This is a genomic window from Ralstonia flaminis, assembly GCF_958415495.1.
Classification (GTDB): Bacteria; Pseudomonadota; Gammaproteobacteria; order Burkholderiales; family Burkholderiaceae; genus Ralstonia; species Ralstonia flaminis.
Window position 1 is genome coordinate 280,177 of record NZ_CATZLL010000003.1, and the last position, 114,877, is coordinate 395,053.

The 114,877-nt window shown below is 64.0% G+C and carries 102 protein-coding genes, 1 tRNA gene, 1 other RNA gene and 2 pseudogenes (2 of these 106 running past the window's edge); 55 read left to right on the top strand and 51 right to left on the bottom strand.

Annotated elements, in window-relative coordinates; all coding sequences use genetic code 11:
• The 4 genes in view from R2N11_RS06105 to cobU are tightly spaced (at most 9 nt apart) and all read right to left on the bottom strand, a layout consistent with a single transcriptional unit that may run on beyond the window.
• On the bottom strand, positions 1-945 hold the 5' portion of the coding sequence (locus R2N11_RS06105) for a cobalamin-binding protein (RefSeq protein WP_316680502.1). 3 nt of this gene lie to the left of the window's left edge; 945 of the gene's 948 nt are visible here — the first part of the coding sequence; its start codon is at positions 943-945; its stop codon lies beyond the left edge, outside the window.
• A gap of 9 nt (positions 946-954) precedes the next feature.
• Positions 955-1,995 carry a threonine-phosphate decarboxylase CobD gene (gene cobD, locus R2N11_RS06110; RefSeq protein ID WP_316680503.1) on the bottom strand — a complete coding sequence of 347 codons (1,041 nt, stop codon included), beginning with the start codon at positions 1,993-1,995 and terminating at the stop codon, positions 955-957.
• Positions 1,992-2,972 (bottom strand): adenosylcobinamide-phosphate synthase CbiB, encoded by a 981-nt coding sequence (gene cbiB, locus R2N11_RS06115; protein ID WP_199032992.1) that lies wholly within the window; start codon positions 2,970-2,972, stop codon positions 1,992-1,994. The genes cobD and cbiB overlap by 4 nt, the downstream gene beginning before the upstream one ends.
• Before the next feature lie 2 nt (positions 2,973-2,974).
• A complete protein-coding gene (gene cobU / locus R2N11_RS06120) occupies positions 2,975-3,550 on the bottom strand; it encodes a bifunctional adenosylcobinamide kinase/adenosylcobinamide-phosphate guanylyltransferase (protein ID WP_199032986.1) in 576 nt (191 codons plus the stop codon).
• A 70-nt stretch (positions 3,551-3,620) separates the two neighbouring features.
• Between cobU and R2N11_RS06125 the strand changes: the two genes are divergently transcribed.
• Positions 3,621-5,120 (top strand): cobyric acid synthase, encoded by a 1,500-nt coding sequence (locus tag R2N11_RS06125; protein WP_316680504.1) that lies wholly within the window; start codon positions 3,621-3,623, stop codon positions 5,118-5,120.
• 100 nt (positions 5,121-5,220) lie between these two features.
• Entirely contained in the window at positions 5,221-5,886 is a 666-nt protein-coding gene (locus R2N11_RS06130; protein ID WP_199033220.1) for a ParA family protein, read from the top strand.
• Positions 5,887-5,932: 46 nt separating this feature from the next.
• Here the strand turns inward: R2N11_RS06130 and panC are convergent, their stop codons facing one another.
• The 3 genes from panC to R2N11_RS06145 are packed head-to-tail and all read right to left on the bottom strand — an operon-like array spanning position 5,933 to position 7,946.
• Positions 5,933-6,784 carry a pantoate--beta-alanine ligase gene (gene panC / locus R2N11_RS06135; RefSeq protein WP_199033219.1) on the bottom strand — a complete coding sequence of 284 codons (852 nt, stop codon included), beginning with the start codon at positions 6,782-6,784 and terminating at the stop codon, positions 5,933-5,935.
• A 51-nt stretch (positions 6,785-6,835) separates the two neighbouring features.
• On the bottom strand, positions 6,836-7,717 hold the full coding sequence (locus R2N11_RS06140; RefSeq protein WP_199033218.1) for a segregation and condensation protein A: 882 nt from the start codon (positions 7,715-7,717) through the stop codon (positions 6,836-6,838).
• 40 nt (positions 7,718-7,757) lie between these two features.
• A complete protein-coding gene (locus R2N11_RS06145; protein ID WP_021195639.1) occupies positions 7,758-7,946 on the bottom strand; it encodes a DUF3460 family protein in 189 nt (62 codons plus the stop codon).
• Positions 7,947-8,172: 226 nt separating this feature from the next.
• Between R2N11_RS06145 and R2N11_RS06150 the strand changes: the two genes are divergently transcribed.
• From R2N11_RS06150 to R2N11_RS06160, 3 genes are all read left to right on the top strand, one after another.
• Entirely contained in the window at positions 8,173-9,951 is a 1,779-nt protein-coding gene (locus tag R2N11_RS06150; protein WP_316680505.1) for an autotransporter assembly complex protein TamA, read from the top strand.
• Between the two features lie 8 nt (positions 9,952-9,959).
• Complete coding sequence (locus R2N11_RS06155) at positions 9,960-13,868, top strand: translocation/assembly module TamB domain-containing protein (protein ID WP_316680506.1); 3,909 nt, start codon at positions 9,960-9,962, stop codon at positions 13,866-13,868.
• Between the two features lie 96 nt (positions 13,869-13,964).
• Positions 13,965-14,507: a hypothetical protein gene (locus tag R2N11_RS06160; RefSeq protein ID WP_316680588.1), complete on the top strand. Its 543-nt coding sequence runs from the start codon at positions 13,965-13,967 to the stop codon at positions 14,505-14,507.
• 104 nt (positions 14,508-14,611) lie between these two features.
• Here R2N11_RS06160 and kynA read toward each other — a convergent pair whose 3' ends face one another.
• Genes kynA through kynB form a run of 3 tightly spaced genes read right to left on the bottom strand, consistent with a single transcriptional unit; the run spans position 14,612 to position 17,428 of the window.
• Positions 14,612-15,505 carry a tryptophan 2,3-dioxygenase gene (kynA, locus tag R2N11_RS06165; protein ID WP_199033144.1) on the bottom strand — a complete coding sequence of 298 codons (894 nt, stop codon included), beginning with the start codon at positions 15,503-15,505 and terminating at the stop codon, positions 14,612-14,614.
• Position 15,506: 1 nt separating this feature from the next.
• On the bottom strand, positions 15,507-16,760 hold the full coding sequence (gene kynU, locus R2N11_RS06170) for a kynureninase (protein WP_316680507.1): 1,254 nt from the start codon (positions 16,758-16,760) through the stop codon (positions 15,507-15,509).
• Between the two features lie 38 nt (positions 16,761-16,798).
• Complete coding sequence (gene kynB / locus R2N11_RS06175) at positions 16,799-17,428, bottom strand: arylformamidase (protein WP_199031035.1); 630 nt, start codon at positions 17,426-17,428, stop codon at positions 16,799-16,801.
• A gap of 148 nt (positions 17,429-17,576) precedes the next feature.
• Here kynB and R2N11_RS06180 point away from each other — a divergent pair, with 148 nt between their 5' ends.
• Together R2N11_RS06180 and R2N11_RS06185 are read left to right on the top strand one after the other, a co-directional pair.
• The gene (locus R2N11_RS06180) at positions 17,577-18,101 is read left to right on the top strand and encodes an Lrp/AsnC family transcriptional regulator (RefSeq protein ID WP_199031034.1); all 525 of its coding nucleotides are present in this window, start codon (positions 17,577-17,579) and stop codon (positions 18,099-18,101) included.
• 73 nt (positions 18,102-18,174) lie between these two features.
• Complete coding sequence (locus R2N11_RS06185) at positions 18,175-18,381, top strand: DUF3079 domain-containing protein (protein ID WP_316680508.1); 207 nt, start codon at positions 18,175-18,177, stop codon at positions 18,379-18,381.
• Between the two features lie 9 nt (positions 18,382-18,390).
• Here the strand turns inward: R2N11_RS06185 and R2N11_RS06190 are convergent, their stop codons facing one another.
• The gene (locus R2N11_RS06190; RefSeq protein ID WP_316680589.1) at positions 18,391-18,957 is read right to left on the bottom strand and encodes a flavin reductase family protein; all 567 of its coding nucleotides are present in this window, start codon (positions 18,955-18,957) and stop codon (positions 18,391-18,393) included.
• 285 nt (positions 18,958-19,242) lie between these two features.
• Here R2N11_RS06190 and bla point away from each other — a divergent pair, with 285 nt between their 5' ends.
• Both bla and msrA read left to right on the top strand, forming a co-directional pair.
• Positions 19,243-20,106: a class A beta-lactamase gene (gene bla, locus R2N11_RS06195; protein ID WP_199031033.1), complete on the top strand. Its 864-nt coding sequence runs from the start codon at positions 19,243-19,245 to the stop codon at positions 20,104-20,106.
• A gap of 68 nt (positions 20,107-20,174) precedes the next feature.
• Positions 20,175-20,741, top strand: a complete 567-nt coding sequence (gene msrA / locus R2N11_RS06200; protein WP_199031032.1) for a peptide-methionine (S)-S-oxide reductase MsrA — start codon at positions 20,175-20,177, stop codon at positions 20,739-20,741.
• 15 nt (positions 20,742-20,756) lie between these two features.
• On the opposite strand, the gene R2N11_RS06205 is transcribed toward msrA, so the two are convergent.
• From R2N11_RS06205 to pdxH, 3 genes are all read right to left on the bottom strand, one after another.
• Positions 20,757-21,842: a DUF72 domain-containing protein gene (locus R2N11_RS06205; RefSeq protein WP_199031031.1), complete on the bottom strand. Its 1,086-nt coding sequence runs from the start codon at positions 21,840-21,842 to the stop codon at positions 20,757-20,759.
• 4 nt (positions 21,843-21,846) lie between these two features.
• Complete coding sequence (locus R2N11_RS06210) at positions 21,847-23,067, bottom strand: SAM-dependent methyltransferase (RefSeq protein ID WP_199031030.1); 1,221 nt, start codon at positions 23,065-23,067, stop codon at positions 21,847-21,849.
• A gap of 220 nt (positions 23,068-23,287) precedes the next feature.
• Entirely contained in the window at positions 23,288-23,926 is a 639-nt protein-coding gene (pdxH, locus tag R2N11_RS06215) for a pyridoxamine 5'-phosphate oxidase (RefSeq protein ID WP_199031029.1), read from the bottom strand.
• 205 nt (positions 23,927-24,131) lie between these two features.
• Between pdxH and R2N11_RS06220 the strand changes: the two genes are divergently transcribed.
• Genes R2N11_RS06220 through R2N11_RS06230 form a run of 3 tightly spaced genes read left to right on the top strand, consistent with a single transcriptional unit; the run spans position 24,132 to position 27,527 of the window.
• Positions 24,132-24,635: a sugar dehydrogenase complex small subunit gene (locus tag R2N11_RS06220; protein ID WP_316680509.1), complete on the top strand. Its 504-nt coding sequence runs from the start codon at positions 24,132-24,134 to the stop codon at positions 24,633-24,635.
• Positions 24,635-26,257: a GMC family oxidoreductase gene (locus tag R2N11_RS06225; protein ID WP_316680510.1), complete on the top strand. Its 1,623-nt coding sequence runs from the start codon at positions 24,635-24,637 to the stop codon at positions 26,255-26,257. Before R2N11_RS06220 ends, R2N11_RS06225 begins: the two co-directional genes overlap by 1 nt.
• Before the next feature lies 1 nt (position 26,258).
• Positions 26,259-27,527, top strand: coding sequence for a c-type cytochrome (locus R2N11_RS06230; protein WP_316680511.1), 1,269 nt, complete (start codon positions 26,259-26,261; stop codon positions 27,525-27,527).
• Here R2N11_RS06230 and R2N11_RS06235 read toward each other — a convergent pair whose 3' ends face one another.
• Positions 27,528-29,795, bottom strand: a complete 2,268-nt coding sequence (locus R2N11_RS06235; RefSeq protein ID WP_316680512.1) for an AsmA family protein — start codon at positions 29,793-29,795, stop codon at positions 27,528-27,530.
• Between the two features lie 83 nt (positions 29,796-29,878).
• On the opposite strand from R2N11_RS06235, the gene tcdA reads away from it, so the two are divergent.
• The gene (tcdA, locus tag R2N11_RS06240; RefSeq protein WP_199031024.1) at positions 29,879-30,781 is read left to right on the top strand and encodes a tRNA cyclic N6-threonylcarbamoyladenosine(37) synthase TcdA; all 903 of its coding nucleotides are present in this window, start codon (positions 29,879-29,881) and stop codon (positions 30,779-30,781) included.
• A gap of 7 nt (positions 30,782-30,788) precedes the next feature.
• Here the strand turns inward: tcdA and R2N11_RS06245 are convergent, their stop codons facing one another.
• The 4 genes from R2N11_RS06245 to trxA all read right to left on the bottom strand — a co-directional run bounded on the left by R2N11_RS06245 (position 30,789) and on the right by trxA (position 33,225).
• On the bottom strand, positions 30,789-31,112 hold the full coding sequence (locus tag R2N11_RS06245; protein WP_021195195.1) for a thioredoxin family protein: 324 nt from the start codon (positions 31,110-31,112) through the stop codon (positions 30,789-30,791).
• A gap of 101 nt (positions 31,113-31,213) precedes the next feature.
• Positions 31,214-31,630, bottom strand: a complete 417-nt coding sequence (locus tag R2N11_RS06250) for a bacteriohemerythrin (RefSeq protein WP_199031023.1) — start codon at positions 31,628-31,630, stop codon at positions 31,214-31,216.
• Positions 31,631-31,711: 81 nt separating this feature from the next.
• The gene (locus R2N11_RS06255; RefSeq protein WP_199031022.1) at positions 31,712-32,377 is read right to left on the bottom strand and encodes a DsbA family protein; all 666 of its coding nucleotides are present in this window, start codon (positions 32,375-32,377) and stop codon (positions 31,712-31,714) included.
• A gap of 2 nt (positions 32,378-32,379) precedes the next feature.
• Positions 32,380-33,225 (bottom strand): thioredoxin, encoded by an 846-nt coding sequence (gene trxA / locus R2N11_RS06260; protein ID WP_316680513.1) that lies wholly within the window; start codon positions 33,223-33,225, stop codon positions 32,380-32,382.
• Positions 33,226-33,423: 198 nt separating this feature from the next.
• Here trxA and R2N11_RS06265 point away from each other — a divergent pair, with 198 nt between their 5' ends.
• The gene (locus R2N11_RS06265) at positions 33,424-35,130 is read left to right on the top strand and encodes a long-chain fatty acid--CoA ligase (RefSeq protein ID WP_316680514.1); all 1,707 of its coding nucleotides are present in this window, start codon (positions 33,424-33,426) and stop codon (positions 35,128-35,130) included.
• Between the two features lie 28 nt (positions 35,131-35,158).
• Here the strand turns inward: R2N11_RS06265 and R2N11_RS06270 are convergent, their stop codons facing one another.
• The 5 genes from R2N11_RS06270 to R2N11_RS06290 all read right to left on the bottom strand — a co-directional run bounded on the left by R2N11_RS06270 (position 35,159) and on the right by R2N11_RS06290 (position 37,906).
• Positions 35,159-35,947 carry an ankyrin repeat domain-containing protein gene (locus R2N11_RS06270; RefSeq protein WP_199031019.1) on the bottom strand — a complete coding sequence of 263 codons (789 nt, stop codon included), beginning with the start codon at positions 35,945-35,947 and terminating at the stop codon, positions 35,159-35,161.
• 11 nt (positions 35,948-35,958) lie between these two features.
• Entirely contained in the window at positions 35,959-36,687 is a 729-nt protein-coding gene (locus tag R2N11_RS06275) for a gamma-glutamylcyclotransferase (RefSeq protein WP_316680515.1), read from the bottom strand.
• Between the two features lie 136 nt (positions 36,688-36,823).
• A tRNA-Cys gene (locus tag R2N11_RS06280) sits at positions 36,824-36,899 on the bottom strand.
• 64 nt (positions 36,900-36,963) lie between these two features.
• On the bottom strand, positions 36,964-37,317 hold the full coding sequence (locus tag R2N11_RS06285; protein WP_199031017.1) for an FKBP-type peptidyl-prolyl cis-trans isomerase: 354 nt from the start codon (positions 37,315-37,317) through the stop codon (positions 36,964-36,966).
• A 37-nt stretch (positions 37,318-37,354) separates the two neighbouring features.
• Complete coding sequence (locus tag R2N11_RS06290; RefSeq protein WP_199031016.1) at positions 37,355-37,906, bottom strand: YaeQ family protein; 552 nt, start codon at positions 37,904-37,906, stop codon at positions 37,355-37,357.
• Between the two features lie 212 nt (positions 37,907-38,118).
• On the opposite strand from R2N11_RS06290, the pseudogene R2N11_RS06295 reads away from it, so the two are divergent.
• Positions 38,119-40,963 (top strand): annotated as a pseudogene (locus R2N11_RS06295) (DUF2339 domain-containing protein).
• Positions 40,960-42,282, top strand: coding sequence for a DUF3999 domain-containing protein (locus R2N11_RS06300; RefSeq protein ID WP_316680516.1), 1,323 nt, complete (start codon positions 40,960-40,962; stop codon positions 42,280-42,282). Before R2N11_RS06295 ends, R2N11_RS06300 begins: the two are co-directional and overlap by 4 nt.
• 53 nt (positions 42,283-42,335) lie before the next feature.
• Here the strand turns inward: R2N11_RS06300 and R2N11_RS06305 are convergent, their stop codons facing one another.
• The 10 genes from R2N11_RS06305 to R2N11_RS06350 all read right to left on the bottom strand — a co-directional run bounded on the left by R2N11_RS06305 (position 42,336) and on the right by R2N11_RS06350 (position 51,813).
• Positions 42,336-42,719 (bottom strand): MAPEG family protein, encoded by a 384-nt coding sequence (locus R2N11_RS06305; RefSeq protein WP_199031013.1) that lies wholly within the window; start codon positions 42,717-42,719, stop codon positions 42,336-42,338.
• A 185-nt stretch (positions 42,720-42,904) separates the two neighbouring features.
• Positions 42,905-43,126: an RNA-binding S4 domain-containing protein gene (locus R2N11_RS06310; protein WP_021195183.1), complete on the bottom strand. Its 222-nt coding sequence runs from the start codon at positions 43,124-43,126 to the stop codon at positions 42,905-42,907.
• A 20-nt stretch (positions 43,127-43,146) separates the two neighbouring features.
• On the bottom strand, positions 43,147-43,710 hold the full coding sequence (locus tag R2N11_RS06315) for a YceI family protein (protein ID WP_316680517.1): 564 nt from the start codon (positions 43,708-43,710) through the stop codon (positions 43,147-43,149).
• 43 nt (positions 43,711-43,753) lie between these two features.
• Positions 43,754-45,496, bottom strand: a complete 1,743-nt coding sequence (locus R2N11_RS06320) for a glutamine--tRNA ligase/YqeY domain fusion protein (protein WP_316680518.1) — start codon at positions 45,494-45,496, stop codon at positions 43,754-43,756.
• 64 nt (positions 45,497-45,560) lie between these two features.
• The gene (locus R2N11_RS06325; RefSeq protein ID WP_316680519.1) at positions 45,561-46,625 is read right to left on the bottom strand and encodes a lipase secretion chaperone; all 1,065 of its coding nucleotides are present in this window, start codon (positions 46,623-46,625) and stop codon (positions 45,561-45,563) included.
• A 27-nt stretch (positions 46,626-46,652) separates the two neighbouring features.
• Complete coding sequence (locus R2N11_RS06330; protein WP_316680520.1) at positions 46,653-47,663, bottom strand: lipase family alpha/beta hydrolase; 1,011 nt, start codon at positions 47,661-47,663, stop codon at positions 46,653-46,655.
• A 185-nt stretch (positions 47,664-47,848) separates the two neighbouring features.
• Entirely contained in the window at positions 47,849-49,351 is a 1,503-nt protein-coding gene (locus tag R2N11_RS06335) for a tripartite tricarboxylate transporter permease (protein WP_316680521.1), read from the bottom strand.
• 12 nt (positions 49,352-49,363) lie between these two features.
• Entirely contained in the window at positions 49,364-49,846 is a 483-nt protein-coding gene (locus R2N11_RS06340) for a tripartite tricarboxylate transporter TctB family protein (RefSeq protein WP_233177107.1), read from the bottom strand.
• Positions 49,847-50,087: 241 nt separating this feature from the next.
• The gene (locus R2N11_RS06345; RefSeq protein ID WP_316680522.1) at positions 50,088-50,540 is read right to left on the bottom strand and encodes a DUF2214 family protein; all 453 of its coding nucleotides are present in this window, start codon (positions 50,538-50,540) and stop codon (positions 50,088-50,090) included.
• A 52-nt stretch (positions 50,541-50,592) separates the two neighbouring features.
• Positions 50,593-51,813: a CaiB/BaiF CoA transferase family protein gene (locus R2N11_RS06350; RefSeq protein WP_316680523.1), complete on the bottom strand. Its 1,221-nt coding sequence runs from the start codon at positions 51,811-51,813 to the stop codon at positions 50,593-50,595.
• 184 nt (positions 51,814-51,997) lie between these two features.
• Here R2N11_RS06350 and alaS point away from each other — a divergent pair, with 184 nt between their 5' ends.
• A complete protein-coding gene (gene alaS, locus R2N11_RS06355) occupies positions 51,998-54,652 on the top strand; it encodes an alanine--tRNA ligase (RefSeq protein WP_199032313.1) in 2,655 nt (884 codons plus the stop codon).
• A 77-nt stretch (positions 54,653-54,729) separates the two neighbouring features.
• On the opposite strand, the gene R2N11_RS06360 is transcribed toward alaS, so the two are convergent.
• Positions 54,730-56,580: an ArnT family glycosyltransferase gene (locus R2N11_RS06360; protein WP_316680524.1), complete on the bottom strand. Its 1,851-nt coding sequence runs from the start codon at positions 56,578-56,580 to the stop codon at positions 54,730-54,732.
• 405 nt (positions 56,581-56,985) lie between these two features.
• On the opposite strand from R2N11_RS06360, the gene R2N11_RS06365 reads away from it, so the two are divergent.
• The 4 genes from R2N11_RS06365 (at position 56,986) to R2N11_RS06380 (ending at position 62,236) form a co-directional block, all read left to right on the top strand.
• Positions 56,986-58,092 carry a purine-nucleoside phosphorylase gene (locus R2N11_RS06365; RefSeq protein ID WP_316680525.1) on the top strand — a complete coding sequence of 369 codons (1,107 nt, stop codon included), beginning with the start codon at positions 56,986-56,988 and terminating at the stop codon, positions 58,090-58,092.
• Positions 58,089-59,126, top strand: coding sequence for a purine-nucleoside phosphorylase (locus R2N11_RS06370; RefSeq protein ID WP_316680526.1), 1,038 nt, complete (start codon positions 58,089-58,091; stop codon positions 59,124-59,126). Before R2N11_RS06365 ends, R2N11_RS06370 begins: the two co-directional genes overlap by 4 nt.
• A gap of 246 nt (positions 59,127-59,372) precedes the next feature.
• Positions 59,373-61,505 carry a TonB-dependent siderophore receptor gene (locus R2N11_RS06375; protein ID WP_316680527.1) on the top strand — a complete coding sequence of 711 codons (2,133 nt, stop codon included), beginning with the start codon at positions 59,373-59,375 and terminating at the stop codon, positions 61,503-61,505.
• 23 nt (positions 61,506-61,528) lie between these two features.
• Positions 61,529-62,236, top strand: a complete 708-nt coding sequence (locus R2N11_RS06380) for a hypothetical protein (RefSeq protein ID WP_316680528.1) — start codon at positions 61,529-61,531, stop codon at positions 62,234-62,236.
• 168 nt (positions 62,237-62,404) lie between these two features.
• Here the strand turns inward: R2N11_RS06380 and R2N11_RS06385 are convergent, their stop codons facing one another.
• The 3 genes from R2N11_RS06385 to R2N11_RS06395 form a co-directional block, all read right to left on the bottom strand.
• The gene (locus tag R2N11_RS06385) at positions 62,405-63,154 is read right to left on the bottom strand and encodes a slipin family protein (protein WP_199028605.1); all 750 of its coding nucleotides are present in this window, start codon (positions 63,152-63,154) and stop codon (positions 62,405-62,407) included.
• Positions 63,155-63,174: 20 nt separating this feature from the next.
• Entirely contained in the window at positions 63,175-64,563 is a 1,389-nt protein-coding gene (locus R2N11_RS06390; protein ID WP_316680529.1) for an NfeD family protein, read from the bottom strand.
• A gap of 74 nt (positions 64,564-64,637) precedes the next feature.
• A complete protein-coding gene (locus tag R2N11_RS06395; RefSeq protein ID WP_199028601.1) occupies positions 64,638-65,546 on the bottom strand; it encodes a LysR family transcriptional regulator in 909 nt (302 codons plus the stop codon).
• 102 nt (positions 65,547-65,648) lie between these two features.
• On the opposite strand from R2N11_RS06395, the gene R2N11_RS06400 reads away from it, so the two are divergent.
• The 6 genes from R2N11_RS06400 to R2N11_RS06425 all read left to right on the top strand — a co-directional run bounded on the left by R2N11_RS06400 (position 65,649) and on the right by R2N11_RS06425 (position 69,936).
• Positions 65,649-66,881 (top strand): YbfB/YjiJ family MFS transporter, encoded by a 1,233-nt coding sequence (locus R2N11_RS06400; RefSeq protein ID WP_316680530.1) that lies wholly within the window; start codon positions 65,649-65,651, stop codon positions 66,879-66,881.
• 87 nt (positions 66,882-66,968) lie between these two features.
• A complete protein-coding gene (locus R2N11_RS06405) occupies positions 66,969-67,754 on the top strand; it encodes a class II aldolase/adducin family protein (RefSeq protein WP_199028598.1) in 786 nt (261 codons plus the stop codon).
• Positions 67,755-67,783: 29 nt separating this feature from the next.
• A complete protein-coding gene (locus R2N11_RS06410; protein WP_199028596.1) occupies positions 67,784-67,972 on the top strand; it encodes a 4-oxalocrotonate tautomerase in 189 nt (62 codons plus the stop codon).
• 40 nt (positions 67,973-68,012) lie between these two features.
• On the top strand, positions 68,013-69,050 hold the full coding sequence (locus R2N11_RS06415; RefSeq protein WP_316680531.1) for a threonine aldolase family protein: 1,038 nt from the start codon (positions 68,013-68,015) through the stop codon (positions 69,048-69,050).
• 29 nt (positions 69,051-69,079) lie between these two features.
• Complete coding sequence (locus R2N11_RS06420; RefSeq protein WP_316680532.1) at positions 69,080-69,661, top strand: NUDIX hydrolase; 582 nt, start codon at positions 69,080-69,082, stop codon at positions 69,659-69,661.
• A gap of 47 nt (positions 69,662-69,708) precedes the next feature.
• Positions 69,709-69,936 carry a sulfurtransferase TusA family protein gene (locus R2N11_RS06425; RefSeq protein WP_199028617.1) on the top strand — a complete coding sequence of 76 codons (228 nt, stop codon included), beginning with the start codon at positions 69,709-69,711 and terminating at the stop codon, positions 69,934-69,936.
• Between the two features lie 57 nt (positions 69,937-69,993).
• Here the strand turns inward: R2N11_RS06425 and sorB are convergent, their stop codons facing one another.
• From sorB to R2N11_RS06450, 5 genes are all read right to left on the bottom strand, one after another.
• Positions 69,994-70,338: a SorB family sulfite dehydrogenase c-type cytochrome subunit gene (gene sorB / locus R2N11_RS06430; RefSeq protein WP_430715417.1), complete on the bottom strand. Its 345-nt coding sequence runs from the start codon at positions 70,336-70,338 to the stop codon at positions 69,994-69,996.
• Between the two features lie 10 nt (positions 70,339-70,348).
• Positions 70,349-71,599, bottom strand: a complete 1,251-nt coding sequence (sorA, locus tag R2N11_RS06435) for a SorA family sulfite dehydrogenase catalytic subunit (RefSeq protein WP_316680533.1) — start codon at positions 71,597-71,599, stop codon at positions 70,349-70,351.
• Positions 71,600-71,714: 115 nt separating this feature from the next.
• Complete coding sequence (locus R2N11_RS06440; RefSeq protein ID WP_316680534.1) at positions 71,715-72,347, bottom strand: LysE family translocator; 633 nt, start codon at positions 72,345-72,347, stop codon at positions 71,715-71,717.
• A gap of 117 nt (positions 72,348-72,464) precedes the next feature.
• Complete coding sequence (locus R2N11_RS06445) at positions 72,465-72,890, bottom strand: universal stress protein (protein WP_199028586.1); 426 nt, start codon at positions 72,888-72,890, stop codon at positions 72,465-72,467.
• A gap of 205 nt (positions 72,891-73,095) precedes the next feature.
• The gene (locus R2N11_RS06450; protein WP_316680535.1) at positions 73,096-73,644 is read right to left on the bottom strand and encodes a carboxymuconolactone decarboxylase family protein; all 549 of its coding nucleotides are present in this window, start codon (positions 73,642-73,644) and stop codon (positions 73,096-73,098) included.
• Between the two features lie 132 nt (positions 73,645-73,776).
• Between R2N11_RS06450 and R2N11_RS06455 the strand changes: the two genes are divergently transcribed.
• Positions 73,777-74,646 carry an AraC family transcriptional regulator gene (locus R2N11_RS06455; protein ID WP_199028582.1) on the top strand — a complete coding sequence of 290 codons (870 nt, stop codon included), beginning with the start codon at positions 73,777-73,779 and terminating at the stop codon, positions 74,644-74,646.
• 25 nt (positions 74,647-74,671) lie between these two features.
• On the opposite strand, the pseudogene R2N11_RS06460 reads toward R2N11_RS06455, so the two are convergent.
• A pseudogene (locus R2N11_RS06460) lies at positions 74,672-74,842 on the bottom strand (MFS transporter); the annotation flags it as partial.
• Between the two features lie 377 nt (positions 74,843-75,219).
• Between R2N11_RS06460 and R2N11_RS06465 the strand changes: the two are divergent.
• The 4 genes from R2N11_RS06465 (at position 75,220) to rrtA (ending at position 80,892) form a co-directional block, all read left to right on the top strand.
• Complete coding sequence (locus R2N11_RS06465) at positions 75,220-75,561, top strand: RcnB family protein (RefSeq protein ID WP_316680536.1); 342 nt, start codon at positions 75,220-75,222, stop codon at positions 75,559-75,561.
• Positions 75,562-75,780: 219 nt separating this feature from the next.
• Positions 75,781-77,682: a bifunctional metallophosphatase/5'-nucleotidase gene (locus R2N11_RS06470; protein WP_316680537.1), complete on the top strand. Its 1,902-nt coding sequence runs from the start codon at positions 75,781-75,783 to the stop codon at positions 77,680-77,682.
• A 103-nt stretch (positions 77,683-77,785) separates the two neighbouring features.
• Positions 77,786-80,260, top strand: a complete 2,475-nt coding sequence (locus tag R2N11_RS06475; RefSeq protein WP_316680538.1) for an ExeM/NucH family extracellular endonuclease — start codon at positions 77,786-77,788, stop codon at positions 80,258-80,260.
• Positions 80,200-80,892 (top strand): rhombosortase, encoded by a 693-nt coding sequence (rrtA, locus tag R2N11_RS06480; RefSeq protein ID WP_316680539.1) that lies wholly within the window; start codon positions 80,200-80,202, stop codon positions 80,890-80,892. Before R2N11_RS06475 ends, rrtA begins: the two co-directional genes overlap by 61 nt.
• Positions 80,893-81,142: 250 nt before the next feature.
• Here the strand turns inward: rrtA and R2N11_RS06485 are convergent, their stop codons facing one another.
• From R2N11_RS06485 to ubiG, 5 genes are all read right to left on the bottom strand, one after another.
• The gene (locus R2N11_RS06485) at positions 81,143-82,216 is read right to left on the bottom strand and encodes a porin (protein WP_316680540.1); all 1,074 of its coding nucleotides are present in this window, start codon (positions 82,214-82,216) and stop codon (positions 81,143-81,145) included.
• 329 nt (positions 82,217-82,545) lie between these two features.
• Positions 82,546-82,903: a transfer-messenger RNA gene (gene ssrA, locus R2N11_RS06490) on the bottom strand.
• A gap of 31 nt (positions 82,904-82,934) precedes the next feature.
• A complete protein-coding gene (locus tag R2N11_RS06495) occupies positions 82,935-86,705 on the bottom strand; it encodes a DUF748 domain-containing protein (RefSeq protein WP_316680541.1) in 3,771 nt (1,256 codons plus the stop codon).
• Positions 86,706-86,818: 113 nt separating this feature from the next.
• On the bottom strand, positions 86,819-87,508 hold the full coding sequence (locus R2N11_RS06500) for an HAD-IA family hydrolase (protein WP_316680542.1): 690 nt from the start codon (positions 87,506-87,508) through the stop codon (positions 86,819-86,821).
• Positions 87,505-88,221: a bifunctional 2-polyprenyl-6-hydroxyphenol methylase/3-demethylubiquinol 3-O-methyltransferase UbiG gene (gene ubiG, locus R2N11_RS06505; RefSeq protein WP_316680543.1), complete on the bottom strand. Its 717-nt coding sequence runs from the start codon at positions 88,219-88,221 to the stop codon at positions 87,505-87,507. Before ubiG ends, R2N11_RS06500 begins: the two co-directional genes overlap by 4 nt.
• A gap of 161 nt (positions 88,222-88,382) precedes the next feature.
• Here ubiG and R2N11_RS06510 point away from each other — a divergent pair, with 161 nt between their 5' ends.
• Positions 88,383-88,889, top strand: a complete 507-nt coding sequence (locus tag R2N11_RS06510) for an outer membrane lipoprotein (RefSeq protein ID WP_199028566.1) — start codon at positions 88,383-88,385, stop codon at positions 88,887-88,889.
• 180 nt (positions 88,890-89,069) lie between these two features.
• Here R2N11_RS06510 and ompA read toward each other — a convergent pair whose 3' ends face one another.
• Entirely contained in the window at positions 89,070-89,720 is a 651-nt protein-coding gene (gene ompA / locus R2N11_RS06515; protein ID WP_199028564.1) for an outer membrane protein OmpA, read from the bottom strand.
• Positions 89,721-90,140: 420 nt separating this feature from the next.
• Between ompA and gyrA the strand changes: the two genes are divergently transcribed.
• From gyrA to R2N11_RS06605, 18 genes are all read left to right on the top strand, one after another.
• Positions 90,141-92,807 (top strand): DNA gyrase subunit A, encoded by a 2,667-nt coding sequence (gyrA, locus tag R2N11_RS06520; RefSeq protein WP_316680544.1) that lies wholly within the window; start codon positions 90,141-90,143, stop codon positions 92,805-92,807.
• 127 nt (positions 92,808-92,934) lie between these two features.
• A complete protein-coding gene (locus R2N11_RS06525) occupies positions 92,935-93,498 on the top strand; it encodes a DUF2059 domain-containing protein (RefSeq protein WP_199028560.1) in 564 nt (187 codons plus the stop codon).
• Positions 93,499-93,621: 123 nt separating this feature from the next.
• Entirely contained in the window at positions 93,622-94,758 is a 1,137-nt protein-coding gene (serC, locus tag R2N11_RS06530) for a 3-phosphoserine/phosphohydroxythreonine transaminase (RefSeq protein ID WP_316680545.1), read from the top strand.
• 87 nt (positions 94,759-94,845) lie between these two features.
• Positions 94,846-95,961: a prephenate dehydratase gene (gene pheA / locus R2N11_RS06535; RefSeq protein WP_316680546.1), complete on the top strand. Its 1,116-nt coding sequence runs from the start codon at positions 94,846-94,848 to the stop codon at positions 95,959-95,961.
• Positions 95,962-96,057: 96 nt separating this feature from the next.
• Positions 96,058-97,182 (top strand): histidinol-phosphate transaminase, encoded by a 1,125-nt coding sequence (gene hisC, locus R2N11_RS06540; RefSeq protein ID WP_316680547.1) that lies wholly within the window; start codon positions 96,058-96,060, stop codon positions 97,180-97,182.
• 98 nt (positions 97,183-97,280) lie between these two features.
• Positions 97,281-98,177 (top strand): prephenate dehydrogenase, encoded by an 897-nt coding sequence (locus tag R2N11_RS06545; RefSeq protein WP_316680548.1) that lies wholly within the window; start codon positions 97,281-97,283, stop codon positions 98,175-98,177.
• A gap of 26 nt (positions 98,178-98,203) precedes the next feature.
• Positions 98,204-99,508, top strand: coding sequence for a 3-phosphoshikimate 1-carboxyvinyltransferase (gene aroA, locus R2N11_RS06550; protein ID WP_316680549.1), 1,305 nt, complete (start codon positions 98,204-98,206; stop codon positions 99,506-99,508).
• Positions 99,509-99,535: 27 nt separating this feature from the next.
• Positions 99,536-100,231 carry a (d)CMP kinase gene (gene cmk / locus R2N11_RS06555; RefSeq protein ID WP_316680550.1) on the top strand — a complete coding sequence of 232 codons (696 nt, stop codon included), beginning with the start codon at positions 99,536-99,538 and terminating at the stop codon, positions 100,229-100,231.
• Between the two features lie 135 nt (positions 100,232-100,366).
• The gene (gene rpsA, locus R2N11_RS06560; RefSeq protein WP_199028546.1) at positions 100,367-102,055 is read left to right on the top strand and encodes a 30S ribosomal protein S1; all 1,689 of its coding nucleotides are present in this window, start codon (positions 100,367-100,369) and stop codon (positions 102,053-102,055) included.
• Between the two features lie 46 nt (positions 102,056-102,101).
• A complete protein-coding gene (locus tag R2N11_RS06565) occupies positions 102,102-102,530 on the top strand; it encodes an integration host factor subunit beta (protein WP_199028544.1) in 429 nt (142 codons plus the stop codon).
• Between the two features lie 205 nt (positions 102,531-102,735).
• Positions 102,736-103,059, top strand: coding sequence for a LapA family protein (locus R2N11_RS06570; protein WP_316680551.1), 324 nt, complete (start codon positions 102,736-102,738; stop codon positions 103,057-103,059).
• 3 nt (positions 103,060-103,062) lie between these two features.
• A complete protein-coding gene (lapB, locus tag R2N11_RS06575) occupies positions 103,063-104,337 on the top strand; it encodes a lipopolysaccharide assembly protein LapB (protein WP_316680552.1) in 1,275 nt (424 codons plus the stop codon).
• 62 nt (positions 104,338-104,399) lie between these two features.
• Positions 104,400-105,764 (top strand): UDP-glucose dehydrogenase family protein, encoded by a 1,365-nt coding sequence (locus R2N11_RS06580; RefSeq protein WP_199028538.1) that lies wholly within the window; start codon positions 104,400-104,402, stop codon positions 105,762-105,764.
• A 41-nt stretch (positions 105,765-105,805) separates the two neighbouring features.
• Positions 105,806-106,738 (top strand): D-glycero-beta-D-manno-heptose-7-phosphate kinase, encoded by a 933-nt coding sequence (gene rfaE1 / locus R2N11_RS06585; RefSeq protein WP_199028536.1) that lies wholly within the window; start codon positions 105,806-105,808, stop codon positions 106,736-106,738.
• 18 nt (positions 106,739-106,756) lie between these two features.
• Positions 106,757-107,752 carry an ADP-glyceromanno-heptose 6-epimerase gene (gene rfaD / locus R2N11_RS06590; protein ID WP_199028534.1) on the top strand — a complete coding sequence of 332 codons (996 nt, stop codon included), beginning with the start codon at positions 106,757-106,759 and terminating at the stop codon, positions 107,750-107,752.
• A 135-nt stretch (positions 107,753-107,887) separates the two neighbouring features.
• Positions 107,888-108,205 carry a ComEA family DNA-binding protein gene (locus tag R2N11_RS06595; protein ID WP_199028533.1) on the top strand — a complete coding sequence of 106 codons (318 nt, stop codon included), beginning with the start codon at positions 107,888-107,890 and terminating at the stop codon, positions 108,203-108,205.
• A 123-nt stretch (positions 108,206-108,328) separates the two neighbouring features.
• Positions 108,329-109,231: a cysteine synthase CysM gene (gene cysM / locus R2N11_RS06600; RefSeq protein ID WP_199028531.1), complete on the top strand. Its 903-nt coding sequence runs from the start codon at positions 108,329-108,331 to the stop codon at positions 109,229-109,231.
• Positions 109,232-109,247: 16 nt separating this feature from the next.
• A complete protein-coding gene (locus R2N11_RS06605) occupies positions 109,248-109,991 on the top strand; it encodes a hypothetical protein (RefSeq protein ID WP_316680553.1) in 744 nt (247 codons plus the stop codon).
• Positions 109,992-110,063: 72 nt separating this feature from the next.
• Here the strand turns inward: R2N11_RS06605 and mltB are convergent, their stop codons facing one another.
• A complete protein-coding gene (mltB, locus tag R2N11_RS06610; protein WP_199028527.1) occupies positions 110,064-111,188 on the bottom strand; it encodes a lytic murein transglycosylase B in 1,125 nt (374 codons plus the stop codon).
• Between the two features lie 141 nt (positions 111,189-111,329).
• Here mltB and R2N11_RS06615 point away from each other — a divergent pair, with 141 nt between their 5' ends.
• From R2N11_RS06615 to R2N11_RS06630, 4 genes are all read left to right on the top strand, one after another.
• The gene (locus R2N11_RS06615) at positions 111,330-112,253 is read left to right on the top strand and encodes a histone deacetylase family protein (protein WP_316680554.1); all 924 of its coding nucleotides are present in this window, start codon (positions 111,330-111,332) and stop codon (positions 112,251-112,253) included.
• Positions 112,254-112,431: 178 nt separating this feature from the next.
• The gene (locus R2N11_RS06620; protein ID WP_316680590.1) at positions 112,432-113,481 is read left to right on the top strand and encodes a methionine ABC transporter ATP-binding protein; all 1,050 of its coding nucleotides are present in this window, start codon (positions 112,432-112,434) and stop codon (positions 113,479-113,481) included.
• On the top strand, positions 113,471-114,124 hold the full coding sequence (locus tag R2N11_RS06625) for a methionine ABC transporter permease (protein WP_009238641.1): 654 nt from the start codon (positions 113,471-113,473) through the stop codon (positions 114,122-114,124). The genes R2N11_RS06620 and R2N11_RS06625 overlap by 11 nt, the downstream gene beginning before the upstream one ends.
• 31 nt (positions 114,125-114,155) lie before the next feature.
• Positions 114,156-114,877: the 5' portion of a MetQ/NlpA family ABC transporter substrate-binding protein gene (locus tag R2N11_RS06630; RefSeq protein ID WP_316680555.1), read on the top strand. Its footprint extends 79 nt past the window's final position; the window shows 722 of its 801 coding nt (coding positions 1-722); it begins with the start codon at positions 114,156-114,158; the stop codon falls past the right edge of the window.

Sequence of the window (114,877 nt, forward strand, 5' to 3'; positions counted from 1 at the left end):
GCGTCCGTTGTTGGTCGCCTGTGCGCCCTGGCGCTTCATCCGCGCCTGCTCCAGGTCATCGCACAACTGCGCTGCGGCTTCTACCAGGCGCGGGCCGAAACGGTTGATCAGGTCCCCATTGATGCTGAAGAGGTTGCCGCGCTGCACCGCCAGCAATTGCGGCCAGCGTTTCCAGCCATCGAGCGTGTCGATTGGGCGGCTGCCTTGCGTCGCTCCCATACTTGCCGTCAGCAGGACTTCGGGATTGGCCGCGATGACCGCCTCAGGCAATACAGTCGGCACCAGAAGCGGCTCGCTCGCAAAGATATTGCGGCCACCGCACAGCGCCAGCATGTCGGTGAAGATGTGCTGGCCGTTGAGCGTCATCAACGGCTGTTCCCACACCTGATAGAACACCTGCACCGGCGGCTTGCTTGCATACCGGTTGCGCAGCGTATCGACCTGCTGGCGGAACTGCTGCGCGGCATCGTGAGCGCTGGCACGCGTATCGAGCAGTGTGCCGAGCGCTTCGATGGAGCGCGGAATATCGCCCATGCGGTGCGGTTCGGAGAAGAACAGCGGAATGCCCAGCGCACGCAGGCGGTCGATCTGCTTCTGCGCGTTGCCGTGGCGCCAGACCACTACCAGATCGGGTTTGAGCGCGGCGATGCGCTCCAGGTCGAGCGCACGGTTGTCGCCCACGTGCGGAATGTCGCGCGCGGCCGGCGGATAGTCGCTGTAGGCCACCGTGCCCACGATGCGCGCGCCGCCGCCCGCTGCAAACAGCAGCTCGGTCGCATGCGGTGCCAGGCTGACGATGCGCTGTGCAGGGTGTTGCAGGGTGACTGTGGCGCCGGTGTCATCGGTGACGGAAATGGCGGCGAGCGCCGGTGCAGCAGCAACTGCGAGTGCAGCAAGGCCAAGCACACACAAACGACGGGCAAAGTGGGGGAAGCGAGCGGGCATCGGGGTGAGTCAAACGGAGAGCGACAGCGATGCTAGCGCATCGCCAAGACGTTGCCATCCGGTCTCATCCGGAGGCAGGCCAAAGCGTATGCCGAGCACGTCATGTGCATGCCCTGTGCCGTCACACCGGATCGGCACATCAAAGAGGCGCGTCCAGATGCCGAGCCGCGCCAGTCGTGCGTGAAGCGAAGGCGCATGCGGGGTCGGCGCCCAAGCAAAGAGCGGTGTGTTGACGTTGGGCAGTCCGTGGCAATTGAGCAACGTGTGCAGGCGCGTGCCCTCGCGTTGCAGGCGGGTGCGATTGGTGGTTTGCCAAGCGGTATCCGCCAGCGCAGCACGCACGACGGCACGGGCGGGGCCGTTGACGGTCCAGTGTCCCAACGCATCGCGCAGCGCAGCCAGCAGATCCGGTGCGCCCAGCACAAAGCCGATACGTGCCCCGGCCAGGCCGTAGAACTTGCCGATCGAACGCAGGATCACCAGCCCTGGCGTGCCTGCCAACGGTGCGAGCGTCGGGCCATCTTCCAGCGCTTCGATAAAGGCTTCATCGACGATCAACATGCCGCCGCGCGCGCACAGGCGTGCGTGCCAATGACGCAAGGTGTCGGCCGGTAGAACGCGTGCCGTTGGGTTGTTCGGGTTGACGACAACGAGGTGTCGAACGTCATCGGGCAGATCGCCCAGGAAGGCGGCCTCAGACAGCACGGCAACGTCATGTCCGGCGCGCGCAAAGGCGGGCGCATATTCGCTGTAGCCAACTTGCGCGACGCCGACCCGGCCGCGGGGCAGCAGGGTGGGCAGCGTGCGGATGGCAGCCTGTGAGCCTGCGACGGCCAGCACCGCGTTGGCGTCGTTCACGCCGTAGTGCGCGGCGGCCAGCGCTTCGAGCCCATCGTCTTCCGGCAGGCGCAGCCAAGCATCGGGCGGAATGGGTGGGATCGTATAGCCGTGCGGGTTGATGCCGGTGGAGAGATCGAGCCAGCCGCCCGCCGGTTCACCATACAGTGCACGTGCCGCGGCCAGATTGCCGCCGTGGGTGATGGCATTCATGCCAGGTTCCGCGAGATGACGGCAGCAGCGCCCAGCATGCCGAGCCACAGCCACACCGTGCGCGAGACGAGTGCTAGTGCGCGGTTGATGTCGGCGGCGCTTGCAGGCTTGCCGGTGCCGAGCAGTGGGCGGGCCTCGTCCACGCCTTCGTAGCGTGCCGTGCCACCAAGCTGCACGCGCAGGCTGCCCGCGCCGGCAGCCATCACAGGGCCCGCGTTGGGGCTCGACCATTGTGGTGCCTGCCGGCGCCAGCAGCGCAGCGCATCAGTGGTGTGGCCGAGCAGCGCATAGCTCATCGCCGTCAGTCGGGCGGGAATCCAGTTGAGCACGTCGTCGATGCGCGCCGCCGCCCAGCCAAAGCCGGCAAAGCGCGCATTGCGGTAGCCCCACATGGCATCGAGCGTGTTGGCCAGCCGGTAGAGCACCACCCCCGGCGCACCGGCCACGACCAGCCAAAACAAAGGGGCGAACACGGCGTCGCTGCCATTCTCCAAGGCCGATTCCACAGCAGCGCGGGCGATGGGTTCGTCAACCGCTTCAGAGAGGTCCCGCGAGACGATGCGCGAGGCCAATGCGCGTGCGCGGGGCAGGTCGGCTGCGCGCAACGCGGCGGCAATCGGCGCGATGTGGTCATGCAGGCTGCGCGCGCCGATCGCAAAGTAGAGCGCCACGGCATCGAGTGCTACCACAGCCCACGCTGAAGCCGCATGCGTGGCTGTGGCAAACCACGATGCTGCCAGCACGAACGGCAGTACAGCAATTGCCCAGGCGAGCAGGCCGACGATGCGCGACCAAGCCAGCGCTGCCGGCTTGCGGTTCGTGGCGTGTTCGATAGCGGTGGCAACGCGCCCGAAGCCCACCAGCGGATGCCAGCGCGGCACTTCGCCCAGCAGCCGGTCGAGCAGCACGCCGGCCAGTGCGGCCAGCGCCACGAGTGACCAGCCGAGGTCGGTCACACCGCCTGTCGGCACGCTCAGGGTCACGATCCGGTACCGAGCGCCGGCCCTTTGACCACCATCGGAATGCCCGCCACCAGCAGATGCACGTTGTCCGCCAGCGCGGCCAGACGCTGGTTCAGACGGCCTAGCTCATCCACATAGAAGCGTGTGACAGCGCCCATCGGGACCACGCCCAGGCCGATCTCGTTGCTCACGAGAATCACCTCGCCGGGCAGCAGCGGCAGGGCGGTGAGCAGGGCGTCAATCTCCGTTGTCCAGGCTTCGGGTGGTGTGATGAGGCCGGTATCGGGGTAGTCGTGGTGTTCAGAGAAAAGGAGGTTGTTGAGCCACAGCGTGACACAGTCCACCAGCACGCAACCGCCGTGCTGGGCGTGCGTGTACAGCGCTTCGGCCAGACGCATTGGCTCTTCGACAAGGCCCCAATGCTCTGGCCGGCGAGCGCGGTGCATGGCCACGCGCAATTGCATCTCTTCATCACCTTCCCCCGCCGTGGCGACGTAAGTGACGGGCCCCGCGCATTGCAGCGCGAGTTGTTCGGCGTGGTGGCTCTTGCCCGAGCGGGCACCACCGAGGATGAGTGTGAGACGGCGGGACATCCGCGCATTTTAGCCGTGGGTGCCCGGTTAGTGCTGATGGGCGTAGACAGGTGAATGCGATAATCCGCGCATGCCAAAGCCACCATTTCCCGAGCCTCTGATCGGCACGCTCATGATCCAGGGCACCACGTCTGATGCCGGCAAGAGCACGCTGGTGGCCGGGCTGTGCCGCATTGCGTATCGCGCTGGTGTGCGCGTCGCGCCGTTCAAGCCGCAGAACATGGCGCTCAACAGCGCTGTCACCGCAGATGGCGGCGAGATCGGCCGTGCCCAGGCACTGCAGGCACAGGCCGCAGGCGTTGCGCCCACGGTAGACATGAACCCCGTGCTGCTCAAGCCCAACAGCGACACCGGCGCGCAGATCATCATCCACGGCCAGCCGCGCTGTGACCTCGACGCCCGCGCGTATCACGACTACAAGCCCACTGCGATGGCTGCGGTGCTGGAGTCGCACGCGCGCCTGCGCACGCAATACGACCTCGTGCTGGTGGAAGGCGCCGGCAGCCCCGCCGAGATCAACCTGCGTGACCGCGACATCGCCAACATGGGCTTTGCCGAAGCTGTCGACTGCCCCGTCGTGCTGGTCGCAGACATCGACCGTGGTGGGGTGTTTGCGCACCTGGTCGGCACGCTCGCGTGCCTGTCAGAGAGCGAGCGCGCACGCGTGGCCGGCTTCGTCATCAACCGGTTTCGCGGCGACATCTCGCTGCTTACGCCGGGGCTGGATTGGCTGACGGCGCAGACGGGCAAGCCGGTGTTTGGTGTGCTGCCGTACCTGCACGGCCTGCATCTGGATGCCGAAGATGCCGTGCAGACCGCGCAACATGCTGTCTCTGGCGATGCACTGCGCGTGGTGATTCCGGTGCTGCCGCGCGTCTCCAACCACACAGATTTCGATGCGCTGCGTGCGCACCCTCAGGTGGACGTGCGCCTGATCGGCCCCGGGCAGCCGATTCCCCCGGCCGATCTCATCGTCCTGCCCGGCAGCAAGAGCGTGCAGGCAGACCTCGCCTGGTTGCGCGTCAACGGCTGGGAGGCGGCGATCGCGCGGCATTTGCGCTATGGCGGCAAGGTGATCGGCATCTGCGGCGGCATGCAGATGCTGGGGCGGCGCCTGCATGATCCGCGTGGGCTGGAGGGCGCGCCTGGCAGCGTCGATGGTCTGGGCTATCTCGATTTCGAGACCACGCTGGAGGCCGCCAAGCAATTGCGTCAGGTGCGCGGCTCGCTTGTCGAAGGCGGCGAGGCCGGAGGGGCCACCGTCGCCGGCTACGAAATTCACATGGGCGTGACTGAGGGGCCAGCACTCGCGCGGCCCGCCGTGCAGCTCGACGATGGGCGCGCAGACGGGGCCATCTCGCCTGACGGGCAGATTCTCGCCACGTACCTCCACGGTTTGTTCGATGCGCCGGAAGCCTGCCGCGCGCTGCTTGCCTGGGCCGGCGTGCGCGATGCGCAGGCGCAGGACTACGCAGCATTGCGCGAGGCGTCGCTCGAACGCCTGGCCGACACGTGCGAGGCGCACCTCGACCTCGTTGCGCTGTTCGGCGCGCTGCCACGTGCGGGCTGAGCCATAATCCCCAAGGTTGACGAAAAATCAGGGCAGATCCGCCGGGTGATCGACTCGGCACATGGTTCGATGTGCGCGCGATGTGTACAAGGAGGCAGGCATGCCGGTGGCCGTTGTAGCGAATCCGAAGGGCGGGGTGGGCAAGACCACGCTGGCAACCAATCTGGCGGGCTACTTTGCCAGTCAGGGCCACGCCGTGATGCTGGGCGACACCGATCGCCAGCAGTCATCGCGCGAATGGCTGGCGTTGCGCCCCGAGACGGCCAAGCCTATCCACACGTGGGAGATCAGCGCCGACCACATCGCCAAGCCGCCCAAGGGCACCACGCATGTGGTGCTCGATACGCCGGCCGGGCTGCACGGCTGGCGGCTGACCGATTTGGTCAAGCTGTCGGACCATGTGATCGTGCCGTTGCAGCCTTCGATGTTCGACATCCTCGCCACGCAGGCCTTCCTGCGCAAATTGGCCGACGAGAAGCCGGTTCGACACGGCGAGGTCAAGCTGGGTGTGATCGGCATGCGCGTGGACATGCGTACGCGCGCCGCGGAGCAGCTCCAGCGCTTCGTACATGGGCTGGAAGTGCCCATCCTCGGTTATCTGCGTGACACCCAGAACTATGTGCAACTGGCCGCGCACGGGCTGACGCTGTGGGACGTGGCGCCCTCGCGTGTGGCGAAGGACGTCGAACAGTGGAGCGGCATCCTCGATTGGCTGGGGGGAGCGCTCCCGCAGGCCACCGTTGCCGATACCTCGGCGGCGGCATGAAAAAAGCCCGGCAACTAGCCGGGCTTTTTGTTGGGCGACGCCTTGCTCAGATCTCGAGATTGTCGATCAGGCGCGTCTTGCCAAGCTTTGCGGCAGTCAGAACCACCAGCGGCTCGCCGGCGGCGATGTTGTCGGGCGTTGGTGCCTGCAGGTCAGCGCGGCGGCGCACGGCCACGTAGTCGGGTTGCCAGCCACGGCCACGCAGGTAGTCCATCGCCTTGGCCGTCACTTGTTCATGCGAGGCCTGGCCCTGCAGCACGGTCTCCAGCACGTCCTGGCGCACCTGGTGCAGCGTGCGGTACAGCTCGGGTGCCTCGGCGCGTTCTTCGTTGGTCAGATAGACGTTGCGCGAGGACAGTGCCAGGCCATCCTCTGCACGGATCGTCTCGGCCGGGATGATGTCGACCGGCAGTGCGAACTGGTGGGCCATGCGGCGCACGATCATCAATTGCTGGTAGTCCTTCTTGCCGAACACGGCCACACGCGGCTGCACGCAGCAGAACAGCTTCATCACCACCGTGCACACGCCCTTGAAGAAACCGGGGCGGAATTCGCCTTCCAGCGTGTCGCCCAGGTCGTGCGGCGGGTCGACGCGGTATTCCTGCGGCTCGGGATACATGTCGCGTTCGGTGGGCGCGAACAGCACGTACACGCCTTCCTTCTGCAGCTTCTCGATGTCGTCCTGCAGCGTGCGCGGGTATTTGTCGAAATCTTCGTTCGGGCCGAACTGCAGGCGGTTCACGAAGATGGACGCCACCACCGGATCGCCGTGCTGGCGTGCCAGGCGCATCAGGCTCAGGTGGCCCTCATGCAGGTTGCCCATGGTCGGCACGAAGGCGACGCGGTTCTGGCCGCGCAACTGGTCGCGCAGTTCCTGGATGGACGAGATGACTTTCATGCGTTTGTGGTGTGAGTCAGCGGCTGACTTTGGCCGAATGGGGTGGCCGAATTACGTCGGGGAATAGGCGAGGCGCACGTAGATGGGCGCGTACGGCTCCGCCTGGGTGATCTCCAGCAGCGATTCACGCGAGAGCTCCAGCATGGCGACAAAGTTGACCACCACGATAGGCGCGCCCTTGCCGGACTGGATCGCTTCTTCAAACAGCTCGGTGAACTCCATGAACCGCGCATGCTGCAGCTTACGCAGGATCTGGCTCATGTGCTCTCGCACGGACAGCTCTTCGCGCGAGATCTTGTGATGCTGCGTGAGCTTGGCCCGGCGTAGCACGTCGGCCCACGCGATGCGCAGGTCGTCGGAATTGACGTCGGGGTAGCGCGGCGCGAGGCTTTGCTCAATGTAGACCTGGGCGCGCAGGAAATCGCGGCCAAGCTGCGGCACGGTGTCGAGCTTCTGCGCGGCGAGCTTCATCTGCTCGTACTCGAGCAGGCGGCGCACCAGTTCGGCACGCGGGTCTTCGGGTTCTTCGCCGGAGTCGGTCTTCTTGACCGGCAGCAGCATGCGTGACTTGATCTCGATCAGCATGGCCGCCATCAGCAGATATTCGGCAGCCAGCTCCAGATTGGTCGCGCGGATCTGTTCGATGTACGCCAGGTACTGCCGCGTGACCTGCGCCAGCGGAATGTCCAGCACATTGAAATTCTGGCGCCGGATCAGGTACAGCAGCAAGTCCAGCGGCCCTTCAAACGCTTCGAGAAACACCTCGAGCGCATCGGGCGGAATGTAGAGGTCTTGCGGGAGCTTGAACAGCGGCTCGCCGTATAGCCGCGCGAAGGCCAGGCCGTCGACCTGTACCGGCGTGGAGTCCTGCTCGGGCGCCACGCTGGGCAGCTCGACGGGGAGCGGCAGCTTGTCCTGCGCAGAGGTAGTCATGCGGCGGCGCGCCTGGGGGCTTGGGGGATCGGTCTGCCGATCAGTCCAGCGAATAGACGTACGGCTTTTGCGCCACGCGTGCTGCCTGGGCGCGGGTGCGTTCGTCCAGGTCGATCGGGTCCTTGTCCCACAGCAGCGAGCGGCCTTGGCGCTGTTGCGCTTCCAGGTCGGGCTTCTGGGTCTTGAGTTCTTCCAGGAACTGGGTGATCTCGGACTTGTACAGGGCCATGGCAGTCAGTGATATTGGGTGATCCGGCCCGCACGGGAGGCTCCCGGGCGGAAAACGGCGCATTTTACCGTATCGGCAGGCAGGCACGGCGCCTGCGGAGCCCTTCGGACCGATACGAAAGCCAGTATTCGTTGCATTTGCCTGGGCACCTGCCGGGGTCGGTATGGTCAAATACGCCTTTCCTTTGACTTAGCCGGCCCGTGGGGGCGGCGCTACGCATGCCACGATGACCGGCCCTCGTCGACCGTCACGACCGTCTCACTTTCGTTTTCCGGGTGTTCATGCCGCCGCGCTTGCGGTCGGCTTTGCCATGTCGCTCGCCTGCGCACCTGCCCATGCCGAGTACGACGTCAAGATCGAAGCGCCCAAGGCGATCCGCGACCTGCTGGAGCGTCATCTTGATCTGTCGCGCTATCAGGATCGCAACGACATCACCGACGATCAGCTTCAGTACATGGTCGAGACCATTGGTGACCAAGTCACCAAACTAACGGCCACCGAGGGTTACTTCGTGCCCAAGGCCACCGCCAGCGTGGATGGGCCGCCGGATCACCGTGTCGTGCATGTGAAGGTCGAGCCCGGTCCGCGCACCACCATCGACAGTGTGGTGCTGGATTTCAATGGCGCGATCACGCAGGACCCCAAGCGTATCGAGGAGTTGAAGAAGGCCTGGGGTTTGCAGAAGGAGATGGCATTCCGCCAGTCCGGCTGGGACAAGTCCAAGGACGACAGCCTGGCCGCGCTGCAGAGCAAGCGCTATTACGCGGCCAAGCAGACGGCGTCGCAGGCGCGTGTTGACCCCGACGAGAACAAGGCGGATCTGTCCGTCTCCTATGACAGCGGCCCGGCCTACACGCTGGGCCCGCTGGATGTGCAGGGCCTGACGCGCTACCCGCCCAGCATCATCACCAACGTCAACCCGCTGCGCGTGGGCGAGGACTACTCGGCAGACCGCCTGCAGGCATTGCAGGCGGCCATCCAGGGGCAGCCGTACTTTGCCAACGCCATTGTTGATCTGGGCGACGAGCCGAAGGACCCGGTCAACGCGCCGGTGCGTGTGCGGGTGCGCGAGTATCCGCCCAATCGACTCACCAGCGGCGTTGGCTATGGCACGGACACGGGCGCTTCGGTGGAAGGGCGCTACCAGTATCTGAACCTGTTCAGCAAGGCGTGGGTGCTCGACACTCAGGCGCGCATCGAGCAGCGCCGGCAATATCTGTTTGCCGGCGTGACCCTGCCGCCCGACGAGAAACAGTACGTCAACAGCCTCTACAGCAGCATGGACCGCACCGACACCTCGGGCACCGAGACGCGCAGCTATCGCTCCGGCTTCAAGCAGACGCGCGTACGCGGTATCTACGAGACCTCGTTCACCATCGACTTCTACTATGACGACCTGCGTCCCGAAGGCGCCGAGCGCCAGTTGAGCAAGGCGCTGGTGCCCGGCTTCGCGTGGACGCGCCGCGACGTGGACGATCCGCTGTTCCCGCGTCGGGGCAACATCATCACCACGCAGATCGGCGCGGCGGTCAAGGGTTTCCTGACGGACCAAACGTTTGTGCGCTCGTATAGCCGCATTCGCCAGTTCGTGCCGGTCGGGCAGCGCGACATTTTTGTTGCGCGGGCAGAATTGGGCGCCGTCATTACCAGTGGGGCGGGTGATGGTGTGCCGGCCACGCTGCGCTTTCGCACGGGCGGTACGCAGTCGGTGCGCGGCTACGACTTCCAGAGTATCGGCAACGAGGTCAATGGCAGCACGCTGCCGACGAAGTTCCTCGCGACGGGCGGGCTGGAATACCAGCGCTGGTTCCTGCCGCAGTGGGGCGGCGCCGTGTTCTGGGACACCGGCACCGCCACCGACAACTGGTCGGAGCGCCGCTGGTACAACGGCGTGGGCGTGGGCGTGCGCTGGAAGAGCCCGGTCGGGCCGATCCAGCTCGACTTGGCCTACGGTATCCAGCAAAAGCAATTCCGGCCGAGCGTATCGCTGGGCATCGCGTTTTGAGCGCCGCCATGACCGAAACGCAAACGCCTGAATCCGTTCAACCCGAGACACCGTCGCCCAAGCGTCCAAACAGGCGTATGGGCCGCCGCTTGCTGAAGTGGCTGGGTGGTCTTGTGGCGCTTGTCCTGGTGGTCGTGCTTGGTGTTGCCGCTTGGCTGGTTTGGGCCATCCACTCGCCCACGGGCACGGCGCAGTTGTGGTCGCTCGTCACGCGCTTCGGCCACGACCATGTGTCGGGCAAGCTGGCCGGCGGCTCGGTGCGCGAGGGGCTGTCGCTGCGTGACCTGCATGTGCGTGCGGGCAGTACCGAAGTGCGCATCGACCATGTGGAAGGCCGCTGGACCATCACGCGCGGGCCGTGGCATGCGCGCTTCGCGTATCTCACAGCAGGCAGTGTCGAGGTGATCCTGCACCCGACGCCGCCATCGCCGCCGAGCGGGCCACCTGCTTCATTGGTGCTGCCACTGGCGCTCGATGTGGATCGCTTGGCTGTGGACCGCCTTGCCATCCGCGAGGGCACGTCGACCACTGAACTCAAGTCGATTGCCGGCAGCCTGCACACCGATGGCACGCATCACAACGTGCTGCTCGACGGTATGGAAACGCCTGCCGGCAAGCTGGTGGCCACGCTGCGCATGACGGGCACGCGGCCGTACCCGCTCACCGGGGCGGCCACGCTGGCCACGCAGTTCGAAACGAGTGGGCAGAAGCAGGATGCGTCGGTGTCGGCACAGCTTTCGGGCTCGCTGGAGGCGCTGCACATCGATGCGACCGGCACCGGTGCCAAGCTGACCGCGCAGGCGCAGATCGACGCCACGCCGTTCGGGGCACTGCCCCTGTCACGCGCCGTGGTGTCGGCCGATCATGTGAACCCGCGTGCGTTTGCGCCAGGCGCGCCGGAAGCGTCGCTCACCATCCATGCCGATCTGCGCCCTGACGAGAAAGCCAAGACGCTGACGGTCGCCGGCCCCGTGCAGATCGACAACGCGCAAGCCGGCACGCTCGACAAGCAGAAACTCCCGCTGCAATCGCTGCGTGCGCAGGTGCGGCTGAACGAGGACGATCAGCAACTCACCGGCCTGGATCTGCGCCTGCTGGGCGGTGCGCAGTTGACCGGCGGTGCAGATGTGAAGAAGGGCCACGGCACGTTGCGTGTCGATGTGCGTCAGTTGGACCTGCAGGCAATACATGCATCGCTGGAGAAGACGAAGCTCGCCGGCCCCATCACCGTAGACTTTGCGGGCGGTACGCAACACGTGGCGCTTGATCTTGCTGGCGGTGACATGCGTGCGCAGGCCAAGGCGGTACTCGACGCGGCGCAGGTCGCGGTGGAGAGTGCGCAGGTGTCGCTGGGTCGCTCGCGATTGAACTTGGCGGGCACGCTCAAACACGACGACGCGCAGTCCTTTGCCTTCAAGGGCGACCTTGCAGAGTTTGACCCGTCGCGGCTGGCCAAGGTGGCCAAGGGCCGGATCAACGCCACCTTCGACGCGCGTGGCGCGCTGGGTGAGCCGATTGATGCAGCGATCAAGTTTGCTGTGCGTGACAGCGACTACGCCGGCTTGCCGATGACGGGCGACGGCAACGTCCACCTGCGTGGTGAGCGTCTGCTGCCGAGCGATGCCAAGCTGGATGTCGCAGGCAACAAGGCCAGCCTGCGCGGCAGCTTTGGTGCGGCGGGCGACCGCCTGCATGTGGAAGTCGACGCGCCGCAACTTGCGCGCCTGCAACTTGGCGTGAGCGGGGCGCTGACGTTGTCTGGCGACGTGTCCGGCACGATCAAGCGCCCGCAGGTGGATGCCACTTTCCGCGCGCAGCAACTTGTCTATCAGGGCAACAAGATCGAACTGGCGAACGGCCGTGTGCAGATGCGCGATGGGGTGGATGGTCCGCTCCAGTTCGAGCTGACCGCGCAGCGTGTGACGGCCCCGAGCGTGTCGTTGCGTGAGGTGCGCGCCACGCTGGAAGGCACGCGTCGTGCGCACCGCTTTCGCGCCGATGCCGACGGCAATGTGCGCAACCAGCCCTTCAAGTTCGCATTGGCCGGCGACGGTGCACTCACGCCAGGGAAGGACGGTGATGCATGGGACGCCACCATCTCCACGCTGTCGGCGCAGGGCGCGCCCAACCTGCAACTGATGGCACCGGTGCGCGTGTCGGTGGCACCGAGTCGCTTGATGATCGGCCGCGCAGATCTGACGCTGGATCAGACGCCCATCCACATCGAGCGGGTGGAATCCAATCAGGGCCATCTGCGCAGCGCCGGCCGTATCGACGGATTGCAGATCGCACGCGTGCTGGAACTGGTGCGTACGTGGACGGGCCAAGCACTGCCGGTGCGCACGGATCTCGTCATCGATGGTCAATGGGATCTGGACCTCGGCGGTACGGCCACCGGCACGGCGCGCTTTGCCCGCCGCAGCGGTGATCTGTCGATCAATGCAGGCCGCGGGTTCACGCCATTGGGGTTGACCGAACTGGTGGTGGAGGCGTGTGGAGAGGGTATGCGGCTGGCGCTGCGCGGCGACGCCCAATCGACGCGCGTTGGCAATCTCTACCTCGATGCCGGCATCGGGTTGACGCGCGACGCCGCGCCGGGTGCTCTGGCCTTGATGTCGCCGGCGTCACCGCTGACGGGCGGGCTGACGATCAGCCTGCCGCATCTCAAAGGCATCGGTGATCTGCTCGGCCCTGACGTTGCAACCGATGGCCAGCTTGCGGCCAGCTTGCAGTTTGCCGGTACGGTTGGCGCGCCCAAGATCAGCGGCTTCCTGACCGGGCAGGACATCGAGGTCGCCTTGTACGACCAGGGCATCCGCCTGACCAAGGGCGTGGTGCGCGTGGCGTTGGATCAGAACGTGGTCGACCTGCAGGAGGTGGTGTTCTACGGCGGCGATGGCACTGTGCGTGCGAAGGGCCGCGTGCAGCTCGGCGAGGCCAACCCCAACCTGAGCGGCTCCATCGTTGCCGACAAGCTGCAGCTTTTTGCCGATCCGGATCGCACGCTGGTGCTATCGGGGCAGGCGCGCATTGCCAACGACAACGACCGCGTGGGCATTACCGGCAAGTTCAAGGTCGACCGCGGCCTATTCGATCTGCCCAAGGACGGCGCACCGTCGTTGGGGGATGACGTGGTCATCGTGCGTCGTGCCGATGCTGCCCGCAATCAGGCGGAGCGTGGCGTCAAGCGCGAAGAGAAACCTGCTGGCCGCTTCAGCCCGATCGTTGATGTCGACGTCGATTTTGGCGACAACTTCCGCTTCAAGGGTGCGGGTGCGGACCTGTCGCTCGGCGGTCAGATGAACGTGCACAGTGAGCCGCTGGTGCCCCTGCGCGGTACCGGTACGATCTACGTGCGCCAGGGCAGTACCTACGAAGCGTTCGGCCGCAAGTTGGCTATCGATCAGGGTGTGCTGAACTTCATCGGGCCGATCAACAACCCCTCGTTCAACATCACCGCCATGCGCCGCAACCAGGAGGTCGAGGCCGGCGTGCAGGTGACGGGCACGGTGCGTCAGCCGCGCGTGAAGCTGGTCTCTGAGCCGAACGTGCCGGATGAAGACAAGCTCTCGTGGCTGATGTTTGGTTACAGCGCATCCAACGCTGGTTTGGGCCAGCAGCAGGCGATGTCCGGCGCGGCGCTGGGGCTGCTGGGCAACGTGGCGGGCAAGAACGTGGCGCGGCACTTTGGGCTGGATGAATTTTCGATCGGGGCGTCGACTTCGGGCCTGACCGATCCGCAGGTGGTGAGCCTGGGCAAGGCGATCTCCGAGAGCATCACCGTGGGCTACGAGCAAAGCCTGTCGACCGCGGATTCCATCGTCAAGATGACGTGGCAGTTCTCACGGAGATGGTCGGTCGTGGCACGGGGCGGCACGATCAACGGTGCATCGGTGCTGTTCAACAAGCGTTGGTAATCGGGTGATCCGGCTGCCAGAATGGCGACGGATACACGTTTTGAACGAGGGGGTTCCATGCCGCATCGTCGTCAACTCGCACAAGTGGGAGTCACCATGGGCATTCTGGCGTCATTGCTCGGGCTGTTCGGCTGCGATCAACAGAAGGTCGACCAGGCTGTCGATCGCGCCGGGGAGGCGGCCAAGCGGGTGTGGCAATCGGCCAAGCCGGACAACCTGCTGTTCAAGGACATCGTTGCCGGCCAATCGACCGAGGCCGATGTGAAGGCCACTGCGGGCGAGCCCGAAATGATCTGGGAGAACGAAGGTGGCGCGCGGCAGCTTGAGTACCCGCGCGGGCCGGAAGGGACTTCCACCTGGATGGTGACGATTTCACCGGATGGTCATGTGAGCAAGATCGAGCAAGTGCTCACCGCCGAAAACTTTGGGCGCGTGCGGGTCGGCCAGACCAAGGATGACATCCGCCGGATGCTTGGCAAGCCGGGGAAGGTGGAAGCGTTTCGGCTGAAGCAGGAAGAGGTGTGGGGATACCGGTGGATGGAAAGCCCGACTGAGAAGGCGTTCTTCAATGTCCACTTTGGGCCGGATGGGAAGGTGACAACGACTTCGCGTAGTGACAATCGCTTGAACGGGGCGTAGTGGGTATTGCTGTTTGGGCCTTCGCCCCGGGGATGTTCTTGTGGTGCATCCCCGGTATCGGCCCTCGGCAGCGGGCGAAACCGAGGATGGACCAACAGCGCTAATCACAAATCCGTTCGCAACTTCCAAAGCTCCGGAAACAACACCACATCCAACATCTTGCGCAGATAGCCCACGCCTTCCGTGCCGCCGGTGCCGCGCTTGAACCCGATCACACGTTCCACCGTGGTCACATGCCGGAAGCGCCATTGACGGAACGCGTCTTCCAGGTCGACGAACTTTTCGGCGAGTTCGTAGAGTTCCCAGTGGTGTGTCGGGTCACGGTAGACCTCCAGCCACGCAGCTTCCACTGACGCGTTGTACGTAACCGGGCGCGACCAGTCACGCTCGACGCAATCCGCGTCGAATGCAAAGCCGTGGCGCGCCATGTAGCGTACCGCCTCGTCATACAGCGACGGGGTGTCGAGTGCGGCTTTCACCTGTTCGTAATGCTCTGGGCGATGCGCATGCGGCTTGAGCATCGCCGCGTTCTTGTTGCCGAGAATGAACTCAATCTCGCGGTACTGGTACGACTGGAAGCCCGACGATTGCCCCAGGTGCGGGCGCATGGCCGAGTATTCCGGTGGTGTCATGGTGGCGAGCACGTTCCACGCCTGCACGAGCTGATCCATGATGCGCGACACACGCGCCAGCATCTTGAACGCGGGCGGCAGGTTATCGTTGCGTACGCAGTCGCGCGCGGCGCGCAGCTCGTGCAGCATCAGCTTCATCCACAGCTCGGTGGTCTGGTGCTGCACGATGAAGAGCATCTCGTTGTGATCCGGCGAGCGCGGGTGCTGCGCGTTCAGGATCTGGTCGAGCGCGAGGTAATCGCCGTAGCTCATCGACTTGGAAAAATCGAGCTGCGCGTCGTGCCAGCCTTCGCCCTCGCTGCTCTGCACCCCGTGCATGGGGCAGCCGGATGCCACGGGCTTGATCGGTTCAATCGGGTTCGACATCTCAGGTCACCAGCGTACGTTCGTTGAATTGGGCCGATTGCCACGCGCCGGTTTCCAGCACGTCGCGCAGCACTTCCACCGCATCCCACACATCGGCAAAGCTCGTGTAAAGCGGCGTAAAGCCAAAGCGCATGATCTGTGGCTCGCGGTAATCGCCGATCACGCCGCGCGCGATCAACGCCTGCACCACGGCATAGCCATTCGGGTGCTCATAGCTGACGTGGCTGCCGCGCACGGCGTGGTCACGCGGCGTGACCAGCGTGAGCGGGAAGCCCGCGCAGCGCGTTTCCACCAGCGTGATGAAGAGGTCGGTCAGCGCGAGCGATTTGGTGCGCAGTGCGGCCATTGAAGTCTGCGCGAAGATATCCAGCCCGCATTCGACCATCGCCATCGACGTGATCGGCTGCGTGCCGCACAGGAAGCGACCGATGCCGGCATCCGCGTCGTAGCGCGACTCCATTGCGAACGGCCGCGCGTGGCCCCACCAGCCCGACAGCGGCTGCCAGAAGCGCTCGCGTAGCGCGGGCGACACCCACACGAAGGCGGGCGAACCGGGGCCGCCGTTCAAGTATTTGTACGTGCAGCCAATGGCGTAATCGGCGCCGCCTGCGTGCAGGTCCACCGGCACCGCACCGGCCGAGTGCGCCAAGTCCCAGATCGCCAGTGCGCCATGCTTGTGCGCCAGCGCAGAGACGGCCGCCATGTCGTACATGTGGCCGCTCTTGTAGTTCACGTGTGTGAGCATGGTGACGGCCACGTCGTCACCCAGCGCGCCTTCCAGCTCGTCGGGCGAATTGATCAGGCGCAGCTTGTAGCCGTCGCGCAGCAAGTCGGCCAGGCCTTCGGCGATGTACAGGTCGGTCGGGAAGTTGTGCGTTTCCGAGACGATGATCTTGCGATTCGGCGCGTCTTCACGCTGCACGCGAATCGCGGCGGCCAGCACCTTGAACAGGTTGATCGACGTGGTGTCGGTGACGACGACTTCGTCCTCACGCGCGCCGATCAGCGGAGCGAGCTTGTTGCCCAGGCGGCGCGGCAGTTCGAACCAGCCGGCCGAATTCCAGCTGCGGATCAGGCCGTCACCCCATTCATTGGCGACGACTTCCTGCGCGCGGGCCAGCGCAGCTTTGGGGCGGGCGCCTAGCGAATTACCGTCCAGGTAGATCACGCCGTCGGGCAGCGCAAAGGCGTCGCGCAGCGGGGCGATCGGGTCGGCCGCGTCGCGTTCGAGGCAGGAGTTGCGGGTCAAAGTCATGGTGAGCGTGGGGCGTTGAATGCGTGGGGTTGTTTGGATCAGGGCAGGCGGCGCAGCACGGCACGCACCGGGCTTGCATCCAGTGTGGCGAACTTGAGCGGCAAGGCGATCAGTTCGTAGTCACCGGCGGGCACGTCGTCGAGCACCAGGCCTTCGAGGATGGCGAGGCCGTGTTTGCCGACGGCATGGTGCGCGTCCATGGTCTTGGAGGTTTGCGGGTCGAGTGAAGCGGTGTCGACGCCGACGAGCTTGACGCCGTGCGCGGCCAACAATTCGATGGTCTCGGGTGCGACGGCGGCGAAGTGGTCGTCCCAGGTGGTCTGCGGCATTTGCGCGTACGTGCGCAGCAGCACGCGCGGTGGCGTGCCGGCAAGCGCATCACGCACGTGTTCCGGCTCGACACGAGTCACGCCCACGCAGTGGATGACGCGGCACGGCCCGAGGTACGCGTCCAGCGGTACTTGCCCGATGGCGGCACCGTCTGCGTGATAGTGCAGTGGCGCATCGGCATGCGCGCCGGTGTGCGGCGACAGCGTGATGCGGCCGACGTTGACCGGGCAGTCACCTTCGAGCTTCCACGCAATTTCCTGCGAAAACGGCGTGTCGCCGGGCCACGTGGGCGTGGCGGGCGAAAGGGCGGGGCTGATGTCCCACAAAGTGCGTTCCAAGGCGGCTCCAGGGCAGAAAACTCGGTGAATCCGTGCCGAAATGATAGGGAAATCTACGCGCAATGGGTTTGCATATTCGTGCGTGTAATTTCGATGAATTCGCATAAAATTCAACGTATCAAAGAAATCACGCAAAGAACAACGACAGATGCAACTCGACACCACAGATTTGCGGATTCTCCAGGTCTTGCAGGAAGACGGCCGCATCAGCAACCAGGACCTGGCCGAGCGCGTGGCGCTATCGCCGTCGGCGTGCCTGCGGCGCGTGCGGATGCTGGAGGAGGGCGGCGCCATCACCGGTTACCGGGCGCAACTGGGCCGGGCTGCGTTGGGGCTGGAACTGGAGGCCATCGTGCAGGTGTCGATGCGGCAGGACGTGACCGGCTGGCACGAGACTTTCATGGCCGCCGTGCAGAGCTGGCCCGAGATCGTGGCCGCCTACATCATCACCGGGGATTGCAACTACATCCTGCGCGTGCAGGCGCCCAACCTGCAGCATTACTCGGAGTTCATCATCGAGCGGCTATATAAGACGCCGGGCGTGATGGACATCCGCTCGAACATCGTCCTACGCACCATCAAGGATCGCGATGGCGGTCTGGCTTTGCTGATGGAGGCCCGCGGCGTGCGACCGCTTGAGGCGGGGGCGGGCAAACGTGGCAAGGCCAGCTAATTTCTGACGGGGATCAAGCCTCTACTGCCAGCGTACGTGGATAGTGGCCCAGTGTTGTTGAGCGAAGCAGGCAGTGGCGAAGAAATTTCCGCTGCATCCCGTCCACCCCGAACGCATCTGCTGGGGCTGCGACAAGTATTGCTCCACCGACGCACTGGGCTGCGGTAACCGCTCCGGCCACACGCAGCACCCCGCCGAACTGCTCGGCAACGACTGGTATGCCTTCGGGGATTGGGGCATTGAAGCGGAAGCGCCGCGCAAGGTGAGCGCTCCCGCATGATGCGATTGGCTACTTGCCGAGTTGCGTGAGCGACGAGAACGCGCCGCGATGGAATACCAGTGGTGCACCCGCCGGGTCGGTCACGCCACAGCGCTCGACTTCACCGACAAAGATGACGTGATCGCCCTCGTCATAGCGGCTGCGGTTGTGGCACTCGAACCACGCCAGCGACTGCGCGAGGATCGGCAGACCGGTCGGGCTTAGGGCGTAGTCGATGTTGGCGAAGCGGTCGCCCTTCAACGTGGCGAAGCGCTTGCACAGGTCCAGCTGCTCCGCGGCCAGGATGTTGATCACGTAGTGTGAGCCGGCGTGGAACAAAGGGAATGAATTCGCCTGCATGCCCAGGCTCCACAGCACCAGCGGTGGGTCCAGCGATACCGAATTGAACGAGCTGGCCGTCACGCCGACAAACGCTGGCTTGCTCGGTCCGCCCTCCGAGCGCGTGGTGACAACCGTCACACCAGTGGCGAACTGGGACAGCGCATGCCGGAAATGCGCGGCATCGAAATCAGGCGGGGTGGCGCTGCCATGCGCCGACGGCTTGCGCGCGGACAGCTCCCTATCGCGCACATCCATGGGAATGGCTTCGTGATGGTCCATGCAAACTACCGAAAGTAAGGCTCAATTGTAACGGACGCCCGATAGGCCGCCGGTAGGTAGGGCTTTGCATGACTCAAGGGTCATATGTCAGGAAGCGCGTGTGACGCCGACCAATGGCAGCGCGTACTCCCGAAGAAAGCCGTTTTGATACCAATGCGTTACATTTTTGACGCAGCGCTTCGGCGAGCCCGGTGTCAAACGGCAACGGCCGTTGCTGAGTACGCACGGGCGCTTCTCAATGGATTTCGAATCGTTGCACTGATGATTGCTAAGACAAGTAAGTTCGTCACCCTGATGGCCGGCATGCTGGCCGCGAGTTTCAATGCGCAGGCATTCAACGCGCAATGGTTGCTGCAGGCGGCCAAGTCTGAGGAGGTCAATCTGAATGCCAGAATTGGTATCGCCGTGATCGACAAGGAGTCTGGCTACACCTGGAACTACCGAGGCGACGAGGCCTTCCCGATCAACAGCACGCACAAGGCCTATCTCTGTGCCGCCCTGCTTGAAAAGGTCGACCAAAAGAAGCTTGCGCTCAGTGATATCACCGCCATTTCCAAGAGCGATCGGGTGACGTACTCCCCCGTTACGGAGAAACTGCAGTCGGCCACCAATGCCCAGCTGTGTGAAGCTGCCGTGAGCTACAGCGACAACACGGCGGCCAACAAGGTACTCGAGAACATTGGTGGTACAGCGGGTTTCAATGCGTTCATGCGATCCATCGGCGACCATGCAACCCGCCTGGATCGGAAGGAGCCCGAGCTCAATGAAGGCACCCCAGGCGACCGTCGGGACACCACGACGCCGATCGCCGCTTCCAACAGCTTGAATCAGATTTTCTTTAGCGATGGGCTGTCTCGAAACGCGAAGGCCGAGCTGAAGCATTGGATGGTCAACGACAAGGTTGCCAACGACCTGTTGAGGAAATCGCTGCCTTCCACGTGGGGCATCGCCGACAAGACTGGAGCAGGGGGATACGGCTCTCGCTCCATCGTCGCGGTTGTTTACCCCGCGGGGAAGAAACCGTTGCTAGTCTCCATCTACATCACCAACACGAAAGCCACCCTTGGCGAAAGCAATGCGGCCATCGCGCGAATGGGCGCTGTTCTGTTCAAGAGCATGCAGTAGGTCAAACAGGCCAACCCTTGTGGCAGGTCTTTCTGCCCAAAAATTGGAAGCGTGTAAGGAGAGAAACCATGGAAAACCAACAAGACCGTCAGCTTGAAACCGCCGTTCTGGGCGGAGGCTGCTTCTGGTGTCTGGAAGCTGTGTTCCAGCAGGTGCAGGGCGTGCGCAGCGTGGTGTCCGGATACGAAGGCGGCCATGTCGATCACCCCAGCTATCGCGCCGTCTGCAACGGCAACACTGGCCATGCCGAAGTGGTGAAGGTGGATTTCGACCCGGCGGTGATCCCCTACCGCGAGATCCTCGACATCTTCTTCGCCATCCATGACCCGACCACGGTGGATCGGCAAGGCAACGATGTCGGCCCGCAGTACCGCTCGGCCATCTTTGCGCAATCACCCGAGCAGTTGGCGACAGCGCGCAGGGCGATTGACGAGATCGGCGCCAGCGACATTTTCGAAGCGCCCATCGTGACGGAACTGGTGGACGCCAGCGACGGCAAGGTGACCTTCTGGCGTGCGGAAGACGAGCACCAGAACTACTTCCGCGACCACCCGGCACAAGGCTATTGCGCGTTTGTCATCTCGCCCAAGGTGACGAAGTTCCGCAAGCAGTTCGCGCACCGCTTGCAGGGCTAAGAGGGTGGACCGGGGCTACGCTGCGTCTGCCGGCAGGCGCGCGGCGATGGCCTCGGCCAGCTTGATGCACGACAGCGGAGACGACCCTTCGGCCTTGTTGCTGACCAGGATCGTCACCTTGCGACCCGCCGCCAGCGCGGCCACCGCCATGTCGGCCAGCGTCTCGCGCGAGAATGGGTCTTCATCGACGAGCTTGTCGAACGGCTTGTACGCCGCCTCGGCTTGCGCGTAACGGTAGCGGCTGTTCAGGTTCCAGCGCACCACGAGCGGGCCGCCCGCACCTTCATCCAGCAGTGCAACGGCCGCGGCTTGCCGGTCGGCCGCTGGCATCCGTTCGTGCAGGCCAACGCAGTAGCGCACGCCAGCAGCGCGCAGCATCTTGATGAAGCGTGGTGTGAGGAGCGTGGCGTCGCGCAGTTCCACCGCATAGACGGCATCGGGATTGAGTTGCGGATCGAGCGGCGGCAGCGCGGCCAGGAACGCTTCGAGCCGCTCTACAAAGCCGGCTGCATCCTCAGCCAGCGCGCCCAGCGGCGAGAGCTGGAACACCAACGGCCCGCACCGCACGCCGAGCCCACGCGTGGCCGGATCGACAAAATCGCGGATCGCGAACTCGGCGTTCAGGAAGGCTGGGTTGGCCATGCGTCCACGGCCGTCCAGCTCGCGAATCCATGCATCGCATACGGCGGCGGGCGCCTTCACCGCAAAGCGGAAATCTTCCGGCACGCTGGCTGCGTAGGCCACGTAATCTGCCAATGGAATCGGCGCATAGAAACCACGATCGATGCTGACCGTGCGCAGCAGAGGGTGTTGGGCATAGGCCGCGAGCCCCTTGCGCGCGAGCATCGAATCCGAATACTCACCCGCATACACCAGCCCATCCCACCCCGGATACGACCACGACGACGTGCCGATGCGCAGCCCGCGTGGCAGGCGCTGCGCGAGCGCTGTTACCTCGGGTGAAACCGTGGCCGGCTGCACGCCCTGGCGGGTGGGGGAACGCTTGGGCTTGGTTGCAGGCGTGTCGGATTTGGCGGCCGCGTTGTCGCTGGGTGCGGGCGGTGCGCCGAACAGATCGTCGATAGGCGGGGTGGTGGTCAAATGGTCACGCGTAGATAAAGCGGCGCGACCACGGGATCGATGTCGCCGACTGGCCGGCCTTCTGCAGGACGGTCTGGAAGATCGAGATCTCGTCGGCGTCAAAGGCGTGCGCGCAGCCAGCCAGATAGACGCGCCAGATGCGGTACTTCTTCTCGCCGACCATTGCGCGGATGGTGTCGCCGTTGGTCTCGAAACGCTCAGCCCAGTGCTCGAGCGTGCGCGCATAGTGGCGGCGCAGGCTTTCGACGTCAAGCGCCTCCAGGCCGCCATCCTGCGCGGCACTCAGCGCCAGCGAGATATGCGGCAGCTCGCCCTGCGGGAAGACATAGCGGTCAATGAAATCGCCACCGCCCATCGAGGCTTCGCCGCCGTCTGGGTCGGTGGAGGTGATGCCGTGGTTCATGGCGACACCGCCATCGGCCAGCAGGTCGTGCATGCGGCGGAAATACCCTGGCAGGTTCTTGCGCCCCACGTGTTCGAACATGCCGACGCTGGTGATGCGGTCGAATTGGCCGGTGAGATCGCGGTAATCCTGGATACGGATTTCGATCTGGTCTTGCAAACCAGCGGCGCGCACGCGTTCGGTGGCGAGGTCGTACTGGTTCTGCGACAGCGTCACGCCCAGACAGCGCGCGCCATATTTCTGCGCCGCGCGCAGTACCAGTGCCCCCCAGCCGCAGCCGATATCGAGCAGTGTCTGCCCGGGCTGCAAGCGGATCTTGGTGAGGATGTGGTCGATCTTCTTGAGCTGCGCCTCGTCGAGTGTTTCGTTGCCGTTTTCGAAGTAGGCGCACGAGTAGACCATGTTCTGGTCCAGCCACAGCTTGTAGAAATCGTTGGAGACGTCGTAGTGATACTGGATCGATTCCTTATCGCCTTCCTTCGTGTGGGCGAAGTGGCGAACCACGCGGGCCAGCGCATTGCCGCTCTTGGCGGCTGCCGCAGAAGCCAACCCGTAGCTCACGCTGATGATGTCGGCCAGTTTGCCGTCCAGGTCGATCTTCTCCTGAACGTACGCCTCGCCGAGGTTGTTGAGCGTGGGAGAGAGCAGCAGCGGCAGGGCACTGGCCTCGCGCACGGTCAGTGTCACACGCGGCTGGTCGAAGCGGCCAAGCTCGTATTGATCACCGTTCCATAAGCGCAGGCGCACCGGGAGGTTGGCAGACTCGCGGATCTCCTTGATCCACTGCTCGAGCTTGCGGTCAATCGCCTGTTGGAAAAACATGTCGACGCCTCCCAGATGTGCAGAGATTCGGGGCGGCCATCGGATTGCCGCCCGAACGGATCACAACGCATCACATTAGCTTACGACAAACTTTTCCATGCTGCTGTGCGGGTCTTGCGGGCGGCGCGCGGCTCCTTCCGCGTAGCAGCAAGCGCCGTGCCGGGATGACGCAGCGCGCAATAAATCATTGCGCCCGGGGCTACATTCAGGCCACACCCGGTCAGGGGGCGAGGCGGGCGATCTTCCAGGTGCCGTCGGCTTGCTTGCGGTATTCCAGCCGGTCATGCAGGCGCGACGGGCGGCCCTGCCAGAACTCCACGCAAGCAGGTAGCAGGCGATAGCCGCCCCAGTGCGGCGGGCGCGGCGGGGCATCGCCGAAGCGCTGGCTGTATTCGGCCTCGCGTGCCTCCAGCGTGGCGCGGTCGGGCACTTCGCTGCTCTGCTCCGAAGCCCAGGCACCCAGGCGCGAGCCCAGCGGGCGCGAGTGGTAGTAGGCGTCGCTCTCGGCTTCTGACACCTTTTCGACGATGCCCTGGATACGCACCTGGCGCTCCAGCCCGATCCAGTGGAACAGCAGTGCCGCGCGCGGGTTGGCGGCCAGTTCCTCACCCTTGTGGCTGGCGTAGTTGGTGAAGAAGGTGAAGCCGCGCTCGTCCAGGTTCTTGAGCAGGACGATGCGGGCCGACGGCTGGCCGTGCACGTCGACCGTGGCAAGCGACATGGCGTTGACCTCGGCCACCTCGGCCTTGAGCGCTTCGTCAAACCAGCGGTGGAACTGGCGCAGGGGGTTGGCGTCGACATCGGCAATGTCGAGCGAGGCGCGGGCGTATTCGGTGCGGATATCGGCGATGGAAGTCATGGTGCAGGGAGAAGCGGCATGCGAACGGGCCGAGTATAGACAAACACGGCCGAGCGCCGTTTGCGCATACGCAAGGATGCCTGGCACGGTTCGCGCTTGCACCGGGATTCTGGCGATCTGCGGAACGCCGCCTATATTGGCAATTCGGGCCGCGCGGCGGCACGCTCGCCTGATCCCCCGGCAAAAGTTGCAAGAGGATGTCGAAATGCCCCCCCATTCTCCTTCTCCTGAATCCCCCATACCTGCTGATGCGCCGCTCGGGTTGACGCGCCGCCAGTGGCTACAGGGCACGCTGGCCGTTGCGGCTGCCGGGCTGGTCGGCTCGCAGGTGCTGCGCGCGGTGGCGCAGGCCCCGGGCGAACCGCTCGATGCGTTCATGGCGTTGTCACAGGCGTTGACGGCCAGGCCGACGCTGGACCGTGCAGTCGGTACGCGGTTGCTGGCGGCACTGGGCAAGCCGGGCAGCGACTTTGTCGCGCAGTTGCGGCCGCTGGCGCAATCGCTGGCGGCCGGCGCGCTGTCCGAAGATCAGCAGAAGACCGCGCTGCGCATTCTAGAGGCGTGGTATCTGGGTGTGGTCGACGGCAACGTTGTCACGTACGAGCAGGCGCTGATGTACAGCGTGGTGTCCGACACGCTGGTCATCCGCACGTATTGCCCCAACCAGCCCGGCTTCTGGGCCGAGCCCCCTGTCGAGAGGCAAGCCTGATGGCCGATACCCAACAAGCCGCGCAACAGGCGGACATCGTGGTAGTGGGCTCCGGCGTGGCCGGTGCACTGGTGGCGTATGAGTTGGCCCGCGCGGGCAAGTCAGTGCTGATGCTCGAAGCCGGCCCGCGTCTGCCGCGCTGGGAGATCGTCGAGCGCTTCCGCAATCAGGCCGACAAGATGGATTTCATGGCGCCGTATCCGTCCACGCCGTGGGCGCCGCATCCGGAGTACGGCCCGCCCAACAACTACCTGATCCTCAAGGGCGAGCACAAATTCAACTCGCAGTACATCCGCGCCGTGGGTGGCACGACGTGGCACTGGGCGGCATCCACCTGGCGCTTTCTGCCGAACGATTTCAAGCTGCACAGCGTGTACGGCATCGCGCGTGACTGGCCCTTGCAGTACAGCGATCTGGAGCGCTACTACGGCCGCGCAGAAGAAGCGCTTGGCGTGTGGGGGCCGAACGATGAGGAGCTTGGCTCGCCGCGCAGCCAGCCGTATCCGATGACGCCGCTGCCGCTGTCCTTCAACGAACGCACGATCAAGGAAGCGCTCAACGGGTATGACCCGGATTTCCACGTGGTGACCGAACCGGTGGCGCGCAACAGTCGCCCCTACGACGGACGCCCCACCTGCTGCGGCAACAACAACTGCATGCCGATCTGCCCGATCGGCGCGATGTACAACGGCATCTTCCATGTGGAGAAAGCTGAGCAGGCCGGTGCGCGGTTGATCGAGAACGCCGTGGTCTTCAGGCTTGAGGTGGGTGCCAACAAGCGCATCGTGGCGGCGCGCTACAAGGATTCAAAGGGCGTCGAGCACCGCGTGGAAGGCAAGTGGTTCGTGCTGGCTGCCAATGGCATTGAAACGCCCAAGCTGATGCTGATGTCCACCAGCCAGGACTATCCCAAGGGCGTGGGCAACAGTTCCGACATGGTCGGCCGCAACCTGATGGACCACCCTGGCACCGGCGTGAGCTTCTACGCCGACCGCAAGCTGTGGCCGGGGCGCGGCCCGCAGGAGATGACCTCGCTGATCGGCTTTCGCGACGGACCGTTCCGTGCCACGCAGGCGGGCAAGAAGCTGCACCTGTCGAACATCTCGCGCATTGAGCAGGAGACACAGCGCATCTTCAAGGAAGGCAAGCTCATCAAGCCTGCCGAACTGGATGCGCGCATCCGTGACCAGGCTGCACGCTTCGTGGAGTTCGACAGCTTTCACGAGATCCTGCCGCTGCCTGAGAACCGCATCGTGCCGAGTACGACCGAGGTGGATGCTATCGGCATTCCGCGCCCCGAGATCACCTACCGCATCGACGACTACGTCAAACGCAGCGCCGTGCACACGCGCGAAGTGTATGCCACGGCCGCCAAGGTGCTGGGCGGCACCGACGTGCAGTTCAGCGATGACTTCGCGCCCAACAACCACATCACCGGCGCGACCATCATGGGGGCGGACCCGAAGGACTCCGTGGTCGACAAGGATTGCCGCACGTTCGACCACCCGAACCTGTTCATCAGCAGCAGTTCCACCATGCCGACCGTGGGTACCGTCAACGTGACGCTGACCATCGCAGCGCTGGCGTTGCGCATTGCTGATCAACTGAAGAAGGAGGCGTGAGATGAGAGCCGTCGCCTCTTTCCTGATGCTGGCGGGCATGACCGCCACGGTGCACGCTGCCGATACAGCAGCCGATGCCGCACAAATCAAGCGGGGCGAATACCTCGCCATTGCCGCGGACTGCGCGGCCTGCCACACGGCGCCAGGCGGCAAGCCTTTTGCAGGCGGCTTGCCGATGCCGATTCCAATGCTGGGCACGATCTACACCAGCAACATCACGCCCGATGCAAAAACCGGCATCGGCAAATGGAGCTATGAAGATTTCGAGCGCGCCGTGCGCAAGGGTGTGGATGACGACGGCGACAACCTGTACCCGGCCATGCCGTATCCCTCGTACGCGAAGATCAACGATGCGGACATGCACGATCTCTATGCGTATTTCCGCTATGGCGTGACGGCGATACAGAACGATCCGCCGCCCAGCACGATCCGCTGGCCGCTGAACATGCGGTGGCCACTCAAGCTGTGGAACCTGGTCTTCCTCAAGAGCGAGCCGTACATCCCAAGGGGTGACAAGACGCCAACGTGGAATCGCGGTGCCTACCTGATGCAGGGCCTCGCGCATTGCGGCACGTGCCACACGCCGCGCGGCTTCGCCATGCAGGAGAAGGCAATGGATGAGCGTGGCAAGGGCTATCTGTCAGGCTCGACGCTCGCGGGCTGGACAGCGTTCAACATCACGTCTGACCCAATCAGCGGCATTGGCGCATGGAAACCTGAACAGGTCGTGCAGTACCTGCGCACCGGTAGTGTGCCAGGTGTGGCGCAGGCAGCGGGGCCGATGGGCGAGGCGGTGCAGCACAGCTTCTCGCGCATGACTGAACGCGACATCCTGGCAATGGCGGAGTACCTGCGCACCGTTCCCGCCGTCAGCAATAACCTGGAGCGCGCACGGCAGGACTGGGGCAAGCCCGCCGTCGACGTGACCGCGTTGCGCGGCAAGCCGATCGAAACCACCATCGACGCTGCGCGCCTGTATCTCGGCAACTGCGCCACCTGCCATCAGGCCGATGGACGTGGCACCCCCGACGGCTACTACCCGCCGTTGCTGCACAACTCCATAGTGGGAGCGCGGGACACGGGCAACTTGGTGCAGGTGATCCTGCATGGCATTGAGCGCAAGGCCGGGGATCGGCACATCGGCATGCCCGCGTTCGGGCGCGAGTTGTCGGCTGCGCAACTCGCAGCGCTCACGAACTACGTGACACGGCAGTTTGGCGATCCGGCCACGCCGCAGATGACGGCAGAGGAGATTGCGAAGCGGCGCTGATCAGCCGCCGCTCGTCATCGGATCGCGCGCGGGCGGTGTGCTTGTGCGCGAGGTGGGCTGTGCGGATTTCAGCTCGCCGTCGGGTGTGCGCCCAGGGTTCTTGCTGCGATAGGTCTTGCCCGGCGGCGGGGCCGTGGGGCGCTGGCGCACGTCGGCCAGCAGTTTGCCGCACGGGCTGTCCGGCGCGGGCTTGAGTTCCAGCACCGGTAGCACTGCCGCGATGGGTGCCGCAAACGCCAGCGCTATCGCACCACCCGCGCGCAGCGCCACCACGGCCGGGTTGATCGACACATCTGGATGCTTGTACGTGCCCTTCACGTACAGCGGCGTGCGCAGCGAGAACACGCGCAACCCCTTCGAATCCGGATGGATGGTGAAGTCCAGCGCCTCCTGCTTGAAGCTTGTCGCGCCGGTCACGTCGATCACCGCATCCTGCGTGTCCACCACAAAGGTTCGCGCCTGTGCCAAACCGTTGCTCACCGCAAAGTCGCCGGCTGCGCAGTTGATGGTGACTTGCTTGTCGCCGAAGAGCTTGGTGAGGATCACGTTGCCGACGTTCAGCCCCATGGCTTCCAGGATGAACTTGCTGATGGTGCCTCGCGCCACGAGCACTTTCATTTCGCCGTTGGACGAGCCGAGCAGGGCGGCGACCGAGTTGCCAGTGGCGGAGAGGCGCGCGTCGCCGTTGATCTCGCCCACGCTGGCGCGCATGGAGTCGATCTTCGGGAACAGCTGCTTGATCTTGAAATGCCGCGCCGCCAGCGCCGCGCGTGCCTGCATCGGCGTGGCGTGGCCGTCGAGCTGGATGTTGGAGGTGAGCGTGCCGCCCGCAATGCCGAAGTTGAGTGGGTCGAGCGTGAGTACCGCGTCCTGCAGCTTGATGTGCGTGACGAGGTGGTCGATCGGCAGGTCGGCGCTGTGAACGATGCGCTCGCCGGTGAACTTCACATCGGCGTCGATGGCGTTCCAGCGGTCGGTGCGGAAGGGCTCGACCGGTAGCACCTTGTCGGCTGGCTGGCGGACGGTCTTGTTGTCGCCCGGTTCTGCGCTAGGATCGGCACGTTTGGCCTTGCTGGCATTGGAGTCGGCGCCGATGATCGGGGCCAGGTCGGCAAACAGCAGTTGGTGCGAGACCAGCTCGCCCGTCAATTGCGGGCGCGGCTCACGCATGGCGAAGGTGAGCGTGCCGCTCAGGTCCGAGCCACCTACGCGGCCGGTGAATTTTTCGTAGCGCCAGCTCGAACCCTGCTTGCGTAGTTCGCCGATCAGGCGGCCGCGCGTGTCAAACGGTGGTGTGTCAGGCAGCACCACGCCCGTCAGCGGATACAACTGCGCCATGCTGGCGCCCGATAAGTGCAGGCGCAGGTCCAGCGCCGCCAGGCTGGCCGGGTTGGTGAGCGTGCCTGCCAGATCGATGCGTGTCTTGCCGACTGTCACGTCGGCCTGCAGCGGGTAAGGGCGCTTGGCATCTTGCAGGCGCAACACGCCGCCGGCTTTGCCGCTGCCGTTGATGGCGGCGTTGTTGTACGTACCCTTGACCGTCCAGGCGATGCCGTAGGGCTGCTCAGGATCGGGTGTGACAGGCGCATTGGCAGCCGCACCCGAGGCCGCTGTGCCCGGGGTCGTCGGCACCGTCGCTGGTTGCTCGCCGCCTTTGATGCCGATGCCGTTGGCTGCGGTGTACAGCGCTTGGTTGTCGACCGTGTCGATGGTGGCCGCCAGGTGGATTCGCTTGATGTCGTCATCCAGCGCCAGCGAGCCCTTGCTGAAGGCGATTTCGCGCAGCTCCAGCTTCCAGTCGGACGGCTTGTTTTCGCTGCCTTCGCCATTGCCAGCGAGGTCGAATGTCCAGTTGTTGCGGTTCTGCTTGTCGCGTTCCAGTGCAATGGCCGGCGTATCGAGCGTCACGCTCGGGATGACGATGCGGTGCGCCAGCAGCGGCAGCGCTTCCAGCACGAAGGTGAGCTGATGGATCGTCGCCACATGCGGCTGTTTGGTCCAGTCCGGATTGCCGACGGTGATGTCGTTGGCAATCAGGCGCGGCCAGGGCACATAGGCACGCCAGCCGGTTTCGCCTTCGGGCTTCTTCCAGGTCAGCATCAGGTCGCCGTTGATGGCGAACGCGCGGCCGATGGCTTGCGAGACATGGTCGTTCAGGTACGGCTTGGCGCGGTTCCAGTCGAACGTCAGCACAAAGATGACCGCCGCCGCCACGATGACAACGGGCGAGATGACCAGTCCGAGGGCGAGCTTGCCTGAGGTTCGCATGGGTTTTCTTATTCGTTTGACACGTAAAAATCCGACTCGCCGCGTTGTTATATAGTTCGGCGCAGTCCCGATTCAATTGTGTCATGAGCCAAGTAGCAATCAGCGCACCCGCGCACCCGCCCATTCTCGATGACGAATATGCACGCCGCTTTGGCGGTGTCGCACGCTTGTATGGCCCCAACGCGCTGGAGCGTTTTGCGGCCGCACACGTGTGCGTGATCGGCATCGGCGGGGTGGGTTCATGGGTGGCCGAAGCTCTGGCGCGTTGCGGTGTCGGCAAGCTCACGCTGATCGATCTCGACCACATTGCCGTCTCCAACACCAACCGCCAGATTCACGCGCTGGGCGATGCCTACGGTATGGCCAAGGTCGATGCCATGGCGGAGCGCATCCTGCAGATCAACCCACGTGCAGAGATCAGCCGCATCGACGATTTCGTCACCGTGGAAAACGTCGAGGCATTGCTTGGCCACCCGTTCGACTACGTGATCGACGCCATCGATGCCGTGAAGGTGAAGACCGCCATCCTCGCGTTCTGCAAGCGCACCGGCAAACGCGTGGTGACCTGCGGTGCGGCAGGCGGGCAACTGGACCCGACGCGCATTCGCGTGACCGATCTCACCCGCACGATTCAAGACCCGCTGCTCGCCAAGGTGCGCGGCAACCTGCGCCGTCAGCATGGCTTCTCAAAGAACCCCAAGTCGCGCTTCGGTATCGATGCCGTGTTCTCGGATGAGCCGCTGCGCTATCCGGAGCCGGAGCAGCAGGCCTGCGCAGTCGAGTTGCCTGCTGAGTCGAGCCACGCCGGCATTGACGATCTGGCGGCGGCTGGGGAGATCGAAGTCGTCAATGCGCCGCCCGCACCGCAGCCTTCGCAAGGCCCGCAAGGGTTGGCTTGCGCAGGCTTCGGCTCGTCGGTGTGCGTGACGGCAGTGTTCGGGATGGTGGCGGCGTCGACCGCCTTGCGAGCGATCGCGGCCGTCTGATAGGGAGCTAGTGGGGCAGGAGCTGGTCCAGCTTTTCCTGGATCTGGTCTGCGTAGCGCCCCGACCATTCGCTACTCGGCTGGCTGTTGGCGAACAGCACGAACGCCGGCATGACCGATACGCCGTACTTGGCCGCGGTGCCCTCGTTCTCGTCAAAGTCCATGGTGACGAACGTGGCGCGCCCCGCGTAGCTCGACTCCATCTTCTCCAGGCTGGCTACCGCACACTGGCTGGGGTGGCTCCACTCTGCGGCAAAGCACACGACCACGGGCTTGCTTTGCGAGGCGTCGATCACGTCTGACTGAAACGAGGCATCGTTGACGATCTTCATGGGCACTCCTTCGTCGGGGTGGGGAAGCTCCCGCGCAGCAACGGCGCGCGAGCAGGTCCACTCTGACTCTAGGCAGGCAGAACCCGATCGACAACCCGTGTTCAGCCGACGTGCTCGATGTTGCGCATCTGGCTGCCCATTTGTGCGAGATACGTCGTCATCATGCGGTCCATCACGTCCACGTGCTGGGCAAACCACTCGGGCAGTTCCGCCACCAGACGGCGCCCCAGTTCCATTTCGCCCGCAGCGGCACGCTTGCGCACTTCACGGCACAGCGCCAGCACGTTGTCGTGCTCACCGCGATGGCAATGGCGTGGGGGAAACTCCGCCGCGTCCATCCACGCGTTTTCTTCGCCGAAGTGGATTTCGGTATGCGCGATGAAGGCGTCGAGTGCGGCAATGAAGTCGGCGTCCGACGCGTCGGCCACGGTGTTGAGCAGTGCGCAGAACTCGGCGTGGTTCGCGTCGGTGGCGGCGTCGCCGAGCTGGAGCGCTTCAGACCATTCGATCACGGGCATGGCGGGTGGATGTGCGGGATGGACAAGGCCGTCAGCTTACGCGACGGCCTTTGTAGTCTGGTTTGACGCCGGGCAAATCGCTTATTCAGCGTCTGCCGCGGGATGCTGCTGCATCACTTCCACCGCTCGCGCATACAGCGCCACCGATGGCGCATAGCCGCGTCCGATCTGGTACAGCGTGCCGTTCTGCTCGGCCAGCAGGCTGGGGAAGCCGTTGATGCCCCAGCGGCGTGAGAGGCGGAAGTCCTCGCGTGTTTCGTCGCGCAGGGCGTCGGTGTCGAACACGGCGTCGAAGTGCGCGGCGTCGATGCCATTGGCAATGGCGACGTCGCGCAGCACGTCGGCCTGCGTCGTGTCGCGGCCCTCGGCATAGAAGGCATGCTGCACGGCATGAAAGAGCGTGAGCACGCGCTCGTCATCCTCGCCCCACTGTTCGCGCGCCATGACCACGGCGCGGCAGGCGGGCTCGGTGTCGTAGACGAAACCATCGCGGCGCATGGCCACCTCGGGCGACTGGTCGAACGGCATGCCGCTGCGCTCGGCCACGGCGTGCCAGTGGTGGAGGATCTCATCGCGCTTGTCCGCCGCCATGGGCTCGCGCTGGCCGGGGCGCAGGCCACCGGTGATGAGCGTGACAGGCACCGGCGCGCCAAGCAGCTCGCCCAGCCGCTTGCGCAGATCGGCAAGCTGCGGGCCGAAGCCGTAGCACCACGAGCACATCGGATCGGCTACGTAGATGAGTCGCATGGTCAGTTCAGTTTGGAGGCCAGCTGGCGGCGCCAGTGCGACACCGCCTGTGGTGCGTCGCGCATCATGTCGAACACCGACACCATGGTCTTGCGTGCGATGTCGTCGCGGAAGGTGCGGTCGCGCTCGACGATGGCGATCAGCTGTTCGAGTGCGGCTTCGTAGTTTTGCTGCGCGATGTACCGCTCGGCAAGGTCCAGGCGGGCTTGCAGGTTGTTGGGTTCGCTCTCGACGCGCATGCGCAGGGCGTTGGCATCGGGCAGCGCATCGGCGTGTTCTGTGGCTTTCAGGCGCGTTTGCAGCGGGCCGTAGCGCTCGTCCTGCGGTGCCTTGGGCGAGAGCAGCGCGAACTCACCCTGCGCTGCGCGTACGTCCCCGCTGTCCAGCAGCAGGTTGACCAGCTCGAAGCGTGCCGCATCGAAGCCGGGGTCGAACGCCAGCGCATTCTGAAAGGCCTCGCGCGCATGGGCGACCTCGCCGGCCTGGCGCTCGGCCAGCCCTTCGCGGTAGGCCACGTCGGCTGGCTGCGGGATCACGCGGTCAAGAAACCCACGCAACTGCCCTTCAGACAGCACGCCGACAAACTGGTCGACCGGCTTGCCGTCCACAAAGGCGACCACGTACGGAATGCTGCGCACGTTGAAGTGCGCTGACAACTCGGGGTTTTCATCTGAATTGACCTTGGCGAGCTTCCACTTGCCGGCGTATTCAGCCTCGAGCTTTTCCAGCATCGGGCCCAGCGTGCGGCAGGGCCCGCACCACGGCGCCCAGAAATCGACCAGTACCGGGATTTGGCGAGATGTTTCGATCACTTCCTGCGCGAAACTCTGCGAGGTGACGTCGCTCATCGGCGGGGTTCTCCTGGGAAAAGTGCAGCCGGCTGTGTTTGCCGGCGGTGTGTCGAGCATTCTACTTGGGGGTGTTTGGGGCTGCTTCCAGGTTGTTTTCGCGTTCTTAAAAATGGCTGTCCTGACAACGGTTGAAAATAGAACGATCGTTCGGATACCATCGGGTAAAAACAACAGACAGATTCACGGAGACACGATATGACACGACCGCACTTCCAGTTCTGGCCCCGGCGCATGCCGCACAACATTGGCTCGCCGCAAACGAGTCTCTGGTACAACCTGGAAGTGTCCGCGCGACGCTATCCGGACAAAGACGCGATCATCTTCTACGGTCGCCACACCACCTTCCGTGAACTGCACGACGACGCGCTCGCCGTGGCCGGTTGGCTGCAGCAGGTGGCCGGCGTGCAGAAGGGCGACCGCGTGCTGCTGTACATGCAGAACTGCCCGCAGTTCATGGCCGCCTACTACGGCATCCTGCGCGCCGACGCGGTGGTGGTGCCAGTCAACCCGATGAACCGGCCGGAAGAATTCAAGCACTACATCACCGATGCGGGCGCCGCCACGGTCATCTGCAGTGCGGATCTGGCCGTCAACGTGACGACGTCCAACGCCGAACTGCCAGAAGCGCAACGTACGAAGCATCTGCTGGTGACGTCGTACGCCGACGCGTTGCCGGCCACGTACGAATACCCCGAAGATGCGCCGCCTGCGTGGATCACGGCGGAGCATCCGGCACAGCCGGGCGCCGTTGCCTGGAGCGATGTGCTGGCCCAGCGCCTGGTCCCTGGCCCGCACACCGCCGGGCCAGACGACTTGGCTGTGATGCCGTACACGTCGGGCACCACCGGGTTCCCGAAGGGCTGCATGCACCCGCACCGCACCGTCATGCACAACGTTGTGGGCGGCTCGATGTGGTCGAGTTCAACCAAAGAAGGCGTGAGCCTGTCGATCATCCCGCTGTTCCACGTGACCGGCATGCAGTACGGCATGAACGCGCCGATCTACATGGGCTCCACGGTGGTGATGCTGCCGCGCTGGGATCGCGAAGTGGCCGGGCGGCTGATCTCGCGTTACAAGATCACGCATTGGACGAACATCCCGACCATGGTGATCGACTTCCTGGCGAGCCCCCAACTGGCGGAGTTCGACCTGTCGAGCCTGGCTTACATCGGCGGTGGCGGCGCGGCGATGCCCCAGGCCGTGGCCGAGCGCCTGCTGAAAGATTTCAACCTGGCGTACCAGGAAGGCTACGGCCTGTCCGAAACCATCGCGCCCACACACAGCAACCCGGCCGACCGGGCCAAGCAACAGTGCCTGGGCATTCCCGTGTTCAACACCGACGCACGCATCGTCGACCCGCAGACACTGCAGGAGCTGCCCATTGGTGAGGTGGGCGAGATCATCGTCAGCGGCCCGCAGGTGTTCCTGGGCTACTGGAGCAAGCCGCAAGCCACCGCCGAGGTCTTCATCGAGTTCGAGGGCAAAAAGTTCTTCCGCACGGGCGACCTCGGCAAGATGGATGAAGATGGCTATTTCTTCCTGACCGACCGCTTGAAACGCATGATCAACGCCTCGGGTTTCAAGGTCTGGCCAGCCGAGGTGGAGAGCCTGCTGTATAAGCATCCGGACGTGCAGGAGGCCTGCATCATCGGCACGCGGGACGCGTATCGCGGCGAGTCGGTCAAGGCCGTGGTCGTGCTCAAGGCGCACGCCAAGGGCAAAACCACGGAAGACGACATCATCAACTGGGCGCGCGATAACATGGCCGCGTACAAGTATCCGCGTGTGGTGGAGTTTGTCGATGCGTTGCCCAAGTCCGGCACGGGCAAGGTGATGTGGCGCACGCTGCAGGAGCAGGAGAACGCCAGGAACGCGGCGGCTGAAAAACCGGCAGCAGCCTAAAGAGGAAGGGGCCCGGGTGGCCCCTTTTTCAATGCCCGCGTGCCTTGAAGAGCAGCGCGCCGATACCGTGAAAGCCGCGCTGGCGCGCATGCCGCATTGGCGTAACGCCAGCCCGGTCGGGCATGTTTGGATCGGCGCCCGCGTCGAGCAGGAGCTGCACGATCTTTTCGTACTTGTCGCTGCCATCGCCCATGGCCACGGCTTCGATCAGCGCCGTCAGGCCGAGGTTGTTGGTTGCGTCGGGCGGTACGCCGGCCTTTGCAAGTTCGTTCACCACTTCCACGTAACCCCGGCGCGCAGCCGGGATCAGCGCGGTGTCGCCCTCGGCATTGGTGGCGCGCAGGTTGGCCCCGTGCGAGAGCGCCAGACGCACGGTTTCCGCATCGCCCTGGCTTGCGGCGAGCAGGAAGGCGCTGTTCTGGGCGTTGTCCTGCACGTTGACGTCGGCGCCGGCCTGGATGAGCAGGCGGGCCGCCGCGCCCATATGCGCTGCCACGGCGGCAATGAGCGCGGTGCGGCCCTCGGCATCGCGCGCCTTGAGGCTGGCACCGTCGGCTAGCAGCGCCTGGATGACCATTGTATTGCCGGTTTGGGCGGCGGCAATCAGGTCGCGGTCACGCGTGGCAGGGTCGCTGCGATGGGCTGGACGCGTGGCAGGCGCGGCACCGGGCGTGGCTTTGGTGCTTGTACTGGCAGCCACGCGCAGCGTCGGCAGATGCTGCTCTTGCCAGGCGTTGGCCATGTCACCCACTGCCAGCGCGAGACCCAGCATGACACCGATCAGCTGGTTGAGCGCGGGATGGCGGGCGAGGAGCATGGCTGGAGGGCTCAGGCGCTGAGATAAGGGTCGGGCTGCTCTGTAGGCTCGGCCGTGGCAGGTGCGTTGGCGGCATCCATTGCCTGCAGGCGTGTCCACAGACGGTCCAGATACGGATCGTGCAGTCCGTTGCTGGCCAGGCCGATCAGCGTGCGTTGCAGATATTCACGTGCCGGCCCGTAGAGGCCGACCGCATCGCGCAGGCAGCCGACCACGCGCTCGTCGGGCAGGCGGCCGGCGTAGGCGTCATGCGCACGGTTCATGACAAAGGCCAGCGCGAAGACGCGTTCGCCGTTGATCTCGGTGGGCAGCCAGCGCGGCTGGTAGGCGCCGGTCAGCATCTCGCGGCGCCACAACACGCGGAATTCACGTTCGGCATGGGCGCGCGGCACGCGGAAGGCCATGCCCCGGCAACTGCCGCCACGGTCCAGGCCGAGCACCAGCCCCGGGTTGTCCCAGGTGCCGCGATTGATGCGGGAATACAGATAGAAGCCGCGGTGGTATCCGTGTACCGTGGCGGGCGCCGCCTCGGTGTGGAAGATCATCGGGTTCCAGATCAGGGAGCCGTACCCGAACACCCAGGCGTCCTGGCATTCGCAGGGCGCACTCGACAACCGCGCGAGCGTCGATGCAAGCGACGCTTCCAGCGCAGCCTCGGTTAGCAACGACGACGCGACGGGTGAATCACCCAGGGCGTCGCGCAACCGGTTCTGTTCGAGATCCTCTCGGGTGACGGCCATGTCGCAAGCATAGAGCAATCGTTACGCGTGGTCACGCAGGCGGATGGGCGATCCCGCTGAAATATCGCGTTGCTCGGGTCGGGAAGCGTTTGGCTATGGCGCGGCCGCAACGGTACGCACGGTGAGGCCGGAAAACTGGAGGCGGGGGAACGGAATTGAACCGTCTTATACGGCTTTGCAAGCCGCAGCATTGACCACTCTGCCACCCCGCCGGGGGAGGGGGCCTGCGATGTGTCGGATGATCTATCGCAGGCCGGGCGCGATTCTAGCGCAGGATCAGACTTCCAGCAGATCGACTTCGAAAAGCAATGTTGCGTTCGGGGGGATCACGCCGCCCGCGCCGCGCGCACCGTAACCCAGCTCGGCCGGGATGATGAGCTTGCGCGTGCCGCCCACCTTCATGCCTTGTACGCCTTCATCCCAGCCCTTGATGACGTGGCCGGCGCCCAGCGGGAAGGCGAACGGATCGTTGCGGTCTTTGCTGGAATCGAACTTCTTGCCAGCCTGGCCGTTGTCGTACAGCCAGCCGGTGTAGTGCACGGTGACGTACTTGCCGGCGGCGGCCTCTGCGCCGTCGCCGACGACGACGTCCTCATATTGCAGGCCGCTAGCGGTGGTCGTGGTGGTCATGTTGAACCTCGTGGTGTGGGCGTGGATGAGAGAGGGCTCAGGCAGCCTGTGCGGCCTTGAGCGTTTCAAGCTGGACGTGGACGTTGTCCGCGTCGTTGGCGATCCAGATGTCGCCATCCTGGATGGTGACCTGCAGACGCATGGTGCGTTCTACCATGGCGGCCAGCGCGGCTACGGTGTCGGGCGCCACTTCGTAGACCGACAGGTTGGCAAAGCGCGCGACCTTGTTTTCGATCTGCTGCCACCACACGCGGCTGGCATTGCCGCTATACGTATACACAGCGACCTGCTCGGCACGGTTGCTGGCCTTGCGCACGCGGGTTTCGTCGGGATTGCCGAGGTCGATCCAGAGTTCGATGGCGTCGGTCAGGTCACGTTGCCAGAGTTCGGGCTCGTCGGGCTCGGACAGGCCGCGCGTGAAGGCGAGCGTTTCACTGGCGTGGCGGGCAAAAGCGAGCACGCGCACCATCATGCGCTCGTCGTTCTCGCTCGGGTGGCGGGCGACGGTCAGCGCGTGGTTGCCGTAGTAGTGGCGATCCATGTCGGCGATCTGTAGATCGACCTTGTAGATCGTGGATTTGAGGGCCATTCGGGCAGCGGGTTTTTCAGCAAAGCGCGCATTGTCGCACGGCATCGTGACGCGGTTGACGTGCCGTTTGGCGCTTTCGTACTTTGGTACATTCCCTTCGGGGCCGGATTGCTGTATACGCAAGCGGTGTGCGCATCTTGGGCAGGTGTCGGGTTGCCTGGGGCGCAGGAAATGCGCGCGCATTTTCCAATACCAACAGGACAATCAGAACGATGCGTTGGATTTTCGGAATCGTGGGCCTGGTGTTCGGGGCTTTCTCAGGGGGTGTGGTTGGCGCGTTCTTTGGCGCGCTGATCGGTGTCGGATTGGCTTCGCTGATCCTGGTCATGGACAAGCGGGCCAGCTCGCAATGGGCCAAGGCGCCTGACGTCGCCCAGGGCAATGCGCCGGCGCAGGTGCCGGTGGCTGTGCCGATCAATGAGCGTGTAACGCGGCTGGAGCATGAGGTGGCGCTGCTGCGCCGCCAGATCGCCGAGCTGAAAGGGCAGTCGTTTGCAACGCCCGCGCCGCAAGCGCCGGCGGCCGTCGAACCCGTGGTGGCTCCTGTGCCTGAAGCGGTGCCGGTGCCCATCGTTGCCGAATCGTTGCCGCCCGTGGAGGCGCCCGCTGTGTCGCAACCGGTGCCTGTTGCTCCGCCGGTTGCCCAACCCACGCTGATCCCCCACGAACCCGATTGGGTGGAACGCGCTGTCGGCGCCGCACGTGATTGGCTGCTGGGCGGCAACAGCGTGGTGCGGGTCGGCATCCTGATCCTGTTCTTTGGCGTGGCCTTCCTGCTCAAGTATGCGGCCGACAACAGCCTGCTGCCGGTTGAGTTCCGCCTCGCGGGGGTGGCGGTTGGGGCGATCGTGCTGCTGGGCATTGGCTGGCGCCTGCGCGACAAGCGCCCCGGTTATGCGCTGGTGCTGCAGGGCGGTGGGGTCGGGGTGCTGTACCTGACTGTCTTTGCGGCGACACGCATGGTGCCGTTGCTGACGCCGGGGATGGCGTTTCCGTTGCTTGTGCTGATCTGCGCATTGGCAGCCGGGCTGGCCGTCAAGCAGAACGCGCCGGCGTTGGCCTTTACCGGCAGCGCGGGTGGTTTCCTGGCACCGATCCTGATTTCGACCGGGCAGGGTAGCCATGTGGCGCTGTTCAGCTACTACGCGCTGCTTAACGCAGGCATCTTCGCCATCGCGTGGTTCCGTGCATGGCGCGCGCTGAATCTGCTGGGCTTCGTGTTCACCTTTGGCATTGCCACGGCTTGGGGTGCGCTGCGCTACGAGCCTGCGTTGCTCAAGAGCACCGAGCCGTTCCTGATCCTGTTCTTCCTGATGTATGTGGGCATTGCGCTGCTGTACGCGCTGCGCCGCCATGTCAGCCTCAAGCATTACGTAGACGGCACGCTGGTGTTCGGCACGCCGCTGGTGGCGATGGGCCTGCAGGCTGCGCTGGTGCACCACATTCCGTTTGCGATGGCGTGGAGTGCCGCGGCGCTGGCGGCGTTCTATCTGGGCATTGCCGCATGGCTCGCGCCCAAGCGGGCGCGCCTGGGGCTGCTGTTTGAATCGATGTTTGCGCTGGGCGTGATCTTCATCACCCTGGCGATTCCGTTGGCCTTCGACGGACGTACGACCAGTGCAGTCTGGGCGGTGGAAGGCGCCGCAGTCGTCTGGGCCAGCGTGCGCCAGCAGCGTCGTCTGGCGCTGGCAGCCGGCCTGCTGCTGCAACTGGCGGCGGGTATCGCCTTTGCGTTGGGCGCGCTGTTTGAATGGTCGACAGCGCTGCAGTGGCCGGTGCTCAACAGCCACTACATCGGCGGGGTGCTGATTGCGGTGGCGGGCATCTTCAGCGGTTGGCGCCTGCACGGCAAGGCCGAAGCGCGCGACTGGCTGAAGGTGGCACCTGCGCTCGGCATGGCCGCCTCGGTGTGGGGCTTGCTGTGGTGGCTTGGCAGTGGTGGCGATGAGATCGACCGCTATGCATGGCGCCTCGCCACCAAGGCTGTTGACAGACCGGACATCCCGCTTTACGCCGCCTTTGCGGTGCTGACCGCATGGGGTGCGCACGGCCTGCGCCGCAAGCTCGACTGGGCGCTGGCGGAGTGGCCTGCACTGGCCTTGTCGCCCGTGCTTGCGCTGATCGCGTTGATGGCGATCGAACACTGGGCGCCGTCGCCGCTGGCCGGGTGGGGTGGTGTGGATCGCATCGATCGTGCTGGCCTTTGTGCTGCTGCGCCGTCAGCAGCGCACGATGGAGCAAAAGCGGGGCGACGCCATCCTCGCGCCACTGCATACGGTGCTGTTCTGGCTGCTTTGCGGCATGTTGGCCACCGAGGGCTACTGGCGCCTGGATGCCTACGTGCCGGAAGGCACATGGAGCTTTGCTGCCTGGGCCTACGGCTATGGCGCGTTGCTCGCGCTGCTGGCGGGCGCAGGCTGGCGCATCCGCTGGCCGATTGCCCGCTTCGAGCGCGCTTATCTGCTGTGGGGGGCTGCGCCGCTGGCTGCGCTGCTGTGGCTGTGGAGCCTGGTCAGCGCCGCCAGCAACGGCGATGCCGCGCCGCTGTTCTACCTGCCCATCCTCAACCCGTTGGACGTGGCGCAGTTGCTGGTTTTCCTGGCCATCACGCTGTGGATGCGCCGCGTGGCACTGCAGAAGCTCGTGCCTGAGCCGATGGTGATCGGCTACGCGGTCGGTGCCACGCTGTTCATCTGGGCCAATGCGGTGCTGCTGCGTACGCTGCACCACTGGGCGCATATCCCATACACACTGGACGACCTGGGGGACTCGATGCTGGTCCAGGCGTCTCTGTCGATGTTCTGGACGGTGCTGGCTTTGGGCGTGATGGTGTTTGCTACGCGACGCGTGAGCCGTGCGCTGTGGTTCACGGGTGCGGCGCTGCTGGGCGTGACGGTGATCAAGCTGTTCCTCTTCGACCTGTCGCGCGTGACGGGGGTGGAGCGCATCGTTTCGTTCATCGGCATTGGCGTGCTGCTGCTGTTGATCGGCTATCTGTCGCCGCTGCCGCCCAAGGGCAAGGCGCTGGGTGAGGCCGAGACCAAGGAGGTTGTGTGAAGAAGGTTGTTCTTGCGATTGCCGTAGCGTCGCTGCTGTCTGCGCCGGCCTGGGCTGAGCGTTTTGCGTTGACGGGTACGCCCGGTGCGCCGTACTACGCTGTCACGCTCGACGAAGACGTGTACGCCCATGCGCGCGACACCGGCCTGGCGGACCTACGCATCCTCAACGGCGACGGCGAGCCTGTGCCGTTCACCATTGAGATCCCGCGCGATCCGGCACCACAGGCACGCACGCTGCAGGATGTGCGCTGGTTTGCCACGCCCATCGACGAAGCGCAGAAGCCGGGCGCTGCCGGCGTCGTGCTCGGCACGGACGGTGTCCTGCGGGCCACTGGCACGCTTGCCTCACAGGAATCGGCGCGCGCGTGGCTGGTCGACCTGAGTCAGTTGCACGATACCGTGACGGCGCTGGTGGTTGGTTTGCCAGCCGCCGAATTCCAGAGCGGCGTGACCGTGCAGGCCAGCGACGACATGCAGCACTGGAACCCGGTGGGCCAGGCCACGTTGTTCCGCTTGTCCAACCAGGGCAGCACGCTGCTGCAGGATCGCATCGAATTCACCGGCCTGCGTGCGAAATACCTGCGCCTGACCTGGCAGGGCAAGCCGCCCGCGCCCGACAGCGTGCGTGCGGAACTGGCGGCCGGTGCGCCCGTGTTGCCTGCCGACAGCGCCATCCAGTGGCGCACGGGGCTGACACCGGTGCTGACACCTGCTGCCGGTGACTACCAGTTTGATACAGGCGGTGCGTTTCCGGTGGAGCGCGTGAAGATTCATCTGCCGCAGCCCAACACCGTCGCGCAGGCAACGCTGTACGCGCGAGCGGATGCGCAGGCGCAATGGCGGCCGGTTGTGTCAACGCGGCTGTTCCGCCTGGCAAGTGCTGGTGGGCAAGGCGAACAGGAAAACGCGCCGATCAGCGTGCCTGCCACCGGCGAGCGTTATTGGCGCCTGCAGGTCGACACGCGCAGCGGCGGCTTGGGTTCGGGCGCGCCGCAATTGGCGATCGGCTGGCGTCCGGCCACCGTCACCTACGCGGCGCGCGGCAACGTGCCGTTTGTGCTTGCGGTTGGGGAGGTGGCACGCGGTAACCCGATCGCACGGGCGGATCTGTTGGCGGGTGCTTCGCCCGCAATCGCACCCGCACAGCTTGGTGCGATGAGTGACTCGCCTTCCGATGCGATGACGGCTGAGCCGCCCGGCGGCAGGACGCGTCAATGGGTGCTGTGGGGCGCGCTGGTCGCCGCGGTGGTTGTGCTGGGCGGCATGGCGTGGCGGTTGTTCCGCACGTCGGCGACACCGCCGGGGTCATCTCAGTAGCAAACAAAACGGCGCCAAGGAGCGCCGTTTTTTATTGCGTGCAGGTGGAAGCGTCAGTGCGCGAAGGCCGGTTGCACAAACAGCGCAACGCTCAGGCCAAAGCCCGTAAACCACATGAGCGAGCGCAAGGCAGCCCAGTCGGCCAGGTAGCAGATCGTGTACAGCACGCGTGCCACGACGAATGCGATGGCGAGCAGGTTGACGCGATCGATCATGCCGCCGCCCAGGATGGCCACCAGCACGGCCACCGCAAAGAACGGGAACGCTTCAAAGTGGTTTTGCTGCGCGGCGCCGGCGCGGCTTGCCAGACCGGTTTGCTGCGCTAGCCACGCGCGCGGGTTGCGGTTGTCGTAACGCGGGCCACGGGCCTTGGCGATGCCGACGCACACGATCGGCAACACCGCCGCCACCAGAACGCACCAGAGGGCGATCGGCATGGTCAGTCTCCTGGACAGTAGTGAAGGTGCCGCACCGTAGCACAGGTGGCGTTTTCAAACACCAGAAGGGTTAGCGCCGCTAACAAAACCCTCCTGGCGTCGTTACGCCTCCTTGCCGTACTTCTTGTACTGTCTGCGTCGGCGCGCCTAGCCAGAACCGCTACGCTGGGTTTTGTTGGCGGCGCTTAGTCAGCTTCGTGCACGGCGATGCGGATGTCGCCCAGCATGACCACCTGGCCCGCACGGATCTTGGCGGTCTTGCGCGACTCCGGCTGGCCATCAACGGTGACGCCGCCATCGGCGACGACCGCCTTGCCGGCGCCACCGCTGTCGACCACGCCGGTGAGTTTGAGCAGCTTGTGCAGCTCGATGTATTCGGTGTTCAGGGCGAAATCGATGTTGGGCATGGCAGAGAATAGTGCGTGGTTTATTGCGGGGAAGCTTCCACGCTGATGTCGAGGTCGACGCGGTCGCCCACGTCGGGCAGGAACCGCGTCATGCCGAAAGCGCTGCGGGCGATGGCGAGGTGAAAATCGCCGCCGCATACGTGGCGTGCGGTGCCGGCCAATTTCATGTCGCCGCAGTTGAAGCGGCGCACATCCAGTCGCACCGGTTGCGTCACGCCCCGCAGCGTCAGCTTGCCTTCGATGGCGACGAGCTTGCCGTCTTGTACGACAAAGCGATCGCTGCGCAGGCGGATGATCGGAAACTGCGCAGCATCCAGAAACTGCTCGGATTTCAGCACACCATCCAGCACCGGCAGACGCGTATTGACGGATGCGGCGTCGATGGTGAAATCGATACCGCCTTGGCTCGTCGCTTCGTCAAAGTCGATGGCGCCGTCGATCTTGTCGAAGCGGCCACGCACCGTAGATCGATCGAAGTGCGAGGTGCCGAAGTACACCGACGTATGTGCCAGGTCTGGCGTGAACGGTGCGGCAAGGGCAGAGGTGCTGAGCACCCCCGCCAGCATCAGAAACCATGCACGCATGGTGCCTCCTTACTCAGGGGCCCACACATGCATGGGCCTGTACTTACTTGCCCCAGCTGTCCTTCAGGCCGACCACGCGGTTGAACACGGGCTTGCCCGGTTGCGAGTCGATGCGGTCAGCCACGAAGTAGCCGTGGCGCTCGAACTGGAAGCGGTCTTCCGGCTTGGCCGTTGCCAGTGTCGGCTCCAGGTAGGCCGTGACGATCTTCTTGGAGTTCGGGTTGAGCGCATCCAGGAAGTTCTTGTCGCCCGAATCCGGCTGCGGGTCGCTGAACAGGCGGTCGTACAGGCGTACTTCGGCCTCAAGCGCATGCGCGGCGCTCACCCAGTGGATGTTGCCCTTCACCTTCACGCTGTCAGCACCCGGCGTGCCGCTCTTGGTGTCCGGGATGATGTTGGCGTGCACAGCGGTGATATTGCCGTCGGCATCCTTGTCGCAGCCGGTGCATTCGATCACGTAGCCGTAGCGCAGGCGCACCTTGTTGCCCGGGAACAGGCGGAAGTACCCCTTGGGCGGCGTCTCGGTAAAGTCTTCGCGCTCGATCCACAGCTCACGCGTGAGCGGGAAGTCACGGCGGCCAAGTTCAGGCTGCTTCGGGTGTACCGGCGCCGAGCACGGCTCGTTGAAGTCTGCCGGCACGTTGTTGAGGATCAGCTTGACCGGGTCGAGCACGGCCACCGAACGCGGCGCACGCGCATCGAGGTCGTCGCGCACGGCACCTTCCAGAATGCTCATGTCGATCCAGCTGTCAGCTTTGGATACGCCCACGCGTTCGCAGAAGAGCTGGATCGATTCCGGCGTATAGCCGCGGCGGCGGATGCCCACCAGCGTCGGCATGCGCGGGTCGTCCCAGCCGTCGACGCGTTGTTCGTTCACCAGTTGCAGCAGCTTGCGCTTGCTGGTGATGGCGTAGGTCAGGTGCAGGCGCGCAAACTCGTACTGATGCGGCAACGGTGCGGGCAGTGCGCCGGCGTCACGCAGATGATCGAGCACCCAGTCGTACAGCGGGCGGTTGTTCTCGAACTCCAGCGTGCACAGCGAATGCGTGATGTTCTCCAGCGCATCGGAAATGCAATGCGTGAAGTCGTACATCGGGTAGATGCACCACGCGTCGCCGGTGCGGTGGTGATGCGCATGGCGAATGCGGTACAGCACCGGATCGCGCATCACGATGTTGGGCGCGGCCATGTCGATCTTGGCGCGCAGCACCAACTCGCCGTCCTTGTACTTGCCGGCGCGCATGTCGCGGAACAGCGCGAGGTTCTCGTCCACCGAGCGATCACGGAATGGCGATGGTGTGCCCGGCTTGGTGAAGTCGCCACGGTTGGCGGCGATCTGCTCGGCGCTTTGGCTGTCGACGTAGGCGGCGCCGCGCTGGATCAGCACTTCGGCAAAGCCGTAGAGCTGTTCGAAATAGTCGCTGGCGTAGTACAGGTGCGTGCCCGTGCCGTTTTCCCACGAGTAGCCGAGCCAGTGCACTGCGTCGATGATGGAGTCGACGTATTCGGTGTCTTCCTTGACCGGGTTGGTGTCGTCAAAGCGCAGGTGGCAGCGGCCTTGGTAATCCTTGGCCAAGCCGAAGTTCACCCAGATGCTCTTGGCGTGACCGATGTGCAGGTAGCCGTTGGGCTCCGGCGGAAAGCGCGTGATGACCGGCGGAAGGGCCTGGCCCTTGGAGTCCTTACGGCCGGCATAGGTGCCTTGCGTCAGGTCGCCATCAATGATTTGGCGCAGGAAGTTGGACGTTGGGGCGGCGGTTGCCCCGTTGGCGTTGTCTTGGCTCATGGGAATGCTTGATTCGGCAATCCCATGATTTTACCGTGCCCGGGGCGCTCTGCCGGGTTGTCCCTTATTTCCGTTGCGCCACGCCATCCAACGCTTGTGCACGCAGCGCCTCATTTGGGGCAGGAAAGGCTTGCTGGCGCAGTTGCGTGAGCTGCGCGGCGCGGTCGGCGTCAGACAGGCCGGGGAAGTTGTTGATGCGGTCGCGCTGCTGGGCGTAGGCGTCGTAGCGGCCACGCCAGATGGCTTCTTCACGGCTGGCTTGCACGAGGCGATCCGCCACGATGCCGTCGATGCCCTGGGCGGCCAGCCGCTGGCGGATCTGTGCCTCGCTCAGACCAACCTTGGTCCAGGAATCCATGTCGTTCGCGAGCTTGACCGGTGCGGAGGCATTGCGGCGGGCCTCTCGCAGGGCGGCCGGCAGGTTGGCCTCGATGGCTGCGAGCTTGGCGGCGCGTTGCTCGGGGGTGAGCGAGGGGTCGGCCATCACAGCCAGGCGGTCGAGCGCGGCGGTGTCCAACGCGTCTTCGTCGCCATACCAGGCCTGGGCGACATCCGCGCCCAGATATTGGCGGCGCAGCGCAGCGCGGGCGCCGATCTGTTGCCGCAGCGTGGCAAGGATTTCGGGATGCTGTTGGACCTGCTCAAGGCTCGGTTTGCTGCGGCTGGTATCGCCTTGTGTGGCCAGCGCCTTGCGATAGGCGAGATAGCGCTGCAGCAGCGATTGCGCCTCTGACAGCGCGGGGCTGACCAGCTTGGCGCGCATGTGCGCCTCGGCCATCGCCATGCGTTGCGCCTCGTGCACCGAGGCAGGCACGTCGAGAAAGTAATCGAACACCGCGCGGTTGGCGGCTTCCAGGATGAGATGGCCGCTTGCATCGACGCGCAGGCCGTCGGGCGCCTGCGTATCGGCCAGCTCCGTGGGGGTTGCCGCGGGGCTGGCGACTTCGCTCTTGATGCTGCCGATGTAGGCGCCGGATCGCGGCGCCGCCTGGGGCGGTTCGGCGGCCGGGGGGGCATCACCGGTGGTGTGCCACCAGTAGACGCCCCCGGCAACGGCGATTGCCACCAACACTGCCGCGACGAACGTCGTGGGCTGCATGGATTGCACGGGTTGTGATTTGCCCTTCATGACGATGTGCGTGTTGGTGACAACGGATTACAGCCCAGCCGTCTTTAGCCGATTGGCCTGGGTGCGGATCACCGCCACCGGATCCGCCGCACCCCAGCCGATCAGGCCGAGCAACTGGTTGACCTCGTCGAGGTGATTCCAAGCATAGTCGGTCGACAGCACCTGCCCGAACTTGGCGCTACACACCGAGACCAGCCCGTCGTTGGTGCCCGAGCCGCGCGCCTGCATGACCCCGCCGCTGAAAACCAGCACCGGATCGAACAGATCGAGGATGTTGGTGGCCGTCGAGCGGCCTGTCCACGAATACAGCTTCTGCACGTTGCCGTTGCGCACGTCGGTGGCGCTGCCGGTGTTGCAGCCGCTGGCCAGGCCCGCGCTCGGGAAGGTCTTGTTGAAATCCGCCGCGCCCGCGGTGGAGAGGATATGCAATGCGGCAAAACCGTTCTGCGGGTTGCTGGCACCGTTGAACCAGCCGAGCACCGAGCCGAACACATTGGCACCCAGGTTCACCAGAGCCTTGAAGGGCTCCGGCGTGGCTTCGACAAAGTCGGCAAATTCCGAGCCCTTGTGCGGTGTGCCGATGGTGGTGACCGACGCCACCAGGTTGGGTGCCACGGCGGCCGCGTAGCGCGAGGTCAGGCCGCCCTGGCTGTGGCCGATGAGGTTGACCTTGGCCGCACCGGTGGTGGCCAGCACGGCGCGGATCTGGCTGAGCAGTTGCTCGCCGCGCACGGTTTCATCGTTGAAGGCGGATACGTCGGCCACATAGACGTTGGCACCGTTGGCGCGCAGGTCTTCGGGGATCTGGTACCAGTAGTCCACCACGCCCAGGAACTTGCTGGTGCCAGAGAGGCCGTGCACCAGCACGATCGGGTATTGGGTGGCGGCGTACGTGCTGGCGGCCTGGGCCGGTGCAGCGGCAGTCAGGGCGAGGGCGGATGCGGCCAACGTCGTGGCCAAGGCGGCGGCTGCAGTGCGCGTGCGCAAGATGCCGCGCGCTGATTTGTACACAGCATGGAGCTGGGGCGTCTGTGGCATTCGGTTGTCTCCTGAATGATGGATGAGTGGTCGACCTCTGCGGGTCGATCGCCCTCCGTTATCCGAAGTGCGCATTCCACCGTCAACCGAATTGGAGGATTGGCTCTAATGCTGCGCCGCCGCGTGCGCAGACAAAAACCGGAGGGCAAGCCTCCGGTTCTTTAGGATGCGATGCAGCAACGTCGCTACTCTTCTTGAAACGCTTCCTCGCGTTTGCGGCGGATGGCGGGCAGCGCCACCAGCAGCACGAGGATCACCGCCGCGATCAGCAGCCCCAGCGACAGTGGCCGCGTGACGAAGGTGGAGAGATCGCCGCGTGAGAGCTGCAGCGCACGGCGGAAGTTCTCCTCCATCATCGGCCCCAGCACAAAGCCGAGCAGCATCGGTGCCGGCTCGCAGCGTAGTTTCACGAATAGGTAACCCAGCAACCCGAAGACGACCGTCTGGAAGATGTCGAAGGTGGTGTTCGATACCGAATACACGCCAATGCAGCAAAACACCAGGATGGCCGGATACAGGAAGCGGTAGGGTACCTTCAACAGGCGCACCCACACGCCGATCATCGGCAGGTTCAGCACGATCAGCATCAGGTTGCCGATCCACATCGAGGCAATCAGGCCCCAGAACAGCGCGGGGTTGCTGGTCATCACCTGCGGACCCGGCTGGATGTTGTGGATGGTCATGGCACTCACCATTAGTGCCATGACGGCGTTGGGCGGGATACCCAGCGTGAGCAGTGGAATGAATGAGGTTTGCGCGGCCGCGTTGTTGGCCGATTCCGGGCCAGCCACGCCCTCGATGGCACCTTTGCCAAATTCGTGCGAGTACTTCGACGCTTTCTTCTCGAGCGAGTACGACGCAAACGAGGCAAGTGTGGCACCGCCGCCAGGCAGGATGCCGAGCGCCGAGCCCAGCGCCGTGCCGCGCAGCACGGCAGGAATCATGCGCTTGAAGTCCTCGCGGCTGGGCCAGAGGTTTCGCACATGGTTGACGAACGTCTCGCGGTGCTCCTTCTGTTCAAGGTTGACGATGATCTCGGTAAAGCCAAACAACCCCATGGCCACGGAGACAAAGTTCAGCCCATCCGCCAACTCCGGGACGTCGAACGAATAGCGTGCCACGCCTGAGCCGACGTCCGTGCCGACCAGGCCAAGCAGAATGCCGAGAATGATCATGGCCAGGGCTTTCGGCAATGATCCGGAGGCCAGCACGACTGCGCCCACCAGGCCCAACACCATCAGAGAGAAATACTCTGCCGCTCCAAAGTGGAACGCGATCTCCGACAGGGGTTTGGCAAACGCGGCCAGGATCACGGTGGCGACGCAGCCTGCAAAGAATGAACCAATGCCAGCCGTTGCGAGTGCAACCCCAGCGCGACCGCGACGCGCCATTTGATAGCCATCGATCGTCGTGACCACGGAAGATGACTCACCGGGCAGATTGACCAGAATGGCCGTGGTGGACCCGCCGTACTGGGCGCCGTAGTAGATGCCTGCAAGCATGATGAGCGCGGCAACCGGCGGCAGGCTGTAGGTCGTTGGCAGGAGCATCGCGATGGTCGCGATGGGGCCAATGCCCGGCAGTACGCCAATCAACGTGCCGAAGATACATCCGATCAGCGCATAGATGAGGTTCTGCAGCGAAAGCGCTGTCGAGAAGCCGAGTGCAAGATTGGCAAAGAGATCCATACCGCGGGGTCCTCAGGAAACGAAGGCAGGCCACATCGCGAGTTGCAGATTCAACAGCCAGACGAAGGTCCCCCAGCCGATGATCACCATGACGATCGCGGTGGCGAGGGCGCCCCGCCAGCCGAATTCGTGACTGGCGAGGCTGGAGATCATGACCAGCGCCACCACCGAAAACACAAGCCCCAGCGGCTGCAGCAGCAACCCGAACAGCACCACCGAGCCGAGAATCCACAGCAGCGTCTTGATGTCCCAGCGCGGGATACGGTCTGCCACGCCCTTGCGCGACAGCGATTGCACGACCACCACCACACCCAGCAGCACCAGCACGATGCCCAGCCAGAACGGGAAGTAGCCGGGGCCCATGGAGGCCGTCGTGCCCATGCGGTAGCCGCGCGCCAGGACGGCGAACGCCGTGCCCGCAACGATGAACATGACGCCCGACGCAAAGTCCTGGTGACTGCGGATCACCGGGCGGCGCTGTGGATCGTTTTGCAAGATGGGTCTCCTTCTGTCGGCATGCGGCGCATCGCTTTGCGGTTGGCCGAATGGCGGCAAAGCGGCGACCAAGTGTGCACGCTAAGCAGAGCGGCTTTCAAGCACCTTGCAGGGGGAGGCAGGTTGCGCGGCGGCCCGGCGGGGCGCATGGGCAAGCGGTTCAGGGTTTGTCCCTAACCGCGGGGGGGGGGCGGGAGAGAGCGGGCCGCGCAGCGCTGTCGCGGCCCATTGCGATTGCGAACTACATGCCGATGCCGCGAGCCATCAGCACAGCCGCCAGCGGAATGAAGATGATCAGGTGCGATTCGATCATGACCCAGCGGCGCGTCTTGGCGATCTCCGACGGCGGTGGCACGAAGTCGGGTAGCGTCTTGCCTTGCTTGTTCCACCGCAGGATGGTGACCGTGGGCACGATCGACAGCAGCCCAACGAGGATGAACAAGCCAACCTTGACGTGGAACACCGGGTTGTGGACATAAAACGCATAGCCCTTGGCGCCGTAGATCACGCGCAGGCTGCCGGTAATCAGCACCGCCAGCGCCGCGAAGCCGAAGACGGCGTCATAGCGTGCCAGGCGCTTGCGGATTTCAGGCGTCATGTCCGGCCGCAGCACCACGGCTTCGGCGGTGAGGAAGACGATCAGCGTGAAGATCGAGATGTAATGCAGGTAAGCCAGCAACGCATCGAGCCACATGGTGACCTCGTCAGGGTGGGGAAACCGGGGTGAGCAATGATCGGCGCGGGCATCAGATTACGCCGCGTGTGCGCAGTGCCTCGATCTGGTCGGCGCTCAGGTCCAGCACGTCGCGCAGCACCGCTTCGGTGTGCTCGCCCAGCAGCGGCGGGTGGCTCGCGGCCTTCGGTGGCGTGACGCTCATCTTGACGGGACTGCCGACCAGCTTGACGGTGCCGGCGCTCGGGTGGGGCAGGTCGACCCGCAGACCGCGCGCCTGCACCTGCTCGTTGTCGAACACCTCGTGAAGGTCGTTGATCGGGCCGCAGGGCACGCCGGCGGCTTCGAGCTTGTCGATCCATTCGCCTTTGCCGAATCGTTTGACCATCTCCGCCAGAATCGGCACCAGTACATCACGGTTGGCCACGCGCTGCGGGTTGGTGGCAAAGCGCGGGTCGTCGGCCAGCTCGGGCATGCCGCCGGCTTCGACAAAGCGGCGGAACTGCCCATCGTTGCCGACCGCGACGATGATCCAGCCGTTGGCCGCCTGGAAGGTCTGATACGGCACGATGTTCGGATGCGCGTTGCCCCAGCGCTTGGGTGCTTGGCCGCTCGCCAGGTAGTTGGTGTTCATATTGGCCAGCATGGCGACCTGCACGTCGAGCAGCGCCATGTCGATGTACTGGCCCTCGCCGGTGCGGTCCCGGTGCGCGAGTGCGGCCAGCACGGCCACGGTGGCGTACATGCCGGTCATCAAATCGGAGATGGCCACGCCGGCCTTCTGCGGGCCGCCGCCAGGCAGGTCGTCGCGCTCGCCGGTCAGGCTCATGAAGCCGCCCATGCCTTGCACGATGAAGTCGTAGCCGGCGCGCGCGGCGTAAGGGCCGGTCTGGCCGAAACCGGTGATGGAGCAATAGATCAGGTCCGGCTTGATGGCCTTGAGCGACTCATAGTCGAGCCCATACTTCTTGAGCTGGCCGACCTTGTAGTTCTCCAGCACCACATCCGCATGCGCGGCGAGCTTGCGGATGATGTCCTGGCCCTCTGGCGTGCTGATGTCAACGGTAATCGAGCGCTTATTGCGGTTGGCAGCCAGGTAGTACGCGGCCTCGGCGGTGTCTTGCCCAGCTTCGTCTTTCAGCCAGGGCGGGCCCCAGGTGCGGGTGTCGTCGCCTGCGCCCGGGCGCTCCACCTTGATGACGTCGGCGCCAAAATCGGCGAGGTTTTGCGCGCACCACGGGCCGGCAAGCACGCGCGTGAGATCGAGAACACGGAGATGGCTGAGAGCGCCCATGGATAACGAATCTGCACAATCGGAACGCGTGCACTGTACACCACGCCCCGGCGGCCCCGCAGGCCCATGCGACGAATAGGGGCGAATGGGGCATGAACCCCGTATAATCAATGGTTTGCACTAATCCAAGGCGCTCAGGGGCGGGATGCTCCAAGGCGCAATGCTGACACCGGCACCCCGCGACATGAAAGCCTCCGATATCCGCCAAAAATTCCTGACCTTCTTTGAGGGCAAGGGCCACACCGTGGTGCGCTCTTCGCCGCTGGTGCCGGGCAACGACCCGACGCTGCTGTTCACCAACTCCGGCATGGTGCAGTTCAAGGACGTGTTTCTCGGCACCGACAAGCGCCCATACGTGCGCGCGGCCTCCGTGCAGCGCTGCCTGCGCGCCGGCGGCAAGCACAACGACCTGGAAAACGTCGGCTACACCGCGCGCCACCACACGTTCTTCGAGATGCTCGGCAACTGGTCGTTCGGCGACTACTTCAAGCGCGACGCACTCGTGTGGGCGTGGGAGCTGCTGACCCAGGAATACAAGCTGCCGGCCGACAAGCTGTGGGCAACCGTCTATCAAACCGATGACGAGGCCTACGACATCTGGACCAAAGTGATTGGCCTGCCGCCCGAGCGTGTCGTGCGCATTGGCGACAACAAAGGCGCGCCGTACGCCTCCGACAACTTCTGGCAGATGGCCGAAACCGGCCCGTGCGGCCCGTGCTCGGAAATCTTCTACGACCACGGCCCGGACGTGTGGGGCGGCCCCCCGGGAAGCCCGGAAGCCGATGGCGACCGCTACATCGAGATCTGGAACAACGTGTTCATGCAGTTCGACCGCCAGCTCGATCCGGCCACCGGCGAATACACGCTCACGCCGCTGCCCGCACCGTGCGTGGATACCGGCATGGGCATGGAGCGTCTGGCTGCCATCCTGCAGCACGTGCACAGCAACTACGAGATCGACCTGTTCCAGGCGCTCATCGCTGCGGCTTCGCGTGAGACCAACACCAAGGATCTGTCGAACAACTCGCTGCGCGTGATTGCCGACCACATCCGCGCGTGCTCGTTCCTGATCGTCGACGGCGTGATCCCGGGCAATGAAGGCCGCGGCTACGTGCTGCGCCGGATCATCCGCCGCGCCATCCGCCACGGCTACAAGTTGGGGTGCCGCGCCGCGTTCTTCCACAAGCTGGTGGACGACCTCGTGGCGCAGATGGGCGAGGCGTATCCGGAACTGCGCGACGCGCGCGACCGCGTGGTCGAGGTGCTGCGCACGGAAGAAGCCCGCTTCTTCGAGACCATCGAGCACGGCATGTCGATTCTCGACAGCGCGCTGGGCGAGTTGAAGGCCAACAACCAGGATGGGAAACAGCGGATGCTCGACGGCGAACTCGCCTTCAAGCTGCACGACACCTACGGCTTCCCGCTGGACCTGACGCAAGACGTCTGCCGCGAGAACGACGTGATCGTCGACGAAGCTGCCTTTGACGCCGCCATGAACCGCCAGCGCGAGCAGGCGCGCGCCGCCGGCAAGTTCAAGATGGCCGCCGGCACGCTCGACTACACCGGCGACAAGACCACCTTCCACGGCTACGACCAGCTCGTGCGCGAAACCGCGCGCGTGACGGCACTGTTCGTCGATGGTGCGTCGGTCAAGGAAATGCACCCGGGCCAGACCGGCGTGGTGGTGCTCGACCACACGCCGTTCTATGCGGAATCTGGTGGCCAGGTTGGCGACCAGGGCACGCTCAAGGCCGCCACCGTCTGGTTTGACGTGGCCGATACGCTCAAGGTGCAGCCGGAAGTCTTCGGCCACCACGGCGAGTTGCGCACCGGCGTGCTGAAGGTCGGCGATGCCGTGGCTGCGGAAGTGGACGCCGTGCGCCGTGCGCGCACCATGCGCAATCACTCGGCAACCCACCTGATGCACAAGGCGCTGCGCGAGGTGCTGGGCAGCCACGTGCAGCAGAAGGGCTCGCTGGTGGATGCCGACAAGACCCGCTTCGACTTCTCGCACAACGCGCCGATGACGCCGCTGCAGATCCGCGAAGTGGAAGCGCGCGTCAACGCCGAGATTTTCGCCAACGCCGCTACCAGCGCCCAACTCATGGGCTTTGACGATGCGGTCAAGAACGGCGCGATGGCGTTGTTTGGCGAGAAGTACGGCGACGAAGTGCGCGTGCTGTCGATCGGCACGTCGAAGGAACTGTGCGGCGGCACCCACGTGGCGCGCACCGGTGACATCGGCCTGTTCAAGATCGTGGGCGAATCGGGTGTGGCAGCCGGCATCCGCCGCGTGGAGGCCATCACCGGCGACAACGTGCTGCACTACCTGCAGACGCTCGACACGCGCATCAACGAAGCTGCTGCCGCACTGCGTGCGCAGCCATCGGAGCTGACGCAGCGTATCGGCCAGGTGCAGGACCAGGTCAAGACGCTGGAGAAGGAACTTGAGCGCCTGAAGTCGAAGCTGGCCGCAAGCCAGGGCGACGAGCTGGTGAGCCAAGCCGTGGACGTGGCGGGCATCAAGGTGTTGGCCGCCAAGCTGGATGGCGCCGATGCCAAGACGCTGCGCGAGACCATGGATAAGCTCAAGGACAAGCTGCAGACCGCCGCCATCGTGCTGGGCAGCGTGAGCGACGGCAAGGTTGCGCTGATCGCAGGCGTGACGGCCGATGCTACCGCCAAGGTCAAGGCGGGCGAGCTGGTCAACTTTGTCGCCCAGCAGGTCGGCGGCAAAGGCGGTGGCCGCCCGGACATGGCTCAAGCAGGTGGCACCGAGCCCGACAACCTGCCGCAGGCGCTGGCGGGTGTGGTCGCATGGGTGCAGCAGAAGGTGTGATGTAACGCTGCCAACCTGATGCGCTGAACGGCGCGCGTTCCCGGCAACGGGGCGCGCGCCGTTTTGTTTTGAGCCCCTCAGCGGACTACGTGAGCGGCGGTGCGCAAGACGGGAGGCGCCAGCATGAAGACACGCAGCCGCTCGTTCCTGTCACCGGGGCGGGCGCCGGACCAGAACGGTATCCATTCGCTGCCGGGCGTTCGTGCGTGTGTGTGGCTGTCCTGGAGGATCAGCCAGCGGCAGGTGTGGGTCGACGACTGCGCCAGCGGACGGTGCAGGATGCCGGTGAAGTAGTGCAGCATCGGCGCCTCGGATTCTCCCAGATGCAGGCTTGCCATGCAGTCGTCTGCGCGCCATGCCGGGGCCAGCTTGCTGCTGAGGCTGTCGAACACCGAGCGATAGCTCTTGGCCTCGTCCAGCCAGGGCAGCAGCAGGGTGGCGACCAACCCCCACCCCACAAGGGCGCCGGCCGCCCAGGACAGCGCGCCGCGCCATACCCCGGCCCGCCGCAGATGTGGCAGCAGGCGCAGCCATCCGATCGTGAGCACCAGCGCGGCGCCCACCAGCCAGGGTTCGATAGGCATGGTCCAGTCGACCGGCAACCAGCGGTCGAGCCAGCGCACGCCTGCGCGCGAGGTGTTCTCCGTCATGACGGCCCACAGCAGCCACGCCAGCAGCGCGATGCCGCCAAACAACACCCGGCTGACGTAGTCCCATCCGACATGCAGACGCATTGGCAGTCGCGCGATTGCCTGCTGGCCGAGCAGTGCCAGCGGCACGATGAAGGGCAGCAGGTAGAGCGGGCGTGCCGTCGCCGAGACCTGCAGCGCGAGCAGCCCCACACCCGCGAAGATGGCCGGCAGAGCCACGCGTGGCGTCCGCCACTCGCGCCACGCGCCGCAGGCCAATGCGAGCAATGCAAGCGGGCCCGCGGGAAAGCCGATGGTCAGCAGCGTGTGCCAGACGTAGAACGGGTCGTCGTTCTCCGCGCCCAGCACCGGCACGGAAAAACCCAGGAAGCGGCCGATGTTGTTGTCCCAGAACCAGACGTGGAACAGGTCAGGGGCGCGCAGATAGAACAACGTTGGCCAGATCGTGGCGAAGGGCAGGAACACCAGCGCCGCGGTAGCGAGCCGGCGTGCGAACACGCGGCTGCGGCAGGCCGGAAACAGCACGCACGCCCCGACCAGCGTGATGCAGAACACCAGCGGAATGAACACGCCTTTTGCCAACAGTGCGATCCCCATGCCCACACCAAGCCACACTGCGGAGCTGCGCCTGTGCGCCCTGGGCTGCACGCATTCGAACAACCCGCAGAAGCCGATGGCGGTGCCGGCCAGCAGAGCCACGTCGGTCATCATGTCGTGCGTGTGCTTGACCACGATCAGAGAGCCCGCGCAAAGCGCCAATGTGCCGAGCACACGCGGGTCGGCCCATGAAGGTGCATCGGTGGCACCGCGTGCCAGGCGCGCGGTGAAGGCGAAAGCGAGGCCAGCAAACAGTGCGCTTGCGAGCCGCGCAGCGTCGTGCGCGGGCAGCGTATCCCACAGCAGCCATGCCAGGCCGCTGGCGACCCACGCATACAGTGGCGGCTTCTCGACGAAGGGTTGCCCGGCGCTGGTCGGCACGATCAGGTCGCCGGTCTCCAGCATGTGCTGGATGATGCCGAACGTGTAGGTCTCATCCTGTTTCCAGGGGTCGTGGCCGAGTGTGCCCGGCAGCAGGTAGGCACAGGCGATGAGTACCGCGAAGATCCACGTGCTCCATTGGCGCAACGCCTGCCATGGCCAGGCGTGCGCCACTTGCGCCGCAGATGCCATGACCGTGCCGGGTGACAGCGCTGCAGCGTTCGAAGCGAGGTCGCGCGCGTGGGCGGTCGCGGCGGGCGTGTTGACGCTCCGCCGTCCAGGGCGTGTCGGTTCCAGCATGACGAAAGGGTTTCCGGTTTGCCGGATGCGGTCCGGAGAACCCGGCCGATCGGCTTATGCGTGACAAACAAGATGCCCGGCAAGGTGTGCTGGGGCGGCTTGGAGTACATCACGCCCGTCTTACGGAGACCCTGAGCGCCAGCGCTGAAAACTGAGCAATCGATTTTCACCGGGGTACGTGGCTGGCCGGATGCGCCTTTTGGGGCATTCGGCACAGGGGTGGCGTCTTGTCTAAGCAGCGCGGACAAGTTGGCGATGCCTCCAATGCTGGAGACAGGCCGAGCCATCGCCTATACCGGTCAGACGCTGCGGTTGCAGGCTGCCTGGCAGGCAATTTGCATTGACCGAGCCCGATATTCCCCGCAGTGCCCGTTGTACCCCTTACCCCAAAATCCGAGGAGAACCATGAGCGTCCTATCTGACAAGGTCGACGCTGTGCCGCCAGCGCCATCGGCTGCGCGACGCAGCAAACGATTGCTACGGGCGGTCGCGGCCGGCGTGCTGGTGGCCGCAGGCATTGGCGCATCGACCCAGCCGATTGCGCAACTTGCGCCGGAGTCGCACGCGCGCAAGGTCAAGGTGCTGATCATCAGCATGTTTGCGCCCGAGGCGCAGCCGTGGATCGACAAGCTGGGCCTGACGCAAGACGTGCCCGTGCCCGGTTTGTCGATCGACTATCCGAGCGTGCATTGCAACGTCAACGACGTGTGCCAGCTCACCACTGGCATGGGCAAGGCGAATGCCGCGTCGTCGGTATCGGCGCTGATCTACAGCGGCAAGTTTGATTTGCAGCGCACGTACTTTCTGGTGGCGGGCATCGCCGGGATCGATCCGTCGCAAGGCACGCTGGGCAGCGCTGCGTGGGCGCGGTTCCTGGTCGACAGCGACATCGCGTGGGAGATTGACGCGCGCGAAGTGCCCGCAAGCTGGCCCAGCGGCTTCATCGGCATCAACACGCAGGGCCCGGGGCAGAAGCCGCCGCTGGACTACAAGACGGAAGTGTTTCGCGTGAACGAGGCATTGCTACAGAAGGCGCTGGCGCTCTCCAAGGGCGCGGCGCTTGACGACAATGCCACCGCCCGCGCGTATCGCGCCAATTACCCCAGCGCACCGGCCAACCAGCCGCCGTCTGTCGTGCAATGCGACACCGCCGCCGGCAACACCTACTGGCACGGCGCCAAGATGGGTGAGCGCGAGGCCGCGTGGGTCAAGCTGCTAACGGATGGGCAGGGCACTTACTGCACCACGCAGCAGGAAGACAACGCCACGTTCGAAGCGCTCACGCGCGGCTCGAAAGCGGGCTTGCTCGATCTGCAGCGTGTGGCCGTGCTGCGCACCGCGTCCAACTTCGACAGGCCGTATCCGGGGCAGACGCCGTATGACTCGCTGGTCAACAGTAATTCTGGCGGGTTTGTGCCGTCGCTCAACAACCTCTATCTGGCGGGCGGTCCGCTGGTCAACGAGATCGTCACGCGCTGGAGCGTGTGGAAACACGGAGTGCCCTCGCCATGATCGATTCCAAGAGCACAACCCCCATGCGCTCCATCACCAAGCTGCTCGCCGTGGGCGCGGCCGCGCTGACCTTGAACAGTTGTGCGTACGACGGCGTCAAGGTCATCGTCATCAACATGTTCCAGGGCGAAGCCCAGCCCTTCATCGACCGCTATGGCCTGAAGGAGAAGGTCTACATCTCTGGCCTGTCGCCCGATGCGCCCAACATGCTGTGCAACGATGACGGCGTCTGCCAGGTGACCACCGGCATGGGCTACGCGAATGCGGCGTCGACGATTTCGGCCCTGCTCTACCGCAGCAAGCTGGACCTGACGCACACCTACTTCGTGATCGCCGGCATTGCGGGCATCGATCCGGGGCAGGGCACGGTGGGCTCGGCAGCATGGGCGCGCTATGCGGTGGACTACGGACTGTCGCACGAGATCGACGCACGCGAAATGCCCACCGGATGGCCTTACGGCTACTTCGGCATCGGTACCAAAGGCCCCGGGCAGAAACCACCGCTGGACTATCGCACCGAGGTGTTCCAGCTGAACGAGACGCTGTTGCAGAAGGCGTTCACGCTGTCGAAATCGGCCACGCTGGAAGACAGCCCAGAGGCCATCGCCTTCCGCAAGAACTACGCGTTTGCGCCGGCCAATCAGCCGCCGTCGGTCATCCAGTGCGATGTGGCTTCCGCCGACACATGGTGGGCCGGCCGCAACCTTGGCCAGCGCGCGCGTGACTGGGTGATGACCATGACCGACAACAAGGGCACCTACTGCACCACTGCACAGGAGGACAACGCCACGCTGGAAGTGCTCACGCGTGGCGCCCGTGCCGGCAAGGTCGATTTCAGCCGTGTAGCGCTGCTGCGTGCGGGTTCTGACTTTGATCGCCCGTACGACGGCCAGACGGCGCCTGACGGCCTGATCAACTACGTGCAGCAGGGCGGTTTCGTGCCGGCCACGCACAACCTCGTCAATGCGGCCAAGCCGTTGCTGGACGACATCGTCGACCACTGGCCGCAGTGGAAGCAGGGGGTGCCGAATTAATGGTTGCTTACATCACATTTCAAAATATATAATGCGAATCATTCTCATTTGATGGGCGGCAGCGGGCATCTCGCCTGATCGCTGGCCATCGCTTCTGCCGGGCGAGCCAGCGGGTTTTCACCTGCAAGCCAACGGATCGACGCGCCGCGTGATGTTTCTGCGGCGCGTTTTTTCTTCTTCCCCATTGCATGACATGCATGTCGGGGCGCGCTCGGTTTGACCAATCCTGTCGACCCTTTGCCCGCGATGACCTGCCATACTGTGGCCACTGCGGCGGCCCGTGCACTGCCGTGCGCGCTTGCTGCCATTCCTCTTGCCGTTTTGCTTACCGCCACGCCTGCGCGTGCCGACGACACCCAACCCGCCGTTGGCAATCACGCCAAGGTGGACCTGGACGAAACCACCGTCACCGCGCGCAGCCAGCGCGGCTTTGCGGCCAGTACGGCAGAGGTGGGCGCGTTTCGCGGCATGGCTCTGCGCGACATTCCTGCCACGGTCAACGTGGTCACGCGCGAGGCGCTTGATGCGCAGCAGGACACGTCGCTGTTCGATGCGCTGCGCAACACGGCAAGCGTGACGCGCCAGCAGCTCTCGGGTGAGACCTTCGACAACCTCGCCATCCGCGGCGTGACGATGGAAAACCGCACCAACTTCCGCTTCAATGGCTCGATGCCGATTGCGGCGCTCGCGGCTATTCCGCTGGAAGACAAGGAACGCGTGGAAGTACTCAAGGGCGTGTCGGCGCTGTACTACGGCTACACCACGCCTGGTGGCGTCGTGAACCTCGTCACCAAGCGCGCGGGCAACACGCCGGTCACTACGCTGGGTGTGCAGTTCGATAGCAATGGCTCGATCGTCAGCACGCTGGACGTTGCCCGCCGCTTTGGTGAAGACAACCAGTACGGCATTCGCTTCAACGCCGCAGGCGGCTCGCTGCAATCGCCCACCAGCGGCATTGATGGCACACGCCAGCTCGGGGCCGTGGCGTTCGACTGGAAGGTCAACAGCCGCCTGAGCCTGAAGGCGGATGTGGAGTACTCACGCAAGATCATCACCGAGCAGTCCGTGGTGACGCTGCCCGCGGCCAAGAACGGCGTGATCACGCTGCCCGCCATGCCAGACCCGACCAAGCGACTGGCGCCGGGCTGGGCAGATTTCAACGGCAACACCACCAATGCACTCCTGCGCGCCGACTATGCGCTCAGTGATGCATGGTTGTTGACCGTGGAGGGCGGCATGTCGGAAACGGCACGCACGCGCGCCTTTACGGAATTCCGCCTGACCAACCCGATCACCGGCGCGGGCACGATCTCAGGCAACCGCCAGAGCGGGCTGTGGCACACGAGCCATGTGCGTGCTGACATCAACGGTACGGAGAAGACAGGCTGGATCACGCATGACCTGACGTTTGGCGTGGCGCGCTCGGATTTCCGCCAGGCAGCGGTGTACTCCGACCGCTTCAGCGGTGCACAGAACCTGTACAACCCGATCGACCTCGGTTGGTTGCCGACGCAAGGCAATAGCACGACGGCTGCGCAGCGCGCTGTGGACACGGGCGTCTACGCGATGGACCGCATGACGCTGTCGGAGCACTGGCAGGTGATTGCCGGCCTGCGTTATACGAGCTACACCAGCACGCAGGCCCCCAACCGCTACGAGGCCAGCAAGACCACGCCGCTGGGCGCCGTCATCTACAAGTTCACGCCCACGCTGTCGGCGTATGCGTCGTACGCACAAGGGCTGGAGGCGGGCGCGCGCGCGCCGAATACCGCCGCCAACGCCAACGTGGCAATGCCGCCCGCGCTGTCCGAACAGAAGGAGGTGGGTGTGCGCTACGAAACGCCAGCCGGCACGCAACTCGCTGCCGCCGTCTACGACATCGACCGCGCCGCGAGCTACACCAACAACGCAAACATCTTTGTGCAGGACGGCCGCGAGCGCATTCGCGGTGTTGAGCTGACCGCGCAGGGCCGCGTCACGAAAGACCTGTCGCTGCTGGCCTCCGCCGGGTGGACCGATGCCAAGTTCCGAGGCGTTGGCAATGGCTTGAACGGCAACACGCCCGAGAACACGCCGCGCAGCACCGCCAGCCTGTTTGCGGAGTACACGCTGCCGACGTTGCGCTCCGTGTCGTTCAACGCGGGCGCGTACTACCTCGGCCCGCGCCCCGTGAACGATGCCAACCAGGCAGAGCTGGGCGGCACCACGCTGTTTAGCGCTGGCGTGCGCTATGTCACGCGCATCTCGGGCAAGCGCACCACGCTGCAGTTCAACGTCGACAACCTGACTGACAAGCGCTACTGGGCCGGCGCTGGCAACAACCGTCTGTCGATGGGTGCGCCGCGCCTGTTCAAGCTCGGCATGAAGATTGACCTGTGATGATGTTTTCAGGAGTGCAACCCATGCAATCGCTGCTTCGTTTCCTTGCCGTCGCATTGATGGCATTCGCTTTCACCCAACCCGCTGCCGCAGATACGCAACCAGGCGCCGGCAAGACGGTCCTGATGGTCGTCCGCATGCAAGGCAAGAGCCTGCCCATCGACAAGCAGATCGTCGCGCATCTCGAATCGCGAGGTTATGCCGTCACGCTGTACGACCAATACCAGCCGGCAGAGCGCGCGAAGGATTTCGACCTCGTTGTGCTGTCGTCTACCGTGCGCTCGCGCGACCTGCTGGGTGCCTATCGCAACGTGCCCGTGCCGCTGATGACATGGGAGAACGACCTGCTCGACGACCTGGCGATGACGGGCAAGCGCCTCGGCACTGACTTCGGCATGGTCGAGAAGGAGCACTACCTGTGGATGGTCAACGCACCGCACCCACTCTCGGGCGGCGTGCCGGCAGGCGTGGCCGTGGGCTACGCCAAGGACGCCCCGATGGGCTGGGGCAAGCCGGGCCTGGGTGCGAACATCATCGCCAGCGTGGCGGGTGACCCAACCAAGGCAACCATCTTCGGCTACGAGAAAGGCGCGACGATGGACTATGAAACGCTGGCCCCCGCCCGCCGCGTGTTCTTCTTCCTCGACAACGAAACCTTCCCGAACCTCACGTCGACAGGTCGCACACTGTTCGATGCGGCCATCGACTGGGCTGCTGCTGGAGGGAAATGAAACAAGCCAAGCGCACCTGGGCATGACCACCTGCGCCCCAGTGGTGCGACCGTTCGTCCCTGATGTGGCGACATTCTTTGCTGACTTTCTCTGGCAAGACTAAGGAAGTGAGTCGGCCCTGGCCGGGGGGCGAAACCACGGATGCACCCACAACGGTCAATCCATCCACTAAGCCTTCTTCAACGCCCCTAGCGCTTCCATCGGCAGCGGGAAGACGATTGTGGAACTCTTGTCGCCCGCAATCTGCGTAAGGGTCTGCAGATAGCGCAACTGGATGGCTTCGGGCTGCTGCGCCAACATACGCGCGGCTTCCAGCAGTTTTTCCGAGGCCTGCAATTCACCCTCTGCATGGATGACCTTGGCCCGGCGTTCGCGTTCAGCTTCGGCCTGACGCGCAATCGCGCGGATCATCGATTCATTCAGGTCGACGTGCTTGATCTCCACGTTGGCGATCTTGATGCCCCACGGGTCGGTCTGGATGTCGAGAACCTTCTGGATGTCGAGGTTGAGCTTCTCGCGCTCGGCCAGCATTTCGTCCAACTCGTGCTTGCCGAGAATGGCGCGAAGCGTGGTCTGCGCAAGCTGGCTGGTGGCCTCGTGAAAGTTGGCGACCTGGATGATGGCGCGCTCCGGATCGACCACGCGGAAGTACACCACCGCGTTGACCTTGACTGACACGTTGTCGTGCGAGATCACGTCTTGCGGCGGTACGTCCATCACCACGGTACGCAGGTCCACACGCACCATCTGCTGCACTGCCGGGATGATGAGCACCAGCCCTGGCCCTTTCACACGCCAGAAACGGCCCAGCAGAAACACCACCCCACGCTCGTACTCGCGCAGTACGCGAAACGACGAGATGATCAGCAGCACAGCCAGAAACATCAGGCCGCCTGCGCTGAAGAATCCATAGAGCATTTTTCTTCTCCTTGAGAAGCTCAGGCCGGCACGACATTGAGCGTGAGCCCGTGCCTTGCGGTCACACGCACACGATCGCCACGTGCGAGCGGGCCGTCGCAATGCACGCGCCAGCGCTCGCCGTGGACCTGCACCCAGCCGGCAGCCGGGTCTCGGGGGTCGGTCGGATCGAGTTCGAGCAGTTCACCCGTCATGCCGATGATGGTGTCGCCGCCGGTCACCTTCGGCCGACGTCGTGCACGTACCGCCATGCTTGAGAGCAGCAGGATCACCGTCAGGCTCACGAAGGCCATCGACACGATCAGCGGCAGCGGCACGCCGAAGCCGGGTGTTTGCGTATCGATCAGCATCACCGCGCCCAGGATGAACGCGACGATGCCGCCCACGCCCAGCGCGCCGAAGGTCGGCAGGAACGCCTCGGCCACCATGCAGCCCAGGCCAAGCGAAATCAACGCCAGCCCCGCGTAGTTGATCGGCAGCATCTGCAGCCCGTAGAGCGCCACCAGAATGCACATCGCCCCCAGGAGGCCCGGCACCACCATGCCCGGCGTGGAGAACTCGAAGATCAACGCGTACACGCCCACCGTCAGCAGCAACAACGCCAGGCTCGGGTCGGTGATGACGGCGAGGAAATGATTGCGCCAGCCAGGCTCGAGGGTCTGGACCTGCGCATCGGCGGTGTGTAGCGTGACCGTGCCGGTGGCAGTGCGCAGCGTGCGGCCATCCACCTGCTTGAGCAGGTCGGGCACGTCGTTGGCGATGAGGTCAATCACACGCTGGTTGGCGGCTTCGGACGCGTCCAGGCTCACGGCTTCGCGGACGGCGCGTTCGCCCCATGCTGCGTTGCGGCCACGCAGTTGTGCCAGGCCCCGGATGTAGGCCGCAGCATCGTGCATCTGCTTGCGGGCGAGCGTGTCTTCGTTGCTGGAGGCGGCTGCAGGGGCGCTGGCCGGCTTGGCGGTATCACCAGGGTTTGGCGTGGGGCCGGGCGGCGCATGCCCGCCGATGCCGATGGACACCGGCGATGCCGCCCCCAGATTGGTAGCCGGCGCCATCGCGGCAACATGACAGGCGTAGAGAATGTAGGTGCCGGCACTGGCTGCGCGTGCACCCCCCGGCGCTACATAGCCTGCCACCGGCACCGGAGAAGCCAGGATGGCCTGGATGATCTGCCGCATCGACGCATCCAGCCCGCCCGGTGTATCCATTTCCAGCACGACAAGTTGTGCGCCTTGCTTGTGCGCGTCTTCCAGTCCGCGCACGACGTAGGCTGCACTGGCCGGTCCGATGGCCCCTGTGAGCGGCAGCACCACGACCGGCGCAGATGCCAGCGCCAGGCAACTCCATGCGGCGGTCAGCATGCCCGCCATCCATGCCATGCACTGTGCTGCACGAGACGACCGTCGCATGACAGCCTCCGTTTGTGACCGCCTTTCTTGTTAGACCGGCGGCGGGGTCTGTGTATCCAGCTGTTCTACCCAGTTTAGGCGGCGATGGCTTCAGCGGTGGGCACGTCTGCCGTGGCATGCGGCTCGCTCAGCACCTGCACGAGTGCTTGCAGCGCCGGCCCTGCCATGTCGCGATGCCACGCCAGGATGGTGTCGACGCGGCCGGGTTTGTCGAGCGCGTGGATGCTGATGTCCGGCGCGTTCGTGTACAGCTCCAGCACCGAGCGCGGCACCAGCGCCACGCCAATCCCCGCCGCTGCGCACGCGATGATGGCGTGATACGAACCCAGCTCCAGCACGCGCGACGGCGCCACGCCACCGGCCTCAAACCAGTCTTCGATCAGTTGCCGATAGGCACAGCCCGCCTCGAAGGCCAGCAAGGCAGGTGTCTGCACATCGGCCGCGCGGCGGATGGGTGGATGCGAGCGGTGGGCGATCAGCACCAGCGCTTCGGCAAACGCTGGCAGGGTCGTGAGCGCAGCGCGCGTATTGGTCAGGCAGGCGGTTTCCGCAACGAAGGCGCAATCGACTTCAAAGTTCGACAGCGCCTGGATCGACTGGCGCGTCGGCATGGTCACCAGCTCCAGCTGCACGCGCGGCCAGCGCTGGTGCAACGTGGCGAGCAGGCCGGGGAGGCGGCTGGCAGCGGTGCTTTCCATCGAGGCGATGCGCAGGCGCCCGTGCGGCTCACGTGGCTGCACGGCCTGTCGGGCTTCGGCGGCAAGGCGGAGGATGTCGTCCGCATAGGTCAGCAGCGTCTGGCCGGCCGGCGTAAGCACCATGCGCTTGCCCTCGCGCACAAATAGCTGCACCCCTAGCGAGGTCTCCAGCTGACGGATGCGCGTGGTCACGTTTGACTGCACCCGGTGCAATTGCTGAGCCGCCCGTGTGACGCCGCCTTCGCGCACGACGGTCCGGAAGATTTCGAGCGAGGCCAGATCCATGATGCATCTCAATTGCTAATAGATTCGTTCAATATAATTCATTTTTCGGAATGAACCGCGTTGCGTACGATGAGGTACCGATCTCCCCGTCTGGGCACCACCATGCAATCCGCGCTGTCGTCCCCGTCCTCCTCCTCTTCGTTGTCTGCCGCGCATGACGCGCGCGGCGTGGCCTGGCGCGTCGCGATTGCCGGCATGGTCGCGTTGTCCGTGGCAATGGGCATCGGCCGCTTCGCCTTCACCCCGATCCTGCCGATGATGCTGCACGACGGCAGCCTGTCGCTGGCGCAGGGGAGCTGGCTGGCAACGGGCAACTACCTGGGCTATTTCCTGGGCGCGCTGGCTTGCATGGCGGTGCGGGGCGATGCGGCGCGGCTGATCCGCATTGGCCTGATCGCCACGGTGCTGCTCACAGCGGGGATGGGCGTGCTGCAAGGGCAGCCGGCGTGGCTTGGGCTGCGCTTTGCGGCCGGCATGGCGAGCGCGCTGGTGTTCGTGTTCACCGCGGGGTGGTGCCTGCACAAGCTGACGGAGCTGGGGCACGCGGCGCTGGGCGGCATCATCTTCTGTGGGCCTGGGCTCGGCATTGCCATTCCGGGGCTGGCGGCCAGTGGCATGGTGGCACTGGGTTGGCATGCAACGTCGGCGTGGATTGCGTTTGGTGTGCTGTCGGCGATGCTGACAGCGGCGGTGTGGTCGACCATTCGTCCCGAACCCCACGCGCATGCGGCCGCGCCCGCTGCTGCAATCGGCGGCGTACCACCTCTGGATGCAGCCACCACGGCCGTTACTCTGGCCTACGGTCTGGCCGGCTTCGGCTACATCATCACGGCCACCTTCCTGCCGGTGATCGCGCGCAAGGTGCTGCCGGCGGGCTCGATCTGGCCCGATCTGTTCTGGCCGATGTTCGGCGCGGGGGTGGCGCTGGGCGCATTTCTGTCCACACGGATCAGCCTTGCGCGCGACAACCGTTCGCTGCTCGCCACGGCGTATGCCATGCAGGCGATTGCCGTGGCAGTCAGCATCGTCTGGCCGACGGTGGCGGGGCTGGCGTTGTCGAGCACGCTGCTTGGCCTGCCATTTACGGCGATCACGCTGTTTGCCATGCGCGAGGCGCGCCGTCTGTGGCCGCACGCCGCACCGCGCCTGATGGGGCTGATGACGGCTGCCTATGGCATTGGTCAGATTGCTGGGCCGCCGCTGGCCAATCGGTTGTTTGCAGCCACGGGTGGCTTCAGTGCATCGCTGGCGGTGGCGGCGGTGTCGCTGGTGGTGGGCGTGGCCATCTTCATTGCGGTCAAGCGTGCTTCGCCCCTCTCGCCCGTACGTGCGTGATGGACTGCATGTAGCGCAGGTCGCCGCGCCGCATCTCGCTCATGCGGCACGTACGTTCTAGAATGCCTCCTCCATTGGAGGAGCCCCATGTCTTTTGCCCTGCGCCCCGGTGCCGTTGTGCCCGGGGGCGAGATCAGCGAAGCCGAGCGCGCGGTACGTGTCGACCTGGCAGCCGCCTATCGACTGGCTGCGCTCAACGGCTGGGATGATCTGATCTACACCCACCTGTCGGCCACCGTTCCGGGTGAGCCGGATCACTTCCTCATCAACGCTTTCGGTCTGGCGTTTGACGAGATCACCGCGTCCAACCTGGTCAAGATCAACGGTGCGGGCCAGCTCGTTGGCGATTGGCCCGACGCTGCAACACGGCCGTTGGTGAACGTCACAGGCTTTGCGCTGCACGCTGCTGTGCATGCGGCGCGCCCCGATGCGCATTGCGTGATCCATCTGCACAACACGGCCGGCATTGCTGTGTCCGCGCAGAAGCACGGCTTGCTGCCGCTGTCGCAGCACGCACTGCGCTTTCACAAGCGCATGGCGTATCACGACTACGAGGGCCTGGCCTTTACGCCGGAAGAGGGCACTCGCCTGACTGCGTCGCTTGGGGCTCAATTCGCCATGCTGCTGCGCAATCACGGCACGCTCACCATCGGCCGCACCGTGGCAGAAGCCCATGTGCTGATGGCCACGCTCATCAAGGCATGCGAGATCCAGATTCAGGCGCTGACGGGCGGCGAGGTGGTCTCACCCGTACCGCACCTGGCCGATCGCGCTGCCGAACAGCTGGAAGACGGCGGCGCCATCGAAGGCGTGATGGAGTGGCCGGCCCTACTGCGCAAACTGGATAAAATTGACGCCTCTTATCGCGACTGAACACGCGAATCACTCACACCGGAGACACCATGCCGACTTTCCATATCGAGATGTTTGAAGGCCGTACCGTTGAGCAGAAGAAGAAGCTCGTCGAAGAAGTGACGCGCGTCACCTGCGAAACCCTGGGCTGTGCGCCGGGCGCCGTCGACATCATCATCAACGATGTCAAGCGCGAGAACTGGGCGACCGGCGGCGTGCTCTGGTCTGAACAGAAGTAACGCCTTTCCCCAATTACGCCGCCGGCCCGCGATGCAGCCCATGCAACATTTCGCCTCCGACAACTACGCGGGCTTCTGCCCGGAATCGCTGAAGTACTTCCTGGAAGCCAACGGTAGCGGCCACGAGCCCGCGTATGGCGATGACTCCTGGACGCAGCGCGTGTGCGATCGCATTCGTGACCTGTTCGAGACCGACTGCGAAGTCTTCTTCGTCTTCAACGGCACGGCGGCCAATTCGCTGGCGCTGTCATCGCTGTGCCAGTCATACCACTCCGTTATTTGCCACGAGCTGGCGCATATCGAGACGGACGAGTGCGGCGGCCCGGAGTTCTTCTCCAACGGCTCCAAGCTGCTGACCGCCAAGGGCGAGAACGGCAAGCTCACGCCCGATGCGGTGGAAGCGCTGGTCACGCGCCGCTCCGATATCCACTACCCGAAACCCAAGGTTGTCTCGCTCACGCAGTCGACCGAGGTAGGGACGGTCTATACGGTGGAAGAGGTGCGCGCGATTGCCGCCATCGCCAAGCGCCGCCAGTTGCGTGTGCATATGGATGGCGCGCGTTTTGCGAATGCGGTGGCGTCGCTCGGTGTGCATCCGTCAGAGATCACCTGGCGTGCAGGGGTGGACGTGCTGTGCTTTGGCGGCACGAAGAACGGCCTGCCGGTGGGCGAGGCCGTCGTCTTCTTCGATCGCCGACTCGCTGAGGATTTTGCGTATCGCGTCAAGCAGGCGGGGCAGCTTGCTTCGAAGATGCGCTTTATCTCCGCACCGTGGCTGGGCCTGCTGGAGAACGACGTGTGGCTACGCAATGCGCGCCACGGCAACGCGATGGCGCAACTGCTGCACTCGCGTATCGCCGATGTGCCTGGCGTGCGCATCATGTTCCCGACCGAATCGAACGCCGTGTTTGCCGAGCTGCCGTTGGCGGCCATCGAAACGCTGCGCGCACGCGGCTGGAAGTTCTACACGTTCATCGGTGCAGGCGGCTGCCGCCTGATGTGCTCGTGGGATGTGCGGCCCGAGACGGTGGAAGCCTTTGCCGCCGACATCCGCCTCGCCTGCGAACAAGCTGCCTGATTCATCGTCAACCCGCCCATCTCACCACCATGAGCTTCGACTACCGCTTCTGCCCGCAGTGCGCCACGCCGCTCGCCGAGCAGCACAACGCCGGCCGCCTGCGCATCGCTTGTCCTGTGCCGGATTGTGGCTTTGTCCACTGGAACAATCCGCTGCCGGTGCTGGCAGCGGTGGTCGAATATCGTGGGCAGATGTTCCTGGCGCGCAACGCGTTGTGGCCCGAAGGCATGTTCGCGCTCGTCACCGGTTTCATGGAGCGTGACGAAACGCCCGAAGAGGGCATCGCACGCGAGCTGAAGGAAGAGACCAATCTCGACGCGCAATCGATCTCGCTGATCGGTGTGTACGAGTTCATCCGCAAGAACGAGCTGATCATTGCCTACCACGTGGTGGCTGATGGTGAGATCGCGCTGTCGGAAGAGTTGGCCGAGTACCGCCTGAAGCCGTTTGAAAAGGTGCGCCCGTGGACGGCCGGCACTGGTTATGCTGTGGCCGATTTCCTGACGGCACGCGGCCTGCCCGTGAGCTACATCGACATCCGCACCGGCGAGCCGGCCGAGCCGCCACCGCGCCGGTGGCAACCCACGCGGCTCGTTACAATAGCGGAATGACTGACGCGAGCAGTGCCAAGCTATTCGCTCGAAACCCAGAGGAAGACATGGAGTTCCAGAAGGAAATTGACGCACGTGGCCTGAACTGCCCGCTGCCCATCCTGCGCACGAAGAAGGCGCTTGCCGATATGCAGAGCGGCGATGTGCTCAAGATCGTCGCTACTGACCCTGGCGCCACGCGCGACTTCCAGGCGTTCGCCAAGCAGACCGGCAACGAACTGCTGGAGCACAGCGAGCACGACAAGGTCTTCACGTTCTACATGCGCCGTCGCTGATTCGGTAGCGCGGTGATGACAACGGGGCGATCCGGTTTGGCCGGATCGCCCCGCTTGTCATTTGGCGGGACTGGCTTGTGAGCGTTCTGCACCGTAGGTCTTCACCAGGTAGTCGACCATCGTCGGGATGTCTTCCTCAGGAAACGGGGCGCCAAACGGCGCCTTCATCTTCTTGACGGTAGCTTCCCAGTAGCTGCGCGGCAGCGTGGGCGGTTGCGTCTGCACGTACTGTGCAGCGTGGCAGATCATGCAGTTCTGCAGCACGAGCCGATAGCCGGGCAGGTCGCTCGGCTTGTATTGCGCGGTTTCGGGCGGCAGCGTGACGTCCAGCGCGTGCGCGGCTGCGGCACCGAGCAGCGTTGCGAGTGCGAGGCTGGTGCGCAGCATTCTGTGATCGAGCATGTCGGCCTCCTCACGCAACGGTCACGCGCGTGGTTTCCACCACGTTGCGCATGTAGCCGGGCGGATTCCATAGCGCCGTCATCGGCTGGCTCTGGCCGATGCGGTTGATGGCCCGCACCTTCAGTTCGTACGCCCCGCGCCGCGTGGGCTTGAACGGTGCGCGCCATTCTCGGAATGAGTATCTGCCCAGGTCTTCACCCAACTGTGCTTCAACCCACGTGCGCCCGCCATCGGCAGAGAATGCCACCTCGGTGATGCCGTAGCCGCCATCAAAGGCGATGCCACGCACGATGTGTTCACGTTCGGCCGCAACGGTCGCGCCATCGGTCAGGCTGGTAATGAACGAGCGCACATTGAAGCGGCCGATCGGCACTGTCTTTGCGGGCGCGGTGCCCGGCGCCACGCAGGCGCAGGCGTTGTCGGGAATGCGGTAGGCCGTGCGCATCCAGAAGCCATCGAATGTCTTATCGACGACCTGGATGTTCGTGAGGTGCTTGACCCAGTACGTGCCGTAATGGCCAGGCACGATCAGGCGGATCGGGTAGCCGTTGAGCATGGGCAGGTCGGCGCCGTTCATGGCCCAGGCGATCATGACTTCGCCGTCGAGCGCGTGGTCGATCTCCAGCGCCTTGATGAAGTCGGGGCTCTTGGCGTCGGCCAGCGGCGGGTGGTCCAGGCCATCGAATACCACCTGCACACTGCCCGCGCGCACGCCGGCCTTCTCCAGCACCTGCTTGAGCGGTATACCCGTCCAGCGTGCATTGCCCATCGCCCCGTTGGAAAGCTGCCCGCCGCCAACACGCGGCTGGAAGTAGCCACGCCCGTTGCCCGAGCACTGGTTGACGGCCACGATCTCGCGCGGCTCGCCCAGCGCCTTCAGGTCTGCCAGCGATAGGTCCAGCGGCGTGTTGACGTTGCCGCCCACTTGCAGGCGATACGTTGCGGGATCGATCGAGGTGGGAATACCGGCCCAGTGGTAGCGCACGAAGAAGGCGTCGTTGGGCGTGATGGCACCGTCGTTGAACACCGCAAACGGTGTTTCCAACTGAGGCGGACGGCTGGTCAACAGAATCAGCGGGCGCTTCTGGGGAAAGGCCACCAGTTCGCGCACGCCGTTGTCGAAGGGCAGGGTGACGCTGCTTGTGGTGGCGGCCAGCGCCGTCAACGCCGGGTGGCTAAGCGCGGTGCCGGCACCGAGCGTGCCAAGCGCCTTGAGTACGCCGCGCCGCCGGGCGCGTTGCTGCGGATCGTCTGGGTGCATGCCGTCGTCTCCTTGGAGTCACCTCACGGTATCCAAGGACATGGCGGCAGCCGTGTCAATCAGGGTTGTCGACGGTGAGGATGGTGCGCCGCAGTGACCGCGCCCTATCGAGCGCTTACTTGCGCGCTTCCATTGCCATGCGCAGTGCCAGGCTGGTCAGCACCGTTCCCATCAAATAGCGCTGGATCGACAGCCAGCTCGGCTTGCGGGACAGAAATGCGGCAATGCTGCCGGCCGTGGCGGCAATCATCGAGTTGACGGTCACACTCACGCAGATCTGCGTGAGGCCGAGGCAGACCGATTGCACCAGCACACTGCCGTGCGCGGGTTCGATGAACTGCGGCAGCAGCGATAGATAGAGCACCGCCACCTTCGGATTGAGCATGCTGGTCAGCAAGCCCATCGTGTACAGCTTGCGCGGGCTGTCCACCGGCAGCTCGCGCACCTGGAACGGCGCGCGGCCACCGGGGCGCACGGCCTGCCAGGCGAGATACAGCAGATAAATCGCGCCGCCAAAGCGCAGGGCGTCATAGGCAAACGGTACCGCCATCAGCAGCGCCGTGATGCCGAACGCCGCGCACAGCATGTAGAACACGAACCCCGTAGCAATGCCCATCAGGGATACCAACCCCGCATTGCGCCCCTGGCAGATCGAACGTGAGATCAGGTAGATCATGTTCGGGCCGGGCGTCAGCACCATGCCGAGCGCGACCAGGGCAAAGGTGAGCAGGTTGGTGAGTGTTGGCATGATGAAGCCTGCGAGCGGAGAAAAGATGAGCTTGCAGGCTAGCACCCACCGGGAATGGCCCGACAGGTACAGAAGTTCAAAAAATCGACGGCTTCTGTATTGGTCTGGCTGAACGCGTTACCGCACCAGCGTCACCGGAATCGACGACAGACGGATCAATCGGTTGGACAGCCGGCTCGACATGAGCGAACCGACAGCGGTGCGCCCGGCCGTGCCCATCACGATCATGTCGCATTGGTTGGCGGCGGCCATTTGCGCAATGGTCTCGGCGACGCGCCCGATCTTGACCTGAGCGGTGTAGTTGACGCCGGCATCATCCAGAATGCTGCGCGCTGGGCGAAGTGCCTCTTCCCCGCTTTGTTCTTCGAGTCTGCGTAGCATCTCCAGCGGATGGTAGGCGCTGGCGCGGCCGCCCTCGATCGGCTCCTGCACGTTGAGCAGCACGATGTCGGACGCGCAGCGATCCCGATACAGGAAGGCTGCATGGCGCACGGCATCCAGCGCATGCCGGGAGCCATTGACGGGGACGAGGAGTTTGAGCATCGCGTGTTCCTTGCACGTTGATCGGGCGGCGGCAGGCTGGGTCGGGTTCACCTGCGGTGGCCGGGCGGCGCCGTTGCGAGGGCATACGGCTTGATTTCGTTATACGGAGTGCGCCGCAAAGATGGTGTAAAGAGATCGCTCGCGGTGTAAAGAACGCATAAATGGGAGGCACGCCGCGTGGTGCGTCTCCCGCCGCTCGGGCCGATCAGGCTGCGGCCAGCAGCTTCACGCCCGGAAAATCCACCGGCACGTTGAAGGCCACGCTCACATAGTTGGTGAACAGGTTCAACGCCACGTGCGCCAGGATTTCGACGATTTCACCGTCATCGAAACCGGCCGTACGCAGGGCCTGCACCTCGGCATCTGCGATCCGGCCGCGTTGCTCGACGAGCTTGAGTGCGAAGCCGAGCGCGGCGGCCGTCTTTGCATCGGCGGCGCGGCCGGCCTGGGCTTCGGCCATGTCGTGGCCGGAGACGCCGGCCTTCTTGCCGAGCGCCGTATGGGCGGCCAGACAGTATTCGCAACGGTTGCGGTCGGCTACCGCCACGGCGATCTTCTCGCCGAGCACGGCCGGAATGCGCCCGTGGCCGAGTGCACCAAACGCGGCCCACATCGACGTGAGCGCTGCCGGTGAATTGGCCACGGCGCGGAACATATTGGGCGTTGCGCCAAATGCACCTTGGATCTGATCGAGCACGGCCTTGCTGTCGATGGGGGCGCTGGTGCGGTCATGCAGGGGAACGCGGGCAGTCATGGAAACACTCCTCATGGATGGGTTAGATCGGAGCGCCGGGCGCGTGGGGTGCGCCGTCGACGTGCAAGCAGTATGGTGGCGGAGAATGTATGATTTGGATGATTTAGTTTTAATTTCATACCAATTCGTCCAATGAGTGCGGTGAATCCACTGGATCGTCTATCCGGCCTGCTGGAGCGCTTTCGCGTGCGGGCACGTCTGTTCCATTCGGGGCCACTGTGCGGTGTGACGCAGTTCGCGCCGGATGCTGGGCAGGGGTTTCTGCATGTGCTGCGGCGTGGCGAGCTGGAACTCACGCATCCAGATGCAGTGGACGGCCTGCCGACACACCTTCGTGTGCAGGCGCCGGCCGTGCTGTTCTATCCGCGTCCGGTGGCGCACTGCTTTCACAATCCGCCTGTCGACGGATCGGATTTCACTTGCGCCACGCTCGACTTCGATGGGGGTGCGCTCAACCCGCTGGCGCGCGGCCTGCCTGCGCTGATCGTCTTGCCGCTGGAGAAAGTAGAAGGCTTGGATGCGGCACTGGCCCTGCTGTTCGCTGAGACGGATCGCGTGCGCTGCGGCCAGCGCGTGCTGGCTGACCGACTGTTCGACGTGGTCTGCATCCAGCTGCTGCGCTGGTTGGTCGATCACCCCGAGGACGCCGGCGTCCAGCCGGGGTTGATCGCTGGGCTGTCAGACCCGCGCCTGGCCCGCACGATGGTGGCCGTGCATGAATCGCCCGGCGCAGCGTGGACGCTCGACACCATGGCGGCCCGCGCTGGCATGTCGCGCAGTGCGTTTGCAGCAGCCTTCAAGCAGATCGTTGGGCAGACGCCGGCGGACTATGTGGCGGATTGGCGCGTCTCGCTTGCACAGACGCGGTTGCGCGAAGGCCGGCCCATCCAGTTGCTGGCCGAAGAGTTGGGCTATGCCGGGCCGTCGGCGTTGTCGCGTGTGTTCAAGGAGCGCACCGGGCTGTCGCCACGCGATTGGCGCAAGCAGTTCGAGATGCGCTGAGCGTCAGGCTTCAGGCATCCGCAGGCAGCGCCACGCCCAGGTGCATGGCCGAGACGTTGATCCCAAGGCTCGCATCCGCCTGGTCCGGCGCACTGTGCATCAGGTAGTTCCGCACGATGGGCGAGATCGACCAGCTCAGGCCCGCTCACACCATCATCGCTGGCAGGAAGAGGGCGATGTTCCGCCCGGCGGCCGGTGAGGTGTTCAGGCGCGCTTGCAGATGCGGCGTGAGATACGCAAACAGGATGTCGACGCGAGCTGCCCGGTCAGGATCTTGGGCGTGAGCGCATGCCGCAGCAACGCAGGATCGCCATGTTGTGCATTGCGTACATAGCCGGCTCGGTCGGGTTTCGAGGCAGGGCTTCGGTTATCCCAGACGTGGAAAACGATTGCTGCGGAAACAGACGGCAGCCCAGCAACGACGCGCTGAACTGACACGGCGCAAGCCTGCGAGTGACGCACAATAATCTTCCGTTACATCCTTAACCGTGTTCGTCACAGCCTTCAGGCCCCCTTAAGCCTAGACTGGAAGCAAGGTCCGGCACTGACCGGACGTTCCATAGGAGAAGATCGATGCAGAAAGCCAAGATTCTGACTTCCTTGATGCTGGCGGTCTCTGCGCTGGTGCCGCTCGCGAGCCACGCACAAGACCATGACCGTGACCACCGTGGGGATCGCGACCGTCACGAAGAGCGTGTCGATGTCGACCGCCGTGCCGATCGCGAGATGGCCCACCGCTGGAACCGTGGCGAACGGATTCCACCTGAGTACCGCGATCGCCAATACATCATCGACAACTGGCGTGACCATCATCTGGCACCGCCGCCGCGCGGAGCCCACTGGATTGGTGTCAACGGCGGTTATTACCTCGTGCAACCGAGCGGTGTCGTCCTCAACGTGACCATCGGCGGATAACGCGCACATTCGTTGATCAACAAGAACCCGCGACTGCGAAAGCATCGCGGGTTTTTTCTTTTTGGGTGCAGCAGCGTCAATCGAGTGGATGTGCCTGGTGCAGATAAAGCAAACAAAAAGGTAGCTTAGGGATCGCTGAAAGAACCATGGCGGCCCGCAATGTGTACGTCATCCGCATTGCTGAAAGTCTGCGTCTTACCCAACCCATAGCAGTTAATCATGGCACGCCATTCCAAACGTCAGGCGGGCGCGTATTCGCTCGTCCTGATTTCGACGCTGTTCTCGTTGGCCGCTTGCGGCGGCGGTGACGACACAACCGCATCCACCCAACCGCCCGCAACGGCGCAGCCCGCCGAAGCCAAGCCGCTGTCGCTGACGCTTCTGCACGTGAACGATCACCACTCCCATCTCGATGCGGAGTCGGTCAAGCTCAACCTGATGACGGCTGCGGGCAAGCGTGAGGCGATCGATGTGGAGTACGGCGGTTTCGCGCGCGTGACGTCCGCCATCCAGTCGCTGGCAAGTGCTTCGCGCAACGTGGTGAAGATTCACGCGGGCGACGCCGTCACCGGAGACCTGTACTTCAACCTCAGCAACGGCAAGGCCGATGCGGAGATGATGAACACGGTCTGCTTTGATGCGTTCACGCTGGGCAACCACGAGTTCGACAACACCGATAGCGGCCTGAAGACCTTCATCGACTACCTGCACGTAGGCAATTGCAAGACACCGGTGCTGAGTGCCAACGCCAAGTTTGCGGCCACCTCCGCGCTGGCCAAGGGCCCGGTGAAGGCCTCGACCGTGGTGGAGCGCGACGGGCAGAAGATCGGCATCATCGGCTTGACCATCGCTGACAAGACCAAGAATTCTTCGCGCCCGGATGCGGGCACCACGTTCGACAACGAAGCCGTGGCCGCGCAGGCCGAGATCAACCGCCTGCGCGCCCAGGGCATCAACAAGATCGTGATTGCCTCGCACGTGGGCTACACCGGTGAGCTGGCGCTGGCCAAGCAACTGAGCGGTGTCGACGTGATTGTGGGGGCAGATTCCCACACGCTGCTCGGGCCCAAGGCCACCATGCAGCCGCTGGGCCTGACCCCGGAAGGCGACTACCCGACCCGCACCACTGACAAGGACGGCAAGCCCGTCTGCGTGGTGCAGGCGTGGCAGTACAGCTACGTGGTCGGTGAGCTGAAGGTGGACTTCGACAAGAACGGCGATGTCGTCAACTGCCAGGGCACGCCGCACGTGCTGATTGGCGACACCTTCAAGCGTGGCACGGTGGCGGTGTCCGATGCTGACGCCGCCGCCATTCGCCAGGACATCGCCGCTAGCGGCGTGCTGCGCGTCACTACGCCGGATACTGCTGCGGCCGCCAAGCTGGCCGGCTACAAGGCTGACAAGGACGCGCTGGGCAAGAAGGTCGTGGCCACCGCGCCGACCAACCTGTGCCTGCGCCGCGTACCCGGCACCAAGCGGGACGCCACGCGCTCCACGCTGGGCGACGTCTGCAACAAAGACGCCGATGTCATCGCCCATGGCGGCGATGTGCAGCAGCTCGTGGCCCAGGCGTTCCTGGAGCGCGGCAAGGCCTTCTTCAACGCCGACATCTCCATCCAGAACGGTGGTGGTGTGCGTGTTGATCTGCCGGCCGGCAACGTGACCGTGGGTGGCATCTACAGCGTGCTGCCGTTCAAGAACACGCTGGTGCAGCTCAAGATGACGGGCGCCGAAGTGAAGGCCACGCTGGAGGATGCCATCGCATCGGTGGTCGCCAACAACACCGGTTCCTACCCCTACACCGGTGGCCTGCGCTGGAAGGTGGACCTGAACCAGGCCGCCGGCTCGCGCCTGAGCCAGCTCGAAGTGAAGACCGCCTCGGGCTATGTGCCGCTGGACCTGGCCAAGACCTACAGCGTGGTCACCATCAACTTCCTTGCGGATGGCCAGGACGGCTACACCACGATGAAGAGCGTGACCGGTGCACGCCGTACCGAAGTCGGCCTCGACTACGCCGAAGCCTTCCTCACCTATGTGGATGGCCTGCCCGGCACCACCAAGCAGCTCAACAAGCTGCCGGTGGCGGACTACAGCACGCAGAGCTACATCGAAACGCCCTGACCCGCAGCAGGGCTGGAGCATGTCTCGCCTATGGCGCGGCACGCTCCAGCCTCAATACAACAACCACAGGTGCGCCATCGCGCCGCTTTTCCGACCCCATCCCATGCGTTTGCATTACATCCTTCCCATCGTGCTCTCCATGGCGTTGCCAGCCCATGCCGAGCTCATCTTCAGCGAATACGTTGAAGGCACATCGAACAACAAGGCGCTCGAGATCTACAACCCCGATAGCACCGAGGTCGATCTGTCGCTCTACAAGGTCGAGCAATACAACAACGGTGCCGCGACGCCGACCACGTCCTTCGCGCTCACCGGCAAGCTTGCCCCGGGCGCGGTGTACGTGATGGCCCACAGCACGCTGGCCGGTGTGCTCGGCTCCAAGGTCAACCAGACTGCGGCGTTCACCTTCAATGGCGACGATGCCATCACCCTCACGCGCTCCGGCACGGTGGTGGACCACATCGGCCAAGTCGGCTACCGGCCTGCAGTGGGCTACTGGGGTACGGCCACGGCCGGCACCATGGACCACACACTGCGCCGCAAGAGCACGGTAAAGCAAGGCGATACGAACATCTCCGCAGTCTTCGATCCGGCTGTGCAATGGGATGCGTTCAATGTCGACGACTTCTCCGATCTCGGCCTGTACAACGGCCAGGGCGGTACGCCAACGCCGCCGCCGGTGCTGCCCGTGTGCGGCGCGGCGGCCACGCATATCGCAGATGTGCAGGGCGCAGGGGCAACATCGCCGCTGGCCGGCCAGAACGTTGAGATCGAGGCCGTGGTGACGGCTGATTACAGCGGCACCAACGGCTTCAACGGCTTCTTCGTGCAGCAGCCCGACGCGCAGCGCCGCAAGCTGGCAGGCGTATCTGAGGGCCTGTTCATCTATGCGCCCGGCGTGACCGCGCGTGCCGGCGATCTGGTTCACCTCGTCGGCAAGGTCGAAGAGAAGTACGGCCAGACCCAACTGACGCTGGCCACGAATGGCCTTGCAAGCTGCTCCAGTGGCAACCGCGTGACGCCGGCGGATGTGACGCTACCTCTGGCCGATGCCAAGTCGCTGTCAGCTTATGAAGGCATGCTGGTGCGCCTGCCGCAGACGCTCACCGTGAGCGAGACGTACGAGCTTGGCCGCTATGGCAGCGTGCTGCTCAGCAACGGTCGTCTGCCACTGCCGACCAACGTGGCCCCAGCTGCGAACGGTGCGGCTGCGCAGGCTGCGGCCAACGCGCTCAACCGCCTGGTACTCGATGATGGCTCCAACCAGCAGAACCCAGGCACGGTGCCGTATCCAGCACCGGGTCTGTCCGCCGCCAACCCGGTGCGCGCCGGTTACACGGTGAGCGGTGTGCAGGGCGTGCTGGAGATGCGCTACAACGCGTGGCGTCTGCAACCGGTGCCTGGTGCTGCTGCGCCGGTCTTCAACGCTGCCGGCAACCCGCGCACCGGTGCGCCCGCGCGTCACGCACAGGCAGACGTGCGCGTAGCTTCGTTCAACGTGCTCAACTATTTCAATGGCGACGGCAAGGGTGCCGGCTTCGACGATCCGAACAACCGCGGCGCCAAGACGCAGGCTGAGTTCGAGCGGCAGGAAGCCAAGATCGTTGCGGCCATCCGCGCCATCAACGCCGATGTGGTTGGCCTGATGGAGATCGAGAACGATGGCTATGGTGACCTGAGTGCTATCCGCCGCCTGACCAGCCAACTGGGTGCCGACTGGCGCTTCGTTGATCCGGGCGTGCCCAAGCTGGGCGGCGACGCGATCACGGTGGCGATCATCTACAACAGCCGCACGGTGGAACCGGTTGGCACAGTCGCAACGCTGGCGATTGACGACAAGAACCGCCAGCCGCTGGCTCGCAGCTTCCGCCGTATTGGTGGCACGCAGAACTTCACCGTGGTGGTCAATCACCTGAAGTCCAAGGGTTGTACCGGTGCCACCGGCAAGGACGCCGACCAGGGCGATGGCCAGAGCTGCTGGAACCCCACCCGCCTGCGCGCCGCGGGCCTGATCGCCGATTGGCTCGCCACCTCGCCGACGGGCGTGGCCGACGTGGGCAAGCTGCTGATCGGTGACCTGAACAGCTACGCCAAGGAAGACCCGGTGCTGTTGTTCGCACAGAAGGGCTACGCCGACATGGTTGCCAAGTTCGTCGGCAAGGACGCGTACAGCTATGTGTTTGGTGGTGAGTCAGGCTACATCGACCACGCGCTGGCGACGTCCGGCCTGGCGGATCGCGTGCGCGCCGTGCATGAATGGCACATCAATGCCGACGAGCCGATCGCGCTGGAATACTCGTTCGCTTACAAGAGCGCCGAGCAGCAGCAGACGTACTATGCGCCGGATGCCTACCGTTCTTCGGACCACGATCCGGTGCTGGTTGACTTTGCGCTCAATACGCAGGCGACGGGCGGCACCCCGGGCACCGGCAGCACGACCCCGGAAGGCAGCACGGGCACACCCGGCGGCAGCAACAACGTGGGTGATTCGGGCTCGGGCTCGCTGGACCCGCTGATATGGCTGACGCTGACGGCCGGCATGGTCGCCCTGGCACGCCGCCGTTCGTGGCGCGCCTGAGCACCTGGGCACACCGCTGGCCTGACTGGCGGTCGCACAGCCCGGTGCATCCGGGCTTCCTGGTGGCCGCCTTGCTGATGCTTGCGCTGCAGGCGGGCGGAGCAACGGTGGTTGATGCCTTGCGCTATGACCGCGCCGCCATCATCAATGGCGAGGTGTGGCGGCTGGTCTCCGGTCACCTCGTCCACCTCACCTGGGCGCACTGCCTGCTCAACGTGGGTGGTTTGACCGCACTCGCGGCCATCCTGCCCGCGTCGCTGTGTGCCTGGCGCCGTTGCGCGGTGCTCGCCACGCTGATCGGTCTGATTCTCTTTGCGGCCCTGCCTGGGCTGCAGTTCTATGCCGGGTTCTCCGGCATCAACTACGGCCTTGCTGTGCTGGCGCTGCTGCCACGTGCGCGTCGCGAAGCGATTGCCGCCGTTGTGCTGGCCGCGCTTGTCGGCCGTGCCGTCTGGCAGTGGCTCGGTGGCGTCAGCATGGATGCTGTGGCCTGGCTTGGTGCACCGCCCCTTGCTGCTGCCCATCTGGCAGGGCTGGCTGTCGGTGCGTTGATGCTGAGCGTTTCCATGATCCGCCACAGGCCAGAAGCCACGGGCTCGCCAGTCAACCCTGCGGGGCGAGCAACGCGCTGAGTACAGCGTCGATACGATGTGGTTTGGGACGTGGCGCAACGCGGACGGCGTACGAGATTGCACGCGTGCGCCGGGTCGCAGGGGAGACGGGCAGAAACAAAAAGAGGCCGATTCAGCAATCGAGAATCGGCCCAACGAGCCCTGCAAGGAGGCAAGGTCGATATGAACGTGGTGTCGTCACGCCGCGGCTTCCCAAAGGAGGTGCGGGTGACGACGATTTGGTGATGCGCCGTCGTCCGGCGCGTACGGCTTAGAAGCGGTGACGCAGACCGATCGTGGCGCCGGTCTGGTTTTCGCCCGCTGCAACAAAGGTCGAACCTGAGCCGCTCAGGCCTTGCGTCGAACCGTTCTTGTTCTTCGCGTAGCCGATGTTCAGGTAGACATCGGTGCGCTTGGAGAACGAGTAGTCGGCCGACAGTACGAACATCCACGGATCCGCGCTCGAGTTGCGGTTGTCCGTGTAGTACGCAGCGCCCGTCAGCAGCAGGGCCGGCATGACGCGGTACTGGCCGCCCAGCCAGTAGACGTTGGTGCGCGTGATGGTGGCCGTGGCGCTGGCCGTACCGTCGTCGCGCAGCCAGCGGAAGCCGCCGAACACCTTGGCATCGCCAAAGGCGTACGACGCACCAATCGCGGCGCGCTTGGCGCTGCGGTCCTGCAGCGCGACCGTGGCACCCTGGTACTGGTCATACGCGGTACCGATCGAGAGGTTGCCTGCCGCATAGGCGAGGCCCAGACCGTAGTTGCGGGCCACCTTGGCTGCGCCCGGCACTTCGCCGTTGTTGTCGCGACCGAAGCTGTAGAAGCCGATGGCGGTCAGCCCGCCGAACTTGCCGGTGTATTTGATGGCGTTGTCAGCGCGGCCATTGAATGCCGAGTCGACAGCGGCCAGCGAGTAGCGCGGGTTGGCACCCATCGGGTCATAGGCGCCGAACAGGTCGTACAGCGCGGTCTGCTGACGACCCAGCGTGACGGCGCCAAAGTTGCCTTGCAGGCCAGCGTAAGCCTGGCGGCCGAACAGGCGGCCACCCTGGGCCGACATACCGGTGTCGAGGTCAAAGCCGCTTTCGAGCGTGAAGATCGCCTTCAGGCCGTTGCCGAGATCTTCCGTGCCACGCAGGCCCCAGCGCGAACCGCTCAGGTTGCCGGCATTCATGCGGACAGCGGTGTTGCCGCCGGTGCTGTTGCCCGGCACGTGATTGATGGCTTCGATGCCAATGTCGGCCAGGCCGTACAGCGTCACGCCAGATGCGGTTTGGGCGAATGCCCCGGAAGCGCCACAGGCTGCAGCGATGGCTGTCATTGCGAGGAAAGCTTTTTTCACTGTCTATCTCAACTTATGTTCGGGTGAAAGGATGTCGCCGCCGTCGACCAAGCGCGCATGGCATGAGCGCATTCGCCCCCCCTTGGCGTAGCGGCAGGACGCAGGCTATTGATGCCATGTGAAATTTCGTTGGCGTATTACCAGCAATTCGTAAGCGACTCGCAAGCACCGTCCGCATTGCGTGAACAGTAAGAGGGCAGGGAAATGGCGGGCCGCGTGTGACGCGGGAAGGGATATCGGCTGCTGTGAGCAGAGCAACAAAAAACCCCGCAGAGCCAAGCCCAGCGGGGTTTCGTTGCCAAACGTCGGAGACGTTTGAGTGCGGTATTTGGTGGAGCCGGCGGGAATCGAACCCGCGTCCGCAAGCCCTCCACAGAGAGTTCTACATACTTAGTTCTGTCATTTGATTTAACCGCCGCATCGCGGACGAACACGCTCTACGACGGCGATTCACTAGGTTTTCGTCTCTAGGCCCGTGACTCACCTAAAGCTTATCTGACGTAAATGACCTCGCTAGTCTTGCGACCCTAGCCCGTCAGCGAGCCAGTGCGAGGACGGCGGCCCTTAGGCTGCCAGTGCGTAACGTTCGTCGTTAGCAGTTATTGCATTCCCATTGATTAACGAGGTGACGGGTCCTCGGTATGCCCTCCGCTGCTTCGCAACCCACGTCGAAACCAGGTCGGCCCCAGAGAAGAAACGTGATTATCCCATAGATGGGCTACTTCAGCGCGAAATCAACCCGGGTGGTCTTGCCTTTGTCCTTGATACCCTCGGCGTTGAGCTTAGGCGCCACCACAAAGAGACGTCCAGGATCCACACGTTCGGCCAGCGCCACATGCACGGCGTTGGCGCGGCGCTGGGCGAGTTCTCGCAGGTCCGCATCCGTCACCTGCACGTTGGTTTCCATCAGCTTGCGCATTTCTTCCGGTGGCAGCGATTTCGCCAGGCCGATCATGTTGCGCGGCTTCGGGAACTTGGCGGCCTTGTAGGCACGCTCCAGGTACTTGTTCTCTTCTTCCGGTTTGACGGTGGTGTCGGCCTCTGCGGCATCGCCGGCGTCCTTGAGTTTCTGCTCGCGAATCTGGCGGTTCACCGCTTCGCGGCGCAGGCCGTCACGGTCGAATTCCGGGTCGACGCGGCCGACAATGTCGAGTTTGAGCGCCGGGCGGTCCTTGAGCGCGGTCGCCAACTTGTCCAGCTTTGCGATCGACGCCGGGCCGATGACCGACGTGCCCGGATCGAACTCGATATAGCCGAGTTCTTCACCACCGGCACCGCCGAAGGCGCTGGCCAGCAGCGAGAACGGTGCTGTCACCGCACGCACGATCAGGTTGACTAGTGCACGTATGACGATGCCGCCGACGCTGAACTGCGGATCATCGAGCGAGCCCGACACCGGCAAGTGCACGTCGATCTCACCGCGCGAGTTCTTGAGCAGCGCCACCGCCAGTCGCACGGGCAGGTTGGTCGCATCCTTGCTCTCCACGCGATCGCCGAAAGTGAGTTGATCGATGAAGATGTGGTTGTCCGCGGTCAGCTTCTTCTGGTCCAGCAGGTAGTGCAGATCCATCGTCAGCTTGCCCTTGGTGATCGGGTAGCCGGCGTACTTGGCGGAGTAGGGCGTCAGGTTGGTCAGTTCCACGCCGTCGGCCTTGGCTGACAGGTCAACAAAGGCGGTGGGTGCGAGCGGGTTGATCTTGCCGTGGATGTCGACTGGCGCAGTGCCGTCGACACTGCCGCGCAAGGCCACGTCGGCGGGTGGCTGGTTAGCGGCCGTGCTGATGGTGCCTATCGAGCCGCCAATGGCCGTCAGGTTGGCGGTGTAGTTGGGTTTGACGAAGTTGTCGGTAAAGCGGATGTTGCCGTCTTGCAGCGTGATGGCATCGATGCGCAAATCGGCACCACCAGACTTGGGTGCCGTGGCTGCCACGGCCGACGCAGGTGCGGCCACCGGTGCTGAGGCGGCAGCTACGGCCACCGGCGCACTGACGACGGGGGCGGCAGCAGGGGCCGAAGCCGAGGCGGGCTGCGCCTGCGTGAGCGAGCGGCGCTCCTCATCCGACTGCACGCGGATGTCCTGCAGGTTCAGGCGCCCGTTCGGGTTGATGATGATCCGCGCATAGAACGTCGACAGCGCCACCGCACCCACCCGCACACGCGGCGTATTGCCGTCGTAGTTGGCCTGGATGCGGTTGAGTGCCAGCGAGCGCCAGCGCAGGAAGTCGTCAGAAGTCACACGATCCTGCAAGCGCACGTTGCCCAGCGTCGCGTTGCCCTGGTAGCTGACCGTCAGCGCCTTGCCCTGGTTGAGCACCAGGCGGCCGTCCATTGTCAGCAGCGCGCTGGTGATGGCTGCATTCAACGTCTTGTCGATGTATGGATCGAAGCCCGCCAGCGACAGATTCTGCGTGTTCACGCGCAGGTCGGCCTTGAGCGGCTGCGGCACCACGTCGCCGCGCACATCCAGTTTGCCCTTGCTGCCCAGCCCGGCGCCAATCTGCACGTTGACCGGCTTACCGAGATCAGTCGATGCGTTTTGCACGACCACGTTCAGCGGTTCAACGCGCACCTTCACCGGGTGTGAGTTGGTCTGGTCTTCAAAGCCGACCGCGCCGTTGTCCAGCTTGAACGTCTGTACGGTCACGGCCCAGGGCTTCTCGGCCGGTGCACTCGGTTTGGACTTGGCCGCGGCAGCGGCGGGTTTAGCGGCGGCGGGTGGTGCGCCGTCGAGCAGCGTCAGCGTGGTCGCACCGTCCTTCTTGCGCAGCGCATCGAGTTGCAGGCCATCCGCACGCACTTCGTTCAGGGCGATCGTACGGGCTGCCAGGTCGAAGCTTTTCACGTCGGCGCGCAGCAGCTTGGCGCGCAGCGCCGTGTCCTTGCCCGCGGGTGGCGCCATCGACAGATCCGCCAGGCTGGCCGTCAGCGGTTCTGCGCGCACGTTGAACTTGTCGGCGCCGAAGTCGAGCGCGACCTTGCCTTCCGCCGACAGCGCACCGTTTTGCAATTGCGGTGCGCCTGCCTGGCGTAGATACGGCCCGATGCCGACCAGCTTCACGCCGTCGAGCTTCAGTTCCAACTCGCCATTGCTTTTCTCCAGCGAGGTGTTGCCTTTGAGGTTGAGCGTGCCGCCTTGAGACAGCTTGGTCCCCACGTCAAACGTGATCGGGCCCCCCAACGTGCGTACGGCCACGTCGCCATGCAGGTCTTCCAGCGCGAGGTCCGCCGCCGGCTGTGTGGTGGCATCGCGCCAGTGCACGGTGCTGTTGGCCAACTGCAGTTTGCTGATGACAACGTCCAGAGGTTTCGGGTTGGCAGTGGGCTCCGGTGCGGCAGGCTTGGCCTCCGCCGGTGCTGGCTTGCCGCCCAGTTGCGCGAAGTTGATCGACCCATCGGCAGCACGCACTGCATCCACGCGTACGCCGTCGAGCGTCAGTGCGTCCAGGTGGAATACGTTGTCTAGCGGGCGCACGTCGGTCAGCGTTGCGCGCACCTGTTTGGCGGCCACCAGCGGAGCCTTCTTGGCGTCGGTTACTTCCAGGTTGTCGAGGCCGGCGGTCCCGTGCACGCGCAGCACCGGAGCGCCGGTTTTCGGCTTCTGGAAGTCGATCGTCAGGTCGGTCGTCAGTTTGCCCTGCGGCACGGCCACCGGCAGCGGGCCGGGCACATAGCCGAGGTAGCGGGGCAGTTCCAGACCGTCGAGCTTGATGTTCAAGTTCGATTCCAGTGAATCGGCAAACGGCTTGGTCTGACCCGTGAAGTGGAGCGGAGCACCATCGATGCGCGCTGCCAGCAGGGGTTGCACGAAGATGTTCACGTCGGCCGGCAGGCTCGCCAGGAAGGGCACGCCGATCTGCAGGTTGTCCACCTTGTGCTGCGCGCCCAGCGGTTGATCGACAAACTCGATCGCGCCGTTGGTCAACTGCAGGTTGGCAAACACGAAGCGCGCCGGTTCGGTCGATTTCGGCTTGGGCGGGTTCTCCGGCGCAGTGAGCCTGTCGACGACATCGGAGAAGTTGAAGCGCTGTTCGGCGGTACGCACGATGTGCACGCGCGGCGCATCGATACGCAGTTCTTCGATGACGGGGGCACGGCGGAAGATCGAACTCCACGAGGCATTCACGTGGAGGTGGCCGACGTCCACGAATGGCGTCTTGCCGTCGCGCTCGGCGATGTGGAGCTGGTCGACATCGAGCCGCAGTGTGTACGGATTGATGCTGATCTTGCCGACCGTGACCGGCCGCTCCAGGACCTTGCTCAACTGCGTCTCGGCCAGGTGGTGCAGCAGCGGCGGTCCGCCCAGAGCACCCAGCAGGCCGAACATCACCAGGAAGATGAGTACACCCAACCCGATACGCTTGGTGCGCCGCGACGTACCAACCTGTGCGGCGCGTTGCCAGCCGGCTGTGCCGCGCACACGATCAAGCCGTGCGCGCCAGTCATTGGGCTTTGATTGCAGGTCGGGACGCGAGTCGGGGGAGGTGCTCATGCTGGTGTCGGTCCGGCCACGGTGTGGCGTACTTCGTCAGTCGGTTGACCGCCGCGTTCCGTGCGGAAGGCGGCGGTCCTGAAAGGTGCCTGGCGTCGGCCCTGGCGCCGCGCTTATGTGCGTTGCGATGCGAGCAGCAGCGGAATCAGCTCGGCGGCGTTGGCGATCAACGCATCTGCGCGCCATTCCGAGGGCGGCGGCCCATTACCACAATAGCCGTAACTGGCAGCAATAGTAGGCATGCCGGCGGCACGGCCGGCTTCGATGTCGCGTACGTCGTCGCCCACGTAGACGATCTGCCGCGCATCCACGCCGATGGATTCGGCCGCATGCAACAGCGGGGCAGGGTGGGGCTTGGCGTGTGGCGTCGTATCCCCGGCGACAACGCATGCCGGCGGCACCGGAAACGTCAGCTGGGCCACCAAGGGCACGGTCAGCCGGCCCGCCTTGTTGGTGACGATGCCCCAGGGGATGCCCGCGCGGCCGAGTTCAGCCAGCACGTCTGCCATGCCTGGGAACAGCGCCGTGCGCACGCAGATCTCTGCCTCGTAGTTGGCGAGGAAGGCCAATCGCAGCGATTCGAATTCCACATCCTCCGGCCCGATGCCGAAGGCCACGCCGAGCAGCCCGCGCGCGCCATGTGAGGCGACGGGGCGCAGTGCCTCGTAGGCCAGCGGCTCCAGGCCGCGGTCCGTGCGCACCTTGTTGGCTGCGGCCGCCAAGTCTGGCGCAGTGTCGGCCAGCGTGCCGTCAAGGTCGAACAGCACCGCGCCCAGCGGAGCCGGAAATTTGCCCGCTGTCATGCGTTGCCCGGACGACGCGTGGCCATCAGATAGTTGACGCTGGTGTCTTGGGTCAGGGTGTAGCGCCCGGTGACCGGGTTGTATTCCAGCCCACGCATCTGCTCAGGCTGCAAACCTGCCAGGCGTGCGAACGAGGCAAGCTCCGACGGGCGGATGAACTTGGCGTAGTCATGCGTGCCGCGCGGCAGCATGTTCAGCACGTATTCCGCGCCGATTACCGCCAGCAGGTAGGCCTTGGCATTGCGATGGATGGTCGAAAAGAACACGTGACCGCCCGGTTTGACCAAGGTCGCGCAAGCGCGCACAACCGACGACGGATCGGGCACATGTTCGAGCATCTCCATGCAAGTCACGACGTCGTAACTGCTGGGCTCACGTGCTGCGAGCGCTTCTGCTGCGATCTCTTCATAATCGACGGCAACGCCCGCTTCCAGACTGTGCAGATCGGCAACCCGCAATGCTTTGCGTGACAGATCAATGCCTTTGACGTTCGCCCCAGCACGCGCCATGCTTTCAGATAGGATGCCGCCGCCGCAACCAATGTCGACAACGCGCTTGCCCGCCAGCGGCGCGATGGATTGAATCCAGTCGAGGCGCAGCGGATTGATTTCGTGCAGGGGTTTGAACTCGCTGTTCGGGTCCCACCACCGGTGGGCGAGTTCGCTGAATTTTTCGAGTTCGCCGGGATCGGCGTTCGCGTGAGTGGTAGTCATGTTGCGCTGCGCCTGGGCATAACGGCTAGGTGAGGAAATGTACCAAAAAGCGCCGTCTCGACCAAATCAGGCGCGCCGGAAAAAAGGTTTCACATTGAAACAAAGGTGAACGAACGCGCATGCGTTTTCTCCAATCGACACCTTCCTTCAAGGAGAGATCAATGAAATCCAAACGAATTCTGGCGGGGCTCGGTGTTGTGGGCTTGACGGTGCTGGCGGGCTGCGCCGCACCGGGGTACGGTGGTGGATATGGTGGCGGCTACGGTGGTGGCGGTGGGTATGCGCCGCCCCCAGCATACGGCGGTCAGCCACAACAGCAGCCGGGCGCATTGTACGGCCGGGTCGAATCGATCCAGCCGATGCAAGCACCGGTTAACAGCCCGGGCATCCTGGGCACGATCATCGGCGGTGTGGCGGGCGGTATCCTGGGTCACCAAGTTGGCGGCGGTACAGGCAACACGGTGGCGACGATCGGCGGTGCTGCACTTGGCGCCTATGCGGGTAACCAAGTTGAGCAGCGTGCAGCTGCGGGCGGACAAACCGTGTACCGCATCAGCGTGCGTCTGGACGATGGCCGTGTCGCTACCGTCACGCAGCAAAACCCGAACAACCTGCGCGTGGGTGATCGCGCCATGGTCGCCAACGACCAGGCAACGCCATCTTACTAATAGAGAAGGGCGAGCGGGGTTCCGGACCTTGGAGCATGAAAAGGCGGGGGCATGAGCGTCACCGCTTTTTTGCTGCCTTGGTCATCCGCAGATCGATAAGCCAGCCAAGCTGAACGCTAGGTGTGCAGGCAAAAAAAAAGCCCAGCTTTCGCTGGGCTTTTTCCTTCGGTCGAAACCGAATTACTTGCGCGTGCCGACCACTTCAACGTCAACGCGGCGGTTCGGTTGCTGGCAGGCGATTTGTGCCTTGCGAGCGCCCTTGCACGACTTCGGATCAACCTTCAGCTGGCGCTTGCCCTTGCCTTCCGTGTAAACACGGTTGGCTTCGATGCCCTTGCTGACCAGGTAGCCCTTGACGGCTTCAGCACGACGGACCGACAGGCGGTCGTTGTACTTGTCCGAGCCGAACGAGTCGGTGTGGCCAACGGCGATCACGACTTCCAGGTTGATGCCTTGCAGCTTCGAGACCAGGTCGTCCAGCTTAGCCTTGCCTTCCGGCTTCAGCACAGCCTTGTCGAAGTCGAACAGCGTGTCAGCAGCGAACGTAACCTTCTCGCTCGACACAACCGGAGCAGCCGGGGTAGCCGGAGCGGCCGTCGGAGCAGCTGCCGGAGCCAGAGCGCCGTCGCACTGAGCGTTGGCAGTTGCCGGCGTCCAGAAGCCATTGCGCCAGCACAGTTCGTTCGTGCCGTTCTTCCAGACCCACTCGCTCGTGCCGTTACCCCAGTTGTCGTTGACGGCCTTCTTTTCGTAGGGCACCGACTGAGCGTAAGCGGACGCAGCCATGGCTACCGCAGCTGCAGCGAACGCGAGCTTGGCAAATTTTTTCATATTTCTCCTCTCAGGATGAGATCACCGCAGAAGACTGCGAGCAGATGGGACGAAAACAAGTCATACATTCTTCGGAGTATAACATTCTCGGTGTGGTGAAGGCTCCACTTCGAACAATGTCTGCCTCTTCGCTGGGGGATTGTGCCACAAGCACGCACTCCTAAAAAGCAAATATAAGCGATTCGAACGGGGCACCACGGCCTTGTGGTGTGTACGCAACAAGGCAGGAAACTGCTCGCAAACCCTTGTGGGGACTGGGTCGCGGGTTTTGTCCGACTTCGCAGGGAGCGTGCCCGAGGTTGAGGATGCGTCGCTCGCCCGCATGAGGGGAGGGGGCTTGCGGCATGGTAAAATGTTCTGTTATTCGCGCAACCGCAGTGCTTCGTAGTGATCGCTACGGGGCCTCTCACCGTTCGCCCAATGGATCAATTCGCCAAAGAGACACTCCCGGTATCGCTCGAAGAGGAAATGCGCAGTTCGTACCTCGCTTACGCCATGAGCGTGATCGTGGGCCGCGCCCTTCCAGATGTACGGGATGGTCTCAAGCCGGTGCATCGCCGTGCGCTGTATTCGATGCACGAACTGAACAACGACTGGAACCGTCCCTATAAGAAGTCCGCACGTATCGTCGGGGATGTGATCGGTAAGTATCACCCTCACGGCGACACTGCTGTATACGACACCATCGTGCGGATGGCGCAGGATTTCTCCCTGCGCTACATGCTGGTTGATGGCCAGGGCAACTTCGGCTCGGTCGACGGCGACAACGCCGCGGCGATGCGTTACACCGAAATCCGCCTGTCGAAGATCGCCCATGAACTGTTGGCCGACCTCGACAAGGAAACCGTCAATTTCGAGCCGAACTACGACGGCAGCGAAAGCGAGCCTTCGGTCCTGCCGGCGCGCATCCCGAACCTGCTGGTCAACGGTTCGTCCGGGATCGCGGTCGGTATGGCGACCAACATTCCGCCGCATAACCTGAATGAGATTGTCGACGGTTGCTTGCATCTGCTGAACAATCCGGAGGCAACGGTTGATGAGCTGATCGAGCTGATCCCGGCGCCGGATTTTCCGACGGCCGGCATCATCTACGGCATCTCGGGCGTGCGCGAGGGCTATCGCACCGGCCGTGGCCGCGTGGTGATGCGCGCCAAGACGCACTTTGAAGATATCGACCGTGGTCAGCGCCAGTCGATCATCGTCGACGAACTGCCCTATCAAGTTAACAAGCGCACGCTGCTTGAGCGCATTGCCGAGCTGGTAACGGAAAAGCGCATCGAGGGCATCTCCGACATCCGCGACGAGTCGGACAAGTCCGGCATGCGCGTGGTGATCGAACTCAAGCGTGGTGAAGTGCCGGAGGTTGTGCTCAACAACCTCTATAAGAATACGCAGCTGCAAGACACCTTCGGCATGAACATGGTGGCGCTGGTCGATGGCCAGCCGCGCCTGCTGAACCTGCGCCAGATGCTGGAGTGCTTCCTGCTGCACCGCCGCGAGGTGGTGACGCGCCGCACCGTGTTCGATCTGCGCAAGGCGCGCGAACGTGGCCACATTCTGGAAGGTCTGGCTGTCGCACTGGCCAACATCGACGAGTTCATCGCCATCATCAAGGCTGCGCCGACGCCGCCGGTTGCGAAGGCCGAGTTGATGAGCCGCAGTTGGGATTCGGGCCTGGTGCGCGAGATGTTGTCGCGTGCCGAGGGCGAAACCGCGGGTGGCCGCGACGCTTACCGTCCGGAAGGTTTGCTGCCGGCGTTCGGCATGCAGGGTGACGGCCTGTACAAGCTGTCGGACACGCAAGCGCAGGAAATCCTGCAGATGCGCCTGCAACGCCTCACCGGGCTGGAGCAGGACAAAATCGTCCAGGAATACCGCGAAGTGATGGCGCAGATCGCCGATCTGCTGGACATCCTGGCGCGTCCGGAGCGCATTACTGCCATCATCGTCGAGGAACTCACCGCCATCCGCGCGGAGTTTGGTGATGAGCGCCGCTCGCAGATCGAGCACAATGCAACCGAGTTGGATACAGAAGACCTCATTACGCCGCAAGATCTGGTGGTGACGTTGTCCCACAGCGGTTATATGAAGAGCCAGCCGATTTCCGAGTACCGTGCGCAGAAGCGTGGTGGTCGTGGCAAGCAGGCCGCAGCCACCAAGGAAGATGACTGGATCGACACGCTATTTGTCGCCAACACGCACGATTACATCCTCTGCTTCTCGAACCGTGGCCGTCTGTACTGGCTGAAGGTGTGGGAAGTGCCGGCGGGCAGCCGTAACTCGCGCGGCCGACCGATCGTCAATATGTTCCCGCTGTCGCCGGGCGAGAAGATCAACGTGATCCTGCCGGTCAAGCAGTTCGATGAGCAGCATTTCGTGTTCATGACCACCTCCAAGGGCACGGTTAAGAAGACGGCGCTGACCGATTTCTCGAACCCGCGCAAGGCCGGCATCATCGCTGTGGACCTGGATGAGGGAGACTTCCTGATCGGCGCTGCCATTACCGATGGTCAGCACGACGTGATGCTGTTCTCGGATGCAGGCAAGGCGGTTCGTTTTGATGAGAACGACGTGCGTCCGATGGGGCGCCAGGCGCGTGGCGTGCGCGGTATGAACCTGGAGGAGAACCAGCAGGTGATCGCCATGCTGGTGGCGCCGGCTGAAACCGAAACCGAAGGCGAGGGTGTGCAAGCGAGCGTCGGTAGCGTGTTGACCGCCACCGAAAACGGTTACGGCAAGCGTACTCCGATCTCGGAGTACACCCGTCACGGTCGCGGTACCAAAGGCATGATCGCCATCCAGACCTCCGAGCGGAACGGCAAGGTGGTGGCTGCCGCGCTGGTGGCGCCGGAAGACGAGATCATGCTGATCACCACCGGTGGCGTGCTGATCCGCACGCGTGTGGATGAGATCCGCGAAATGGGTCGAGCCACGCAAGGCGTCACGCTCATCAATGTGGGTGAGGGCAACAAGCTGTCCGGTCTGCAGCGTGTCGTGGAGTCCGACGCGGAAGGTGATGAAAGTGTGGAGGCGCCGGATTCCGCACCGGACGCCGATGCACAGTCGGATGACAGCGCCGAGTCATAATTGGAAACAACTTTTGCTTGCCGTTGCGCGCAGTTCTGGTCATGATGCCGGACCTGTGCGCGGCAAGGGCTGGAACTTATGCGTCACGCTCCGGCCTAAACGCAACGCTTATCTCAAGGGAGCAACAATGCACAAGAGTCTCAAACTCAAACATCTGATCGTGGTGGCTGGTTTCGCTCCGCTGTTTGCGTTCGCCCAAGCTGGCGGCGATGCAGACAAGACGGCTGCCATCAAGGAACTGCTGACGACGATGAATGTTGACGCAGCCATCAAGGGTCAGGGTGAAGTGCTGGAAAACGGCGCCAAGCAAGAAGCCCCGCTGGTGCTGGAGCAATCGCTGGTCGAGAACAAGTCGCTGAACGACAAGCAAAAGCAGGCTGCTGTCGACAAGCTGAAGAAGAACGGCGCCGTGCAGCGCATGACCGACGGCGCCGGCAAGGCGTTCGAAACGGATGCCTTCCGCAAGGATGCTCTGCAGGCTCACTACGATTCGCTGGGCAAGTACTACTCGACCCAGGAAATCAAGGATCTGACCACGTTCCTGAAAACGCCGAGCGGCCAGAAGTTCATGGCTAACCAAGGCAAGGCCATGCAGGAAGTGTGGGGCAACGTGATGCAGAAGTACGGTCCGCAAGTCGGCAAGGCAATGCGCGACATGGCTGACAAGGAAGTCGCTGCTGCAGCGAAGTAATTGAGCGCACTATCGACGATATAGGTGGACGAGCGGGGCGCAATCCCCGTCGCGCCGCCAGTTGGTAGATAATGGCTGTTTGGGTTCGCGCCCAGACAGCCATTTTTCTTTTGCCTCCCTCTCATGAGCCAAGCCGATCTCGCCATCCAAGCCAGCCAGGCACGTGTCTATAACTTTTCGGCAGGGCCAGCCGTGCTGCCGGCCGAGGTGCTGCAGCAGGCGGCGGAAGAGATGCTCTCCTGGCAGGGCAGCGGCATGAGCGTGATGGAGATGAGCCATCGCGGCCGCGAATTCGAAAGCATTCTTGCGCAGGCCTTTGCGGATTTGCGTGAACTGCTGGCGGTGCCGGATCACTACGAGATCCTGTTCCTGCAGGGCGGTGCGATTGCTGAAAACGCCATCGTTCCGCTGAACCTGATGCGCCGTCTATCCGTCGATGCGCCCAAGGCGGACTACGTTGTCACTGGCACGTGGTCGGTAAAGTCTCAGCAGGAAGCGCGCAAGTACGGTGAGGTGAACATCGCCGCCACCAGCGAGGCCGAGCGTTTCCACAAGATTCCGGACGTATCGAGCTGGAATCTCTCGGATGACGCGGCCTACGTGCACCTGTGCACGAACGAGACCATCGTCGGCGTGGAATACCAGGAGACGCCCGACGTCGGTCAAGCGCATGGGCGTGTGGTGGTGGCTGACGTGTCGAGCCACATTCTCTCCCGCCCGATCGACTGGGATGGCTATCAGGTTCTGTATGGTGGCGCGCAGAAGAACATCGGCCCCGCCGGCCTGACGATCGCCATCGTCCGCAAGGACTTGCTGGGCCATGCACACCCGCTGTGCCCGTCGGCATTCAACTGGCGCCTCGTGGCCGAGAACGGCTCGATGTACAACACACCGCCCACGTACGCGATCTACATCGCTGGGCTTGTGTTCCAGTGGATCAAGCGCCAGGGCGGTGTTGAAGCGCTGGAGACGCGAAACATCGTCAAGTCGAAGATGCTGTACGACTTTATCGACGCGAGCAGCTTCTACCGCAACGAAATCCATCCGACGAGCCGTTCGCGCATGAACGTACCCTTCTTCCTCAACGACGAGTCCCGCAACGAGGCGTTCCTCACGCAGGCGCGCGCGCGCGGGCTGGTGCAACTCAAGGGCCACAAGTCCGTGGGCGGCATGCGGGCGAGCATCTACAACGCGATGCCGCTGGAAGGTGTGGAAGCGCTGGTCGACTTCATGCGTGACTTTGAGCGGGCGTCCGCCTAAGGCATTCGCCCAACCACGGCAGAACATTGCGCGAAGCGCCTGCTTCGCGCGGCAATTTGCAATCCATTGCCGAACCCGATTCCTACAATGACCAGTCAGTCAGACGATACGAAGCAAAACAAGGACGCCGCACTGGCGGCGGAGTTGGCGCCGTTGCGCACGCAGATCGACGCCATTGATAACCAATTGCTCACGCTGCTCTCCGACCGCGCCAAGGTGGCGCAGGAAGTGGGCGAGGTAAAGAAGCGCTATTCGTCGCCTGCGTTCCGGCCGGACCGCGAGCTGCAGGTGATCCGCAAGATGCAGTCGAGCAATGCGGGTCCGCTACATGATGAGAGCATCGCTGCCATCTGGCGTGAGGTGATGTCTGCGTGTCGCGGCCTGGAGCAGGCGCTGCGCATCGGTTACCTGGGCCCGGCGGGCACGTTCTCGGAGCAGGCGGTGATCGCGCATTTCGGTCATGAGATCCAGCCGATGCCTTGTCCGAGCATTGACGAGGTGTTCCGTGCGGCGGAATCCGGCACGGTCGATTGCGGTGTGGTGCCGGTTGAGAATTCGACGGAGGGCGTGGTGTCGCGCACGCTCGATCTGTTCTTGCAGACATCGCTGAAGATCAGCGGTGAGATTGCGCTGCGTGTGCACCACAATCTGTTGCACAAGACTGGCGACATGTCGCAAGTGAAGGTGGTGCGCGCGCATGCGCAGGCGCTGGCGCAGTGCCAACGGTGGTTGAACACGAACTATCCGAACCTGCCACGCGAGGCCGTGTCGAGCAACGCCGAGGCTGCTCGTATGGCGGGTGAAGACGAAATGGTTGCCGCGCTGGCAAGTGTGCAGGCGGCCAACCGCTACGGCCTGCATGTGGTGCGCGCCAACGTCGAAGACGATCCGCATAACCGCACGCGTTTCGTCGTCATTGGCAACTATGAGACGGAGCCGAGCGGGCGTGATCAGACGTCGCTGATTCTGTCGGTGCCGAACGAGGCCGGCGCAGTCTACAAGCTGCTGGCGCCGCTCGCGGAGAACGGCGTGTCGATGTGCCGTTTCGAATCGCGTCCGGCGCGCAGCGGTGCGTGGGAGTACTACTTCTACGTCGATGTGGAAGGCCACCAGCGTGATCCGCAAGTAGCGCGCGCGCTGGAGAAGCTGCGTCATGACGCAGCGTATTTCAAAGTGCTGGGGTCCTACCCCTCGGCACGCTAACGGGGACGAGGCAAGCCAGCGCTGGTTTGCAGCGCTCCCGAGGGATTCAAAAGCGCGCCTCGCATGGGCGGGGCGCTGATACCAAAGGAGCACCCCATGTCTTTGCAGTTCGGCCCGGCGTATGTCCGCGCCATCGCCCCCTATGTGGCCGGCAAGCCGATTTCCGAAGTAGCACGCGAGTTCGGCTTGGATGCCGCGCGCATCGTCAAGCTGGCGTCGAATGAGAACCCGCTTGGTATGCCGCAATCAGCTAAAAGCGCGATGGCAGCCGCCATTGACGAGCTGGCGCGCTATCCGGATGCCAACGGCTTCAGCCTGAAGGCCGCACTGCATGCCAAGTTTGGCGTGCCCGAAGCGTGGATCACGCTGGGCAACGGCAGCAACGACATTCTCGAACTGGCGGCCCGCGCACTGGTGGAACCGGGGCAGGGCGTGATGTATGCGCAGTACTCATTTGCCGTGTATGCGCTGGCGGCTCAGGAAGTCGGTGCGCACGCCATTGAAGTGCCGGCTCGCGACTATGGCCACGACCTCGACGCGATGGCTGCGGCCATCACGCCGGACTCGCGTTTGATCTACATCGCTAATCCGAACAATCCGACTGGCACGTTCCTGTCGGCCAGTGAAATCGCTGCGTTTCTGGCCAAGGTGCCGCCGACCGCCGTGGTTGTGCTGGACGAGGCCTACAACGAATTCCTCAAGCCCGAACAGCAGTACGACTCGACGGCATGGGTGCGTCAGTATCCGAACCTGCTGGTGTCGCGCACGTTCTCAAAGGCCTATGGGCTGGCTGGCTTGCGGGTGGGCTACGGCATCGCACAACCGCAGTTGACCGATCTGCTTAACCGCATTCGCCAACCGTTCAATGTGAACAGCTTGGCGCAGGCCGCAGCGGTGGCCGCGCTCAATGATGCGGAATTCCTGCGCCAATCGGCTGAGCTGAACGCTGCGGGCTACGCGCAACTGACTGAAGCCTTCGATCGTCTCGGCCTGCAGTACGTGCCGTCGTCGGGCAACTTCGTGCTGGTGCGCGTGGGTAACGACAACAGTGCTGGTGCACGCGTGAACATTGCGTTGCTCAAGCAAGGGGTGATCGTGCGTCCGGTCAGCAACTACGGCCTGCCGCAATGGCTGCGCATCAGCATCGGGCTGCGCGAAGAGAACGCCACCTTCATCGAGGCGCTGGAAGTGGCGCTGGCGCAGGAAAAAGCCGCCGCGTAACTTCTGTTGCAACCGTTGCGGCACCCTGGTTCAGGCATCGGGCGCCGCGCACATCGGGCTACAATGCCGCTTTGCTTTTTTTCTGGCAGGGCGGTGTTGTGGCCTCTTCTTTTTCCAGTTCACGGTTGGTGATTGTCGGCGTCGGCCTGATTGGTGGTTCGTTGGCGCTGGCGTTGCGTCGCGCGGGTGTGGTCGGGCAGATCATTGGCGTCGGGCGTTCGGCCGCGTCGCTTGAAGCGGCGATTCGCCTGGGCGTGATCGATGAAGCGCTGCCGATGGAAGAAGCCGTGCGCGGCGCCGACATGGTGGTGCTGTGTGCACCCGTCGCGCAGACGTTACCGTTGCTGCTCGCCATGCAGCCGCACCTGGGCCCGGACACCATCGTCACGGATGCTGGCAGCACCAAGTCTGACGTCATCATGGCAGCCAAGACGGCGCTGGGTGATCAGGTCAGCCAGTTCGTGCCCGCGCACCCGATCGCTGGCCGTGAATTGAATGGCGTGGAGGCCGCACTGGCCGATCTCTACGTCGGCAAAAAGACCGTGCTGTGTCCGCTGCAGGAAAACCGTCGCGTTGATGTCGCTCGCGTGAAGGCGATGTGGGAGGTGGCGGGAGCGCACTGCCACATCATGTCTGCCGTGCAGCACGATGCTGTGTTCGCGGCTGTCAGCCACCTGCCGCACGTGCTGTCGTATGCGCTGGTTGCACAGATCATCAATGCCGAAGACGGCGCGCTCAAGCTCGACTTTGCCGGTGGCGGTTTCCGCGATTTCACGCGCATCGCCGCGTCGTCGCCCGAGATGTGGCGCGACATCTGCTTGTCGAACCGCGAAGCGCTGCTGCGCGAGTTGAACACCTACGAAGCCGTAATCGGCCGTCTGAGGACGATGATTGCCGAGCGCGATGGCGCCTCGCTTGAACGCGTGTTCCGCCGCGCGAGCGAGGCCCGTCTGGCTTGGCCGCAGCGCGTGGCGCCAACCACGCAACCCGAATAACGTTTTGTTTTGAACTGACTGGATTCATGGAACATCTCGACGTCGGTCCGCTGAAGACGGCGCGCGGCACCATCAAGCTGCCAGGCTCGAAGAGCATCTCCAACCGCGTGCTGCTGCTGGCCGCACTTGCGCAGGGCGAAACCGTTGTACGCGCGTTGCTCGACTCCGATGACACGCGCGTCATGCTGGACGCACTCGGCAAGCTGGGTGTCTCGGTTGAAGGTCTGGGCGACAACGCCTATCGCGTCACCGGCACCGGTGGCCGTTTCCCGAACAAGTCCGCAGATCTGTTCATGGGCAACGCCGGTACTGCCATCCGCCCGCTGACGGCCGCGCTGGCGCTGCAAGGCGGTGAGTACACACTGCACGGCGTGCCGCGCATGCACGAGCGGCCGATCGGCGATCTGGTCGACGGCCTGCGCCAGGTCGGCGCGCACATCGACTACACCGGCAACGAAGGCTATCCGCCGCTGGCGATTCATGCCGCGCCGGTCAAGATTGACGCGCCCATCCGCGTGCGCGGCGATGTGTCCAGCCAGTTCCTGACTGCGCTGCTGATGTCGCTGCCGCTGGTCGAGTCGGCTGGCAACGTCACCATTGAAGTGGTTGGCGAGCTGATCTCCAAGCCCTACATCGAGATCACGTTGAACCTGATGGCGCGCTTTGGCGTGCAGGTTGTGCGTGACGGTTGGGCATCGTTCACCGTGCCGACTGGCGTCGCGTATATGGCGCCAGGCGAGATTTTCGTCGAAGGCGATGCCTCGTCGGCGTCGTACTTCCTGGCCGCCGGCGCGCTTGGTGGTGGGCCGGTGCGCGTGGAGGGGGTTGGCATGTCCAGCATCCAGGGCGACGTCCGCTTTGCTGACGCGCTCAACCGCATGGGCGCCAACGTGATGGCGGGCGACAACTGGATCGAAGTACGCGGCGTCGAGCGCGACGACGGCAAGCTGCATGCGGTCGAGTTGGACTGCAACCACATCCCAGACGCGGCGATGACGCTGGCGGTGGCCGCGCTGTTTGCCGACGGCACTACCACGCTCACCAACATCGCAAGCTGGCGCGTCAAGGAAACCGACCGCCTGTCTGCCATGGCCACCGAACTGCGTAAGCTCGGCGCCGAAGTGGAAGAGGGCGCCGACTACATCCGTGTGACGCCCCCGTCGCAATGGACTTCGCCCGCTGGCGGCATCGATACCTACGACGACCACCGAATGGCGATGGCCTTCTCTCTGGCCGCGTTTGGCCCGGTGCCGGTGCGCATCAACGACCCGCGTTGCGTCGCCAAGACGTTCCCGGAATATTTCTCGGCGTTCGGCGGCATTACCGCTTGAAACGCAATTAACCACCAGCTACTTATCATGTCCGACGCCGCTGCTTCCACGCCGTATCCGGTCATCACCATCGACGGCCCCACTGCGTCCGGCAAGGGCACCGTCGCCCATCAGGTCGCTGACTTGCTTGGCTTTCACCTATTGGATAGCGGCTCCCTGTACCGCTTGGTGGCGCTCTCCAGCATGCGCGAGAACGTCGACGATCACGATGTGGAGAACCTCGTGCGCATCGCCAGCACCCTGGATGTGCGCTTCAAAGCCGATCACATCTGGCTCAACGGTGAAGATGTGAGCTTGGCGTTACGTCATGAGTCGGTCGGCAACCAGGCCTCGGCCATTGCCGTGCATGGGGCCGTGCGTGAGGCGTTGCATGCACGTCAGCGCGCTTTCCTGGAGGCACCCGGCCTCGTGGCCGATGGTCGCGACATGGGCACCGTGGTTTTTCCCGAAGCGGTGCTCAAGGTGTTCCTCACGGCAAGCGTGCAGGCACGCGCCGAGCGACGCTATAAACAATTGATTGCAAAGGGTTTTTCTGCTACAGTGGAAAGTCTTTCGCAGGACTTGGAGGCGCGTGATTTGCGGGATCGCACCCGCAGTGTCGCGCCGCTGTGTCCGGCGCAGGATGCGCGGCAACTGGATTCGTCCGATATGACGGTCGATGAGGTGGTCGCGCAGGTACTGGACTGGTACCGGCAGGTGCAGAGCGCCAACAAGGCGAACTGAATCGGTTGATCTGGTCCGATCGGTGCCGGTGGCATGTTGCCGCTGGCGGTTGTTCAACTCGTAACCCCGCATGCGCGTGTCTTCGCCCATTGAGCGAAAGCTATGCGAGGCATGTTCTGCGGATGCCTATTTTTTATGTCCCAAACTAACGAATCTTTTGCCGCCCTGTTCGAAGAGTCGATCGCCAAGTCCAATATGAAGGCTGGCGAAGTGATCTCTGCGGAAGTTGTGCGTATTGACCACAACTTCGTCGTTGTGAACGCGGGCCTGAAGTCCGAAGCATTTGTTCCGGTCGAAGAATTCCTGAACGACCAGGGCGAGCTGGAAGTGCAAGTCGGCGACTACGTTTCGGTCGCGATCGACGCACTGGAAAACGGCTACGGCGACACCATCCTGTCGCGCGACAAGGCCAAGCGCCTGGCTTCGTGGCTGAACCTTGAGAAGGCACTGGAATCCGGCGAGATCATCTCCGGTACCGTGACCGGCAAGGTGAAGGGCGGCCTGACCGTCATGGTCAACGGTATTCGTGCATTCCTCCCGGGTTCGCTCGTCGACGTACGTCCGATCAAGGACACCACGCCGTACGAAGGCAAGACCCTCGAATTCAAGGTCATCAAGCTGGACCGCAAGCGCAACAACGTTGTGCTGTCGCGCCGTGCCGTGGTTGAAGCCACGCTGGGCGAAGAGCGTCAGAAGCTGATGGAAACGCTCAAGGAAGGCGCGATCGTCAACGGTATCGTCAAGAACATCACCGACTACGGCGCGTTCGTGGATCTGGGTGGCATCGACGGTCTGCTGCACATCACCGACCTGGCATGGCGTCGCGTGCGTCACCCGAGCGAAGTGCTGTCGGTTGGCCAGGAAATCACCGCCAAGATCCTCAAGTTCGACCAAGAGAAGAACCGCGTCTCGCTGGGCGTGAAGCAACTGGGCGAAGATCCGTGGGTCGGCATCTCGCGCCGTTACCCGCAAGGCACCCGCCTGTTCGGCAAGGTGACCAACCTGACCGACTACGGCGCGTTCGTTGAGATCGAAGCCGGCATCGAAGGCCTGGTGCACGTGTCCGAAATGGACTGGACCAACAAGAACGTGGCTCCGTCCAAGGTTGTCCAGCTGGGCGACGAAGTGGAAGTCATGGTCCTGGATATCGACGAAGACAAGCGTCGTATCAGCCTGGGCATGAAGCAGTGCAAGGCCAACCCGTGGGACGACTTCGGCCGTAACCACAAGAAGGGCGACAAGCTGTCGGGTCAGATCAAGTCGATCACCGACTTCGGCGTGTTCATCGGTCTGCCGGGCGGCATCGACGGCCTGGTGCACCTGTCGGACCTGTCGTGGCAAGAGACTGGCGAAGAAGCTGTTCGCAAGTACAAGAAGGGCGACGAAGTGGAAGCCGTCGTGCTGGCCATCGACATCGACAAGGAACGCATCTCGCTGGGTATCAAGCAGCTGTCGGGCGATCCGTTCAACAACTTCGTGTCGACCAACGACAAGGGTTCGATCGTGAATGTCACGATCAAGACCGTTGATCCGAAGGGTGCCGTGGTGCAGCTGGCTGACGACGTGGAAGGCTACCTGCGTGCCTCGGAAATCTCGAGCGACCGCGTGGAAGATGCCCGCAACGTGCTGAAGGAAGGCGAAACGATGACCGCGATGATCGTCAACATCGATCGCAAGTCGCGCAACATCAACGTTTCGATCAAGGCCAAGGACAGCGCCGACCAACAAGAAGCGATGCAGAAGTTCTCGGCAGATACTGGCACCGCCGGTACGACGAACCTCGGCGCGCTGCTGAAGGCGAAGCTGAACGAAACCAACCAGTAAGCATCTACCGGGTCGACCCTATCAAGACGGCGAGGACGCGCGCACGATGCCCATGACCAAGTCCGAACTCGTGGAAAAGCTTGCCGCCCGCTTTCCGCAGCTGTTGCTGCGGGACGCGGACATCGCGGTCAAGACGATTCTGGATGCGATGTCCGACGCCTTGGCGGACGGCCACCGCATCGAGATCCGTGGATTCGGCAGTTTCGGCCTGAATCGCCGTCCGCCGCGCGTCGGTCGCAACCCCAAGTCTGGCGAGAAGGTGCTGGTGCCCGAAAAGCGGGTGCCCCACTTCAAGGCGGGTAAGGAGTTGCGTGAGCGAGTCGACCGCAGCTTGGCGCAACAAGGTGAACCTTCTTCGGAGGGTGAGCCAGCTGTGTCGCTGATGGCTGTCAAGGCAGCGCGGCAGGCTGAGTGCAATCGCCAGACGGCCGGTTTTTCGGCGGATACGGTGGTGCCGCTGGCCATGTCACGCTAAGCCTAGGTTGTAGAAGGTCGTTTCAGAAGCGCCCCGGTTTTACCGGGGCGTTTTCTATTGTGGCGATGGCTTTTCGCGCAGCCCTTGGCGTGGCTGGCCATCATATGAATCCGCTACAATGCGGCTCAATCCGGCAATCGAGTGCTGCCCAGTCTCACTGGATTGCGCCGCCGTTTGTTTCCGCGCTGTTTGTTACTGAGTCTGCATGAAATTTCTCGTCTGGGTCATCCGCATCCTGTTGTTCGTGCTGCTCTTTGCGCTGGCATTGCACAACACGGCGGAAGTCTCGCTGGTGTTGCCGTTTGGCGTGGCTTGGCATGCGCCGTTGATTCTGATCGCGCTGGCATTCTTCGTGGCTGGGATCCTGCTCACCATGCTGGCGATGACGCCGCGTGTGGTGCGCCATCGCTTTACCGCCAGCCGCCTGCGGCGCCAGATTGGGCGCATGAAGAAGGCGGAAGAGGTGGCCGAGCCCACTGCGCCCGTCGTTGCTGATTCCCCTTATCACGTTCCCGGCCCCAAGGTCTGACGCATGGACTTCGATCTCTGGTGGCTGTTGGCCATCCCGCTGGTGTTTGGCTTGGGCTGGGTCGCTGCGCGACTCGACGCCCGCCAGTTGCGCACCGAACAGTCGTCGCTGCCGCGCTCTTATTTCAAGGGGCTGAATTTCCTGCTCAATGAGCAGCCGGACAAGGCTATCGATGCCTTCATCGAGGTTGCCCGCCTTGACCCGGAAACCACCGAATTGCACTTTGCGCTCGGCAGCCTGTTCCGCCGCCGCGGCGAGACCGAGCGTGCCATCCGTGTGCACCAGAACCTCGTCAACCGCCCTGATCTACCGGCCAACGAGCGCGATCACGCGTTGTATGAACTCGGCCAGGATTTCCTGCGCGCTGGCCTGCTGGACCGCGCGGAAGAGTCCCTGCGGATGCTGATGGAAGGCACGTTTGCCGAGCCTGCCAAGCGCGTACTGCTAGAGCTGTACGAGGTCGAAAAAGAATGGCGCAAGGCCATCGATGCAGCGCGCGAACTGCAGACCCTTCAGGGTAAGGATTACGCCGTCCAGATCGCGCAGTTCTGCTGTGAGTTGGCGCAGGAGTCTCTGCAGCGCAAGGATGTTCCGATCGCCATTGAGTGGCTCGAACGCGCGCTGCAGGAGAACCCGAAGAATGTGCGCGCCACCATCCAACTGGGCGATGTGGCGCAAGGGCAGGGCGATACCGAAGGCGCAATCAAGCGCTGGCGCAGTATCGAACAGCAGAATCCAGCATTCCTGCCGCTGGTGGCCGAGCGGCTGATGAAGGCGTATACCCAACTTGGCCGTGCCGCAGAAGGGCTGGCGTGGCTGCGCTCCAAGATGGACGCGCGCCTGGGCCCGGAACTGCTCGATACGGTCTACAAGTATGAATTGGACGTACACGGTATCGACGATGCCGTGGCACTGATGCGTGATCAGATCCGCCGTCAACCGTCGCTGATGGCGCTCACGCGGCTGGTGGAGGCCGAGGCGACGCGCGCTTCCGAGGCGGTTGGTCATGAGGCGCCCGCCACGGCAGATGTGGCAGAGAGTGCGCTGGCCGATCCGGTCGAGGATGGCAGCAACGCAGACATCCAGCGTGCACAGGATCTGGGTGCCATTCGAGATCTCTTGCAAAGTCGCACACGCAACCTGGCGCGCTATACGTGCCAGGAATGCGGTTTCCGCGCGCGCCTGTTCTATTGGCAGTGCCCTGGCTGCAACCGCTGGGAAACCTACTCACCGCGCCGCACCGAGACGCTTGGCGGCAGCGGCGGGGCCAGTATGTAATTCAGTCCGGCGCGGTTGGTTGTCCATCGCGCCGGCGCTTTTCTAATCTTTGAAGTGTTCGTATGAAAATCACCATCATCGGTAGCGGTTATGTCGGTCTGGTCACCGGCGCGTGTCTGGCGGAGCTGGGCAACGATGTGTTCTGCCTCGACGTCGACCAGAAGAAGATCGACCTGCTCAACGCCGGCGGCGTGCCCATCTACGAACCGGGGCTCAAGGAGCTGATCGAGCGCAACCGCGCGGCCGGCCGCATCCAGTTTTCGACTGACGTGGCAGCCAGCGTCGCGCACGGTGATGTGCAGTTCATCGCCGTGGGTACGCCGCCGGATGAAGATGGCTCGGCGGACCTGAAATACGTACTGGCCGCTGCACGCAACATCGCCCAGCACATGAACGGCTTCAAGGTGATCGTCGACAAGTCGACCGTGCCTGTTGGCACCGGCGACAAGGTGCGCGCTGCCGTTGCCGAAGTATTGGCCACGCGCGGCAAGTCCGATGTCGGCTTCTCGGTGGTGTCGAACCCCGAGTTCCTGAAGGAGGGCGCCGCGGTGGACGACTTCATGCGCCCGGACCGCATCGTGCTCGGCACCTATGCCGACAACGATGGCCAGCGCGCCAAGGCGATGATGCGCACGCTCTACGCGCCGTTCAACCGCAACCACGAACGCACCTTCTACATGGATGTGCGCTCGGCGGAATTCACCAAGTACGCCGCCAACTCGATGCTGGCCACGCGTATCTCGTTCATGAATGAGATGGCCAACCTCGCCGACAAGGTGGGCGCTGATATCGAACTCGTGCGCCTGGGCATTGGCTCCGACCCACGCATCGGTTACAGCTTCCTCTACGCCGGTACCGGCTACGGGGGCTCGTGTTTCCCGAAGGATGTGCAGGCGCTGGTGCGCACTGCGCAGGAGTACGGTCAGACGCTGCACGTGCTGGAGGCCGTCGAGGCCGTCAACGACAAGCAGAAGGAAGTGCTGGTCGGCAAGATTGAAGACCGCATGGGTGCAGACCTGACGGGGCGCACGTTTGCCATCTGGGGCTTGGCTTTCAAGCCGAATACCGATGACATGCGCGAAGCGCCGAGCCGTATCCTGATCGCTTCGCTGCTCTCACGCGGCGCACGTGTGCAGGTGTATGACCCGGTCGCCATGGAAGAGGCGCGTCACGCACTGGCGCTCGATCTTTCTGCCGAACAGCTGGAACGCGTGACATTCTGCGCTGGTCAGATGGACGCGCTCAAGGACGCCGATGCGCTGGTCATCGTGACCGAGTGGAAGGCGTTCCGCAGCCCGGACTTCAACGCTGTGAAGGCACTGTTGAAGACGCCAATGGTGTTCGACGGCCGTAACCTGTTCGAGCCGCAAGCCATGCGCGATGCGGGCTTTGAATACCAGGCCATCGGGCGCTCCACCCAATCGTAATCACGTTGCCGCGACCCTCGGCCGCTGCCGACGCCAGACCCATGACTGCTCTCGCTTCAGAACAGATCAACGCCGCCCGCATTCTCGTGGTGGGCGACATGATGCTCGACCGCTACTGGTTTGGCGACGTTGAACGGATTTCGCCCGAAGCACCGGTGCCCGTCGTGCAGATCAAGCGCTCGGACGAGCGCTTGGGTGGCGCAGCCAACGTGGCGCGCAATGCCGCTGCGCTCGGAGCGCAGGTGGGCATGCTGGGCGTGATTGGCGACGATGAACCCGGCCGCAGCATTGAAACACTGCTCGGTGAGAGCCGGGTTACGGGCCACCTGCATCGCGATCCGGCCGTCAATACGACGATCAAGCTGCGTGTGCTGGCGCGTCAGCAGCAGTTGATCCGTGTCGATTTCGAGAACCCGCCTACGCACGAAGTGCTGATGTCGGTGCTCGATCGTTTCGGCACGCTGGTGCCGCAGCATGACGTGGTGGTCTTGTCCGACTACGGCAAAGGCGGCCTCACGCATGTGGGCAAGATGATCGAAGCGTCGCGTCAAGCTGGCCGCCGCGTGCTGGTCGACCCGAAGGGTGACGATTATTCGCGCTACAAAGGCGCGACCATGATCACGCCCAATCGCGCCGAGATGCGCCAGGTGGTCGGCTCGTGGAAGTCGGAGCAGGATTTGACGATCCGTGCACAGAACCTGCGCCGCGAGCTGCAGCTCGAAGCGCTGCTGCTGACACGCTCGGAAGAGGGCATGACGCTGTACACCGAGCACGAAGTGCTGCACGTGTCGGCCCAGGCACGTGAGGTGTACGACGTGTCGGGTGCGGGCGACACCGTGATCGCCACGCTGGCCACGATGCTGGGTGCTGGCGCCAGCCTCAAGGAAGCCGTGCAGTACGCCAACCGCGCGGGCAGCATCGTGGTCGGCAAGCTGGGCACGGCCGTTGTGACTTACGCAGAACTCTTCAACTGATCAACTGATCCACCGATCATGACCATCATCGTCACCGGCGCGGCCGGCTTTATCGGCGCCAATATCGTCAAGGGCCTGAACGCACGCGGCGAGACCGACATCATCGCCGTCGACAATCTCACGCGCGCCGACAAGTTCAAGAACATCGTCGACTGCCAGATCAGCGATTACCTAGACAAGACCGAATTTGTCGAGCGCTTTGCGCGCGGCGATTTCGGCAAAGTTCGTGCGATCTTCCATGAGGGCGCCTGCTCCGACACCATGGAGACCGATGGCCGCTACATGATGGACAACAACTACCGCTACACGCTGGCGGTGATGCGTGCGTGCCTGGATCAGGGCGTGCAGTTCCTCTACGCCTCGTCGGCGGCTACGTATGGTGCGTCGGAAACCTTCCGCGAAGCGCCGGAGTTCGAGCGTCCGCTCAATGTGTACGGCTACTCCAAGCTGCTGTTCGATCAGGTCGTGCGCCGCGTTATGCCGACGGCACTCTCGCAGATTGTCGGCTTCCGTTACTTCAACGTGTACGGCCCACGCGAGCAGCACAAGGGTCGCATGGCCTCGGTCGCGTTTCACAACTTCAACCAGTTCCGCGCGGAAGGCACCGTCAAGCTGTTTGGCGAGTACAACGGCTACCCGCAGGGTGGCCAGATGCGCGACTTCGTGTCGGTGGAAGACGTGGTGAAGGTCAACCTGTTCTTCTTCGACAACCCTGACAAGTCGGGCATCTTCAATCTGGGCACTGGCCGTGCGCAGCCGTTCAACGACATCGCCACGACGGTGGTGAACACGCTGCGCGGCGCAGAAGGCAAACCGGTGCTTTCCACCGAGGAACTGGCGCAGGAAGGTTTGATTGAATACGTGAAGTTCCCGGATGCGTTGCGCGGCAAGTATCAGTGCTTCACGCAGGCCGATCAGTCGCGTCTGCGTGCAGCGGGTTACACGGCGCCGTTCCTGACGGTACAGGAAGGCGTGGAGCGCTACTGCCAGTGGTTGCTGAAGCAGCCTGCGTGATCACCAGTAATCAGACAGCGCGTGACTTTTTGTTTGCGCGCCACAGCGTCCTGGTGATGGTCCTTAAGATGCGTTGAAACCGCCACACGATGTGGCGGTTTTTTCATCTCTGAACCCAAGAATCAGGAGGAGCACATGCTGAAGAAATTGTTGGCCGTTGCGTTGATGTCGCTGTCCATGCTGTCGGCCGCGTGGGCGTCGGTGGATGTGAACACCGCGGATCATGCCGGGCTGGAGACGTTGTCCGGCATTGGCCCGAAGCGTTCCAAGGCCATCATTGAAGAGCGCACCAAGAATGGTCCGTACAAGGATGCCGCCGACTTCAAGTCTCGCGTATCCGGCATCGGCGACAAGACGCTCGCCAAGCTCGAAAATGAAGGGCTGACGTTCGGCGCGCCCGCGCCCGCACCGGCTGCAGCCAAGAAAGACGGCAAGGACGCCAAGAAGAAGTAAGCGCCTTGATCGGTTCTCCCGCGACGCCCCGCCCATGCGGGGCGTTTTGCCATGTGCCGGGCATGGCCTTCGGACCACAGACAGGCTGCATTACAATGGTCCGATTCCCTTTCCCCACGCATCATGGCTTATCTCACCATTGAAGACACCATCGGCAACACGCCTTTGGTTCAGCTCCAACGCATTCCAGGCGAAGGCAATGCGCGACGCGGCAACGTTATCCTCGGCAAGCTAGAAGGCAACAACCCGGCTGGCTCGGTCAAGGATCGCCCCGCGCTGTCCATGATCAGGCATGCTGAGACGCGCGGCCGCATCAAGCCGGGCGACACGCTTATCGAGGCGACTTCGGGCAACACCGGCATCGCACTGGCAATGGCGGCGGCCATTCGTGGCTACAAGATGGTGCTGATCATGCCGGAGGATCTCTCGGTGGAGCGCCGCCAGAGCATGGCTGCCTATGGCGCAGAGATCATCCTTACCCCCGTCAAAGGCGGTATGGAATATGCGCGTGATCTGGCCGACGCGATGGAAAAGGAAGGCAAGGGCGTCATTCTCGACCAGTTCGCCAACCCGGATAACCCGCTGGCGCACTACGAGACCACCGGCCCCGAGCTGTGGCGTGACACGGAAGGCCGCATCACGCATTTCGTCTCGGCGATGGGCACGACGGGCACCATCACCGGAGTTTCACGTTTTCTGAAAGAGAAGAACCCGGCCATCCAGATCATCGGCGCGCAGCCGGCCGAAGGCTCGCGCATTCCGGGCATCCGCAAATGGCCGGAAGCCTACATGCCGAAGATCTATGACCCGAAATACATCGACCGCACCGAACCCGTGAGCCAGTCCGACGCCGAGCACATGGCGCGTCGCATGGCACGTGAAGAGGGCATCTTTTGCGGTATCTCGGCGGCCGGTGCATTGTGCGTGGCACTGCGGATCGCCGAAGAAGTCGAGAATGCGACCATCGTGTTCGTGGTGTGCGATCGGGGCGATCGCTACCTGTCGACAGGCGTGTTCCCCGCCTGATCGGGAGCGTGCAGCGATGACGATGCGAATGACACGCATGCGGGCTTGGGCTGTGCCCGTCGTGCTGGCGCTGGCCGGATGGCTCAGCCCTGCACTGGCTGCTGATGCTGAACCGGACGCTGCGGTGCGGGCCGTGGCGGACCAGTATTACCTCGACGCGGGTCGCGACGTGGGCTCGATGTTGAGGCTCCACGACGATGGCGGATTCGAGTGGCGCTGGGTGTCCAGCGTAGACAAGCATGCCGAGGGCATCTGGAAGTTCGACGGTGAGACCATCGTGCTGCAGGCCTACACGCCCGGTAAGCCGACGTTCTACCTGTTCCGTGACGAAGAGCTTGTCCGCGCAAAGCCTGCGGAAGCCGGCACTTGGCTGGCGATCGTAGGGCTACCCGGCAAAGGACCGATGGCGGACGTGGAAGTCCAGTTCGAAGCGCGCTCAGGCAAGACCGTCACCCAAGTCACCCTGCCCAACGGCGACGCCCAGATCGACATGCCTGCCACGGAGGTGTGGGCGCGTGCGGGTTTGCGCCGCAAGGGCACCAGCGATGCCTGGCAATGGTTCGATATTCCGCCGCAGCGCGCCGAGGCTCGGCTGGCTGGGTTTGCCGTCGACAATATCGAACAGCTTGGGCGGGCGCCGTTCGAGCAGATGCGGCTGGTGCGCCAGGGGCGGAACCTGGCCGTGATACGTATCGACGACAAGGTCCTCGACCCTGCGTCGAGCGACACGCGCATGGTGTATCTGCCGCGCTGGAAATAGCTGGTACCGGCGGTTCACTTAACAAAAAAGCGCGGCCGAAGCTGCGCTTTTTCTTTGTGCGAACGCTGATGATCAGCCGCGCATGGCTTGACGAACGGCCTGGCCCAGTTCGTACACCGCTGCGGCATAGAAGAAGCTGCGGTTGTAGCGCGTGAGCACGTAGAAGTTGCGCAGGCCAACGCGGTACTCAGTTGACTGGCCGGGCGTGGGCAGGTCGACCACCAGCACCTCAGTTTCCTGCTCGCGCGTGGCATCCACGCCGGGCGCGAGCGCCAGGCCGGCGCGTGTGAGCTTGGACAGCGTCATGCGCGGATACGGCTGCCCGTCGGCTGCGGCGGCGGCAATGCCCTGGCTGTCGGTATCGCTGGCGATGTTCCACATGACCGGGCGGTTCGGCTCCCAACCGTGCATCTGCAGAAAGTGCGCGACGCTGCCGATGGCATCCACCGCGCTGTTGCGCAGGTCGATGTGGCCATCATGGTCGTAGTCGACGGCGTACTCGCGAATGCTCGTCGGCATGAACTGCGGAATACCCACCGCGCCCGCATACGACCCCAGTACCGAGAATGCATCCGTGCCGGTGTCGCGGCACCAGATCAGGTAGTCCTTGAGCTGGTTGCGGAACATCGTGCTGCGGTCTTGGCGATTGGGCGTGTCGGGGTAATCGAAGGCCAGCGTGGACAGCGCATCCATCACGCGGAAGTTGCCCATGTCGCGGCCGTAGATGGTTTCCACGCCCAGGATGCCGACGATCACGTCAGCCGGCACGCCAAACTCGCTTTCGGCGCGGCGCAGCGTGTCGCCATATTGCTGCCAGAACTGCACGCCCGCGTTGATGCGGATGGGCTCGATGAAGCGGCCACGGTACGCTGTCCAGCTCCGGCGTGCAGGCGTGGCGGGCGGCAGGATCAGGCGTGCCACCGTAGCGGAATAGGCGGTGCCGGCAAACAGGGCATCGAGCGAGGCGCGGTCGAAGTTGTACTGGCCGACCAGTTCGTTGACGAAGGCTTGCGTTTGGGGGTTGTTACGGTAGCGGTCCGGGTCGATCTCTTCTTCATGCACCGCGACGCGGCGCTTTGGGGACTTGGTTGCCTTCTTGGCCGCCAGTGACAGACCGGGGAAGGACAGCGCGGAGAGCGCGGCGCCCGCTACCAGGGCGCGCAATACGGGACGACGGGAAGAAGGCGATTGGCTCATGGGCAGGCTTTCAACGGGATCGGGGCATTGTAGCGGATGGCTCTGCCGGATCGACTCGTCCTGCGACTTGACGCCGCCGTGCTAACGTAGCGGCTGGAGATACATGCACTGAATAAGCCCCAACGGGCATACAAGACGAACATGGCGACCGGCCTCTACACGCATCCCGAATTCCTCAAGCACGAGATGGGGTATCACCATCCCGAGTGCCCGGACCGTCTGCGCGCGATCGAAGATCAACTGATCGCCAGCCGCATCGAAGACCTGCTTGTGCCTTGCGAGGCACCACCTGCGACGGAGGTGCAACTGTGTCGCGTGCACCGGCCTGAATATTTGCGCGAGCTGGTCGCCAACGTGCCGATTGCCGGCTACACGCCAATCGACCCTGACACCTCGATGAACCCGCACACCTACATGGCCGCCGTGCTGGCCGCGGGTGCGGCGGTGGATGCGACTGACAAGGTCATCGCCGGCGAGCTGGAGAACGCCTTCTGCAGCGTGCGCCCGCCCGGCCATCACGCCGAGCCAGGCCGTGCGATGGGCTTCTGCTTCTTCAACAACGTGGCGGTGGCTGCGCGGCATGCGTTGGAGTACCACGGGCTGCAGCGCGTGGCCATCGTCGACTTTGACGTGCACCACGGCAACGGCACCGAGGCAGCGTTTCGCGACGAGCCGCGCGTGCTGATGTGCAGCATCTTCCAGCACCCGTTCTATCCGTACTCCGGCACCGAGGTGGTGGCGGCCAACATGGTCAACATTCCGTTGCCGGCGTACACCAATGGCCTGACCGTGCGCGAGGTGGTGGAAACGATCTGGCTGCCGCGCCTGGAGGCATTCCGGCCGGAGATGCTGTTCATCTCTGCCGGTTTCGATGCACATCGGGAAGACGACCTCGGCCAGATGGGCCTGGTTGAGGCGGATTACGCCTGGATGACGCAGCAACTTATGCAGGTGGCGCGCACCCATGCCAAGGGCCGCATCGTGAGTTGCCTGGAGGGCGGCTACAACCTCAGCGCGCTAGGCCGCAGCGTGGTGGCGCACGTCAAGGCGCTCGCTGAGCTTTAGGCGTCATATGGCGACAAATCGCCTGCAAAATTCGAAAAAGTAATAAAGACATCGTTAAAGAATCGTTCCTCGCATGTAAGGCCTGCCTTACACTAGCGCCTCATTCCAACGATAAAAGAGACGGCAACCGCGCTGGAGCCTGTGAGGCTTGGCGAGTTGCCGTTTTTGTATGCAACACATGATTGAACTCAAGGGGATCTCGCAGCACTTCCGGGGGGCGGGCGGCAATGACGTCCACGCGCTGCGTGACGTTGACCTGACCATCGACCGCGGCGAGATCTTCGGCATCATTGGCCGCAGCGGCGCGGGCAAGAGCACGCTGGTGCGCGTCATCAACCTGCTGAACAAGCCGACCTCTGGCACCGTCACGGTGGCGGGCCAGGAACTCACCGCACTCAATGCCGACGGGCTGCGCCAGGCGCGCCGCAAGATCGGCATGATCTTCCAGCACTTCAACCTGCTGTCGTCGCGCACGGTGTATGACAACGTGGCGCTGCCGCTGGAACTGGCTGGCACGTCGCGCGAGCGTATCCGCGAGATCGTGCTGCCGCTGCTGGACCTCGTTGGCCTGGCCGCGCACAAGGATCGCTATCCGGCGCAGATTTCCGGTGGCCAGAAACAGCGTGTCGGCATTGCCCGCGCACTGGCCAGCCAGCCGGATGTGCTGCTCTCGGACGAAGCCACCTCCGCGCTGGACCCGGAGACCACGCGTTCGATTCTCGACCTGCTGCGCAAGATCAACCGCGAGCTGGGTCTGACCATCGTGCTGATCACGCACCAGATGGAAGTCATCAAGCAGGTGTGCGACCGCGTGGCGGTGCTCGACGCCGGCCGCGTGGTGGAGCTTGGCCGCGTGATCGACGTGTTCCTGCAGCCGCATCACGACGTGACGCGCGCGCTGATCGGCGAGGTCATCTCGCAAGAGCTGCCGCCTTCGGTGCTGGCGCGTGTGGAAAGCCGCCTGGTTGCCCGCGAGCACGGCGGACGCGACCACCTGTTCCGACTCGCCTTTACCGGCGAAGGCGTGGACCAGCCCGTGCTGGCGCAAGCTGTCCGCACGTATGGGTTCGACTTCAACATCCTGCACGGCCACATCGACGAAATTCAGGGCCAGGCCTTCGGCTCGCTGGCGATTTTGGCCACGGGCGACACGGCTGATATCAACAACGCAATGCACTTCCTGCGCGAGCAAGGCGTGGTGGTCGAGGAGATCAATCATGTGGTCTGACCTGACCGATCTGTTCCTGCCGGCCTTCTGGGAAACGCTCGCCATGGTGGGCGTTTCCGGCGGTATCGGTGCACTGTTCGGCGTGCCGCTGGGCGTGCTGCTGTATCTGACGACCACGGGCGGCGTGCTGTCGGCACCGGTGTTCAATCGCGTGGCCGGCCTTGTCGTCAACGCTGTGCGTTCGGTGCCGTTCATCATCCTGCTGGTGGCGGTGATTCCGTTCACGCGCCTGCTGGCAGGCTCGTCCATCGGCACGGCGGCGGCGATTGTGCCACTGACGATCGCGGCCATCCCCTTTGTTGCGCGTCTGGTGGAAACCGCGCTGCGCGAAGTGGACCGCGGCCTGATCGAAGCCGCGCAATCGATGGGGGCGACCACCGGACAGCTCGTCTATAAGGTGCTGCTGCCCGAGGCCATGCCCGGCATCCTGGCGGGTTTGACGATCACCTTCGTCAGCCTGGTCGGTTACTCAGCCATGGCCGGTACCATCGGCGGCGGCGGCCTGGGCGACCTGGGCATCCGCTACGGTTATCAGCGCTATGAATCGGACATCATGCTGGCGGTCGTCGTCATCCTGATCGTCTTCGTGCAGGCGGTGCAATCGACGGGCGATTGGCTCGTGCGCCGCTTGAGCCATCGCTAAACAATCACAGACTCATCTACGAGGGAATGCAATGAATCGTCGTCAACTGCTGCAATGGTCCGCGAGCCTGGGCGCCGCATTGGCACTGGTCGCAGGCAGCGCCCTGGCACAAAGCAAGCCGATCAAGATCGGCGTGACCGCCGGCCCGCACGCCGAGATCATGGAAGAAGTGAAGAAGGTTGCCGAGAAGGACGGCCTGAAGCTCCAGATCGTCGAATTCAACGATTACATCCAGCCGAATGCCGCCCTGGCTGCCGGTGACCTGGATGCCAACAGCTACCAGCACCAGCCGTATCTGGACGACCAGATTGCCACGCGCGGCTACAAGTTCGTGAGCGTCGGCCAGACCATCACGTTCCCGATGGGCATCTACTCGAAGAAGATCAAGTCGCTCAAGGAGTTGAAGGACGGTGCACGCTTCGGCCTGCCGAACGATCCGACCAACGGCGGTCGCGCACTGTTGCTGCTGCAGGCACAAGGCGTGATCAAGCTCAAGCCGAACGCGGGTTTCAAGGCCTTGCCGCGCGATGTGGCCGAGAACCCAAAGAAGCTGAAGTTCATCGAGCTGGACGCCGCGCAACTGCCGCGCTCGCTGGATGACTTGGACGCCGCCGCCGTCAACGGTAACTATGCCGAGAAGGCTGGCCTGGACCCGACCAAGGACGGCATCGCCATCGAAGCCGCCAAGGGCCCGTACGCCAACGTGATCGCCATCCGTGCCGCCGACAAGAACCAACCCTGGGTTGCCAAGCT

Coding starts and splice junctions, on each gene's coding strand:
- cobD (WP_316680503.1), bottom strand. CDS start 1,995: ATGAATGCCATCACCCACGGCGGCAATCTGGCCGCGGCACGTGCACTG.
- cobU (WP_199032986.1), bottom strand. CDS start 3,550: ATGTCCCGCCGTCTCACACTCATCCTCGGTGGTGCCCGCTCGGGCAAG.
- R2N11_RS06125 (WP_316680504.1), top strand. CDS start 3,621: ATGCCAAAGCCACCATTTCCCGAGCCTCTGATCGGCACGCTCATGATC.
- R2N11_RS06130 (WP_199033220.1), top strand. CDS start 5,221: ATGCCGGTGGCCGTTGTAGCGAATCCGAAGGGCGGGGTGGGCAAGACC.
- panC (WP_199033219.1), bottom strand. CDS start 6,784: ATGAAAGTCATCTCGTCCATCCAGGAACTGCGCGACCAGTTGCGCGGC.
- R2N11_RS06140 (WP_199033218.1), bottom strand. CDS start 7,717: ATGACTACCTCTGCGCAGGACAAGCTGCCGCTCCCCGTCGAGCTGCCC.
- R2N11_RS06145 (WP_021195639.1), bottom strand. CDS start 7,946: ATGGCCCTGTACAAGTCCGAGATCACCCAGTTCCTGGAAGAACTCAAG.
- R2N11_RS06150 (WP_316680505.1), top strand. CDS start 8,173: ATGACCGGCCCTCGTCGACCGTCACGACCGTCTCACTTTCGTTTTCCG.
- R2N11_RS06155 (WP_316680506.1), top strand. CDS start 9,960: ATGACCGAAACGCAAACGCCTGAATCCGTTCAACCCGAGACACCGTCG.
- R2N11_RS06160 (WP_316680588.1), top strand. CDS start 13,965: ATGGGCATTCTGGCGTCATTGCTCGGGCTGTTCGGCTGCGATCAACAG.
- kynA (WP_199033144.1), bottom strand. CDS start 15,505: ATGTCGAACCCGATTGAACCGATCAAGCCCGTGGCATCCGGCTGCCCC.
- kynU (WP_316680507.1), bottom strand. CDS start 16,760: ATGACTTTGACCCGCAACTCCTGCCTCGAACGCGACGCGGCCGACCCG.
- R2N11_RS06180 (WP_199031034.1), top strand. CDS start 17,577: ATGCAACTCGACACCACAGATTTGCGGATTCTCCAGGTCTTGCAGGAA.
- R2N11_RS06190 (WP_316680589.1), bottom strand. CDS start 18,957: ATGGATGTGCGCGATAGGGAGCTGTCCGCGCGCAAGCCGTCGGCGCAT.
- bla (WP_199031033.1), top strand. CDS start 19,243: ATGATTGCTAAGACAAGTAAGTTCGTCACCCTGATGGCCGGCATGCTG.
- msrA (WP_199031032.1), top strand. CDS start 20,175: ATGGAAAACCAACAAGACCGTCAGCTTGAAACCGCCGTTCTGGGCGGA.
- R2N11_RS06210 (WP_199031030.1), bottom strand. CDS start 23,067: ATGTTTTTCCAACAGGCGATTGACCGCAAGCTCGAGCAGTGGATCAAG.
- pdxH (WP_199031029.1), bottom strand. CDS start 23,926: ATGACTTCCATCGCCGATATCCGCACCGAATACGCCCGCGCCTCGCTC.
- R2N11_RS06220 (WP_316680509.1), top strand. CDS start 24,132: ATGCCCCCCCATTCTCCTTCTCCTGAATCCCCCATACCTGCTGATGCG.
- R2N11_RS06225 (WP_316680510.1), top strand. CDS start 24,635: ATGGCCGATACCCAACAAGCCGCGCAACAGGCGGACATCGTGGTAGTG.
- R2N11_RS06230 (WP_316680511.1), top strand. CDS start 26,259: ATGAGAGCCGTCGCCTCTTTCCTGATGCTGGCGGGCATGACCGCCACG.
- R2N11_RS06235 (WP_316680512.1), bottom strand. CDS start 29,795: ATGCGAACCTCAGGCAAGCTCGCCCTCGGACTGGTCATCTCGCCCGTT.
- tcdA (WP_199031024.1), top strand. CDS start 29,879: ATGAGCCAAGTAGCAATCAGCGCACCCGCGCACCCGCCCATTCTCGAT.
- R2N11_RS06245 (WP_021195195.1), bottom strand. CDS start 31,112: ATGAAGATCGTCAACGATGCCTCGTTTCAGTCAGACGTGATCGACGCC.
- R2N11_RS06250 (WP_199031023.1), bottom strand. CDS start 31,630: ATGCCCGTGATCGAATGGTCTGAAGCGCTCCAGCTCGGCGACGCCGCC.
- R2N11_RS06255 (WP_199031022.1), bottom strand. CDS start 32,377: ATGCGACTCATCTACGTAGCCGATCCGATGTGCTCGTGGTGCTACGGC.
- trxA (WP_316680513.1), bottom strand. CDS start 33,225: ATGAGCGACGTCACCTCGCAGAGTTTCGCGCAGGAAGTGATCGAAACA.
- R2N11_RS06265 (WP_316680514.1), top strand. CDS start 33,424: ATGACACGACCGCACTTCCAGTTCTGGCCCCGGCGCATGCCGCACAAC.
- R2N11_RS06270 (WP_199031019.1), bottom strand. CDS start 35,947: ATGCTCCTCGCCCGCCATCCCGCGCTCAACCAGCTGATCGGTGTCATG.
- R2N11_RS06275 (WP_316680515.1), bottom strand. CDS start 36,687: ATGGCCGTCACCCGAGAGGATCTCGAACAGAACCGGTTGCGCGACGCC.
- R2N11_RS06285 (WP_199031017.1), bottom strand. CDS start 37,317: ATGACCACCACGACCACCGCTAGCGGCCTGCAATATGAGGACGTCGTC.
- R2N11_RS06290 (WP_199031016.1), bottom strand. CDS start 37,906: ATGGCCCTCAAATCCACGATCTACAAGGTCGATCTACAGATCGCCGAC.
- R2N11_RS06305 (WP_199031013.1), bottom strand. CDS start 42,719: ATGCCGATCGCCCTCTGGTGCGTTCTGGTGGCGGCGGTGTTGCCGATC.
- R2N11_RS06310 (WP_021195183.1), bottom strand. CDS start 43,126: ATGCCCAACATCGATTTCGCCCTGAACACCGAATACATCGAGCTGCAC.
- R2N11_RS06315 (WP_316680517.1), bottom strand. CDS start 43,710: ATGCGTGCATGGTTTCTGATGCTGGCGGGGGTGCTCAGCACCTCTGCC.
- R2N11_RS06320 (WP_316680518.1), bottom strand. CDS start 45,496: ATGAGCCAAGACAACGCCAACGGGGCAACCGCCGCCCCAACGTCCAAC.
- R2N11_RS06325 (WP_316680519.1), bottom strand. CDS start 46,625: ATGAAGGGCAAATCACAACCCGTGCAATCCATGCAGCCCACGACGTTC.
- R2N11_RS06330 (WP_316680520.1), bottom strand. CDS start 47,663: ATGCCACAGACGCCCCAGCTCCATGCTGTGTACAAATCAGCGCGCGGC.
- R2N11_RS06335 (WP_316680521.1), bottom strand. CDS start 49,351: ATGGATCTCTTTGCCAATCTTGCACTCGGCTTCTCGACAGCGCTTTCG.
- R2N11_RS06345 (WP_316680522.1), bottom strand. CDS start 50,540: ATGTGGCTCGATGCGTTGCTGGCTTACCTGCATTACATCTCGATCTTC.
- R2N11_RS06350 (WP_316680523.1), bottom strand. CDS start 51,813: ATGGGCGCTCTCAGCCATCTCCGTGTTCTCGATCTCACGCGCGTGCTT.
- alaS (WP_199032313.1), top strand. CDS start 51,998: ATGAAAGCCTCCGATATCCGCCAAAAATTCCTGACCTTCTTTGAGGGC.
- R2N11_RS06360 (WP_316680524.1), bottom strand. CDS start 56,580: ATGCTGGAACCGACACGCCCTGGACGGCGGAGCGTCAACACGCCCGCC.
- R2N11_RS06365 (WP_316680525.1), top strand. CDS start 56,986: ATGAGCGTCCTATCTGACAAGGTCGACGCTGTGCCGCCAGCGCCATCG.
- R2N11_RS06370 (WP_316680526.1), top strand. CDS start 58,089: ATGATCGATTCCAAGAGCACAACCCCCATGCGCTCCATCACCAAGCTG.
- R2N11_RS06375 (WP_316680527.1), top strand. CDS start 59,373: ATGACCTGCCATACTGTGGCCACTGCGGCGGCCCGTGCACTGCCGTGC.
- R2N11_RS06380 (WP_316680528.1), top strand. CDS start 61,529: ATGCAATCGCTGCTTCGTTTCCTTGCCGTCGCATTGATGGCATTCGCT.
- R2N11_RS06385 (WP_199028605.1), bottom strand. CDS start 63,154: ATGCTCTATGGATTCTTCAGCGCAGGCGGCCTGATGTTTCTGGCTGTG.
- R2N11_RS06390 (WP_316680529.1), bottom strand. CDS start 64,563: ATGCGACGGTCGTCTCGTGCAGCACAGTGCATGGCATGGATGGCGGGC.
- R2N11_RS06395 (WP_199028601.1), bottom strand. CDS start 65,546: ATGGATCTGGCCTCGCTCGAAATCTTCCGGACCGTCGTGCGCGAAGGC.
- R2N11_RS06400 (WP_316680530.1), top strand. CDS start 65,649: ATGCAATCCGCGCTGTCGTCCCCGTCCTCCTCCTCTTCGTTGTCTGCC.
- R2N11_RS06405 (WP_199028598.1), top strand. CDS start 66,969: ATGTCTTTTGCCCTGCGCCCCGGTGCCGTTGTGCCCGGGGGCGAGATC.
- R2N11_RS06410 (WP_199028596.1), top strand. CDS start 67,784: ATGCCGACTTTCCATATCGAGATGTTTGAAGGCCGTACCGTTGAGCAG.
- R2N11_RS06415 (WP_316680531.1), top strand. CDS start 68,013: ATGCAACATTTCGCCTCCGACAACTACGCGGGCTTCTGCCCGGAATCG.
- R2N11_RS06420 (WP_316680532.1), top strand. CDS start 69,080: ATGAGCTTCGACTACCGCTTCTGCCCGCAGTGCGCCACGCCGCTCGCC.
- R2N11_RS06425 (WP_199028617.1), top strand. CDS start 69,709: ATGGAGTTCCAGAAGGAAATTGACGCACGTGGCCTGAACTGCCCGCTG.
- sorB (WP_430715417.1), bottom strand. CDS start 70,338: ATGCTCGATCACAGAATGCTGCGCACCAGCCTCGCACTCGCAACGCTG.
- sorA (WP_316680533.1), bottom strand. CDS start 71,599: ATGCACCCAGACGATCCGCAGCAACGCGCCCGGCGGCGCGGCGTACTC.
- R2N11_RS06440 (WP_316680534.1), bottom strand. CDS start 72,347: ATGCCAACACTCACCAACCTGCTCACCTTTGCCCTGGTCGCGCTCGGC.
- R2N11_RS06445 (WP_199028586.1), bottom strand. CDS start 72,890: ATGCTCAAACTCCTCGTCCCCGTCAATGGCTCCCGGCATGCGCTGGAT.
- R2N11_RS06450 (WP_316680535.1), bottom strand. CDS start 73,644: ATGACTGCCCGCGTTCCCCTGCATGACCGCACCAGCGCCCCCATCGAC.
- R2N11_RS06455 (WP_199028582.1), top strand. CDS start 73,777: ATGAGTGCGGTGAATCCACTGGATCGTCTATCCGGCCTGCTGGAGCGC.
- R2N11_RS06465 (WP_316680536.1), top strand. CDS start 75,220: ATGCAGAAAGCCAAGATTCTGACTTCCTTGATGCTGGCGGTCTCTGCG.
- R2N11_RS06470 (WP_316680537.1), top strand. CDS start 75,781: ATGGCACGCCATTCCAAACGTCAGGCGGGCGCGTATTCGCTCGTCCTG.
- R2N11_RS06475 (WP_316680538.1), top strand. CDS start 77,786: ATGCGTTTGCATTACATCCTTCCCATCGTGCTCTCCATGGCGTTGCCA.
- rrtA (WP_316680539.1), top strand. CDS start 80,200: ATGGCTGACGCTGACGGCCGGCATGGTCGCCCTGGCACGCCGCCGTTC.
- R2N11_RS06495 (WP_316680541.1), bottom strand. CDS start 86,705: ATGAGCACCTCCCCCGACTCGCGTCCCGACCTGCAATCAAAGCCCAAT.
- R2N11_RS06500 (WP_316680542.1), bottom strand. CDS start 87,508: ATGACAGCGGGCAAATTTCCGGCTCCGCTGGGCGCGGTGCTGTTCGAC.
- ubiG (WP_316680543.1), bottom strand. CDS start 88,221: ATGACTACCACTCACGCGAACGCCGATCCCGGCGAACTCGAAAAATTC.
- R2N11_RS06510 (WP_199028566.1), top strand. CDS start 88,383: ATGAAATCCAAACGAATTCTGGCGGGGCTCGGTGTTGTGGGCTTGACG.
- ompA (WP_199028564.1), bottom strand. CDS start 89,720: ATGAAAAAATTTGCCAAGCTCGCGTTCGCTGCAGCTGCGGTAGCCATG.
- gyrA (WP_316680544.1), top strand. CDS start 90,141: ATGGATCAATTCGCCAAAGAGACACTCCCGGTATCGCTCGAAGAGGAA.
- R2N11_RS06525 (WP_199028560.1), top strand. CDS start 92,935: ATGCACAAGAGTCTCAAACTCAAACATCTGATCGTGGTGGCTGGTTTC.
- serC (WP_316680545.1), top strand. CDS start 93,622: ATGAGCCAAGCCGATCTCGCCATCCAAGCCAGCCAGGCACGTGTCTAT.
- pheA (WP_316680546.1), top strand. CDS start 94,846: ATGACCAGTCAGTCAGACGATACGAAGCAAAACAAGGACGCCGCACTG.
- hisC (WP_316680547.1), top strand. CDS start 96,058: ATGTCTTTGCAGTTCGGCCCGGCGTATGTCCGCGCCATCGCCCCCTAT.
- aroA (WP_316680549.1), top strand. CDS start 98,204: ATGGAACATCTCGACGTCGGTCCGCTGAAGACGGCGCGCGGCACCATC.
- cmk (WP_316680550.1), top strand. CDS start 99,536: ATGTCCGACGCCGCTGCTTCCACGCCGTATCCGGTCATCACCATCGAC.
- rpsA (WP_199028546.1), top strand. CDS start 100,367: ATGTCCCAAACTAACGAATCTTTTGCCGCCCTGTTCGAAGAGTCGATC.
- R2N11_RS06565 (WP_199028544.1), top strand. CDS start 102,102: ATGCCCATGACCAAGTCCGAACTCGTGGAAAAGCTTGCCGCCCGCTTT.
- R2N11_RS06570 (WP_316680551.1), top strand. CDS start 102,736: ATGAAATTTCTCGTCTGGGTCATCCGCATCCTGTTGTTCGTGCTGCTC.
- lapB (WP_316680552.1), top strand. CDS start 103,063: ATGGACTTCGATCTCTGGTGGCTGTTGGCCATCCCGCTGGTGTTTGGC.
- R2N11_RS06580 (WP_199028538.1), top strand. CDS start 104,400: ATGAAAATCACCATCATCGGTAGCGGTTATGTCGGTCTGGTCACCGGC.
- rfaE1 (WP_199028536.1), top strand. CDS start 105,806: ATGACTGCTCTCGCTTCAGAACAGATCAACGCCGCCCGCATTCTCGTG.
- rfaD (WP_199028534.1), top strand. CDS start 106,757: ATGACCATCATCGTCACCGGCGCGGCCGGCTTTATCGGCGCCAATATC.
- R2N11_RS06595 (WP_199028533.1), top strand. CDS start 107,888: ATGCTGAAGAAATTGTTGGCCGTTGCGTTGATGTCGCTGTCCATGCTG.
- cysM (WP_199028531.1), top strand. CDS start 108,329: ATGGCTTATCTCACCATTGAAGACACCATCGGCAACACGCCTTTGGTT.
- R2N11_RS06605 (WP_316680553.1), top strand. CDS start 109,248: ATGACGATGCGAATGACACGCATGCGGGCTTGGGCTGTGCCCGTCGTG.
- mltB (WP_199028527.1), bottom strand. CDS start 111,188: ATGAGCCAATCGCCTTCTTCCCGTCGTCCCGTATTGCGCGCCCTGGTA.
- R2N11_RS06615 (WP_316680554.1), top strand. CDS start 111,330: ATGGCGACCGGCCTCTACACGCATCCCGAATTCCTCAAGCACGAGATG.
- R2N11_RS06620 (WP_316680590.1), top strand. CDS start 112,432: ATGATTGAACTCAAGGGGATCTCGCAGCACTTCCGGGGGGCGGGCGGC.
- R2N11_RS06625 (WP_009238641.1), top strand. CDS start 113,471: ATGTGGTCTGACCTGACCGATCTGTTCCTGCCGGCCTTCTGGGAAACG.